The sequence below is a fragment of the Brenneria tiliae genome (genome assembly GCF_023347575.1).
Classification (GTDB): Bacteria; Pseudomonadota; Gammaproteobacteria; order Enterobacterales; family Enterobacteriaceae; genus Brenneria; species Brenneria corticis.
Window position 1 is genome coordinate 56,145 of sequence record NZ_JAKPCB010000103.1, and the last position, 113,486, is coordinate 169,630.

The 113,486-nt window shown below is 53.7% G+C and carries 112 protein-coding genes and 4 pseudogenes (2 of these 116 cut by a window edge); 67 read left to right on the top strand and 49 right to left on the bottom strand.

What is annotated here, in order from left to right:
* The 10 genes from flgC to flgL form a co-directional block, all read left to right on the top strand.
* A protein-coding gene (gene flgC, locus MFP24_RS21080) for a flagellar basal body rod protein FlgC (protein ID WP_208230588.1) crosses the window boundary here: on the top strand, nucleotides 1-280 show its 3' portion. Its footprint begins 125 nt before the window's first position; only the last 280 of its 405 coding nucleotides appear in the window; its start codon lies beyond the left edge, outside the window; the stop codon is at nucleotides 278-280.
* A 13-nt stretch (nucleotides 281-293) separates the two neighbouring features.
* On the top strand, nucleotides 294-965 hold the full coding sequence (gene flgD / locus MFP24_RS21085; RefSeq protein WP_249232676.1) for a flagellar hook assembly protein FlgD: 672 nt from the start codon (nucleotides 294-296) through the stop codon (nucleotides 963-965).
* A gap of 60 nt (nucleotides 966-1,025) precedes the next feature.
* Entirely contained in the window at nucleotides 1,026-2,222 is a 1,197-nt protein-coding gene (gene flgE, locus MFP24_RS21090; RefSeq protein WP_249232675.1) for a flagellar hook protein FlgE, read from the top strand.
* Nucleotides 2,223-2,240: 18 nt separating this feature from the next.
* Entirely contained in the window at nucleotides 2,241-2,996 is a 756-nt protein-coding gene (locus MFP24_RS21095; protein WP_249232674.1) for a flagellar basal body rod protein FlgF, read from the top strand.
* A 19-nt stretch (nucleotides 2,997-3,015) separates the two neighbouring features.
* Entirely contained in the window at nucleotides 3,016-3,798 is a 783-nt protein-coding gene (gene flgG / locus MFP24_RS21100) for a flagellar basal-body rod protein FlgG (RefSeq protein ID WP_249232673.1), read from the top strand.
* 119 nt (nucleotides 3,799-3,917) lie between these two features.
* On the top strand, nucleotides 3,918-4,574 hold the full coding sequence (locus tag MFP24_RS21105; RefSeq protein WP_249232907.1) for a flagellar basal body L-ring protein FlgH: 657 nt from the start codon (nucleotides 3,918-3,920) through the stop codon (nucleotides 4,572-4,574).
* A 10-nt stretch (nucleotides 4,575-4,584) separates the two neighbouring features.
* On the top strand, nucleotides 4,585-5,694 hold the full coding sequence (locus MFP24_RS21110; protein WP_249232672.1) for a flagellar basal body P-ring protein FlgI: 1,110 nt from the start codon (nucleotides 4,585-4,587) through the stop codon (nucleotides 5,692-5,694).
* On the top strand, nucleotides 5,694-6,665 hold the full coding sequence (gene flgJ / locus MFP24_RS21115; protein WP_249232671.1) for a flagellar assembly peptidoglycan hydrolase FlgJ: 972 nt from the start codon (nucleotides 5,694-5,696) through the stop codon (nucleotides 6,663-6,665). The genes MFP24_RS21110 and flgJ overlap by 1 nt, the downstream gene beginning before the upstream one ends.
* A 146-nt stretch (nucleotides 6,666-6,811) precedes the next feature.
* Nucleotides 6,812-8,434: a flagellar hook-associated protein FlgK gene (flgK, locus tag MFP24_RS21120; protein ID WP_249232670.1), complete on the top strand. Its 1,623-nt coding sequence runs from the start codon at nucleotides 6,812-6,814 to the stop codon at nucleotides 8,432-8,434.
* 50 nt (nucleotides 8,435-8,484) lie between these two features.
* A complete protein-coding gene (flgL, locus tag MFP24_RS21125) occupies nucleotides 8,485-9,414 on the top strand; it encodes a flagellar hook-associated protein FlgL (protein ID WP_249232669.1) in 930 nt (309 codons plus the stop codon).
* Between the two features lie 143 nt (nucleotides 9,415-9,557).
* Here flgL and fliR read toward each other — a convergent pair whose 3' ends face one another.
* From fliR to fliF, 13 genes are all read right to left on the bottom strand, one after another.
* Nucleotides 9,558-10,343, bottom strand: coding sequence for a flagellar biosynthetic protein FliR (gene fliR / locus MFP24_RS21130; RefSeq protein WP_249232668.1), 786 nt, complete (start codon nucleotides 10,341-10,343; stop codon nucleotides 9,558-9,560).
* 2 nt (nucleotides 10,344-10,345) lie between these two features.
* Complete coding sequence (fliQ, locus tag MFP24_RS21135; protein WP_239783632.1) at nucleotides 10,346-10,615, bottom strand: flagellar biosynthesis protein FliQ; 270 nt, start codon at nucleotides 10,613-10,615, stop codon at nucleotides 10,346-10,348.
* A 61-nt stretch (nucleotides 10,616-10,676) separates the two neighbouring features.
* Nucleotides 10,677-11,441 carry a flagellar type III secretion system pore protein FliP gene (gene fliP / locus MFP24_RS21140; protein WP_249232667.1) on the bottom strand — a complete coding sequence of 255 codons (765 nt, stop codon included), beginning with the start codon at nucleotides 11,439-11,441 and terminating at the stop codon, nucleotides 10,677-10,679.
* Entirely contained in the window at nucleotides 11,438-11,854 is a 417-nt protein-coding gene (gene fliO / locus MFP24_RS21145) for a flagellar biosynthetic protein FliO (protein ID WP_249232666.1), read from the bottom strand. Before fliO ends, fliP begins: the two co-directional genes overlap by 4 nt.
* On the bottom strand, nucleotides 11,854-12,267 hold the full coding sequence (gene fliN / locus MFP24_RS21150) for a flagellar motor switch protein FliN (protein WP_249232665.1): 414 nt from the start codon (nucleotides 12,265-12,267) through the stop codon (nucleotides 11,854-11,856). The genes fliO and fliN overlap by 1 nt, the downstream gene beginning before the upstream one ends.
* Nucleotides 12,260-13,267 carry a flagellar motor switch protein FliM gene (gene fliM, locus MFP24_RS21155; protein WP_249232664.1) on the bottom strand — a complete coding sequence of 336 codons (1,008 nt, stop codon included), beginning with the start codon at nucleotides 13,265-13,267 and terminating at the stop codon, nucleotides 12,260-12,262. Before fliM ends, fliN begins: the two co-directional genes overlap by 8 nt.
* Before the next feature lie 6 nt (nucleotides 13,268-13,273).
* Nucleotides 13,274-13,753, bottom strand: coding sequence for a flagellar basal body-associated protein FliL (gene fliL / locus MFP24_RS21160; RefSeq protein WP_249232663.1), 480 nt, complete (start codon nucleotides 13,751-13,753; stop codon nucleotides 13,274-13,276).
* A 154-nt stretch (nucleotides 13,754-13,907) separates the two neighbouring features.
* The gene (locus MFP24_RS21165; protein WP_249232662.1) at nucleotides 13,908-15,317 is read right to left on the bottom strand and encodes a flagellar hook-length control protein FliK; all 1,410 of its coding nucleotides are present in this window, start codon (nucleotides 15,315-15,317) and stop codon (nucleotides 13,908-13,910) included.
* The gene (gene fliJ, locus MFP24_RS21170) at nucleotides 15,314-15,757 is read right to left on the bottom strand and encodes a flagellar export protein FliJ (protein WP_249232661.1); all 444 of its coding nucleotides are present in this window, start codon (nucleotides 15,755-15,757) and stop codon (nucleotides 15,314-15,316) included. The genes MFP24_RS21165 and fliJ overlap by 4 nt, the downstream gene beginning before the upstream one ends.
* Before the next feature lie 57 nt (nucleotides 15,758-15,814).
* Nucleotides 15,815-17,191, bottom strand: a complete 1,377-nt coding sequence (gene fliI, locus MFP24_RS21175) for a flagellar protein export ATPase FliI (protein WP_249232906.1) — start codon at nucleotides 17,189-17,191, stop codon at nucleotides 15,815-15,817.
* Entirely contained in the window at nucleotides 17,191-17,898 is a 708-nt protein-coding gene (fliH, locus tag MFP24_RS21180) for a flagellar assembly protein FliH (RefSeq protein ID WP_249232660.1), read from the bottom strand. Before fliH ends, fliI begins: the two co-directional genes overlap by 1 nt.
* On the bottom strand, nucleotides 17,891-18,883 hold the full coding sequence (gene fliG / locus MFP24_RS21185; RefSeq protein ID WP_249232659.1) for a flagellar motor switch protein FliG: 993 nt from the start codon (nucleotides 18,881-18,883) through the stop codon (nucleotides 17,891-17,893). The genes fliH and fliG overlap by 8 nt, the downstream gene beginning before the upstream one ends.
* Entirely contained in the window at nucleotides 18,880-20,583 is a 1,704-nt protein-coding gene (gene fliF, locus MFP24_RS21190; protein ID WP_249232658.1) for a flagellar basal-body MS-ring/collar protein FliF, read from the bottom strand. The genes fliG and fliF overlap by 4 nt, the downstream gene beginning before the upstream one ends.
* A gap of 245 nt (nucleotides 20,584-20,828) precedes the next feature.
* On the opposite strand from fliF, the gene fliE reads away from it, so the two are divergent.
* Together fliE and MFP24_RS21200 are read left to right on the top strand one after the other, a co-directional pair.
* A complete protein-coding gene (gene fliE, locus MFP24_RS21195; protein ID WP_249232657.1) occupies nucleotides 20,829-21,146 on the top strand; it encodes a flagellar hook-basal body complex protein FliE in 318 nt (105 codons plus the stop codon).
* A gap of 31 nt (nucleotides 21,147-21,177) precedes the next feature.
* Entirely contained in the window at nucleotides 21,178-21,450 is a 273-nt protein-coding gene (locus MFP24_RS21200) for a DUF333 domain-containing protein (protein WP_249232656.1), read from the top strand.
* Nucleotides 21,451-21,500: 50 nt separating this feature from the next.
* Here the strand turns inward: MFP24_RS21200 and fliT are convergent, their stop codons facing one another.
* From fliT to fliD, 3 genes are all read right to left on the bottom strand, one after another.
* Nucleotides 21,501-21,878 (bottom strand): flagellar protein FliT, encoded by a 378-nt coding sequence (gene fliT, locus MFP24_RS21205; RefSeq protein WP_249232655.1) that lies wholly within the window; start codon nucleotides 21,876-21,878, stop codon nucleotides 21,501-21,503.
* 128 nt (nucleotides 21,879-22,006) lie between these two features.
* The gene (gene fliS, locus MFP24_RS21210) at nucleotides 22,007-22,420 is read right to left on the bottom strand and encodes a flagellar export chaperone FliS (RefSeq protein ID WP_249232654.1); all 414 of its coding nucleotides are present in this window, start codon (nucleotides 22,418-22,420) and stop codon (nucleotides 22,007-22,009) included.
* 2 nt (nucleotides 22,421-22,422) lie between these two features.
* Nucleotides 22,423-23,820, bottom strand: coding sequence for a flagellar filament capping protein FliD (gene fliD / locus MFP24_RS21215; RefSeq protein WP_249232653.1), 1,398 nt, complete (start codon nucleotides 23,818-23,820; stop codon nucleotides 22,423-22,425).
* A gap of 322 nt (nucleotides 23,821-24,142) precedes the next feature.
* On the opposite strand from fliD, the gene MFP24_RS21220 reads away from it, so the two are divergent.
* From MFP24_RS21220 to MFP24_RS24295, 9 genes and pseudogenes are all read left to right on the top strand, one after another.
* Nucleotides 24,143-24,973: a flagellin N-terminal helical domain-containing protein gene (locus tag MFP24_RS21220; RefSeq protein ID WP_249232652.1), complete on the top strand. Its 831-nt coding sequence runs from the start codon at nucleotides 24,143-24,145 to the stop codon at nucleotides 24,971-24,973.
* Between the two features lie 158 nt (nucleotides 24,974-25,131).
* Nucleotides 25,132-28,863, top strand: a complete 3,732-nt coding sequence (locus MFP24_RS21225) for a glycosyltransferase (RefSeq protein ID WP_249232651.1) — start codon at nucleotides 25,132-25,134, stop codon at nucleotides 28,861-28,863.
* Between the two features lie 835 nt (nucleotides 28,864-29,698).
* Complete coding sequence (locus tag MFP24_RS21230) at nucleotides 29,699-29,947, top strand: AbrB/MazE/SpoVT family DNA-binding domain-containing protein (RefSeq protein ID WP_249232650.1); 249 nt, start codon at nucleotides 29,699-29,701, stop codon at nucleotides 29,945-29,947.
* Complete coding sequence (locus MFP24_RS21235) at nucleotides 29,947-30,291, top strand: type II toxin-antitoxin system PemK/MazF family toxin (protein ID WP_249232649.1); 345 nt, start codon at nucleotides 29,947-29,949, stop codon at nucleotides 30,289-30,291. Before MFP24_RS21230 ends, MFP24_RS21235 begins: the two co-directional genes overlap by 1 nt.
* A gap of 113 nt (nucleotides 30,292-30,404) precedes the next feature.
* Nucleotides 30,405-30,683: pseudogene (locus MFP24_RS21240) on the top strand (Rpn family recombination-promoting nuclease/putative transposase); the annotation flags it as partial.
* 127 nt (nucleotides 30,684-30,810) lie between these two features.
* Nucleotides 30,811-31,371, top strand: coding sequence for a hypothetical protein (locus tag MFP24_RS21245; RefSeq protein ID WP_249232648.1), 561 nt, complete (start codon nucleotides 30,811-30,813; stop codon nucleotides 31,369-31,371).
* 66 nt (nucleotides 31,372-31,437) lie between these two features.
* Complete coding sequence (locus tag MFP24_RS21250; RefSeq protein WP_249232647.1) at nucleotides 31,438-31,683, top strand: hypothetical protein; 246 nt, start codon at nucleotides 31,438-31,440, stop codon at nucleotides 31,681-31,683.
* 483 nt (nucleotides 31,684-32,166) lie between these two features.
* The gene (locus tag MFP24_RS21255) at nucleotides 32,167-32,409 is read left to right on the top strand and encodes a type II toxin-antitoxin system CcdA family antitoxin (RefSeq protein ID WP_249232646.1); all 243 of its coding nucleotides are present in this window, start codon (nucleotides 32,167-32,169) and stop codon (nucleotides 32,407-32,409) included.
* Nucleotides 32,409-32,675 (top strand): annotated as a pseudogene (locus MFP24_RS24295) (CcdB family protein); the annotation flags it as partial. The gene MFP24_RS21255 and the pseudogene MFP24_RS24295, both read left to right, overlap by 1 nt.
* Nucleotides 32,676-32,715: 40 nt before the next feature.
* On the opposite strand, the gene MFP24_RS21260 reads toward MFP24_RS24295, so the two are convergent.
* A protein-coding gene (locus MFP24_RS21260; RefSeq protein WP_249232645.1) for an IS3 family transposase occupies nucleotides 32,716-33,878 on the bottom strand; the annotation gives its coding sequence in 2 pieces (ribosomal slippage) (nucleotides 32,716-33,620 and nucleotides 33,620-33,878; 1,164 coding nt in all).
* A 164-nt stretch (nucleotides 33,879-34,042) separates the two neighbouring features.
* Between MFP24_RS21260 and MFP24_RS21265 the strand changes: the two are divergent.
* The 5 genes and pseudogenes from MFP24_RS21265 to phoH all read left to right on the top strand — a co-directional run.
* Nucleotides 34,043-34,132, top strand: a pseudogene (locus MFP24_RS21265) (Rpn family recombination-promoting nuclease/putative transposase); the annotation flags it as partial.
* A 307-nt stretch (nucleotides 34,133-34,439) separates the two neighbouring features.
* Complete coding sequence (locus tag MFP24_RS21270; RefSeq protein ID WP_249232643.1) at nucleotides 34,440-34,727, top strand: hypothetical protein; 288 nt, start codon at nucleotides 34,440-34,442, stop codon at nucleotides 34,725-34,727.
* A gap of 492 nt (nucleotides 34,728-35,219) precedes the next feature.
* The gene (locus MFP24_RS21275) at nucleotides 35,220-35,942 is read left to right on the top strand and encodes an RNA polymerase sigma factor FliA (RefSeq protein WP_009113307.1); all 723 of its coding nucleotides are present in this window, start codon (nucleotides 35,220-35,222) and stop codon (nucleotides 35,940-35,942) included.
* A gap of 49 nt (nucleotides 35,943-35,991) precedes the next feature.
* Nucleotides 35,992-36,501 carry a flagella biosynthesis regulatory protein FliZ gene (gene fliZ / locus MFP24_RS21280; protein WP_249232642.1) on the top strand — a complete coding sequence of 170 codons (510 nt, stop codon included), beginning with the start codon at nucleotides 35,992-35,994 and terminating at the stop codon, nucleotides 36,499-36,501.
* 534 nt (nucleotides 36,502-37,035) lie between these two features.
* On the top strand, nucleotides 37,036-37,824 hold the full coding sequence (gene phoH / locus MFP24_RS21285; RefSeq protein WP_249232641.1) for a phosphate starvation-inducible protein PhoH: 789 nt from the start codon (nucleotides 37,036-37,038) through the stop codon (nucleotides 37,822-37,824).
* 112 nt (nucleotides 37,825-37,936) lie between these two features.
* Here phoH and rplY read toward each other — a convergent pair whose 3' ends face one another.
* From rplY to MFP24_RS21300, 3 genes are all read right to left on the bottom strand, one after another.
* On the bottom strand, nucleotides 37,937-38,221 hold the full coding sequence (gene rplY / locus MFP24_RS21290; protein WP_249232640.1) for a 50S ribosomal protein L25: 285 nt from the start codon (nucleotides 38,219-38,221) through the stop codon (nucleotides 37,937-37,939).
* A 136-nt stretch (nucleotides 38,222-38,357) separates the two neighbouring features.
* Nucleotides 38,358-40,118, bottom strand: coding sequence for a DNA repair helicase RadD (gene radD / locus MFP24_RS21295; protein ID WP_249232639.1), 1,761 nt, complete (start codon nucleotides 40,116-40,118; stop codon nucleotides 38,358-38,360).
* 3 nt (nucleotides 40,119-40,121) lie between these two features.
* Entirely contained in the window at nucleotides 40,122-40,361 is a 240-nt protein-coding gene (locus MFP24_RS21300) for a YecH family metal-binding protein (RefSeq protein ID WP_249232638.1), read from the bottom strand.
* 251 nt (nucleotides 40,362-40,612) lie between these two features.
* On the opposite strand from MFP24_RS21300, the gene rsuA reads away from it, so the two are divergent.
* Both rsuA and MFP24_RS21310 read left to right on the top strand, forming a co-directional pair.
* Nucleotides 40,613-41,308 (top strand): 16S rRNA pseudouridine(516) synthase RsuA, encoded by a 696-nt coding sequence (rsuA, locus tag MFP24_RS21305; RefSeq protein WP_249232637.1) that lies wholly within the window; start codon nucleotides 40,613-40,615, stop codon nucleotides 41,306-41,308.
* A 452-nt stretch (nucleotides 41,309-41,760) separates the two neighbouring features.
* A complete protein-coding gene (locus MFP24_RS21310) occupies nucleotides 41,761-42,105 on the top strand; it encodes a YejG family protein (RefSeq protein WP_249232636.1) in 345 nt (114 codons plus the stop codon).
* A gap of 76 nt (nucleotides 42,106-42,181) precedes the next feature.
* Here MFP24_RS21310 and yejF read toward each other — a convergent pair whose 3' ends face one another.
* From yejF to yeiP, 8 genes are all read right to left on the bottom strand, one after another.
* Nucleotides 42,182-43,774 (bottom strand): microcin C ABC transporter ATP-binding protein YejF, encoded by a 1,593-nt coding sequence (gene yejF, locus MFP24_RS21315; protein WP_249232635.1) that lies wholly within the window; start codon nucleotides 43,772-43,774, stop codon nucleotides 42,182-42,184.
* Nucleotide 43,775: 1 nt separating this feature from the next.
* A complete protein-coding gene (locus MFP24_RS21320) occupies nucleotides 43,776-44,801 on the bottom strand; it encodes an ABC transporter permease (protein WP_249232634.1) in 1,026 nt (341 codons plus the stop codon).
* On the bottom strand, nucleotides 44,798-45,895 hold the full coding sequence (locus MFP24_RS21325) for a microcin C ABC transporter permease YejB (RefSeq protein ID WP_249232633.1): 1,098 nt from the start codon (nucleotides 45,893-45,895) through the stop codon (nucleotides 44,798-44,800). The genes MFP24_RS21320 and MFP24_RS21325 overlap by 4 nt, the downstream gene beginning before the upstream one ends.
* 11 nt (nucleotides 45,896-45,906) lie before the next feature.
* Complete coding sequence (locus MFP24_RS21330) at nucleotides 45,907-47,715, bottom strand: extracellular solute-binding protein (protein ID WP_249232632.1); 1,809 nt, start codon at nucleotides 47,713-47,715, stop codon at nucleotides 45,907-45,909.
* Between the two features lie 485 nt (nucleotides 47,716-48,200).
* Nucleotides 48,201-48,785: a bifunctional murein DD-endopeptidase/murein LD-carboxypeptidase gene (gene mepS, locus MFP24_RS21335; RefSeq protein ID WP_249232631.1), complete on the bottom strand. Its 585-nt coding sequence runs from the start codon at nucleotides 48,783-48,785 to the stop codon at nucleotides 48,201-48,203.
* 297 nt (nucleotides 48,786-49,082) lie between these two features.
* On the bottom strand, nucleotides 49,083-49,775 hold the full coding sequence (locus MFP24_RS21340; RefSeq protein WP_249232630.1) for a phosphatase PAP2 family protein: 693 nt from the start codon (nucleotides 49,773-49,775) through the stop codon (nucleotides 49,083-49,085).
* Nucleotides 49,776-49,816: 41 nt separating this feature from the next.
* Nucleotides 49,817-50,803: a CobW family GTP-binding protein gene (locus MFP24_RS21345; RefSeq protein ID WP_249232629.1), complete on the bottom strand. Its 987-nt coding sequence runs from the start codon at nucleotides 50,801-50,803 to the stop codon at nucleotides 49,817-49,819.
* A gap of 78 nt (nucleotides 50,804-50,881) precedes the next feature.
* Complete coding sequence (gene yeiP, locus MFP24_RS21350; RefSeq protein ID WP_249232628.1) at nucleotides 50,882-51,454, bottom strand: elongation factor P-like protein YeiP; 573 nt, start codon at nucleotides 51,452-51,454, stop codon at nucleotides 50,882-50,884.
* 206 nt (nucleotides 51,455-51,660) lie between these two features.
* Between yeiP and MFP24_RS21355 the strand changes: the two genes are divergently transcribed.
* A complete protein-coding gene (locus tag MFP24_RS21355) occupies nucleotides 51,661-51,939 on the top strand; it encodes a YkgJ family cysteine cluster protein (RefSeq protein ID WP_249232627.1) in 279 nt (92 codons plus the stop codon).
* Here the strand turns inward: MFP24_RS21355 and MFP24_RS21360 are convergent.
* On the bottom strand, nucleotides 51,926-53,107 hold the full coding sequence (locus MFP24_RS21360) for a sugar efflux transporter (protein WP_249232626.1): 1,182 nt from the start codon (nucleotides 53,105-53,107) through the stop codon (nucleotides 51,926-51,928). The genes MFP24_RS21355 and MFP24_RS21360 overlap by 14 nt on opposite strands.
* A gap of 339 nt (nucleotides 53,108-53,446) precedes the next feature.
* On the opposite strand from MFP24_RS21360, the gene fruB reads away from it, so the two are divergent.
* Genes fruB through fruA form a run of 3 tightly spaced genes read left to right on the top strand, consistent with a single transcriptional unit; the run spans nucleotide 53,447 to nucleotide 57,217 of the window.
* Nucleotides 53,447-54,580, top strand: a complete 1,134-nt coding sequence (gene fruB, locus MFP24_RS21365; RefSeq protein WP_249232625.1) for a fused PTS fructose transporter subunit IIA/HPr protein — start codon at nucleotides 53,447-53,449, stop codon at nucleotides 54,578-54,580.
* Nucleotides 54,577-55,515: a 1-phosphofructokinase gene (fruK, locus tag MFP24_RS21370; RefSeq protein WP_009113287.1), complete on the top strand. Its 939-nt coding sequence runs from the start codon at nucleotides 54,577-54,579 to the stop codon at nucleotides 55,513-55,515. The genes fruB and fruK overlap by 4 nt, the downstream gene beginning before the upstream one ends.
* Nucleotides 55,516-55,531: 16 nt before the next feature.
* Nucleotides 55,532-57,217, top strand: a complete 1,686-nt coding sequence (fruA, locus tag MFP24_RS21375; RefSeq protein ID WP_249232905.1) for a PTS fructose transporter subunit IIBC — start codon at nucleotides 55,532-55,534, stop codon at nucleotides 57,215-57,217.
* Nucleotides 57,218-57,289: 72 nt separating this feature from the next.
* Here fruA and nfo read toward each other — a convergent pair whose 3' ends face one another.
* Nucleotides 57,290-58,141, bottom strand: a complete 852-nt coding sequence (nfo, locus tag MFP24_RS21380; RefSeq protein WP_249232624.1) for a deoxyribonuclease IV — start codon at nucleotides 58,139-58,141, stop codon at nucleotides 57,290-57,292.
* Nucleotides 58,142-58,483: 342 nt separating this feature from the next.
* Here nfo and MFP24_RS21385 point away from each other — a divergent pair, with 342 nt between their 5' ends.
* From MFP24_RS21385 to MFP24_RS21410, 6 genes are all read left to right on the top strand, one after another.
* On the top strand, nucleotides 58,484-58,705 hold the full coding sequence (locus tag MFP24_RS21385; protein WP_009114091.1) for a type II toxin-antitoxin system Phd/YefM family antitoxin: 222 nt from the start codon (nucleotides 58,484-58,486) through the stop codon (nucleotides 58,703-58,705).
* A complete protein-coding gene (locus MFP24_RS21390; RefSeq protein ID WP_249232623.1) occupies nucleotides 58,702-59,094 on the top strand; it encodes a type II toxin-antitoxin system death-on-curing family toxin in 393 nt (130 codons plus the stop codon). The genes MFP24_RS21385 and MFP24_RS21390 overlap by 4 nt, the downstream gene beginning before the upstream one ends.
* Nucleotides 59,095-59,422: 328 nt before the next feature.
* Nucleotides 59,423-60,175: a sugar phosphate isomerase/epimerase family protein gene (locus MFP24_RS21395; RefSeq protein WP_249232622.1), complete on the top strand. Its 753-nt coding sequence runs from the start codon at nucleotides 59,423-59,425 to the stop codon at nucleotides 60,173-60,175.
* Between the two features lie 5 nt (nucleotides 60,176-60,180).
* Nucleotides 60,181-61,173, top strand: coding sequence for a sugar kinase (locus MFP24_RS21400; protein WP_249232621.1), 993 nt, complete (start codon nucleotides 60,181-60,183; stop codon nucleotides 61,171-61,173).
* Nucleotides 61,174-61,203: 30 nt separating this feature from the next.
* On the top strand, nucleotides 61,204-62,481 hold the full coding sequence (locus MFP24_RS21405) for an MFS transporter (protein WP_249232620.1): 1,278 nt from the start codon (nucleotides 61,204-61,206) through the stop codon (nucleotides 62,479-62,481).
* 12 nt (nucleotides 62,482-62,493) lie between these two features.
* Nucleotides 62,494-63,474, top strand: coding sequence for an NAD(P)-dependent oxidoreductase (locus MFP24_RS21410; protein ID WP_249232619.1), 981 nt, complete (start codon nucleotides 62,494-62,496; stop codon nucleotides 63,472-63,474).
* 85 nt (nucleotides 63,475-63,559) lie between these two features.
* Here the strand turns inward: MFP24_RS21410 and MFP24_RS21415 are convergent, their stop codons facing one another.
* Nucleotides 63,560-64,591: a LacI family DNA-binding transcriptional regulator gene (locus MFP24_RS21415; protein ID WP_249232618.1), complete on the bottom strand. Its 1,032-nt coding sequence runs from the start codon at nucleotides 64,589-64,591 to the stop codon at nucleotides 63,560-63,562.
* Nucleotides 64,592-64,830: 239 nt separating this feature from the next.
* Between MFP24_RS21415 and yieE the strand changes: the two genes are divergently transcribed.
* From yieE to MFP24_RS21435, 4 genes are all read left to right on the top strand, one after another.
* The gene (yieE, locus tag MFP24_RS21420) at nucleotides 64,831-65,703 is read left to right on the top strand and encodes a DNA-binding transcriptional regulator YeiE (RefSeq protein ID WP_249232617.1); all 873 of its coding nucleotides are present in this window, start codon (nucleotides 64,831-64,833) and stop codon (nucleotides 65,701-65,703) included.
* A 136-nt stretch (nucleotides 65,704-65,839) separates the two neighbouring features.
* Nucleotides 65,840-67,312 (top strand): amino acid permease, encoded by a 1,473-nt coding sequence (locus MFP24_RS21425; RefSeq protein ID WP_249232616.1) that lies wholly within the window; start codon nucleotides 65,840-65,842, stop codon nucleotides 67,310-67,312.
* Between the two features lie 405 nt (nucleotides 67,313-67,717).
* Nucleotides 67,718-69,823 carry a TonB-dependent receptor gene (locus MFP24_RS21430; RefSeq protein WP_249232615.1) on the top strand — a complete coding sequence of 702 codons (2,106 nt, stop codon included), beginning with the start codon at nucleotides 67,718-67,720 and terminating at the stop codon, nucleotides 69,821-69,823.
* Nucleotides 69,824-70,224: 401 nt separating this feature from the next.
* The gene (locus MFP24_RS21435) at nucleotides 70,225-71,187 is read left to right on the top strand and encodes a 2-hydroxyacid dehydrogenase (protein WP_263458565.1); all 963 of its coding nucleotides are present in this window, start codon (nucleotides 70,225-70,227) and stop codon (nucleotides 71,185-71,187) included.
* Nucleotides 71,188-71,545: 358 nt separating this feature from the next.
* On the opposite strand, the gene MFP24_RS21440 is transcribed toward MFP24_RS21435, so the two are convergent.
* Both MFP24_RS21440 and MFP24_RS21445 read right to left on the bottom strand, forming a co-directional pair.
* Entirely contained in the window at nucleotides 71,546-72,466 is a 921-nt protein-coding gene (locus MFP24_RS21440) for an ABC transporter permease (RefSeq protein ID WP_249232904.1), read from the bottom strand.
* Between the two features lie 71 nt (nucleotides 72,467-72,537).
* Nucleotides 72,538-74,049 carry a sugar ABC transporter ATP-binding protein gene (locus MFP24_RS21445; RefSeq protein ID WP_249232903.1) on the bottom strand — a complete coding sequence of 504 codons (1,512 nt, stop codon included), beginning with the start codon at nucleotides 74,047-74,049 and terminating at the stop codon, nucleotides 72,538-72,540.
* Nucleotides 74,050-74,276: 227 nt separating this feature from the next.
* Here MFP24_RS21445 and MFP24_RS21450 point away from each other — a divergent pair, with 227 nt between their 5' ends.
* The gene (locus tag MFP24_RS21450; RefSeq protein ID WP_249232613.1) at nucleotides 74,277-75,365 is read left to right on the top strand and encodes an oxidoreductase; all 1,089 of its coding nucleotides are present in this window, start codon (nucleotides 74,277-74,279) and stop codon (nucleotides 75,363-75,365) included.
* 50 nt (nucleotides 75,366-75,415) lie between these two features.
* Here the strand turns inward: MFP24_RS21450 and MFP24_RS21455 are convergent, their stop codons facing one another.
* From MFP24_RS21455 to MFP24_RS21465, 3 genes are all read right to left on the bottom strand, one after another.
* Entirely contained in the window at nucleotides 75,416-75,628 is a 213-nt protein-coding gene (locus MFP24_RS21455; protein WP_318011365.1) for a KTSC domain-containing protein, read from the bottom strand.
* Nucleotides 75,629-75,873: 245 nt separating this feature from the next.
* Nucleotides 75,874-76,719 (bottom strand): S-formylglutathione hydrolase, encoded by an 846-nt coding sequence (fghA, locus tag MFP24_RS21460; protein ID WP_283164134.1) that lies wholly within the window; start codon nucleotides 76,717-76,719, stop codon nucleotides 75,874-75,876.
* A 28-nt stretch (nucleotides 76,720-76,747) separates the two neighbouring features.
* Nucleotides 76,748-77,869, bottom strand: a complete 1,122-nt coding sequence (locus MFP24_RS21465) for an S-(hydroxymethyl)glutathione dehydrogenase/class III alcohol dehydrogenase (protein WP_249232611.1) — start codon at nucleotides 77,867-77,869, stop codon at nucleotides 76,748-76,750.
* An 812-nt stretch (nucleotides 77,870-78,681) separates the two neighbouring features.
* Between MFP24_RS21465 and MFP24_RS21470 the strand changes: the two genes are divergently transcribed.
* The 3 genes from MFP24_RS21470 (at nucleotide 78,682) to yeiB (ending at nucleotide 82,571) form a co-directional block, all read left to right on the top strand.
* The gene (locus tag MFP24_RS21470) at nucleotides 78,682-80,361 is read left to right on the top strand and encodes a methyl-accepting chemotaxis protein (protein WP_318011354.1); all 1,680 of its coding nucleotides are present in this window, start codon (nucleotides 78,682-78,684) and stop codon (nucleotides 80,359-80,361) included.
* A gap of 265 nt (nucleotides 80,362-80,626) precedes the next feature.
* Nucleotides 80,627-81,289 (top strand): GTP cyclohydrolase I FolE, encoded by a 663-nt coding sequence (folE, locus tag MFP24_RS21475; protein ID WP_249232610.1) that lies wholly within the window; start codon nucleotides 80,627-80,629, stop codon nucleotides 81,287-81,289.
* Between the two features lie 121 nt (nucleotides 81,290-81,410).
* Entirely contained in the window at nucleotides 81,411-82,571 is a 1,161-nt protein-coding gene (yeiB, locus tag MFP24_RS21480; RefSeq protein ID WP_249232609.1) for a DUF418 domain-containing protein YeiB, read from the top strand.
* Nucleotides 82,572-82,590: 19 nt separating this feature from the next.
* On the opposite strand, the gene sanA is transcribed toward yeiB, so the two are convergent.
* Both sanA and rimO read right to left on the bottom strand, forming a co-directional pair.
* Nucleotides 82,591-83,304 (bottom strand): outer membrane permeability protein SanA, encoded by a 714-nt coding sequence (gene sanA / locus MFP24_RS21485; RefSeq protein ID WP_249232608.1) that lies wholly within the window; start codon nucleotides 83,302-83,304, stop codon nucleotides 82,591-82,593.
* A 361-nt stretch (nucleotides 83,305-83,665) separates the two neighbouring features.
* Entirely contained in the window at nucleotides 83,666-84,979 is a 1,314-nt protein-coding gene (rimO, locus tag MFP24_RS21490) for a 30S ribosomal protein S12 methylthiotransferase RimO (protein WP_249232607.1), read from the bottom strand.
* Nucleotides 84,980-85,124: 145 nt separating this feature from the next.
* On the opposite strand from rimO, the gene MFP24_RS21495 reads away from it, so the two are divergent.
* Nucleotides 85,125-85,508: a hypothetical protein gene (locus tag MFP24_RS21495; protein WP_249232606.1), complete on the top strand. Its 384-nt coding sequence runs from the start codon at nucleotides 85,125-85,127 to the stop codon at nucleotides 85,506-85,508.
* Entirely contained in the window at nucleotides 85,490-86,158 is a 669-nt protein-coding gene (locus MFP24_RS21500; RefSeq protein ID WP_249232605.1) for an ATPase, read from the top strand. The genes MFP24_RS21495 and MFP24_RS21500 overlap by 19 nt, the downstream gene beginning before the upstream one ends.
* 652 nt (nucleotides 86,159-86,810) lie before the next feature.
* On the opposite strand, the gene MFP24_RS21505 is transcribed toward MFP24_RS21500, so the two are convergent.
* On the bottom strand, nucleotides 86,811-87,161 hold the full coding sequence (locus tag MFP24_RS21505; RefSeq protein WP_369075415.1) for a DUF4225 domain-containing protein: 351 nt from the start codon (nucleotides 87,159-87,161) through the stop codon (nucleotides 86,811-86,813).
* The gene (locus MFP24_RS21510; RefSeq protein WP_249246724.1) at nucleotides 87,142-87,576 is read right to left on the bottom strand and encodes a DUF4225 domain-containing protein; all 435 of its coding nucleotides are present in this window, start codon (nucleotides 87,574-87,576) and stop codon (nucleotides 87,142-87,144) included. The genes MFP24_RS21505 and MFP24_RS21510 overlap by 20 nt, the downstream gene beginning before the upstream one ends.
* Nucleotides 87,577-87,753: 177 nt before the next feature.
* Here MFP24_RS21510 and MFP24_RS21515 point away from each other — a divergent pair, with 177 nt between their 5' ends.
* Nucleotides 87,754-88,902 (top strand): PQQ-dependent sugar dehydrogenase, encoded by a 1,149-nt coding sequence (locus tag MFP24_RS21515; protein ID WP_249232604.1) that lies wholly within the window; start codon nucleotides 87,754-87,756, stop codon nucleotides 88,900-88,902.
* 43 nt (nucleotides 88,903-88,945) lie between these two features.
* Here MFP24_RS21515 and MFP24_RS21520 read toward each other — a convergent pair whose 3' ends face one another.
* Nucleotides 88,946-89,563 carry a glutathione S-transferase family protein gene (locus MFP24_RS21520; RefSeq protein WP_249232603.1) on the bottom strand — a complete coding sequence of 206 codons (618 nt, stop codon included), beginning with the start codon at nucleotides 89,561-89,563 and terminating at the stop codon, nucleotides 88,946-88,948.
* A 164-nt stretch (nucleotides 89,564-89,727) separates the two neighbouring features.
* Here MFP24_RS21520 and MFP24_RS21525 point away from each other — a divergent pair, with 164 nt between their 5' ends.
* From MFP24_RS21525 to MFP24_RS21540, 4 genes are all read left to right on the top strand, one after another.
* Nucleotides 89,728-90,573 (top strand): MetQ/NlpA family ABC transporter substrate-binding protein, encoded by an 846-nt coding sequence (locus MFP24_RS21525; protein ID WP_249232602.1) that lies wholly within the window; start codon nucleotides 89,728-89,730, stop codon nucleotides 90,571-90,573.
* 101 nt (nucleotides 90,574-90,674) lie between these two features.
* A complete protein-coding gene (locus MFP24_RS21530; RefSeq protein ID WP_249232601.1) occupies nucleotides 90,675-91,691 on the top strand; it encodes a methionine ABC transporter ATP-binding protein in 1,017 nt (338 codons plus the stop codon).
* Nucleotides 91,684-92,343, top strand: a complete 660-nt coding sequence (locus MFP24_RS21535) for a methionine ABC transporter permease (protein ID WP_249232600.1) — start codon at nucleotides 91,684-91,686, stop codon at nucleotides 92,341-92,343. The genes MFP24_RS21530 and MFP24_RS21535 overlap by 8 nt, the downstream gene beginning before the upstream one ends.
* A 278-nt stretch (nucleotides 92,344-92,621) precedes the next feature.
* Nucleotides 92,622-93,827 (top strand): serine hydrolase, encoded by a 1,206-nt coding sequence (locus MFP24_RS21540; protein ID WP_249232599.1) that lies wholly within the window; start codon nucleotides 92,622-92,624, stop codon nucleotides 93,825-93,827.
* Here the strand turns inward: MFP24_RS21540 and deoR are convergent.
* The gene (gene deoR, locus MFP24_RS21545; protein ID WP_249232598.1) at nucleotides 93,816-94,595 is read right to left on the bottom strand and encodes a DNA-binding transcriptional repressor DeoR; all 780 of its coding nucleotides are present in this window, start codon (nucleotides 94,593-94,595) and stop codon (nucleotides 93,816-93,818) included. The genes MFP24_RS21540 and deoR overlap by 12 nt on opposite strands.
* Before the next feature lie 39 nt (nucleotides 94,596-94,634).
* Nucleotides 94,635-95,315, bottom strand: a complete 681-nt coding sequence (gene deoC / locus MFP24_RS21550) for a deoxyribose-phosphate aldolase (protein ID WP_249232597.1) — start codon at nucleotides 95,313-95,315, stop codon at nucleotides 94,635-94,637.
* A gap of 198 nt (nucleotides 95,316-95,513) precedes the next feature.
* Here deoC and rbsK point away from each other — a divergent pair, with 198 nt between their 5' ends.
* From rbsK to MFP24_RS21565, 3 genes are read left to right on the top strand one after another with little or no spacing between them, the layout of a single operon-like run.
* Complete coding sequence (rbsK, locus tag MFP24_RS21555) at nucleotides 95,514-96,443, top strand: ribokinase (protein WP_249232596.1); 930 nt, start codon at nucleotides 95,514-95,516, stop codon at nucleotides 96,441-96,443.
* A gap of 13 nt (nucleotides 96,444-96,456) precedes the next feature.
* Nucleotides 96,457-97,791: an L-fucose:H+ symporter permease gene (gene fucP / locus MFP24_RS21560; RefSeq protein ID WP_249232595.1), complete on the top strand. Its 1,335-nt coding sequence runs from the start codon at nucleotides 96,457-96,459 to the stop codon at nucleotides 97,789-97,791.
* A gap of 15 nt (nucleotides 97,792-97,806) precedes the next feature.
* The gene (locus MFP24_RS21565) at nucleotides 97,807-98,820 is read left to right on the top strand and encodes an aldose 1-epimerase family protein (protein WP_249232594.1); all 1,014 of its coding nucleotides are present in this window, start codon (nucleotides 97,807-97,809) and stop codon (nucleotides 98,818-98,820) included.
* A 158-nt stretch (nucleotides 98,821-98,978) separates the two neighbouring features.
* Here the strand turns inward: MFP24_RS21565 and MFP24_RS21570 are convergent, their stop codons facing one another.
* The gene (locus MFP24_RS21570) at nucleotides 98,979-100,667 is read right to left on the bottom strand and encodes an aspartate:alanine antiporter (protein WP_249232593.1); all 1,689 of its coding nucleotides are present in this window, start codon (nucleotides 100,665-100,667) and stop codon (nucleotides 98,979-98,981) included.
* A 325-nt stretch (nucleotides 100,668-100,992) separates the two neighbouring features.
* Between MFP24_RS21570 and MFP24_RS21575 the strand changes: the two genes are divergently transcribed.
* Nucleotides 100,993-101,355: an inner membrane protein YbjM gene (locus MFP24_RS21575; protein WP_249232592.1), complete on the top strand. Its 363-nt coding sequence runs from the start codon at nucleotides 100,993-100,995 to the stop codon at nucleotides 101,353-101,355.
* Between the two features lie 71 nt (nucleotides 101,356-101,426).
* Here the strand turns inward: MFP24_RS21575 and MFP24_RS21580 are convergent, their stop codons facing one another.
* Complete coding sequence (locus MFP24_RS21580) at nucleotides 101,427-101,693, bottom strand: GrxA family glutaredoxin (protein WP_249232591.1); 267 nt, start codon at nucleotides 101,691-101,693, stop codon at nucleotides 101,427-101,429.
* A 322-nt stretch (nucleotides 101,694-102,015) separates the two neighbouring features.
* Between MFP24_RS21580 and nfsA the strand changes: the two genes are divergently transcribed.
* From nfsA to MFP24_RS24420, 3 genes and pseudogenes are all read left to right on the top strand, one after another.
* Entirely contained in the window at nucleotides 102,016-102,735 is a 720-nt protein-coding gene (nfsA, locus tag MFP24_RS21585) for an oxygen-insensitive NADPH nitroreductase (RefSeq protein WP_249232590.1), read from the top strand.
* 7 nt (nucleotides 102,736-102,742) lie between these two features.
* A complete protein-coding gene (gene rimK / locus MFP24_RS21590; RefSeq protein WP_249232589.1) occupies nucleotides 102,743-103,639 on the top strand; it encodes a 30S ribosomal protein S6--L-glutamate ligase in 897 nt (298 codons plus the stop codon).
* 26 nt (nucleotides 103,640-103,665) lie between these two features.
* Nucleotides 103,666-103,797 (top strand): annotated as a pseudogene (locus tag MFP24_RS24420) (Bcr/CflA family drug resistance efflux transporter); the annotation flags it as partial.
* 30 nt (nucleotides 103,798-103,827) lie between these two features.
* Here MFP24_RS24420 and MFP24_RS21595 read toward each other — a convergent pair.
* Nucleotides 103,828-104,784: a bifunctional helix-turn-helix transcriptional regulator/GNAT family N-acetyltransferase gene (locus tag MFP24_RS21595; RefSeq protein ID WP_249232588.1), complete on the bottom strand. Its 957-nt coding sequence runs from the start codon at nucleotides 104,782-104,784 to the stop codon at nucleotides 103,828-103,830.
* Nucleotides 104,785-105,032: 248 nt separating this feature from the next.
* Here MFP24_RS21595 and MFP24_RS21600 point away from each other — a divergent pair, with 248 nt between their 5' ends.
* The 7 genes from MFP24_RS21600 (at nucleotide 105,033) to rlmC (ending at nucleotide 111,954) form a co-directional block, all read left to right on the top strand.
* A complete protein-coding gene (locus tag MFP24_RS21600; RefSeq protein WP_249232900.1) occupies nucleotides 105,033-105,512 on the top strand; it encodes a type III secretion system chaperone family protein in 480 nt (159 codons plus the stop codon).
* Between the two features lie 382 nt (nucleotides 105,513-105,894).
* A complete protein-coding gene (potF, locus tag MFP24_RS21605) occupies nucleotides 105,895-107,004 on the top strand; it encodes a spermidine/putrescine ABC transporter substrate-binding protein PotF (RefSeq protein WP_249232587.1) in 1,110 nt (369 codons plus the stop codon).
* A 154-nt stretch (nucleotides 107,005-107,158) separates the two neighbouring features.
* Entirely contained in the window at nucleotides 107,159-108,292 is a 1,134-nt protein-coding gene (gene potG / locus MFP24_RS21610) for a putrescine ABC transporter ATP-binding subunit PotG (RefSeq protein WP_249232586.1), read from the top strand.
* Between the two features lie 14 nt (nucleotides 108,293-108,306).
* Entirely contained in the window at nucleotides 108,307-109,272 is a 966-nt protein-coding gene (gene potH / locus MFP24_RS21615) for a putrescine ABC transporter permease PotH (protein ID WP_249232585.1), read from the top strand.
* Nucleotides 109,269-110,114 carry a putrescine ABC transporter permease PotI gene (gene potI, locus MFP24_RS21620; protein WP_249232584.1) on the top strand — a complete coding sequence of 282 codons (846 nt, stop codon included), beginning with the start codon at nucleotides 109,269-109,271 and terminating at the stop codon, nucleotides 110,112-110,114. The genes potH and potI overlap by 4 nt, the downstream gene beginning before the upstream one ends.
* A gap of 94 nt (nucleotides 110,115-110,208) precedes the next feature.
* A complete protein-coding gene (locus MFP24_RS21625) occupies nucleotides 110,209-110,718 on the top strand; it encodes a YbjO family protein (RefSeq protein ID WP_249232583.1) in 510 nt (169 codons plus the stop codon).
* 96 nt (nucleotides 110,719-110,814) lie between these two features.
* On the top strand, nucleotides 110,815-111,954 hold the full coding sequence (gene rlmC, locus MFP24_RS21630) for a 23S rRNA (uracil(747)-C(5))-methyltransferase RlmC (protein WP_249232582.1): 1,140 nt from the start codon (nucleotides 110,815-110,817) through the stop codon (nucleotides 111,952-111,954).
* Between the two features lie 62 nt (nucleotides 111,955-112,016).
* Here rlmC and MFP24_RS21635 read toward each other — a convergent pair whose 3' ends face one another.
* The 3 genes in view from MFP24_RS21635 to artQ are tightly spaced (at most 43 nt apart) and all read right to left on the bottom strand, a layout consistent with a single transcriptional unit that may run on beyond the window.
* Nucleotides 112,017-112,748 (bottom strand): arginine ABC transporter substrate-binding protein, encoded by a 732-nt coding sequence (locus MFP24_RS21635; protein WP_249232581.1) that lies wholly within the window; start codon nucleotides 112,746-112,748, stop codon nucleotides 112,017-112,019.
* A 43-nt stretch (nucleotides 112,749-112,791) separates the two neighbouring features.
* The gene (gene artM / locus MFP24_RS21640) at nucleotides 112,792-113,460 is read right to left on the bottom strand and encodes an arginine ABC transporter permease ArtM (RefSeq protein WP_249232580.1); all 669 of its coding nucleotides are present in this window, start codon (nucleotides 113,458-113,460) and stop codon (nucleotides 112,792-112,794) included.
* On the bottom strand, nucleotides 113,460-113,486 hold the 3' end of the coding sequence (artQ, locus tag MFP24_RS21645) for an arginine ABC transporter permease ArtQ (protein WP_249232579.1). 690 nt of this gene lie beyond the right edge of the window; 27 of the gene's 717 nt are visible here — the last part of the coding sequence; its start codon lies off the right edge, out of view; its stop codon occupies nucleotides 113,460-113,462. The genes artM and artQ overlap by 1 nt, the downstream gene beginning before the upstream one ends.

Genomic DNA, 113,486 nt, shown 5'->3' on the forward strand with positions numbered 1-113,486 from the left:
CCGCGCCAAACAGGTTGTCTTCAAGGTTGCCGCCCCGTCAGGTCAGGAAGTCGGAGGGGTACAGGTGGACAGCGTCATAGAAGATACCTCCCCGGATAAGCTGGTTTACCAGCCGGGAAATCCGCTGGCGGACGAGCGCGGTTACGTTCGTATGCCCAATGTCGATGTCACGGCCGAGATGGTGAATTCCATTGCTGCATCCCGCAGCTATCAGGCTAATGTCGAAGTGCTCAATACCACCAAGACCCTGATGCAAAAGACATTAACCTTAGGACAATAACAGGAGCACGTTTATGTCAATCTCCGTTTCGCTTACCGAATCGACAAATAGCAGTACCGCCACTACAAGCAGCACCAGTTCATCGGACAGCAGTAGCGGGTTGTACGATCAGTTCCTGACGCTATTGGTGGCCCAGTTGCAGAATCAGGATCCAACGGATCCGATGGATAACTCCGAAATGGTCAGCCAGTTGGCGCAAATCAGTACGCTTTCCGGTATCGAAGAACTGAATACCACCCTTGCCTCTATCAGCACGCAGTTGGATACCAGCACAGCGTTGCAGGCCGCCTCGCTGGTGGGCAGGGGGGTGCTGATCGACGGGGACAGCATAGTGGTTGGTGAAGATGGCTCCAGCACGGCTTTCGGCATCGAACTTGAAGATGACGCCAGTAACGTAACGGTGACTATCTCTGATTCCAGCGGCAATACAGTTCGTACGGTGGAATTAGGTTCGCAAAGCGCCGGCGTTCTGGCCTATACCTGGGATGGCACCAATGATAGTGGAGAAACCGTGGATGCGGGAACTTACACTTTCTCGGTCTCGGCCACCTCGTCCGCGGGCAGCAGCGTGACGGCAACGGAGTTGAGTTATGCGCAGGTATATGGCGTCAGTACGGATGATTCCACTCTCAATCTTGGCCTGGCGGGAACCGCCACGCTGGACGATGTGAAGCTGATTATCTAACCTCCTTTCGTTAGAACAGCACATATCGATAGAAGAAAAATTTTAATCAAGGGGAACCAAATGGGTTTTTCACAAGCAATCAGTGGATTAAGCGCGGCTTCCAACAATCTGGACGTTATCGGCAACAATATCGCCAACTCTGAAACGACGGGGTTTAAAGCAGCGACGGTGACGTTTGCCGATGTGTACGCCGCCTCCGCTGTTGGTCTCGGGGTAACGGTTGCCGCTGTGACGCAGGATTTCTCCGACGGTACGGTAACAAGTACCAACGTGGGCACGGATGTGGCCATCTCCGGCAATGGTTTCTTCCGCCTGATGGATAGCAGCGGCAACGTCTACTATACCCGGGACGGCGCGTTTACCACGGACTCTTCGGGCAATCTGATTCATACCGCCAGCGGCTACTACCTGACCGGTTATTCCGCCACAGACGGCACTGTCAACGTCGGCGCGGAACCCATCAACCTGAGTATCGATACCAGCGGCATGGCGGCTACGGCCACCACCAGCGCCACCATCGTGGCGAACCTGAATTCCAGTGCGGATGCCATCACTGCGACTTTCGATGCTTCCGACTCCAGCACTTATAGCTATACCGACACCGTGACTACCTACGATAGCCTGGGGAATACCCACAATATCGCCTTCTATTACGTTAAGAGTGATAGTAATACCTGGGATGTCTATGCGGTCGACACCAGCGTGGACAATGCCGATGTCCAGTCTCTGGGAACGCTGACCTTTACCTCAAGCGGTACGCTGGAAAGCTCTACCGTAGGCTCTGTGGCATTGACGTCTCTGAACGGATCTGAAGCAACGAGTTTCAGCGTTTCCTATACCGGCACCACCCAGCAAAACAGTGACAGTACGGTGAGCAGTAAGACGCAGGATGGTTACTCCGTAGGCACATTGAACTCTTATACCATCAACGATGACGGCACCATCACCGGCACCTATTCCAACGGTAAAACCCAGACCCTGGGGCAGATTGTGTTGGCCAGTTTTGCCAATACTTCCGGCCTGTCGTCGGAAGGAACCAACTTATGGTCGGCAACCGCCGCCGCCGGGCAGGAAATACTGGGTATCGCTGGCAGCGGAACTTTCGGCGCTCTGACCAGCGGCGCATTGGAAAGCTCTAACGTCGATCTCAGCGCGGAATTGGTAAACCTGATCGTCGCGCAGCGCAACTACCAGTCCAACGCCCAAACCATCAAGGCACAGGATGCGATCCTGAACACGTTGGTTAACCTGCGTTAATTGAACTAAAGAGGCCATATGGATCACGCGATATATACGGCAATGGGCGCCGCCAGCCAGACGCTGGAGCTACAGGCGATTACCGCCAATAATCTGGCCAATTCATCCACGCCGGGGTTTCGTGCTCAGATCGCCGCGATGAGAGCCGTACCCGTTGAAGGTCTCTCGCTGCCAACCCGCACCCTGGTGGTGGCTTCCACCCCCGGAGCGGATACCACACAGGGACCGCTCAACTATACATCGCGTTCACTGGACGTTGCCGTACAGGACCAGGGATGGCTGGCGGTGCAATTGCCGGACGGCGGAGAAGCGTATACCCGCAATGGCGCCATTCAGGTGAATGCCGACGGACAGATGCAGATTCAAGGGTATCCGGTAATAGGGGATGGCGGCCCGCTGGAAGTGCCGATCGACGCCAGTATCAGCATTGCGGCGGATGGCACGGTCTCCTCGCTGGGCAACGGGGATGACCCTAACACCATAGGCGCGGTGGGAAGATTGAAACTGATCAGCGCCACCAACGATCAACTGGTGCGCGGCGAAGACGGATTATTCCATGCGGCGGCAACCGCCGAGCAGCAGGCGGGCGCTGCCTTACCGCAGGACGATACGGTAAAAGTGATGTCCGGCGTGCTGGAGGGAAGTAACGTCAATACGGTGGAAACGCTGGTGGATATGATCAACAACTCCCGGCGTTTCGAAATGCAAATGAAGGTGATCTCGAATGCGGATGACAATGCCGGACGGGCTAATCAACTGTTATCCATTAGCTAATTGGTTTGAGGAATAAAACATGATCCGCTCTCTCTGGATTGCCAAAACCGGGCTTGATGCCCAGCAAACGAACATGGATGTTATTTCTAACAACCTGGCCAACGTCAGCACCAACGGTTTTAAACGTCAGCGCGCCGTATTTGAAGATCTGTTGTATCAAACCTTACGTCAGCCGGGCGCGCAGTCAACGGAGCAGACCACGTTACCATCGGGGCTACAGCTGGGTACCGGGGTGCGCACCGTGGCTACTGAACGGTTACATAGCCAGGGCAGTTTGGAGCAGACTGAAAACAGCAAAGACATTGCGATCAACGGCCAGGGGTTTTTCCAAATCCAGATGACCGACGGTACCACCGCCTATACCCGTGACGGCTCATTCCAGCTCGATTCCAATGGACAGTTGGTCACCTCCAGCGGTTATCCGGTTCAGCCGGCCATCACCATCCCAGACACCGCGCTGACCATGACGGTATCCAGCGACGGGGTGGTTAGCGTCACAACCCAGGGACAAACGGCAACGACGCAGGTCGGGCAACTGACGCTGGCGACTTTCATTAACCCCACCGGATTACAGAGTATGGGCGAAAACCTGTACCAGGAAACAGAAAGTTCCGGCGCACCGACGGAGTCTACGCCGGGTCAGAACGGCGCAGGTACGCTTTATCAGGGCTATGTGGAAACGTCGAACGTAAATGTGGCGGAAGAACTGGTTGATATGATTCAGGTGCAGCGTGCCTATGAAATTAACAGCAAGGCGGTATCGGCATCAGACGCCATGTTGGAACGGTTGTCCCAGCTATAAAGGGCAATCAGGCAATTCAGCCTGATAAATAAATAAAAGGGTGAGGCATGTTGTGTTATCGCGGTCATAACTGCGGCTTTCTGCGTCAGCAGGGGTGGGTAGCATTACTGTTAACGGTTATGGCGTTTATGGTCGGCGGCTGTGCGTATATGCCGCGCACGCCATTAGTTGAGGGAGAAACCAGCGCACATCCCGCTCCGGCATCGCTGGTAGCGACGAATGGTTCATTGTTCCAGTCCGCTCAACTGATGAATTATGGCTATCAGCCGCTGTTTGAGGATAGCCGCCCGCGTAATGTTGGCGATATCCTGACGATTACCCTGCAAGAGGATGTCAGCGCGAGCAAAAGTTCGTCTGCCAATGCCGGCAGAACGAGTTCGGCTTCGTCGGGACTCACCGCTTTACCTACGGCGCTTATGGGGCTGCTGGGGAATGGCAAAGTGGATTTGGAGGCTTCCGGCAGCAATGATTTCGATGGTTCCGGCGGCGCCAGCGCCCAGAATACCTTTGATGGCACGATTACCGTAACGGTTAGAGAAGTCCTGGCTAACGGTAACCTGAAAGTAGTCGGGGAAAAACAGATCGCCATTAATCAGGGCACCGAATACATTCGTTTTTCCGGCGTGGTGAACCCGCGTACGATTACGGGTAGTAATTCCGTGGTTTCAACACAGGTGGCGGATGCCAGAATTGAATATATTGGTAATGGTTATATCAATGAAGCCCAGAATATGGGGTGGCTGCAACGCTTCTTCCTCAATGTTTCGCCATTTTAAGGAGAATAGCATGAGAATCGTCAGCCTGATGGTGATGTTATGTGCCGTATTCCAACTGGCAGTATTCCCCGCATCCGCCGAGCGGCTGCGTGATCTTGTTGATATTCAGGGAGTGCGTGACAATCCGTTGATTGGTTATGGATTAGTCGTCGGGTTGGACGGCACTGGCGATCAGACCACCCAGACCCCGTTCACCACCCAGGGCTTGAACAACATGCTGTCTCAACTGGGGATTACTATTCCCAGCGGCACCAACATGCAGTTGAAAAATGTGGCGGCGGTAATGGTCACCGCCAATTATCCGCCTTTTGCCCGTGCCGGACAGAGGATTGATGTTGTGGTTTCTTCACTGGGATCGGCGAAAAGTCTGCGTGGCGGAACATTGTTAATGACCCCGCTGAAAGGCGTGGATAATCAGGTCTATGCTTTAGCTCAGGGTAACCTGTTGGTTGGCGGCGCTGGCGCGTCGTCCGGTGGCAGCCAGGTTAAAATTAACCAACTGGCGGGCGGCAGGATTAACGGCGGCGGGATAATCGAACGTGAACTTCCTACTACTTTCGGTGAACATAATCGTTTGGTACTGAATCTTAAACAGGAAGATTTCAGCGTCGCCCAGCGTATCAGCGATGCCATTAACCGACAAAATATCGCCGGTGTCGCCCGCGCGCTGGATTCCCGTACGGTTGAAGTTTCTATCCCCGCGAATAATAACCAACAGGTGCGTTTTTTATCCCAGATTCAGGATATCAACGTGGATGTAGGGGAGCTGGATGCCAAAGTTATTATCAATTCCCGCACAGGCTCGGTGGTAATGAACCGCAATGTGATGCTGGACTCCTGTGCGGTGGCCCAGGGAAATCTGTCGGTAGTGGTCGATCAACAGCAGCAGGTCAACCAGCCGGATACGCCGTTTGCCGGAGGGCAGACTGTTGTCACGCAGCAAACCGAGATCTCCGTTCGTCAGTCTGGCGGAGCATTGCAACGCGTTAACTCCAGCGCCAATTTGAACGCGGTGGTCCAGGCGATGAATGCCTTGGGTGCGACGCCGATGGATCTGATGTCGATTCTTCAGTCAATGCACAGCGCCGGCTGTCTTAAAGCTGAAGTTGAGATAATCTGATGAAGAACGTGATTAACGCGACCGAGCAGTCTTCTGCGGTATATGACGTTAACGCGGTGAACAGTCTGCGCCGCCAGGTGAAGCAGAACGATCCGGCGGCGCTGGAAAAGGTGGCCCGCCAGTTTGAGGGACTGTTCGTCAATATGATGCTGAAAAGCATGCGTTCGGCGTTGCCGCAGGACGGCATGTTGAATAACGATCAAACCCGGCTCTTTACCAGCATGTACGACCAGCAGATGGCCCAGGATTTATCGGCTAAAGGACTGGGACTGGCCGAGATGATCATCAAACAATTGGGGCAGCAGCATAACGATATACCCGCTGACAGCGTGGGTAAAGTAGCGATGCCGCTCGATCAGGAACGATTGGCGGTCAGTGAGTTACCTCCCGCGTTGATTGGCGAGTTTTTACGTCGCGAGCAGCAGCGAGATAATGCTGACGCACAGCAGGCGGCGCAACCACTGCGGCAAACGTCATCTCAATTCACCGACAGGCTTTCCATTCCTTCCATGATAGCCAGTTTGCAGAGCGGTATTCCCCATCATTTGATTATGGCGCAGGCGGCGCTGGAATCGGGCTGGGGACGGCGTGAAATTACCACCGTCGATGGAAAGCCCAGCCATAACATTTTTGGCGTGAAAGCCAGTGATAGCTGGACAGGTAAAGTCACGGAAGTGATGACGACGGAATTCGAAAATGGCCGGGCATATAAGACGAAAGAGCTGTTCCGGGTTTACGACTCTTATCTTGATGCGCTGAACGACTATATCTCGTTGCTGACCAAAAACTCGCGCTATAAGCCGGTGCTGGAGGCGAAGAGCGCGGAAGACGCGGCCTATGCGTTGCAACGTGCCGGCTATGCCACCGATCCGAACTATGGCGATAAGCTGGTGCAGATCATCGGCCAGATAAAACAGTCTGCACAACAGGCGGTTAAAGCCTATACCAGCGACCTGAACTCATTATTTTAACAATAGTGCCCCTGCCGTGGACGGTTTTGCAAAATTATTCATCTTGTTTACTCAAGTTTTCCCGCCAACAGACGATAAGAAAGTTAACTGAAATATTTATTCTGGCTGCTTAGTCGGTGTATGAAAAAAGGAAATAAGGAAATGTCATGGCGAGTTCGTTGACCAGTATTGCCTCTTCCGGCCTCAAAGCTGCGCAGATGTTGCTGAATACCACTTCTAACAACATCACCAATGTCTATACCGATGGCTACAGCAGGCAGACTGTGACGTTGTCGTCCACGACAACTTCATCCGGGGTAACGATATCTTCCGTCAATCGAGCATATGAAGAGTTGACGGTGGCCCAGTTGCGCAACGCATCAGCCAGTTATGCCGCAACCAGTTCCTATTATGATCAGATCTCCCAGATCGACAGCCTGTTGTCGAGCGATGACTCCAGCATTGATACTCTGCTGTCTAACTTTTTTTCCAGCCTAAGCTCTCTTAGCGCCAACGCCAGCGATTCTTCCGCTCGTCAGGCGGTGCTTAGTAGTGCGGAATCGCTGGTGACGCAGCTACAAACGATTGATGATTACCTCACGTCGATGGACTCGGCCATCAATCAGCAAATCACTACCTCCATCGATCAGGTTAACAGCTATGCCGAGCAAATCGCTGAATTGAACGAGCAGATTGCCAAACTGGGTAGCGATAGCAGTTCAGCCAATGCCTTGCTGGATCAACGAGACCAGTTGATCAACAAACTGAACGATATAATCGGCGTCACGGTCAGTACTCAGGACGATTCCGTCGTTACCGTCTCTCTCTCCAACGGCATGACATTGGTGCAGGGAAGTACGGCCTATAGCCTGACGACGGTAACTGACAGCACCGACACTTCTCGCCTGACTATCGCCTATGACAATGGATCCGGTAATCTGACGAACATCAACGAGAGCGAGATTAGCGGCGGCAGCATTGCCGGTCTGTTTGCGGTACGTGACGATATTGATAGTACGCGCAATACGCTGGGGCAGATTGCGCTGACGTTGGCCAGCAACCTGAACGAGTTGCAGAGCGAAGGATACGATTTGAGCGGGGATGCCGGCACGGATTTCTTTACTTACGACGATCCGTCCGTGAGCGCTTATACCACCAATAGCGGCAGCGCTTCGCTGACTGCTGCTTATTCTGATACCAGTGCGGTGGCAGCCAGTGACTATACTCTGGCCTATAAGGATGGTAACTGGACGGTGACCAAGGTCTCCGATGGTTCGACGATCGACTACACCACCAGCACCGATGGTGACGGCAACACCGCTCTGACTTTCGATGGCTTGACGGTTACTGTTTCCGGCGCAGCTGATTCCGGCGATTCGTTCACCGTTGAGTCGGTAAGCGGCGTCATCTCCAGCCTGTCCGTGGCGCTAAGCGATGGTTCGCTCATCGCAGCGGCCGGAACCACGGACGGAGATAGCGACAACAGCAATCTGACGAAGATGCAGGCATTGCAGACCTCGGACCTGATCAATGGCACTTATACGTTGACGGAGAGTTATGCGGCCCTGATTGGCAATATCGGGGTAAAAACCAGTTCGGCAGACAGTCTTTCTACTTCCCAATCGACAATCGTGACAACGCTCACGGAGCAGCAGCAGTCGGTGTCCGGGGTCAACCTGGACGAGGAGTATGTCAACCTTACTGCCTATCAGCAGTATTACTCCGCTTGTGCGCAGGTGTTGTCTACCGCCAACAATATCTTCGACTCGCTGTTGTCGGCGATCAACTAAATAAATAGATAATTGGCACAAATTAATGAAACACAGTAAGGATGGTAGTCATGCGTCTTAGCACCAGTGTGATATATCAGCAGCAGCTCAGTTCGATGATGAAACTTAGCTCCGATCTGGCGACTGCCGCGGAACAGACTTCGTCCGGCATTCGGGTGAGCAAGCCTTCCGACGATCCGGTGGCCGCAGCTCAGGCCGTCCTGCTGTCGCAAACGCAAGCTAGCAGCGAGCAGTATTCTACCGCGCGCAGTAACGCGGAAAACAGTCTTGCCGTGGAAGATTCCACGCTGGATGAGGTTGTCAATGTTATCCAGAGCATCCAGACGCTGCTTGTAAAGGCCGGAAATACCACCTATAGCGATGTAGACCGGGAATCGATGGCCACAGAACTACAAACCTACAAGGATCAACTAGTAGCGCTGGGAAACAGTACAGACGGCAGCGGCAACTATATTTTTGGCGGTTATGCGACGGGTAGCGAGCCTTTTAGCGTGGCGGACGATGGCACGGTAACTTACAACGGCAGCAGCAGCGCTATTTCGCTGAGCGTGTCTGGCAGCCTGAATATCACTATTGGCGATACCGGTACCAGCATCTTTGGCGATAACGGCAGTAATATTTTCGATATCATCGACAGCGTGCTGACTTCTCTGGGAACTTCATTGGAAGACGCGGACAGTGGCATGACGCAGGAAGAATATAGTGCGTCAATCAACGCGGCGATCGGTACGATGAGCGAGCAACTGGACGACGTGCTCACCGCTCAGACCGCCCTGGGTGGCAAACTGACCGCCATTGATTCGCTGAACAGTCTTAACTCGACTCTGGATATCGTCTATTCCGGCCGAATGACCGATCTGGTGGAGATCGATTTTGCTGAAGCGACCGCTACCTACAGCATGTTGCAGGTGGCGCTACAGGCTTCCGCTTACGTAACCTCTAGCATGATGTCAATGTCGTTGTTTGAGATGAATAGCTAATTTATGCGATAGCAAAAAATTTAGCGTGCTAAACCGGGCACGTTTTTTAGGTGTATCATTTGATTAATTTAATCATTGATGCACCATTTTTTATGGCTTAATCAATCCCTCTCGATAGCACCGTTTTATTTATCAACTTATTGTTACCGTACAATAAATTCCCTGATAATCATCGCCAACACGTCAAATAACTCACTGAACACGTGCTCTGAAAACGGTGCAAACAGCGGCATCAACAATCCAATGGTTAATATTCCGATGGTGAGAGTGATTGGGAAGCCGACGACAAAGACGGAGAGCTGAGGTGAAATTCGGTTTAAAACACCCAACGATATATTAATAATCAACAGGAACGTGATTAAAGGAAGAGAAAACATCAGTCCGTTAATAAAAACCAAGCCGCCCGTTTGAGCAATGGATAGAAAAATATTGCTATTGATTAAGTCCTGATTGATGGGAATAAGATAAAAGCTGTCGGCCAATAATGAAATAAGCCACAGATGTCCGTCGAACACCAGGAATAGCAGCATAGCGAACACATTGAAAAAACGGGATAATACTGAGGTATTGGCGCCACTCGATGGGTCGAAGAAAGTTGCAAAGGATAATCCCATCTGTAAGCCGATAATTTCACCGGCCAGGCGAAATACGGCAAAAGCCAACTGCATGGTGAAGCCTAGTGAGATGCCAATCAGTACCTGCTTTATTAACAGCCAAACACCGGGGACGGAAAAAATGGGCGTACTTTCGACCGTCAGGTTTGGCGCCACCAGAACGGTACACAGGAAAGCGAGACCGATTTTCACCTTACTGTCGATGCCTTTTTCGCTAAATAGCGGTGCCGTGGCAATCAGCGCCAATAGCCGCACGAAGGGCCAAAAAAATAGCCCTAACCAATAGGTTAAATCGGCGCTGGTGACGTCTATCATTATTATCCAATAATTGTCGGCAGGTTACTGAAAAGCGTGCGCATATAGTCCAATAACAGATTAAGCATCCAGGGACCGGCAATAATGATGGCGGTAAATACGGCCAGAATCTTGGGAATGAACGATAGCGTCATTTCATTGACCTGTGTAGCGGCCTGCAACAGGCTGACGATCAGGCCGGTCAGCAACGCCGCCAGCAACAAAGGGGCGGCAAGGGCAAGGGCGACTTTCATCGCTTCATAACCAAGCGCCATAACCGATTCAGGTGTCATGATAATAATCCCGGTCAGCGTTTCCTGTTTCCTGATTGTAGAAACGGTGATTGTAGAAACTCTAGCTGTAGAAACTCTGCGCCAGAGAACCTATTAATAACTGCCAGCCGTCGACAAGCACAAACAGCATCAGCTTAAAAGGCAACGACACGGTAGCCGGCGGAACCATCATCATACCCAGGGCCATTAAAACGCTGGCTACCACCAGGTCAATAATCAAAAAAGGAATGAAGATGGTGAACCCAATTTGAAAGGCGGTTTTCAGTTCGCTGGTAACAAAAGCCGGTATTAATATCCGCATCGGAACGGACTCTGGTCCTTCCAACGCCGGAATTTCCGCCAGTCGGGTAAACAGCGCCAGATCGGCTTCACGCGTTTGCCGCAACATAAATTCACGCAGGGGTTGAGCGCCGGTTTCAATCGCGGCTTCCATGGTGATCTCGTTTTGACTGAAAGGCAGATAAGCATCCTGATAGATTTTGTTAAGTACTGGAGACATAACAAAAAAGGTCAGAAACAGACTTATGCCCAGAATGATCTGGTTGGGGGGCGCGGTCGCGGTTCCGATAGCGCTGCGTAACAGACTTAACACGATAATAATGCGAGTAAAGCTGGTCATCATCAGTAACACCGCCGGTAGAAATGTCAGCGACGTCATAAAGACCAGCGTTTGTACCGGCAGCGACCAGCTTTGTCCCCCGTTGGGTAATGGTTGACTGATAATACCCGGTAATAGTGCCCATGCTGCTGGAGTCGTCAGGAAAAGCGTACCAATCAGAATCTGGAGGAACAACTTGGGGGATAATCGTTTTACAATAACATTCATGCCGATGTTTCCGGGCGTTTTAATACTTTTGACAGTAACTGACGAAAATCCGCCGCTTTATCTTTATTTGCATTGGTTGACTTATCTATGGGATGGGCGGGCAATGTCAGCAATGGTGAAATGTTCTGTGGCGTGACGCCCAGCACCAGCCAGTTATTGTCGACTTCAACAATGACGACCCGTTCCCGCTGACCGACCTGACAGGTAGAAACCACTTTCAATAAACGATTGTTGTGCGTATGTGTCGTCAGACCTAATTTTCGGATAATCCAGGCAAGCAACGCAATAAGCAGCAGAATGCCAACCAATACGCTGCCGACCTGAGACAGCAGCATCGTATTGGATATCGGCGGCGTTGCGGCGATAGTCGATACGCTCTCAACGGTCGCCGTGGGGATCGTCGTCTGACTCATCAGCGGCTCAGTCGGCGCATACGTTCGGAAGGGGTTATGATATCGGTGATCCGCACACCGTATTTATCCGCGACTACGACAACTTCGCCCTGGGCGATCAGATACCCGTTGATCAGAATATCCAGCGGCTCGCCGGCCAATCCCTCCAGAGGAACCACCGAACCTTGAGAAAGTTGCAGTAGTTCCTTGATAGTCATTTTTGTCCTTCCCAACTCAACGGTCAGTTTTACTGGGATATCCATGATCATATCAATATCCTGCAAAGCATTTGCTCCTTGCTGGGCAGAAAGATTATCAAATACGTTATCGGTGCTGGCTGTGCTTTTTTCCGCAGTCTGTTGCTCATTAAATGCATCAGCCCACAAATCGTCCACGGATCCCTTTTCTTCGGACGGTTTCTTGCTGTCACTCATTGGGCTGTCCCTCATCGTTCAAAGAATTCAAAATAGGATTAATTAAATGTTCAACTTTTAAAGCATATTGCCCGTCGGTTGTACCATACTGGCAGGTCAGGACCGGTACGCCGTCAACATGGGCGATCAACCGCTCTGGCTTGTCGATCGGCAGGATATCGCCAGGTTGTAACTGGAGGAGCTTGGAGATGCGTAAAGGAATATCCACAAAGCTTGCCACCAGCTCCAGTTCTGAATGTTGCACCTGTTTCGCTAATGCTTCTCGCCAGTTTTGATCTTCCTGGCGTGAGTTTTCCAGCGGCGGATTAACCAGGAGTTCGCGCAGCGGCTCAATCATGGCGAAGGGAATACAAATACTGAACTCCCCGGTTAATGAACCGATTTCCACATGAAAAGGCGTAGTCACCACTATATCGTTAGGTGAAGTGGTGATGTTGGTAAATTTTACCTGCATCTCCGAGCGGACATATTCTATATCCAGCTTGTAGATCGCCTGCCAGGCATCGCTATAGGCTTCCAGCGCAAGACGTAGCATGCGCTTAACGATTCTTTGTTCGGTATGGGTAAATTCCCGGCCTTCAACTTTGGTTGGAAACCGTCCATCGCCGCCAAACAGGTTATCGACTGCAATAAAAACCAGGCTGGGTGAAAAGACCAACAGCGCGGTTCCACGCAAGGGTTTCATGTGGATCAGGTTAATGTTTGTCGGTACCGGCAGATTTCGTGCAAATTCGTGATAAGGCAAAATTTTAATGGCGCCTACCGTAATATCAGGGCTACGGCGCAGAAGATTAAACAGCCCCATTCTGAACTGACGGGCAAAGCGCTCGTTAATAATTTCCAGGGCTTGCAAACGTTCACGAACAACACGACGCTGCGTGTTGGGATCATAAGGTTTTACGTCGCCCGCTACGGTGGCTACCGGGGTGTCATCCCCATCGTCGCTGCTGCCATTAAGCAGGGCGTCGATTTCAGCCTGAGAAAGAATACTATCACCCATAAATAATTACCGTAGTATGAACGCTGTGAACAGAACATCATTGATTGTTTGTTCCGCCTGTCCTGAGACTAAAGGGGGAGCAAGTACTTGTTTGATTTCTTCCACCAGTTGCTGTTTCCCTTGTTCTGTACTCAGGGAAGCTGAGTTTTGGCGGGATAATAGCAAAAGCAAACGACTACGCACTTCCGGCAAATAATTACTGAGCTGTTGGTGTGTAGCTTCGTCCGGCAATCTCAGAGTAAAGCCAACGTATAGAACCCGATCCAAATCATTGTCAGGGTTCTGTAAGTTAACGGTAAAAGTGTCAAGCGGCATAAAAACCGGCGCCGGTGGCGGCACAACTTTCAGCGCTTGCGTAGCGTCAGTAGGTGTATACAAAAACCACCATGCAGCGCCTCCCGCAATGGCCGTCAGCAACGTAATAACGATAAGCACGACCGGCCAGATTGAACGCTTTCGTCCCGAGGTGAGAGCTTGTTCAGACATAAGTAAAGATAATTCCTGTTACGTATTTGAAAGATGACATGAAAAAGACATCACCGACCTCATTTAGCCCAAGGTCGATTATCCCGTCTATTTTTTTCATCAATAGGACGAATAGACAAGGAAAATGAGGCTACCTTGGGTATTTATCGGCATCTTAAGCGAAGATATCAACCCCGGTAACGCCAGAAGCCATTTGTTGCAGGGAGGCCGGTACGTTCAGCGGCGTTGCTAATCCCTCCGATGACGTACCGTCAGACTGTTGCACAAAACCTGAATCAGACGTTTGCTGGTCTTGCGCCCAGCTCTGTGATGATTCGCTGCCCACGCTGGCCTGCCCTAAATCAATGCCGCTCTCCGCCAATGACGTACGCAGATGGGGCAGGGCGGCTTCTAAAGCCGCTCTAACCTGGCTGTGCGCGGACACGAAGTGGAGCTGGGCTTCGTTGTCGTTATTCAGCGTCAGGCTAATCTGCAAAGAGCCCAGTTCTTCCGGGTGCAGCCGAAGCCTGGCGTTCTGCTGGCCGTCACGGGCAAACAGGATAATCTGTTGGCCGAGCGTCTGATGCCAGGCTTCACTACCCATTTGCGCGTTCAGCATGGCGGTTGAAGTGGCAACAGTACTGGCTGCCGGAGCTGTTGCCGACAAGATCTGGGAAGGGGGGGGAATCAGCGGCGAAGTGTTACCGGCGGTATTGGCAGAAATCGACTCGCTGCTTCTGGCTGTGGCCGCCGAAAGCGCGGTATTACCAGCAGTGTTGTCGTTAGCGTCAGTAGAGAACCCGGTTTTTTTGCTAATTGCCGTATCGGCGCGATTGAGCTGACTGTTATCAGCGTCAGCGCCGGCCGTGATAAATGGCGTTAACGGCTTATCCGATTCCGTAGTCGTATCCGTTGTTGCAACTTCGCCCGTCAGCGTTAAGGAAACGGCAGCGGACTGTGCCGGCGTCAGCGTATCATTGACGACTGTTGTTGATGCGACAGATGGCGCATTGGTTTTTGTGGTTTGAACCTGGTTCAACATTGACAGCAATGACAGGGTAGCGGCATCCGGCGTATCGCTGGAGAGATCGTTCTCATCCTGATGGCCGGTTGTTTCCTGGGTAGTTGGTAGAAGGGCGCTATCAACGACGGATTCACTTGGTTCGTTCAACGCCAACTGAACATCATCTTCACCGCTAACTTTTTTTCCTTTATCCGACATCGCCATAGATGCATTTTTTAATGCGGAGGGCACGGGAATCAGATCGGCGTCAGCAGAAGCGTTTTCTGTTTCGGCAATGCCGGGTTTGTCGTCGTTATTGACATCATCCTGCCGAGAGGCTGTTTTATCCGCCTGCGGCTCTTTGGAACGTGATTGCGCCGATACGGATTCAGTCGCTTGTTGCTTATTAGCATTAGATGTCGTGCTATTGTCAGCGGACGTTGTCGCCGTGGATGGGCTGGCTTCTCTATGTGCTGATAACATCTGTTCGAAACTGCTGCCGGACTCAGACTGGCGCGTAGACGATAGGTCGGCTGACGCGCTGTTATTGGCAGCAACATTACTGACGCTGGAAAGATTCATGGATGCTTCCTCAGTGAGGCTCGTTGTGCAAATTCGTCCATCAGTTTCTGATCCTGACGGTTGGCGTGTATCAGGGCTTTTTGTGCCGAGCGATCCTGCAAGGTAATAAAAGCATTCAACCTCTGGTACTTGGCCCGCCAGGTCTGGGTTGCCTGCTGTAATTGCTGATTCCAGTGCGCAAGCTGTTTCCGATGCTGCTCTATCGCTTTTTCCAGCGTTAGCATAAATTGTTGATAATTATACCAGTTAGCGGAATTAATACCGCTACTCATGGTGGATTGTAATTGCTGACGGTAATCTGTCTCGTAGTCGAGCAACATCTCCAACTGCTTTTGGACATTCAGATGCGACTGACGAATTTTCCCCAGCAGTACAGCAGCATCATCAGCTTCTTGTTTAGCTAAATCGCGTAATGTATCTAAAGGTGATTGCGTTTTCATCTGACCCCACAGTGAAATATTCAAACTAATCCAATTAATTAACGTCAAAAAAAACCGTCAGCTTATATTGCCGGAAGAAAACAGAGTAAAAAGCTGATTTTGCGCATCTTCGTAGTTGCAACGTTCAAAAATTCCCTGCTTTAAAAACTTTTCCATATTGGGGTAGAGACTAATAGCACGATCAAGTAACGGATCGCTTCCCGCGGCATAAGCGCCCACGCTTATCAGGTCGTGGTTGCGCTGATAGCTGGAAAGCAACTGTTTAAATTGTTGCACTGTGGTGTAGTGCTTTTCATCTACCAGTGAAGTCATTGCCCGACTAATTGAGGCTTCAATATCAATAGCGGGATAGTGACCCGATTCGGCCAGATGCCGCGATAGGACAATATGGCCGTCAAGGATAGCCCGAGCCGCATCGGCGATGGGATCTTGTTGATCGTCCCCTTCCGTCAACACGGTATAGAAAGCGGTAATTGAACCGCCGCCATTAATACCGTTACCGGCCCTTTCCACCAGTGAAGGCAATTTGGCGAAAACGGATGGCGGATAGCCCTTGGTCGCCGGGGGTTCGCCAATCGCCAGCGCGATTTCACGCTGGGCCATTGCGTAGCGCGTGAGTGAATCCATAATCAGCAATACATGATGACCGCGATCGCGAAAGTCTTCGGCAATACGCGTTGCGTAAGCCGCCCCTTGCATACGCAATAAGGGCGATACGTCCGCCGGGGCGGCAATCACCACGGAGCGGGAGCGGCCTTCATCGCCGAGGATGTTTTCAATAAAATCTTTAACTTCCCGGCCGCGTTCTCCAATGAGGCCGACGACGATAACATCCGCTTTGGTATAACGCGCCATCATGCCGAGCAGTACGCTTTTCCCCACCCCGGAGCCTGCGAACAGGCCCATACGCTGTCCACGGCCAACGGTCAGTAACGCATTGATGGCTCGGACGCCGACATCAAGCACGCTGCTTATCGGGGTTCGCTGCAAAGGATTATATGGCGCGGAGGTCAGCGTTGCTCGGTAGCCGGTCTCCGGGGCCGGCAATCCATCAAGCGGTTTGGCTGTACCGTCCAACACCCGGCCCAGCAGTTCCGGCCCTAATGGCAGTTGTTTTCCCTGAGTGCTGCCATCGGCAGACTGACGAGCATACACACGGGCGCCCGGCGTGATCCCTTCCATTTCTTCCAGCGGCATCAGGAACAGCTTTTGCCCATTAAAGCCGACAACCTCGCTTTCCAGTTCTTTAATATCACTGCCGTACTGACGCTCTATCAGGCAGGTCGCGCCCAGCGGAAGATGTAATCCCGTGGCCTCCAGCACCAGACCGGTCGCCCGCACAAGTTTGCCGTAATGCCGGACCGAGGGCGTGGCGGCGATGCGTTTTTCATAGGCATCGATCGTAGACAGCCAGCGGGAGAGTCGGGATGTCATCATAATTCTCCCGGTGCCGCCAGACGGCACAATTCACGCCATCGGGTCGCCAGGCTGGCGTCGAGATCGCCTTCTTCGGCGCTGACTTTGCATCCGCCCGGATGTAGCTGATTGTCAGCCAGCAAACTCCACCCGTGCTTGCTGAGCGTAGCGCCAAGATGCTTTTCCACTTGAGCCAGATCAGAAGAATGCACCCGTAGCTGCGGTTTACCGCTGAACATAGGCTCTTGCTGAATAAATTGTTGAATCTGGCTGAGCAGCGCGGTGCCATCGCAAACCGGCGCCTGGCCAAGAACCTGCTTGGCGGCGGTTAACGCCAGTTGCATCAGACGGGCCGGGACGACCGAGTCCAATGAATCCAGCGTCTGCTGGAATTCAGTCACCATTTGTTGCAATTGGGCCACCATCGGGGATTGTTGTTGCTGTATTTCTTCCAGTCCTTGCTTTCTGCCTTCTTCCAATCCACGTTGATAGCCGGCGTTATAACCTTCCTGCTCGCCATGATTGAACCCGGCTTGTTGCGCTTTTTTTTCAACCCGCTCACGCAATTCGGCCAAATCTTCTTCAGTGAAAGATGGTGTGACGCCGGCGGATGGCGGGGCGTCATCTTTTTTTGCTGATGCAGGATGCGGATGAAACTCCTCGTGCGAGGAAAGATCATCTAACGACCAAGGCTGCCAGTTCATCCCTTTAATTGCATCAGACATAGGCATCCTCTCCGCCGCCAATCACGATTTCCCCGCTGTCTGCCAATCGGCGAACAATAAGCAGGATGGCCTTCTGTTCGCTTTCCACCTGAGACATGCGTACCGGGCCGCGAGTCGTCAAATCATCGCGCAGAATTTCAGCTGCGCGCTGGGACATATTCTTGAGGAATTTCTCGCGCAGCGGCTGTTCGGCGCCTTTCAGTGCAATAAGCAGCGATTCGGATTCCACTTCCTGCAACAGGCGCTGAATACTGCGGTCGTCCACATCCACCAGATTCTCGAACAGGAACATTTCATCAATAATTTTCTGCGCCAGTTCGCCATCGAACTCACGCACGGCATCAATAACGGCTTCTTCCTGCTGGGTTTTCATCAGGTTGATAATCTCGGCCGCAGTTCGGATACCGCCCATCTTGCTGCGTTTGAGATTCTGGCCGTCCAACAAGCCATTCAACACTTCCGTCAGCTCCGCCAGCGCGGCGGGTTGTACCCCGCCGAAGGTGGCGATACGCAGCATGACATCGTTGCGCAGGCGTTCGTCGAATAAGGCCAGAATATCGGCCGCCTGCGCTCGTTTCAGGTGCACCAGGATAGTCGCGATAATTTGTGGATGTTCTTCCTGAATTAAATCAGCAGCGCTCTGCGGTTCCATAAAGTTGAGCGTTTCCATTCCACTGGTGGTTTCGCGGCTTTCCAGAATATCTTCCAGCAGGCTGGAGGCACGCTCTTCGCCCAGCGCCTTGACCAATACGGAACGCAGGTAATCTCCGGCATTAATACCTAGCGCGGCGTACTGTTCGGAATCAACCTCGAACTCTTTTAATACTTCCGTTAGCTGCTGATGCGATATCTGCTTCATGCTGGCCATTGCCGCACTTAAATGCTGTACTTCTCTGGTTGAGAGATGGGTAAACACATCGGCAGCACGATCTTCACCAATGGTCATCAGTAGAATAGCGCTCTTTTCAGTTCCGGTCAGACTCATATTTCACCTCCCATCCACTGACGGATTACCAATGCAACCACACGGGGGTCATTTTCTGCCATGTCACGGATTCTCTGACTCTGGATTTCGGCACTAACTCTCTGTTGAGAACGTTTCTGCTGTTCTTGTTCATCTTTGCTCAATTTCACGATGACATCGGCATCGTTGTTTAGACCCGCCGCCGCTACCGGCGCATTCGCCACGGTTGCCTTGTCTTTATTCAGCAGTGGTTTAAGCAGTTTACGCCACAGGATAAAGGCGACGAGGGCGACAAGCAGCCAGCGTCCCGCATTCATTAAGCTGTCAAAGAAACTTTGCTGCTGCCAGAAGGGAAGCTCGCCGGCGATATTTTCTGTTTGCGTGAATGGCGTATTGGCGATATTCAGCGTATCTCCACGCTCGCTGGAATAACCCATTGCTTCACGAGTCAGCGATTCAATTTGCTTGATTTGCTCGTCAGTCAATGCGACGGGATTACCATCTTCCGACTGACGGTAGTTGACCACCACTGCGACAGAAAGTCGTTGCAGTGAACCGGCACTCTGTTTGGTATGACGAATAGTACGGTCGACTTCATAGTTGATTGTGGAGTCATTACGCGTGCTGGAAGGCGTAGGGGCCGTATTGGTATTGGTGGCGTTGGTATTTTGCGCATTGCCTGCATTGGCGTTGTTTGCATTGGCATTGGCGTTATTGGCCGGTGTCGTTATCGGCGCCGTTGGGGCTGGAGCCGGTTGGTTTGAAAGTGCGCCAGGCACGCCGCCGACCATGCCGTTTCCTCTTTGCTCGCTGTTGCTGCTCTGTTGTGAACGCACTGCTGCCTGATTCGGCGCTTGGTTGGGCTGATATTGCTCGTCGGTCTGTTCCCGGCTGGAAAAATCAAGCTGGGCCGTTACCTGCGCATGGACATTGCCAAGGCCGACCACCGGAGTCAGAATCGCTTCAATACGGCGCTGATAAAGATTTTCAACTTCTGCGGTAAATTTCAGCTGCGCAGTATTCAGATCGCGGCCGCTGCTGTCAGACTGGGTCAGCAGACGCCCGTTTTGGTCGACGATGGTGACATTGTCAGGGGGTAAACCTGATACGCTGCTGGAAACCATATAGACAATGGCGTTGATCTGCCCATCATCCAGCGCTCGGCCTGGTTGCAAATTTAGCGTCACCGACGCGGACGGAGATTTCTGTTCACGAACAAACAATGACGGCTTGGGAATAGCCAGATGAACGCGCGCGTTTACCACCGGTCCCAGCGTTTCTATAGTACGTGACAGTTCGCCCTCCAGCGCTCGCTGGTAGTTGACTTGCTCACTGAATTGACTAATACCGAATTTTTCCTGGTCGAGCAGCTCAAAACCAACTGCTCCGCCTTTAGGCAACCCCTGTTGTGCCAGGCGCAGGCGGGTTTCATGTATCTTATCGACGGGGATCAGCAACGCGCCGCCGTTATCTGCAAAGCGGTAAGGAATATTCATTTGCCCAAGTTGAGCAACAATACTTCCGCCGTCACGATCGTTCAGGTTGCTGTACAGTACCCGGTAATCAGGTGTTTGTGCCCATAAAATCAATGCGGAAACAACGGCAAGAGCTGCAGCTGCAGCAACCAACAATGGAATTTTGGGATTAGCACGCAAAGAGGAAAGCATTGCAGTAAATCCGTTTTTGTTAGCCGCGTTCAAACTGCTTTTCACGGTGCTCATTCGTATTCCCTGCTAGAAATTGACAAATTGATAATGAATGTTGATAACAAAACAAACTCCAAGATGAGCAATGCCCGATACGCATTAACATGGATGTCACCCAAATGGTGGGCTTTACATTATTTCCTCGGGCCGGAAAATTTGATTGCCGAATTAGCCGGGTTTTTCATAGCTATTTAACGGCTTAGAACCTCTTTGATTCTGATATGTTATCCACTGGTAATTTACCTATGCGGAGGTGAGAGATGGCGGTGGAAGGCATTGCTTCAGTGGTGGCGCAATTACAGGCCACGGCGCTTCAGGCCACGGGCAGCGAAGCCAAGGTTCCGGTTGCCGCGGGCGCCGGGTTCGCGGCGGAAATGAAATCGGCGTTGGGCAAGATTAGCGAACAGCAGCAGGCTGCCCGCACCCAGGCGCAGGACTTTGAGCTGGGTAAACCGGGAGTTGCGCTCAATGATGTGATGGTCGATCTGCAAAAGGCCTCGGTTTCAATGCAAATGGGCATTCAGGTGCGTAATAAGCTGGTTACCGCTTATCAGGAAATTATGAGTATGAACGTTTGATGACGGTACCCCTATCTTTGAGAGCTTGACAATGAATACCCTGATAAGAACAGTCATGACCTGCATGTTGACCGCGTTGTTTTCTGTCGCCTGCGCGGCGGCGGACAGCCAGCAGTCGGTCACAAAAACCACTTCGGGCGTACAAAATGTGGCGGCGGCTTGGTGCGAGAAAAAAGGCGGTAAAGTGATAACCATCAAGACAAACGCCAGGTCAGCTACTTCTACGGGCCGCGCGACCAAATGCCTGCTACCCAGCGGCGAGCTTATCGATCAGTGGAAGCTTTATAAGCGCGATAATGAATAAGAAATCCGTCGTATTTTGGCTATAGTTCGCAGGCCATTGATCATGAATGTTTATTCTTCGCTTATTTTTCCCGGCAACATTGATTGCCTGTCGGCGAACTTGTTATAAGCAGAATTAACCGAATGCTGCTGAGTTGAAACACTCATTAGACCTTTTAGATCGCTCATCCTTGCTTGCAATAGTTTTTTTACCTCTTGTTCATTATTCAGGATCCGTTGCAGGCTGATTTTTATTTTTTGCTGTTCATCTGTTGACAATTCGATAGCGCTATTGTCATTCAAATGAGAAAGTTTCTCTACCGTGATGATATAGCGGTGCGAAAAATCGATCAATTTATCCCATTCGGCTTTTTTGGCAAGCAACAAACACTCATTACTTAAGGTAAGTAACTGCTGGTACAGTGATAGTATCGCTTCGCTGGCATTCATCAACGTGATCTCAAAATAAATTTTAGGACAAATAATAACAATTATCCCAATGATACTGTACTCAGACAGTCATAAACTAACACGAAACAGCGTTATTATGGTCAGATAGTCACAAACGGCCTGAATCATTATACAGTCTGGTCAGTATTGGCAGTATCTGGCGATATTTGTTTCCATGAATCGGCAATACCGCGCAATAAGCCAAGAACTTCTTGTATTGCTTGTTCATCGTTATACCGATTCGCATGCAGCAATCTACGTATCATATAGTCATACAATGCGGCCAGATTATCACTTATCTCACCTCCTTTTTCGCGGTCCAGGCTGGCCAATAGTCCATTGCTGATAATATTAACCGCTTTGGTGATTGCTTTTCCTTTAGCGGACGTTTCTTTCTGCTGTATATGTATTCCCGCCCGAACAAGGGAACTGATCGCACCCTCAAAAAGCATGGTAATCAGTTTGTGGGGACTGGCGCTCATTACGCTGCTTTGTAGTCCCACTTGCGCATAGGCCTGCGTTCCATAAATCATCGTTGTCATAATCAGTCACTGCTGCTCAGTTGTTCAAAGACATTGGTCAGATAGGTACTGGTGGAATCCAGTTCGGAAATCAACACGTCCAAAGCGGTGAACTGCGCGGTATAACGCGCCATTATGGCTTCAATGCGCGCTTCAGTCGCTGTTTTTTTGGCTGTAAGTTTCTGCTGGATCTCGGTAATGCCGTCAAGGGCATTATCGATAAGGCCATCATCCGCGGTGTAAGTTTCGATAGTGGATACCATCAGTGTGGCCAGTCCGCTGGTAGAACCATCGCCAACAAAAAACGCCTTAACGTCATCCGCATTTTCACTCAGCGCTGAGCTTAAAGCGCTTGAATCGATAGATATCGTACCATCACTGTTGCTTACGGAGATCCCCAACTGGCTAAGAACCTGATAGGTATTGTTATCCTGCCCCGCGCTGAGCAGAGATTTCAGCTTGTTTTTCACCCCACGCAGAAGCGAATCGCCTATCAGGGCGCCATTATTGGTGCTGCTATCGTCGTCAGTGGCGTACTCTTCGTTATAAGCCGTCAACGTAGTAAAGGTGCTTAACAGGCTGTTATAGGTATCCACCCAGGTTTGAATTGCCGTGGTGAGTTCGTCTGTATTTGCGCTGACGGTAAGTGTTTCCGTTGAGGTGGACACTGCAGTCAGCGTCAGAGTGACTCCTTCGGAGGGCACATCGGTAATGGTATTACTGCTGCGGGTAACGGATATACCGTTTACCGTCAGCTCGGCATCTTGTGCCGCCACCGCTTCGCTCATGGCGCCGGAAGCAGTAGTGCTGTCATAACCGATAATGCTATTCAACGTATCGTCAGTGCTGCTGATGGTCATGGTGGAAGCTTCACCAGTATCGTCAGAGGTGAGCACCAACTGATAGCTGCTGTCGCCGGATTGGATCACGCTGGCGGTAACGCCTGCCCCGGCGCTGTTGATGGCACTGACTAATCCATTAAGGCTGGTTTGATCGGCTGTCAGGCTGATTTCGGTGGTGGTACCGCCCACGCTGATGGTCAGCGTGCTGTCTGAACTGCTGAGTGCGCTGGTTTTATCACTTTGTGTACCGCTGACCAACGACTGGGCTGTGGCCAGTTGGGAGACATTGATACTGTAACTGCCGGTTACCGCATCTGAGGTGGCAGAGGTAGAAAACGCTGTGTTGGTCGTGGTGGCTTTACTGTTGTAAAGCGAGCTGTCTGTCAGCGCGTCTGCTGCAGAGGATAACGTTTCCAGCGCACTGCTTAGCGTATTATAGGCTGTGGTTTTGTTGGTATAAGCCGTTTGTTTATTTTCTATAACGGTTACTTTCTGATCTTCAACAGCCTGCAGTTTTTCGAGGATAGAAGTGAGATCCAATCCAGAGCCGACTCCCAGCGAGGAGGTAACTGATGCCATAATCGATATCCTTTAATTAATCGAGCTTAAAGTGGTGCATTTTCCTGTTATCGGCGTGGTGCGATAAAAGTTTATGGTTTTTTGCCTATACCTGTTTCAATTTGTCATCTGACAGCATACTGACATAAAGGAGATGGTTTCATAAATAATAGAAAGAGAATGTGGGGATGTGGCAGCAGAAAAATTTTTAAAAGAATGGCTAAAGGTTGGATAAGGGGAGCCGATACCTGTCAGTGACGGTGGTTGACACCGTAGGCAATTCGGCCTGAACCTTTAATTTTGAGCATCCGGTTTTCGCTGGGTGGATAAAAGGAACCTACTTATGGCAATTTCAGTATTAACTAATAGTATTTCTCTGACTGCGCAGAACAACCTGAACTCTTCCCAGTCCAAACTGGGTCAGGCTATCGAACGCTTATCTTCCGGTTTGCAAATCAACAGCGCTAAAGATAACGCTGCTGGTCAAGCGATCGCCAACCGTCTGCAATCCAGCATCAACGGTTTGAATCAGGCCGCAACCAATGCCAACGACGGTATCTCCCTGGCGCAGACTGCGGAAGGCGCACTGGATGAAATCAACGATAACTTACAGTCTATCCGTACCTTGGTCGTTCAAGCGGCTAACGGCACCAACTCTACCAGCGATCTGGCTTCTATCCAGGAAGAAATCACCGCTCGTCTGGCTGAAATCGATCGTATTGCTGAGCAGACCTCTTATAACGGCAAAGATCTTCTGAATACCGATAACACGACCATTTCCCTGCAAATTGGTACTGAAGATGGTCAGACCATCAGCTTCACGCTGAACAGTGCTTCTTCTGCAAATCTGGGTTCTGGCGTCGCAACTCTTGATGTTACTACTGCTGACTTCGCCAGTGGTACTACTTTGGCAGAGATTGATGCCGCAATTTCTGAAGTTGACTCCCAGCGTTCCAGCTTAGGTTCTATCCAGAATCGTCTGGAATCCACTATCAACAACCTGACTTCAACTACGACCAATTTGAGTGACGCACAGTCCCGTATTCAGGATGCCGACTATGCGACTGAAGTATCAAATATGAGTAAGGCGCAGATTTTGCAGCAGGCCGGTGCTTCCGTGCTGTCGCAGGCCAATGCCGTACCGCAGATCGCTCTGACGCTGCTGCAAGGTTAATAATCAGTATTTCTCGTTATGAAAATCAGAACCCTGCTCCGGCAGGGTTTATTTATCAGTAAAAAAGTACCGCTTTTATGGGTTAAATGCCAAATTAGAGCAGCTGATCTAGTGCGTCAGAATAATCAGACATTATTACAATGAGTAAGGAACCTGCAATGCCAAGGGTATTAATCAGCACCAATCATCTGGTTTATTTCGGCGGAAGCGAGATCGTTACTCTGGAACTTGTAGAGCAATTTCTAGACTATGGTTGGCAAGTGGATGTTTATACCCACTATTTAGCAGGTGATATTAAAAATGAATTCGCACTATTATTGCAAAATGACCGGTTATTCATTTCTGCTGATTGGGAGGATGAATTTCAGCATGACTATGACCTTCTATGGATACAACATTCGACGTTTAATGCCCCTTTACTGAGAAGGTTAACTACCTCAGCTCTTAAGACAAGAGTGATCTTTAACCATATGTCGTCCTTTGTTGCTCTGGAGATGCCGGTCGACAGCGAAGCGGAGAATCGCCTTGCCGATATCGTTCTTGCTGTATCGCAGGAGTGCAAAACAGTATTATGTAAACAGGGGATTGCGGCAGAAAAAATAACTTTATTTGATAATCCAGCTCCTGACAAATTTAAACGTGAAAAAAATGGCAAAGATATCTCTGGTAATATAAAAAATATACTGATTGTTTCTAATCATCCCCCTGAAGAGTTATTGGTAGCCAGAGAAAAATTTATGCAGTTAGGAATTGGTTGCGCTCTGGTTGGATTGCGAAGTGGGAACTCCGTTCGTATCACACCGGAGCTATTGTCTGACTACGATGTGGTGATCACTATAGGGAAAACTGTGCAGTATTGCTTTTCGACTGGAGTAGTGCCCTACCTTTATGATCATTTTGGTGGTGAGGGTTATCTTAATGCTGAAAACCTTATCGAGGCGGCACACTATAATTTTTCCGGACGTAGCAATAACCGCAAGTTAAGCGCTGAAGATATTGTAGATGAAATTATAGGTGGCTATACGTCGGCTGTCAGTTATATCAGAGAGAACCAACTAATTTTTGAACAACGCTGGAGTCTGAGTCGCCAGTTGCATCAACTATTGACACAATTGCCGGATAAAAGCAGAAAGTTTTTATATATTCCAGAATCGAAAAAATTTATGCAACGCGCCATTGAACAAAAATCGTCCAGGAGTATCCAGGTAGAAAATAAATCCATTCCGCAACTGTTGGATGAGCGGGTACCCAGTACTAGTGAATTGTCGCTGATTCAGGATTATCTGAATCAGAATCGCATAGGTCGTGATATCGCTATTTTTATTCTGGATTTACAAGGTAATGAAGTCAGCGTCCAGCAAACATTGGCCAGTTTATATACGGATCTGAATTATCAACGGGTTCTCTGTCGCTCGATAGTTTTTTCTGTGGCGAAGATGAGAGAGGTTGTGGAGGATAATGTTCAGTTTTATCATATCACCCATGATGACTTTGTTGATGTGTTGAATCAGGTTCTACGCGAATTGCCGTTCGACTGGTTGATGTTGGTTACTGCTGGAGAGCGGTTTACTGTGAGTGGCTTGCTGATGGCCAGCCAGGAACTGTTGGCTGCGGGGGAATGTCATGCTGTTTATAGCGATGAAATCATGCTCGGTGATGATGGTGCTCCAATGCTTTGTTGCCGACCCGATTTTAATCTGGATTATCTGCTTAGCTTGCCATCAGTAATGGATAAACACTGGTTTTTTAACCGTCAGGCTTTGTTGGCGCTAAATGGATTTGATAAAACCTTTGCTGGTGCTCTGGAATTTGAATTGATCGTTCGATTGATTGAACAGTTGGGAGTGGGGGCGATCGGCCACTTGGATGAGTATTTAATTATCTCCCCAGCGCAGAAAGTAAGTACTCAACCGGATGAAGTTCGGGTGCTGGAACGCCATCTACAGCGCCGTGGTTATCCTAATGGAAAAGTTACGACACATTTGCCGGGGCATTATCGCCTGCAATATGGCCATCAGCAACAGCCATTGGTTTCCATTATTATCCCAACCAAAGATCAATTGCCAAGGTTGGTGGCCTGTGTGGCCAGCCTGATGGAAAAGACCAGCTACAAAAACTATGAGCTGCTGCTTGTTGATAACAATAGCGAAACACCTGAAGCGCAGTCTTGGCTTAACAGTGTGGCGCAGGTTGATCCCAAACGTATCAGGGTACTGCGTTATCCTCACCCATTTAACTATTCTGCCATGAATAACCTGGCCGCTAAGGAAGCTCAGGGAGAATATCTACTGTTGCTGAATAACGACACAGCGGTGATTCAGGCTGACTGGTTGGATAATATGCTTAACCATGCCTTGCGACCGGAGGTGGGCATTGTTGGCGCCAAGTTATTTTATCCTGACGGGCGTATTCAACATGGTGGTGTAGTGTTGGGGATGACTGACGTGGCCGACTCCTCGTTTATTGGTATGCCGGGTAACAGTGCTGGCTATATGCAACGCCTGATGGTGGATCAAAACTATAGTGCGGTCACGGCGGCTTGTTTAATGATCCGCAAGTCGGTCTATTTTGAGATGGAAGGGCTGGATGAGCTGGTGCTTAAGGTATTATTTAATGATGTGGATCTGTGTCTTAAAGTACGAAGACGAGGATACCTGATTGTCTGGACTCCTTTTGCGCAATTAATTCATGAGGGGAGCCTCAGCCAAAAAACCGTTGATAAGACAATTTATAAGAAGAAACAACCACTCATTATGAATGAACAGCACCACATGTTCAAACGCTGGTTACCTGAGATAGCCAATGATCCTGCCTATAGCCCTCATCTATCATTATGTAAGCCAGGTTTTTATCCGGATCCACATGGAGCCTTAAGCTGGCGCCCACTCTCCTGGCGGCCACTGCCAGTTGTGATGGCTCATGCGGCTGACTATTGGGGATGTGGTCATTATAGAGTACGGCAGCCCTTGGTCGCGCTGAAAGAGGCTAATTTGATCGACGGTACACTAGCCGACAATTTACTGGCAATACCGCAACTGGCGCGCTATGCGCCAGATGTGATGATTTTTCAGCGCCAGTTACAACCTAGTTTCCATTTATGGGCTGAGCGGTCTAATCAATTGAATCATAGCTTTAAAATTTTTGAATTAGATGATTATTCACCTAATCTGCCTTTAAAAAATATTCATCGCCAGCAAAATGACCAGCCTAAAGACATTATTAAACGATTACGTAAGAGCTTGAGTTTTGTAGATCGTTTTGTAGTATCAACTCAGCCGCTGGCTGAAGCATTTTCTGGTTTGCACCCGGATATTCGAGTGGTGGAAAATAGGCTTCCTGTTCTGTGGTGGAACGATAAGCAGGGATTACGACGGCAGAGTAACAAGCCGCGTGTTGGTTGGGGTGGGGGGCTAAGTCATACTGGTGATCTGGAACTAATTACCGATATCGTGCGCGATCTGGCCGATGAAGTAGAGTGGGTATTCTTCGGCATGTGCCCGGAAAAACTGCGCCCCTATGTGCATGAATTCCATCGCGGCGTAGAAATCGATCTCTATCCGGCCAGGCTGGCGTCGCTGAACCTCGACCTGGCGCTGGCGCCGCTGGAAGATAACCTGTTTAACCGCTGCAAAAGTAATCTGCGCCTGCTGGAATACGGCGCCTGCGGTTTCCCGGTCATCTGTACCGACCTCGACCCGTATCAAGGCGATCTGCCGGTTACGCGGGTACGCAACCGTTATAAAGACTGGATGGACGCGATTCGTATGCATCTGGCCGATCTGGATGCCAGCGCGCAAATGGGGGATGCGTTGCAGACCGCGGTGAAACGCGACTGGATGCTGACAGGCGACAATCTGGCGTTATGGCGTAAGGCGTGGCTACCGGATTGATAGAGTAAATATGGGGGAAACCGATGCTGGGTTTCTCTCCATAAAGGAGATGCTGTGAATGGGGAGATGAAAGAAGGTTTTAAATACACTCGACCATTTGTAACCAATCATTGGGATTCGTATTTTCTTAAATTAATCCTATTGGTGGTAATGATCATGATAGGGTTATTAATTGTTTCTCTATTTTTGCTCTGGTTCGAATGTAGAAGTTTGTTTTTTACCTCTATTCCAGACGTTTTTTTTATCTATTAAGCTTTTTCTTTCTGATATTCGTAAGTTATGGAGTGATGATTGCTTTTTTATTATATGCAATCTTATTTTCTCATCTATAATGATGATGTATTTAATATTAAATGCCAGAGCTCGAGTGGCAAAATATGCAATTTCATTGATAGACGCTGCGCTTGAGATAAAAGAAAAGGGAAAGGATGAGCATGCCTGATGAGTTATATTACCAAGTGTAGAATAATGCGGGAAGGAGTGCTTTACCCGACACTTTCTTGGTGAGGTAACGTACATATGCGGTGATATTTTTTCGGCTGACTTTCCGATTCTTATTTTCCCTCCGGCCATACGTATTTTTATCCGTTATCCTGTAACTCTAACGAAATAGCCTGAACTGGTTGGATGGCTTTCACGATCCGCGATGGTAACGGGCGACCACCACCACAGGGATGCGGCGGCATACGGCCTCACGATGCGATCTTCAAACAATTTCTCAGTGGTATCGATATCACCTGATATTTCCTTATTTACCCCGAGCGTATCTACAATGTTGATACTTATATTGCTTTCTGTATACTCATCGTAGATACTCTATGAAATAGGAGGAAGCATGCGTACTCAGGCCGTATTACAAAAATGGGGAAATAGCATTGCCTTGCGCTTGTCCGGTAATCTCAAAACTATCCCCAATTTTGAGGTCGGCGACACCGTTGACATCGAGATTAGCGAGAAAGGGCTCATTATTCAGAAGGCGATGAAACGTCAGCTCCGCGAGGCGGATTTACTCGCCTGGCTGTCGGCATATAGCGCTCATGCGGATGAATTGGCAGCCCCGTCTGATGGGGAGGTGACCTACTGATGTTTATCCCTAAACGAGGTGATATTTGTTGGCTCGATTTTGAGCCTACAAAAGGGAAAGAAATCGGTAAGTATCGCCCGGCTCTGATTTTATCTCATGAAACATATAACCGGCTGACAGGACTGATAATTTGCTGCCCTGTCAGCACCAGCGTACGTGGTGCCCCCACAGAGGTTCCAGTAACAAATCTCGAACAGCCTTGCGTGGTAGCGACAACCCTGGTGCAGACGCTTGACTGGCGTCAGTGCAAAGCAAAATTAATCACTACGGCTGAGGATGGTCTCTATGATGAGGTGTTATTGCGCCTTATCCCGCTTATTGGCGGAGAACATCTTTTGTCATAACGGTGATTGGTTTATTTTCTGCGAAGCTTCTCCACACTTTTCACCATTGCGCTTCCCTGATATTGCCGATCCGTTATGGTAACGGGCAATCACCATCACAGGGACGCTGCGCCATGCCATCGCACGATGCGATCTTTAAGCAGTTTTTCGGCGATACCGAAATCGCGCGCGATTTCCTTTCTATCCATCTGCCGTCGGAAATCCGGCAACACTGTGATTTCACTACCCTGCAACGAGAGTCCGCTTCGTTTGTGGACGAGGAGCTGCGCTCGCGGGTGTCGGATATGCTTTATTCCTGCTGTACCACGCAGGGGAAAGGTTATATTTATTGCGTTATTGAGCACCAGAGTTCGCCGGAAAGGCTGATGGCGTTTCGGCTGCTGCGCTACACGACTATACAATTTGTTCCCGGTAATCTGTACCGATCTCGACTCGTATCGGGGTCATCTGTCTGTTACACGAGTACGCAACCGCTATAAAGACTGGATAGATGACATCATACTATGGACGGTGGAAGTTGTGCCAAGAATCGATGAACTAGAAGATATTGGAAATCAAGCGATAGAAAGCACTAACCTGTTTTTCCATCGTACCAATAGCCCATTATCAATACATCGTATGACAGAGAGTGATGTGCGGTGGTGTAATTCAAGGTCAATGATGTCTGAAAACCATCTAGCTTGGTTAAGTATTAAAGATGGTTTACATCGAGAAGACAGTTATAGCTTCTGTTTCAAACTCCAGGATGGCGTTGTACCTGACCGACCTGAAGGTGGTTGCGTCTGCTCTTTTAGCATCCACAACGGAATAATGACGGTCGAAATGATACAAAATTTTGACCTGGATGACGGAGCGCTTTCTGGCAGGATGATGGAGTTAAGTCAGATAGCAATACTTTTCTTTATGCTCAAGGCGGAGGGAACCGGTGTTTATATCGAGAATCCAGTGAACGATCAGGTTCGCGATTACTATGTGGATGTCTGCGGATACGATTACGCTAACGATGAAGGAACGCTTTTGTATCGTTCGGTAGAGGACATACTCAACGGGTATCAAGAGTTACAACCGGGGGCTGAGTGATGTTTGATAATGGACACATTTTGAGCGACAATGAAGCCAACGAAGCAATGTGGAGGTGCGTACAACATGGCTACCAAACGTAAAATAACAGCAGCGGTAACTCCTGCAGGCGTTAGTTCCGCCCATTCCGCTGGTCGCCGTCGCGTTCTGTCGCCTTCCGATATAGCTAATAGTAAGCCTGTGAAGATGACCAGCCAGGAACTTCTTGAGGTGTTTGTTGCAGCAGCCCCCGCGCTGGACGGCTTTCCCAAAGCCCCTAAAGGAGAAGCCGCAGGTCGAAAGGTTTCCGTTCCCCCGTCCGAAGCGACATAATTGATTGCTTCTAGGAGAAAAGGCCGCTTAGGTGGCTTTTTTAGTCTGATAGTAATTGCTTTTTCATCAGAATTATTCGACAAATTTCTCAAGTGCTTCTGGCATTGATAATGCGCGCTATGCCGATGGTCGATACGCTACGTAAATCCACTTGGGTGGTTTTCATTTTTAAATCATGAATCATGCTTTCACACAAATGATTGGGTTTGAAGAGAGGCAAAGGGTAAACGGGTGACGAATAATTTTTTGCGTAGCGCCTCCACACTTTTTATCGTACCGCTTCCCTAAGATTGCCGAACTGGTAAGTTGGCGGGGAATCAATCCCCACAGGAGCGCGGTGCCTTGCAATCGAAATCCGTCTGTTGTGTTGGGTATTACCATAACAGAACTAGTCTGTTTGCCTGAGCTTTCATCTGATCCCTTGAAAAGACACATTTGCTGTGTCATAAACGATCGCATTGATGATACGTATCGGGAGTGTGTATGAGTGGTATCAATAGTTCAACGGCTAAAAAGAGAGCAAATGTTACCGTGAATGCAGCGCTTCTGTCTGAAGCTAAAGCCTGTGGGATCAACCTTTCCTCTCTGCTTGAGGAGTCGCTTAAAGAAAGATTGCGTCAGCATCGTCGCCAAAAATTTATTGCTGAAAATAAAGAGGCTTTTGAGTCTCATAATACATTTTTAGCAGCTGCCGGATTATTTTCTGACGGTCACGGAGTGCTTTGATGGCACAGTTTGATGTTTACCGTAATCACGGCAAGGGGAAAGACTTTTACCCTTATTATATTGACATTCAAAACGGTCTTTTCAATGCGTTAACCAGTCGTGTGGTCATCCCCATGACAGATATTAAAAATATATCGCCAATCAGAGGATTACATCCTGTGATTATTCTACAGGGAAAACAGTATGTGATAGTCACTGACCTGATGACCAGTGTAATAGACAAGGATCTCAAACAGACTCCTGTGACCAATGTTGTATCGATTAGGAATGAGATTATGATCTTGCCCAGCAACGGTGGACACTGCCTTAAGCGAGGTTTCTTTCCTCAAATTGCACCGGGCTTAGCCCGCCGTTGGCACTATGCCGTCGGTGCCGATTGTAGTCTATCTCGATATACTCGAATACCGCCGATTTCATTTCCTCCCGTGTGTTGAACCTCTCACCGTGGATTAGCTCCACTTTCAGGCTGTGGAAGAAGCTTTCCGCACAAGCGTTATCGTAGCAACAGCCCTTCGCGCTCATACTGCATATCAGTCCATTGTCTTTGATAACACACTGATAATCATGGGAACAATACTGGCTCCCTCTGTCAGAGTGAACTATCACGCCGCGCGGCATCTTTCGCCGCCACAGCGCCATTTTCAGCGTATTGCACGCCAGCTCCGCCGTCATTCGTTCCGACATCGACCAACCCACCACCCGACGCGAATACAGGTCGATAACCACCGCCAGGTACAGCCAGCCTTCCTCTGTCCACAGGTAGGTGATATCCCCAACGTACTTCTGGTCCGGTCCCGTGGCACTGAAGTCCTGTTGCAACAGGTTCGGCGCCACCGGCAGGTTATGCCGGCTGTTTGTCGTGGCTTTGAACTTGCGCGCCGCTCTGGCCCGTAATCCCTGACGTCGCAGACTGGCCGCCACCGTTTTACGGTTCCAGCCATGGCCGGCTTCACGCAACGCCTGCGTCAGGCGGGGCGCGCCATAGCGCTGTTTGGCCTGTATAAAAGCTTGCGCCACCCGCTCATCACACTGCTGGCGGCGCATCTGCCGCGGCGAGGGGGATTGCCGGCGCTTCAGCCAGGCATACCAGCCGCTACGAGAGACACGCAGTACCCTGGCCAAACTTTTCACTGAGAACGCCGCCTGATGCTGTTGTATAAAACCGTACTTCACTTCAGGCGTTTGGCGAAGTAGGTGGCCGCCTTTTGGAGGATAGCCAACTCCTCATCCCGCTCGGCGAGTTGACGTTTAAGGCGGGCATTTTCCGTAGCCAGTTGCTGCTCACGCTCAGAGGTGGAGCCGTGCTGACGTTGTTTACTGCGCCAGGCGTAGAGTTGAGAGTCGTACAGGCCGAGCTCCCGGGCGGCTTTGGCCACGCCGATGCGATCAGCCAGCACCAGCGCCTGCTGGCGAAACTCCGGGGTATATTGATTACGGGATGTCTTCTTCACAGATTTTGCTTGCGTCATGGTTCACCTTGTTAACGATTTTACTCGCTTAACAGCGTGTCCACCATTCGTGGGTAGGATCAAGTAATTTCTGCGTAGCGCCTCCACACTTTTTATCATACTGCTTCCCTGATTTTGCCGAACCGCTAAGCTGACGGCAACCACCATCACAGGGATGCGGTGCCGTGCAATCGCATGATGCGATCTTTAAACAGTTCCTCAGTAATATCGATATCGCGCAGGATTTTCTTTCTATCCATCAGTCGGAGGAAATTCCGGCGTGAGTTCATTCAACAGATTTTGAGATAACGGGGTATAAATATTAAATTCATGAATAAGTACATAGTATAAATTTCTTGCGGAACACATTTACTCTTAGTTATTCATCTAATTCCATCATCGGTTTGAGAATTTATTTTAGGTAATTTTACGTAAAATGTGATTGCCATCATTATTATTTATGATGAAGAAATGCAAGCTGTAAATATGAATTAAAAGTCTTCAATAAACGAGTTGATAATCTTATTAATTAAGCGTGTAACGAATTATATTTACCGGTTTCTGATATATACCAGGAGAAAAATGATGGGTGTAGCGGCATATCTGGCGGATCTTATGCATGGACGTGTGAGCAGGTCCATAAATGAGTCGAGCCTCGCGCAGATGGAGAGGGAAGAACTAATACAACTGCTAAAAAAATTATTAGAGGAAATAGCTGATGCGAAAGCGAAAGAGCGGGTGCTGGAAATTACGCTTGAACTGTTAAAAATTGGAATGGATGAAAAACAGATTTTGCAGATCACAGAGATTAAACCTAATGAGTTGAAAATGTTAATCTTTTTTGATGAGTTGAGAAAAACACAGGCGTGACATTGTCAGAGGATAAAACTTTTTACCCGTCATACTTCATGTTGCAGATGCGTTGGCTACATTACTCGGTCTCTCCCAGGGGTTCAGCCCGGTGGGGCAGATGCAAGCAGAGTTCAAATCTGGATTTGTCAGTCATCCGAATCATTTATCTGAGTAAGCTGATCGGGATTTAATGAGAGACACCTTGTCTCTCCTCGGAGACCTGCCGCTGGCTGGTCAAATTCTTTTCCAACCCAATTGCCGCGTTACGAGGCATCATAAATGGGCCTTGCCCGTAAAAAGCCAACGCTTTGCGTTGTTCAAAACGACAACGTATTGTCCTGTAACTCGAATTATTTAGCGCCGATCCAGGCAGGGAACCCGCCCGGACACGGCGTGATAGTCGGGCATATTGCAAATAGGGCGCCTTTTCTGGCGCTATTCAAGCGATTGGCTCCCCTACGCAAAAGCATAATAGTGTCGATAACACTATTATCGTAGGTATTTGTCACTGTGAGCGATCTGTATACCGCCGAAGGAACAATGGATAAAAGCGCCCTCTGGAAACGTTATGTTCCCCTGGTGCGTCATGAAGCCTTGCGTCTACAGGTTCGTCTCCCCGCGAGCGTTGAGTTGGATGATTTACTCCAGGCCGGCGGCATCGGCCTGCTTAGCGCGGTTGAGCGTTTCGATTCACTGCAGGGCACCGCATTTACCACTTATGCGGTTCAGCGGATTCGAGGCTCAATGCTGGATGAGTTACGCAGTCGCGACTGGGCTCCACGCAGCGTGCGGCGTAATGCGCGGGAAGTGGCACAAGCAATGCAACGGGCTGAACAGCAGCTGGGTCGTGCGCCAACGGAGCAGGAAGTTGCGCATGCTTTGGATATTACGCTGGAAGATTATCGTCAGATTTTGCTGGATACCAACAATAGCCAGCTTTTTTCTTACGATGAATGGCGTGAAGAGCATGGCGACAGCGCGGAGGCGTTGTTGGAAGGCAACGAGGATGCCAATCCGTTACATCAGCTGATGGAAGGTAATTTACGCCATCGGGTAATGGAGGCGATAGAAAACCTGCCGGAACGCGAAAAGCTGGTGCTAACGCTTTACTATCAGGAAGAGCTGAATTTAAAAGAAATTGGCGCCGTTCTGGAAGTAGGGGAGTCGCGAGTCAGTCAGTTGCATAGCCAGGCGATAAAGCGCCTGCGCGTAAAATTAATGAATGACGTTTAATTTGGCTGCGTAGGAATAGTGTTTTCAGTTATTGTCATGGAATGGATTCATGCCTCAGCCAACCCGGAAGAAACAGCTGCTTAGCCGTTATCTGAAAGATTTCAAACATAAGCAGACCCATTGTTCTCATTGCAATAAAGCACTTGACCGTGTCTCGTTGATGTTTCGTAACCAGCTTATCAATAAAAAAACGATTGGCGATATCGACCGGTTAATCGATGATAAAATATGGTCAAGTCTGCAACAGGAGCTAATTCCCCTCTGTCGGTTCTGTAGTGAAATATTGTGCCATACCTATGCTAACTATTTTAATATTAAGGCATTCACCCAGTACCTGATTAAACAGACGGAAGTCAAGCATAGCACGATGCGTGAATATGCCATTAGGCTGCGTCGATTGGATGAGCAACTGGTGGCTAAGCATTTTCCAAAGGAAAACTTTGCTTCTGGAAACATACAGAAACATATTCACGATTATCTTCCCGATATTGATCATGCTAGCTACCGCAGCGCGCTGCGAAAATACGATCAGTATCTGGACTGGCAGAAATACTACTGATACTGCGCGTAATCCCTTTTTCTCCTGCGCCATGTTGCCAGATCGCCGTATCCTGACTATAGGTAACTATTATGGCAGTGTAAAAAAGCTTGCAAAATAGAGGCAAACTATTGCACTGTCATACTACTGCAATCATTCGGCTCTAATTTTCAGACTGATGGTTAACGGTGGTTCTTAATACGGTCAATCATTATTCAGTGGAATAGTCGTTGTCACAGTGAGGAACGCGAATGGTAATGTCCTGTTGGGGACTAAATAGTCGAAACAGTTACTCAGGTCTGCCGACTCGCCGATGCGAGGGATTTCTCCCCCACCAATTTTCTGCACTGTGTCATTTGTCGTTAACTCCATTTTTTGCCTGTCTGTTTACTCCTCGTCAATTATCCCGTCCGACCGGTTTCCTCTTCTTCCGGGCGCGGGCGTTATTCGTTCTGTTCTCCATCGGCTTAATAAGGAAGCCAAACCTCGCTTGTGAGTGAAACGTCACGCGCTGCCGGGCAGTGCGGTAAGTGAAACAAACTGTAAGGTGCCACTATGGGAAGACAAAAAGCAGTGATCAAAGCACGTCGTGAAGCGAAACGCGTTATTCGGCGCGAGTCGCGTAGTCATCGTCAACGTGAGGAAGAATCGGTCACTTCTCTGGTTCAAATGGGCGGGATTGAATCGATAGGCATGGCGCGCGAGAGTCGCGACGCCTCCGTCATTGAAGCCAGAACCGCCGCCCAGGAGCATTACTTGTCTGCAATAGAGAATAAACAGTTAATCTTTGCCACCGGTGAGGCGGGGTGTGGCAAAACGTTTCTGAGCGCGGCCAAGGCGGCGGAAGCGCTTATTCATAAAGAGGTTGATCGCATTATTGTCACCAGACCGGTGTTACAGGCCGACGAGGATTTGGGCTTTTTGCCCGGAGATATTGCCGAGAAGTTTGCGCCTTATTTCCGTCCGGTTTATGACGTGCTGCTGCGGCGGTTGGGCGCGTCGTTTATGCAGTATTGTTTACGACCGGAAATAGCCAAGGTGGAAATCGCGCCTTTTGCCTATATGCGCGGGCGGACGTTCGAAAACGCGGTGGTTATTCTCGACGAAGCCCAGAACGTGACGATTAACCAAATGAAGATGTTTCTGACGCGTTTGGGGGAAAATGTGACGGTAATCGTCAATGGCGATGTTACGCAGTGTGATTTGCCCGCGGGAGTGAAATCCGGGCTGCGCGATGCGCTGGAGCGTTTTGCCGAGGACGAGATGATTGGCGTGGTCTCTTTCGGCAAGCAGGACTGCGTGCGTTCGGCGCTGTGCCAGCGTACCCTTAACGCCTATGGCTAATGTTGCCAGCGACGGCCCGTAAGGGGGGCGGCCAGGGATGGCACGCCACAAAAAAACGCCGCTTGCGCGGCGTTTTTTCTTCTTCCGGCGTCCCGGACAGACTTCGGCGCGATTAAGCGCGGATAAAGTCGATATGAGTCAGTTTGGGCTTGAACGGGTGACGTTGTACAGCCTGAACCTTGACTTTGGTTTCTTTACCGTCGATAGACAGGATCACCACTTCACCGTAGAAACCGTCTTTCAGTTCCTGGTTTTTAACGCTGTCGTGATCCAGTTCGATAGCAACCGGCGCTTCGGAACCACCATAAACGATGGCCGGGAATTTACCGGCATGACGCAGGCGGCGGCTCGCACCCTTACCCTGATCTTTACGTGCTTCTGCTTTGATAGTAATCATTTTTTACTCTACTTAAGATAAGTAATCCTGCTACAGGCGACCCAGCAGCAAGTTGGGTTGTTCTGCTTTTGCGATACAAAAGCGGGCTGAATTCTAGCGGAATATGGGTCCGCGGGCAAATAAAACCGTGAATAAGCTAGCCGCGCAGCTCGTGTGCCCGCCGGAAACGGCCCTGATAATCGAACATTTTTTCCCGTAGCTGCCAGAATCTCCCCTGACGGCGGGCAACCACAAAGTCGGGGGCGCGCAGTAAATGCCGTTGCGCCAAAACGTCGTCGGCGGTTTGCCAGGCGAAAGGGACGCCCGGCGCCCGCTGATGGACGCGTAAGAAATGTAGCTGGAATACGTGGCGCTGCGCCGGCGTTTGCAGGCGAAAACGCTCGCTCACCTCGGCGCCGTCTTCATCATGGTAGGTGACGTTGAGCCATTCCCCTTTGGCGTCTTTGCCGGGCGTCAGGCTCATGCCGCTACAGCGCAATACCAGCGCGTCTTTCAGCTTCAGCGCCGCTTTCAGCATATCATCGGGATCGACCAGCACGTTTTCACACTGGTGACAGCGGCGGGCCGCAATGTCGTTTTCCGCGCCGCAGTGCGGGCAGGTCTTGAAGCGAAAGCGAAAGTCGCACTGCCGGCGCTGGCCGTCGTCCAGCGTCTCCCAACCCTGGCAGCGGCGGCCGAAATGTTCGATCACGCCGCCGTCCGGGGTGATTTTCCCCCAGAATAAATTGGCGAAACCGCATTGCGGACAGAAAACCTGCACCGGCTGGCTGTCGCGGTGGGGTTTACTGTGTCCGACCTCCGGGGTATGGAGATCGTGCGGGTTTCCGGCGTAATCCAGGATCAGGCACTCGGTTTTGCCGGGAAACAGACGCAAGCCGCGACCGACAATTTGCTGATATAAGCTGACGGATTCCGTCGGGCGTAGTATGGCGATCAGATCGACGTGCGGGGCATCAAAGCCGGTGGTCAGCACGGCGACGTTGACCAGATAGCGCAGCCGCTGCCGTTTAAAGTCGGCGATAAGCGCGTCACGCTCCGCCGGCGGCGTTTCGGCGCTGACCAGCGCGGCCTGGCCCGGCGGCAATAAGCCGTGGATTTCACGGGCATGTTCAACGGTGGCGGCGAAAATCATCACACCCAGGCGCGTCTGCGCATAGTCGACGATCTGGCTGATGATATGCGGGGTGATGCGCTGCTGGCGCTTTAGCTCGTGATTAAGATCGGCTTCGCTGAACAAGCCGTTGCTTCCCGCCGCCAGCCTGCTGAAATCGTATTGCACAATGGGCATATCCAGCCGTTCCGGCGGCACCAGAAAGCCGTGTTTGATCATATAGCGCAGCGGCAGTTCGTAGATGCAATCGCGGAACAGGCTGTGTTCGTCGCCGCGTATCATGCCGTGGTAGTGGTATTGATAAATCCAGCCTTTCCCCAGACGAAAGGGCGTTGCCGTCAGCCCCAGCAGCCGCAGTTGCGGATTGGTTAGTTGCAGATGGCGGATAATCTGCTGATATTGGCTGTCGTCGTCATCGCCGATGCGGTGGCATTCATCAACGATCAGCAACGAAAAGGATTGTTCGAACCGATCCAGGTTGCGCGCCACCGACTGCACGCTGCCGAACACCACTTTCCCCTGGCTTTGCCGTTGCTGTAGTCCGGCGGCGAAAATATCCGCCTCCAGCCCCCAGGCGCAGTATTTGGCATGGTTCTGCGCCACCAGCTCCTTGACGTGCGCCAAAACCAGCACCCGTCCGCGGGCGAGTTTGGCCAGTTCGGCGATAACCAGACTTTTTCCCGCCCCCGTCGGCAGTACGATAACGGCCGGCTGGGTATGATGACGGAAATACTCAAGCGTAGCGGATACCGCCTCACGCTGGTAAGGCCGTAAGGTAATAGGCATGGCCTAGTGCTGGCAGATTTTACTGGCGCTGGTGGTGAAGCCGGCCTCAAGCGGAATAAATTTGCCGCGCTCGGCCAGAAACTGCACCAGCTTTGCCGCGGTCAGATCGGCGGCCGAGCAGGTATGAAAACGGGCGTCGCTCCCGAAACGGTTTTCAATGGCGGCAATCAGCTGTTCAGTGGTAAAAGACTCGCCGGAGGCGATCATCATTTGCAGGACTTCATGGCCGTGAACGGATGACATGGTTTAACCCTCAAGGTAAGTGGTTATCCTTATTATGCCCGTTGATAATGTCCGGTGCGATAGCGCGCGTGAGATATACCACGACGACAAAGGCGGATCGGCGTCGCTGAATTCTAGGACCTCGGCTCAAGCGCCGTTATACTAGAGCATTCCGGCAGCGGAATGCCGTTGCTCTTTTTTCATTATTCATCGGTACGGGCGCCTCTCAGGCGTGTGCTGTGCGATGATTTCACACAGGCAGTTGGTCGTTAATGCGATTGGACAAATTTTTATCCCAGCAGTTGGACATCAGCCGTTCGCTGGTGGCGCGCGAGCTGCGCGCGCAACGGGTCACCGTTGATGGGGAAGTGGTGAAAAGCGGTGCTTTTAAACTGCTGCCCGAGCATCAGGTGGCGTTCGACGGCAATCCGTTGGCGCAGCAGCGCGGACCGCGCTATTTTATGCTGAATAAGCCGCAGGGCTACGTGTGCTCGACGGACGATCCCGATCATCCGACCATTCTTTATTTTATGGATGTCCCCGTCGCGTACAAGCTGCATGCGGCGGGGCGTCTGGATATCGATACCACCGGGCTGGTGCTGCTGACCGACGACGGGCAGTGGTCGCATCGTATCACCTCGCCCCGCCATCACTGCGAGAAGACCTATCTGGTGACGCTGGAGCAGCCACTAAGCGACGATACTTCAGAGCAGTTTGCGGCCGGAGTGCAACTGCACGGCGAGAAGCATGTGACCAAGCCCGCCACGCTGGAAAAGATAACGGATTATCAGGTGCGTCTGACCATCAGCGAAGGGCGTTATCATCAGGTGAAAAGGATGTTTGCCGCGGTGGGGAATCGCGTGGTGCAGTTACACCGCGAACGCATCGGCGATATCATTCTGGACAGCGCGTTGGAACCCGGCGAATACCGGGCGCTGAGCAGCCAGGAGATAGCCGGCATCAGGTAGTTCCTTCCTGCTTTAGCTTCACGCCGCCAGCCCTGGCGCATTCAATTTCCCTGACGGCGGGCGGTGGTCCGCCGTCAGCGGTTTGGTTTTTCTACCGTATTTATTCCCCCGGGCGATCCAATATTTGTCGGGCGCCAGCGCTTTTCTTAGCTGCAAATGTTCTGTATATGTAAAATATATGACTTAAAAGTAAACAATCGGAGCTAAAAAGGTTGAGGTGCTACACAAAAAGAGTTACATATAGCCCGAAAAAGAATGATAATTTGTGATCTCCCTGGCATTAATTAACCTTGCAGTAACCTATACCAACAGCTAGTGATGCTTATTTGTTCTGAGTGCGCGGCTTATTAGATTGGGAAAGCGGTAAAAAAGAGGCGGCGGTCAGGCTGCCATGATAAATATGTTATTGTATTGTAAAATTGCAGTAAAACTTAACCTGAGGAAAAACAGTAGTGGCTAATGTCCAACTTTCGGTAGTGCATCGTTTGCCGCTAAGTTATCGCTGGTTATCGGGTTTTGCCGGTGTAAAAGTCGAACCGATTCCGCTGAGCGGCAGGGAAGAAGACAATAATCTGATTGGTCTCAAGTTATTGAGCCATGACGGCGATGTGGCATGGAAAATCATGCATCAACTGCATCACTCTCTGGAGGAAATACAGGTTGAGTGCGTTGTGCTGGAATGGGAAGGCGAGCCTTGCCTGTTTTTACACCGTAATGATGAAAGCACCGCCATGTGTCGCTTGAAAAATGTCGGCGTGGCGATTGCGGAGCCGGTGTCGGCGCAGTATCCGTTTTGAGAGCGGCAACATCAGTCAGGCTGATCTTGCCGCTCTTTTGACGATTATCGACTTGAAACGGACCGCTGATGGTTGTTTAAGACGACAGTTTCAGCAGCTCCCGCGTATAGTCCTGCGCCGGATGGGCGAATACCTGCCGGCATTCTCCTTGCTCCACCACTTCGCCTTGTTTCAGCACAATCACCTGATGGCACAGCGCCCGCACCACCTGTAGGTCGTGACTGATAAACAGGTATGCCAACCGATGCTTCTGTTGCAGCGATTTCAGCAGCGCCAGAATCTGCGCCTGCACCGTTCTGTCCAGCGATGACGTCGGCTCATCAAGAATAAGCAGTTCCGGTTGCAGAATCAGCGCCCGGGCAATGGCGATACGCTGGCGCTGTCCGCCGGAAAACTCGGCGGGGTAACGGTGGCGCGTGGCCGGATCCAGCCCGACTTCCCGCATGGCTTCAATCACCCGCCGTTCCCGCTGCTCCTCGCTCAGTTTCTGATGTACGGTCAGCCCTTCGGCAATAATCTGCTCGGCGTTCAGCCGCGGGTTCAAGGCGGAGTTGGGATCCTGGAACACCACCTGGATCCGCCGCCGGAAAGGCAGCATCTGCTTGCGGGTCAATCCGTGCAGCGGCTGGTTATCGAACCAGATTTCGCCGCTTGAATTCAGCAGCCGCAGCAGCGCCAGCCCGGTGGTGCTTTTCCCCGAGCCGGATTCGCCCACCAGCCCGATGCCTTCCCCGCGGCGCAGGCTGAAGCTGATATCGTTGACCACCCGTTTTTCATCGACGGTGCGCCGCAGCAGCCCGCGTTTGACGGGGAAAGAAACCCGCAGCTGCTCGACGCGCAGGATGGGATGTGCATCGCCGTCGAGCGGCAAAGGTTCGCCGGCGGGGGCGGCATCCAGCAGTTGGCGGGTATAGGCGTGTTGCGGCGCGCTGAATAAGCCGTCGCAGGTATTGTGTTCCACGCACTGGCCGGACTTCATCACCGCGACATTGTCCGCCAGCCGGCGGACAATATGCAGATTGTGGGTGATAAACAGCAGGCTCATGCCCAGTTCCTGTTTCAACTCGTCCAGCAGCGTCAGTATCTGCGCCTGTACGGTAACGTCCAGCGCCGTGGTGGGCTCATCGGCGATCAGCAGGTCGGGCTGGGTCAGCAGCGCCATCGCAATCATTACGCGCTGGCGCTCGCCGCCGGAAAGCTGATGAGGGAAATCATTCAGCCGGCTCTTCGCCTGCCGGATTCCCACGCGATCCAGACAGGAAAGCGCCTCGCCGCGCGCCGCCTCATTGCGCATGCCCCGATGCAGCGCTAAAACCTCGACGAGCTGTTTTTCGATGCTTTGCAACGGATTGAGCGACACCATCGGCTCCTGAAAGATCATGGCGATACGATCGCCGCGGATGCGGCGCAGCGTTTTCTCATCCGCATGCAGCAGCGACTGACCGGCGAACAGGATATCCCCCTGCTGATAGACGACGGGGGGCGACGGCAACAGGCGCAGGATGGAAAGGGCGGTCACGCTCTTGCCCGAGCCGGACTCGCCGACCAGCGCCAGCGTTTCGCCGGCGTTTACGCTAAGCGAGACCCCATCGACGACGCGCTGTTCGTTCTCTCCGCTGCGAAAGGCGATGCTGAGATCCTTAATCTGTAGTAACGGTGACGTAGACATATCAATGCGCCTTACTGGGGTCGAAGGCGTCGCGCACCGCTTCGCCGATAAAAATAAGTAAAGACAGCACCACGGACAGCACCATAAATACGGTAATGCCCAGCCAGGGCGCCTGCAGGTTGTTTTTCCCCTCCAGCAATAACGTGCCTAACGAGGGCGATCCCATCGGTAAACCAAATCCCAGGAAGTCCAGCGAGGTCAGGGTGGTGATGGATCCGCACAGAATAAACGGCAGGTAGGTCAGGGTGGCGACCATGGCGTTTGGCAGCATGCAGCGGTACATAATCATCCGATCGCTGACGCCCATCGCCTGCGCGGCGCGGATATAGTCAAAATTGCGGGTACGCAGGAACTCGGCCCGCACCACCCCCACCAGACTCATCCAGCCGAATAGCACCGTGATGCCCAGCAGCCACCAGAAATCGGGCTGGATCACGCTGGAGAGCAGAATAATCAGAAACAGGGTCGGCATCCCGGACCAGACTTCAATAAAGCGCTGGCCCCAAAGGTCCAGCCGCCCGCCGTAATACCCCTGCGTGGCGCCGACGGTAATGCCGATCAGGCTGGAAAGTATCGTCAGCGCCAGGCCGAACAGCATTGATATACGGAATCCGTACATGACCTGGGCAACGACGTCTTTCCCCTGGCTGTCGGTTCCCAGCAGGTTTTGCCATGACGGCGGCGAGGGGAAAGAGACGGTGGTCGCGAAGTTTATGCTGTCATAGTTGTAGCGGATAAGCGGCCACAATGCCCAGCCGTGGCTGTCGATGCGCTGGGCGATATAGGGATCGCGAAAATCCGCGCGGGAGTCAAGCTGACCGCCGAAGGTGGTTTCGCTGTAGTTGACGATAAAGGGCGCATAGAGTTTATCGTCGTATTTCACCAGCAGCGGTTTGTCATTGGCGATCAGCTCTGAGAACAGCGTAACCACAAACAGCGCCAGAAAAATCCACAGCGACCAGTAGCCGCGGCGGTTGCTCTTGAAACGCGCCCAGCGCGCCTGATTAATGGGGCTCAATCGGCTCATTGGCGTCCCTCGAAATCAATACGCGGGTCAACCAGCGTATAGGTCAGATCGCTGATGATATTCAGTAACAGACCGATCAGCGTAAAAATATACAGCGTACCGAACATCACCGGGTAATCGCGTTGCAGGGTGGCGTCGTAGCCTAACAGGCCCAGTCCGTTCAATGAGAACATTACTTCGATCAGCAGCGAGCCGGTGAAAAACATGCTGATAAAGGTGGCGGGAAAGCCGGCAATCACCAGCAGCATGGCGTTGCGAAACACGTGACGATAGAGAATGCTTTTTTCATCCAGCCCCTTGGCGCGCGCCGTTACCACATACTGTTTGCGGATTTCATCCATAAAGGAGTTTTTCGTCAGCATGGTCAAGGTGGCGAAACCGCCAATTACCGTAGCCAGCACCGGCAGGGCGATGTGCCACAGATAATCGGTGATTTTTTGGTACCAGGGCAGGGTATCGAAATTGCTGGATACCAGCCCGCGCAGCGGGAACCAGTCCAGATAGCTGCCGCCGGCGAACACCACAATCAGCAAAATGGCGAATAGGAAGGCGGGAATGGCGTAGCCGATAATAATCAGCGTACTGCTCCAGGTATCAAAGGAGGTGCCGTTTTTGACCGCCTTTTTGATCCCCAGCGGAATGGAAACCAGATAGATAATCAGCGTGCTCCACAGCCCCAGCGAGATGGAAACCGGCATACTCTCTTTGATCAGCTGCATCACCGAGGAGCCGCGAAACAGGCTGTCGCCGAAGTCGAAACGCGCATAATCCCACAGCAGTTTGAAATAGCGTTCGTGGATGGGCTTATCAAAACCGTAGCGTTTGGTGATCTCTTCAATCACCTCGGGATCCAGCCCGCGGGCGCCGCGATAGGTGTTCTCGATATTGGGCGCGCCGGCGCTGCCGGAACGGGCCATGCCGGCGTCAAGGCCGCCGCTGGCGGTATAACCGCTGCCGCGTCCCATCTCGATATTGGCAATCGCCTGGTCGACCGGGCCGCCGGGGGCGATTTGCACGATAAAGAAGTTGATGGTGATAATCGCCCATAGCGTCGGGATCACCAGTAAAAGGCGGCGTAACAGGTAAGTTCCCACGTCGTGACTCCTTAACGTCGCTCTGCCGGCAGCGTGGCCGCTTGTTTAACATCGTACCACCAGCCGTCAAAACCTAATGAATAGGCCGGACGCACCGCCGGCATGGCGAACTTGTTCCAGTAGGCAAAGCGGTCATGATTGGAATACCACATGGGGATCATAAACTGATTCCAGGTCAGCACGCGGTCCAGCGCCCGGCCTAACGACAGCAAGGGGCCGGCCTGCCCCTGGTGGGCGACGATTTGCTCAACCAGGGTATCGATCGCCGCATCCTGTACGCCGGAGGTGTTGTAGGTGGAGTCGATGTAGTGCGAATGCCATTCCATCTGTAAATTTGTGTTGGGGTAAATGTAGGCGCTGTACAGCGTGGGTATCATATCGAAATCGCGCTTGCGCAGGCGGCTGTTAAACTGGGCGCTGTCGATATTGCGCACCGTCATGGCGATGCCCAGTTTTTTCAGATTTTGCTGGAAAGGCAGCACATACTGGGAATTTCCCGCGCTCGGCAGCAGCAGTTCAAAGGTAAACGGCTTTCCGGTCTGGCGGTTAACCAAACGCTGATTTTTCAGTTCCCAGCCGGCTTCCTTTAGCAACGCCAACGCCTTGAGCCAGTTTTCCCGGTCGTAGCCGCTGCCGTCGGATGACGGCGGCTGATAGCGCGGCCCGAACACCTCCGGCGGCACTTTATCTTGCAACGGTGTCAGCCAGGCAAGTTCATCTGCGCTCGGCTCATCTTTCGCGGCATAGACGGTATTCTGGAAATAGCTGTCGGCACGCTGGTAAGCATTGTAATACAGCGCCTTGTTCATCCAGTTAAAATCAAACGCCATCGTCAGCGCCTGGCGAACCCGGCGGTCGCTGAAAATCGGGCGCTGGATATTGAACGCCAGCCAGCGCGTGTCCTGTGCGGACTGATTCTCCTGATCCTGCTTGATGATATAGCCCCGGCTGAAGTTACCGCCGTGATACTGCGTCGCCCAGTGTTTTGGCGAACCTTCGATACGCAGATCGAAAGCGCCGGCTTTAAAGGCCTCCAGCGCGACGCTGTCGTCCAGATAATAGTCGTAGCGGATCTTATCGAAGTTGTACTGGCCTTTATTTACCGGCAGGTCAGCTCCCCAGTAATCCTGCACGCGCGAGTAGGTAACATATTGCCCGGTGCGATAGGCGGTAATGCGATAGGGGCCGCTGGCCGGCGGCGGGTAGGGCAGCGGATCGCTCAGCTTATGATTTTTCCAGAACTTTTCCGGCATGATCGGCAGCGAAAGCAGGCTGAACATGCGGTTCTTGTCGGGAACGGGGAAATCAAAGCGCACCGTCAGCGGCGCCACGGCTTTGGCCGTCACGCCCTTAAAGTAGATGCGAAACTGAGGGACGCCCTGCGTCATAAACATATTGTAGGTGAAAGCGACATCGGCCGCGGTAATCGGCGTACCGTCATGAAAGCGCGCGCTGGGGTTGAGGTCGACTTCTATCCAGTGAAAATCAGCGTCATGGCGGGTGGATTGGGCGACTAACGGATAATAGCTGCCGGGCTCATCGTCGGAGGTCACGAACAGGGAGTCGTAGAGCCGCTCGGTGCGGGTCGCCGCCACGCCGCGTAAAGCATAGCGGTTAAAGTTGTCAAAGGTGCCGAGCGTGCTGAGCGTAATACTGCCGCCTTTCGGCGCATCGGGATTGACGTAGTCAAAATGGCGAAAGTCCGCGCCGTATTTAGCTTCCCCCAAAATAGCGAAAGACGTGCTGTGTTCGATCGTTGCGGCATGCAGCCCCAGGGGCAGGGCGCAAAGCAATACGGCGGTAACGACGCGATTCAACATCTTGACGGTAATCTCCTGCGGACCAACAAGGGTTTATCGGATGCCTGCATGCAGGCATGATTTTCTATAGCGGTTTTTGGCGACATAAAGTTGTTGATATAACAGACATTACCTCCCGTAAACCCGGTTTTTCCCTTTTTACCATGAATGGCAGCAATAAACCTACCATAATCACTGCTTTGCAAGTTGCAACCACTGTAAGAAATTGTTTGGGAAATTTTAAGTAAAAAACCAGACTGGTGACAAAGTACAATTTCGTATCGTAATTTCCAAATTCGTCATTCCGCGCACTTTCCCGTCGTCTATGCACACTTTCCCGTCGTCCCTGCGGTAGTAGGCAGGGACCTGCATTTGATGGCGGCTCAGTGTAGGAGATGCCCTATGGGTGAGCCCCAGGGATGGGGCGAATAAAAAAACGCCGCTTATTGCTAAGCGGCGCTTGCTGTCTCGTTTGGCACTTCAGGTACGTCAGGGATAAAAATCGGTTAGCTGTTGGTTCCTTTACTCAGCACGCGCCGGGCTTCCCGGTAACGCTTTTTCCAATAACTGTCATCCAGATTGGAAATCATTACGCCGCTGCTGGTGGAGGCATGAACAAACTGTCCGTTGCCGACATAGATGCCGACGTGGCGACCGGTTGAACCGGCGCGGAACAGCACCAGATCGCCGGGGCGCAGCTTGGCGGGTTGCACCTTCTGACCGATTCCCTGCTGTTCGGAGGTTGAACGCGGTAAGTCCATGCCGAATTGATCGCGGAAAGTACGCTGCACGAATGCGGAACAATCGATGCCGCGTTTGCTGTCGCCGCCTAAACGATAGCGGACGCCTTTCCAACTGGCATATTGGTTAAGCAATTTGGATTTGATATCCACATTACGCACCAATGCTTCAAATTCATCCTGAGAGGCTTGCAGTAAAAGACCGTCTTTATCATTGACTGCATGCATCTCAGTTTGCGCGTTCTGATTGTTGGATACATTGTTACTACTACATGCGGAAAGCGTTATCGCTATCGCAACGGCAGGCAACGCCCGCCAGATATATCTCAGGATCGGTTGAGATGTGACCATTATTGTTATGTTCCCTTGAAGTCCTTAACGATAAATACCGTTATGTAATAAATGCCAAACGAAAACGAGATTCAGACTAAAGCAGAGTTTGCGGTTCACCAAACATCGAACGGTGAAAGTGTGCCTGAATGCACATTATTTCTCCTTCGCCGCTAGCTCATTATGGGGAAAAAAGCAAACTTCATCGAGACTACCGCATCGATAAACGGATTGCGAGCAGTTTTAACTAATTTATTTATAAGATCTAATGATGTAGTCAGCAAAAAAATGTCGATAGCCGGCGACCGCTATGGGTGTTTATTTGCCGGGCAGATAGCGATGCAGCAAATTAATTAATGCATCGCTGGCCGGGGTAAGCAGCCACCAGCTTAATCCGGTCAGTACCACCGATAGCGATCCCACGGCGATATCGCTAAACCAGTGCGCCCCGATCATGATGCGGGGTAAGGAAAAAATAATCACTATCGCCAGGCTTACGGCAAAGGCGGTGCGGGTGAAATAGCGCAGCATAAATGCCGCAAAGACCATCAGCATCATGCCATGATCGCCGGGGAAACTGTCGCTGGAGGCATCTTTCGCCGGGATCGACGTCAGTTCGCCAACGCGGTTGATATTGCTGAAAGAAAGGGTCGGGCTGGCGTGCTGAACCGGCAATAAATGGCCCAGTTGATTAAGGATTAACGCGCTGAGCAACATAACCATGCCGACGATCAGCTGGCGTCGACGCTCCGGCGGCGTCGCCCGCAGATAAAATGACAGATACAGCAGACCCATCGCCAGCAGCGCACAGCCGTCAAACGCCCGGACGTTGGTTATCGCCACCCATTGCAGGAAAATCGGGCTTTCGAGCAATTGTCGGTTGAAGTAGAAGAAAATAGCGCTGTCCACTCTGAACCAAAAGCCGTGGTCGGGCGGCAAATACCAGGACAAAAACAGTCCGATGCCTAACACGTTGAGCAGCAAGATAAAAAAAAGATTACGCCGAGACATACAGGAAACAACCCAGGATCCGCTAGAACTGAATCGCCATTCTACCCGGCGGTAGTTAAACGAGCCTTTAACAGGCCGGCTTGCAGGTTATTCCATTGCGCCGGCGTCTCGTTAATCAGCTCGATGCGGCTATCCACCGGCGCGGCCGGTCTGGTTTCGATATGCAGGTCGTTACCCTGACGATTGACGACCAACGTACCTTCCCGGATACGCATCACCCCTTTCACCCGGCTGACGGGGGAGAGGCGAGCCCAGTCCAGCAGCGCGGCGGTATCAAAGACGGTGTCCGGCGAGAAAATCCAGCCGCAGGCGTGGTAGCCCTGGCCCTGATTCAATGAACGACGCCAGGATTCGCCCCCCGGCAGCCGTAAAGCGGCCAGCCCCGGCGCGGCGCCATGGGAGTGATGGTGCGCGCCGTCGGGCAGCTCACGCAGATTATGGCGCGGCTGCGCCAACAGCTGCCGCTCCACCTCTCCCTGGCTGACCAGCACCACCTGGCGGTTATCGCCATTGCTGTGCTGCCACTGCCCCAGGGCGGAGAGATCCGCATCGAGGTAGGTTTCCTGCTTATTGGCGACGATAATATCGGCCGCCGCCAGCTGATCGCGGAAATTTTCATTCTCGGTATAACGGGGTTGATTCAGTTGGCGGGCATCCAGCAGACATAATGTCGCCTGCAGCGTCAGCCAGGGTCGGTAGCTTTCGCCGGTCAGCAGCGCGAGGATTTGCTTCGGGTGGCCGAGGCCCGTCGGTTCAATCAGCAGACGGTGCGGTTTTTTCTGCTGTAGCAGCATATTCAGGCCGACCTGCATCGGCAGGCCGTTCACGCAGCACATGCAGCCGCCGGGGATCTCTTTCAATACCGCGCCGCTGTCGGCCAGCAAGGCGCCGTCAATCCCGACTTCGCCGAATTCGTTAACCAATACGGCCCAGACTTCATCCTCGGGCTTTTGAGAAAGCAGATGGCGGATGGTCGTGGTTTTCCCGCTGCCGAGAAAGCCGGTAATGACATTCACTTGGGTTAACAAAACGGGCTCCTGAGAAAATAGCGCCGGGGATTGACCCGCCGGCCGGAGGGTTACCCCGGCGGGCGGTGCGACGGCCGCTTATTCAGCGCGACCCATATAGCGGCGTTCTGGAATATGGATACGGATTTTCTCGCCGGCGCTCAGATATTCCGGCACCTGAATCGTCAGGCCGGTGCTCATCGTCGCCGGTTTGTTGCGGGCGCTGGCCGACGCGCCTTTGATGCCGGGCGCGGTGTCGACAATCTCCATATCCACCGTTTGCGGCAGTTCAAGCGCAATGATTTCGCCATCCCAGCTCAGCACCTGAATACCGGGCGTGCCGCCTTCGGGAATAAACAGCAGCTCTTCCTCTATTTGTTCTTTTTTGAAGTGGTAAGGCGTGTAGTCTTCGTCATCCATAAAGATATACTCGTCGCCGTCAATATAGGAGAAGGTGACCGTGCGGCGGGTCAGAGAGATGGTATCCAGAATATCATCGCCTTTAAAACGTTCTTCAACCTTTAATCCGTTGCGCACGTCGGTAAAGCGCATTTTATACAGCGTGCTGGCGCCGCGGGCGCTGGGGCTCTGGATATCGATGTCCTTTACCAGCAGCAACTTGCCGTTATAGTTGACGGCCATACCGCGTTTGATTTCGTTCGCTCTTGCCATACAAATTACCTGTTATAAGGAGTGAGATTTTTGTGGCGACACGTTACCCGCGCCGCAGGATTCAGGCAAGCGGGAATTTACCGCGCGGCATGATTGCCGCGGTTAATCCGCCATCGCGCGCGGGCGATAGGCGTTGGTATTTGCCCGCATGGCTGTTATGGTGACGGACGTCCCCTCATCTATAGCCAGCCCGCCGGAGCCTGCTGATGGACTGTCGCCCCGACTGCGGCGCCTGCTGCATCGCGCCTTCAATATCCAGCCCGCTGCCGGGCATGCCGAACGGCAAGCCGGCCAATACCCGCTGTATTCATCTGGATGCGCATATGCGCTGCGCAATATTCCATTCGCCGCTGCGGCCAGCGGTATGCGCCGGGTTGCAGGCGCGCGCAGACATGTGTTTCAGCCATCGCGACGACGCGCTGATTTATCTGGCGCGGCTGGAAGCGGACACCGCGCCCGATGCCCCGGCTGCTACGCGTCCTTGATGCGCCACATGCAGTAGCCCGCACTGGCGATCATCACCAGCGCGATAAAGAAGACCGCATGATAACTCCATACTTCCGCAACCACGCCCCCCAGAGAGCCGGAAATAATCCAGCCCACCCGGGTGGTATTGGTAAAGAGCGTGGTTGCCGCGCCCGCCTGGCCGGGCATCAGATCCTGGAAGTAGAGCATGCCGATCCCGGCGAGAATGCCGATGAAAATGGCGTTCAGCAGCTGTAAAGCCAGCAGGGCGATCTCGCTGTCGAGCAATAATAGACCCACGTAAAACAGCAGACCGGCGGAGACGGCCAGACGCATCAGCAGGCGTTTGCCAAAACGACTGGCGACGTAACCGGCGATCAGCATGGTCGGGATCTCCAGGCCGGCGGCCGTTCCCATCATAATCCCGGCCAGTTTTTCCGGCAGATTCAGCTCATGCACCAGATAGAGCGGCATATTGATGATGTAGAGACCGTTACAGGTCCACATCAGCGTGCAGGCGGCGAACAGCAGCAGCGTATCCCGGCGGTTGTGACGCGGGGATTCAAGCGTCGCCGCCGTTTTCACCTTCACTTTCGGCATGGACGGAAGAAACAGCCTGACCAGTATGGCGCAGAGCACAAAAACCAGCCCCGCGGTGAGATACATGGTGGTGAAGCCGAAACCCAGCGCCAGGGCAAAGGCGATAGGGGGGCCGACAACCCAGGACAGCGAGATCTGGGCGCGCATCACCGAGCTGAACATGGCGGCCCCGCGGCCGGTGCGGTCGGCGTGTTCCCGCGCCAGCGCGAATAGCTGCGGATTGGCGGTGGAGCCGAAACTGCTGAGCAGCACGCCGACAAACAGCAAAATAAAGTAATTACGGTTCCAGGCGAACAACATGCAGCCCAGGGCGCCTATCAGGCAGCAGAGAAAAATAAGCGTCTTGCGATCGCCCTGCCTGTCTGAGCGCCTTGCCAGCAGTTGGCTGACGACGATGCCGATCACCGCGCTGCCGGTATAGAACATGCCGACCAGAAATGGCCGCACCTGCACTTCGTTGGACAGAAAGAGGCTGAGCGTCGGGAGTTGCAGTGCGCCGGCAATCCCTGTCAGAAAGGCGATGACCAAAAATGCCGACGAAGTCAGATCGGGCTGACGTCGGGGCGTGCTGCTGACGGATATGTGCATATAAAGTGATAACGCTTAAGAAGGAGGTGGAAGAAAAAACCGGACGCGTCATATTACGCCGGTTTATAAAAAAACAGAAAACCTGTTGCATGATTTTTCTTCAGCAAAGGTTCAGCTTGAGGTTTTTTTTATGCTATCGATGGGGTTTATGCCGGCTAAAATGTGCGTGATGTCTAAATTTTGTTACGCCGAATGTGGAGAATACTTGCATAAACATCGCAATGGCAACAGACTCATTGAAACGTTTCAGCGATGTTTTTTGAAACCCTGTCCTTTAACAGACACATTTTTTTCTCATAAAAGCTGAAACGATTCAACTTTCAGCAAGAGAGGAGAGCCATGTTCCAGTTGTCACAGCAAGATATTCATATAGGCGCGGCGGCCGGCAGCAAGCAGGAGGCCATACGGCTTGTTGCTGCAGCGCTGACCGACGCCGGGTGCGTCAGCGCAGGGTATGTCGACGGCATGCTGCAGCGCGAACAACAGACGTCCACTTACCTGGGGAGCGGTATTGCGATCCCCCACGGCACCACCGATACCCGCGATCTGGTGCAGAAAACCGGGGTACAGGTTTTCCAGTTCCCGCAGGGCGTTGCCTGGGGTGAAGACCAGACCGCCTACGTGGTACTGGGCATCGCCGCCAGTTCCGATGAGCATCTGGCGCTGTTGCGTCAGCTTACGCACGTGCTGAGCGACGACCGCGTCGCCGCCCGTCTGGCGGACACCGACTCGGCGGAAGAACTGCGCAGCCTGCTGATGGGCGAGCAGCAACTGGCCGACTTCCGTTTCGATACCTCGCTGATTTCGCTTGATGTGGCCACGGATAATCTGCTGACGCTGCAGGCGCTGAACGCCGGGCGTCTGCAACAGGTCGGCGCGGTGGATGCCGCTTTCGTCAGCAACGTGGTAAGCCATAAACCGCTGAATCTGGGGCAGGGCGTGTGGTTCAGCGACAGCGCCGAGGGCAACCTCAGCAGCGCGGTCGCGGTTGCCCGCCCCGCGGCGCCGTTCAGCGTGGATAACGAATCGGTCGCCCTGCTGGTGACCGTCGCGGCGGCGGATGAACAGGCGCTGGCTCCGATTGATTACCTCACCAATCTGCTGACGGCGCAAAAAGCTGAACGCTTGCTGAAGGCCGACGCGCCTACGCTGTTGGCCCTGCTGACCAGCGATGTGGCGGAAGAAAGCGACGTGCTGACGGCGGAATTCACCGTGCGTAACGAACACGGCTTGCACGCGCGCCCGGGCACCACGCTGGTTAATGTGATTAAACAGTTCGACAGCGAAGTCACCGTCGCCAATCTGGACGGTACCGGCAAAGCGGTAAATGGCCGCAGCCTGATGAAAGTTATCGCTCTGGGGGTGAAGAAAGGCCACAAGCTACGCTTTACCGCCAGCGGCAGCGACGCGGAGCAGGCATTGGCCGCCATTGGCGAAGCCATTAATTCCGGTTTGGGCGAGGGGGCAGCATGAGCAGGCGAGTCGCCACCATTACCCTGAATCCGGCTTATGACCTGGTCGGCTATTGCCCGGAAATCGAGCGGGGCGAAGTGAACCTGGTTCAGACAGCGGGTCTGCATGCCGCCGGCAAAGGCATCAACGTTGCCAAGGTGCTGAAAGATCTCGGGATTGATGTCACGGTGGGTGGGTTCCTGGGGAAAGACAATCAGGACGGTTTTCAGCAGTTGTTCAGCGAGCTGGGCATTGCCAACCGTTTTCAGGTTGTTCCGGGACGTACGCGTATCAATGTCAAACTGACCGAAAAAGACGGAGACGTTACCGATCTTAATTTTTCCGGTTTCGAGGTTACCCCGCAGGACTGGCAGCGCTTTGTCAATGACTCCCTGAGCTGGCTGGGGCAGTTCGATATGGTCGCCGTCAGCGGCAGTCTGCCGGCCGGCGTCGATCCGGACGCCTTTACCGACTGGATGTCCCGGCTACGCAGCCATTGTCCGTGCATTATTTTCGACAGCAGCCGCGAGGCGCTGGTCGCCGGGTTGAAAGCCGCCCCCTGGCTGGTTAAACCCAATCGCCGGGAGCTGGAAATCTGGGCCGGGCGTAAACTGCCTACGCTGGCCGATGTAGTTGATGCTGCGCACGCGCTGCGTGAGCAGGGTATCGCGCATGTGGTGATCTCACTGGGGGCGGAAGGCGCTCTGTGGGTAAATGCATCCGGTGCGTGGTTGGCAAAACCGCCTGCCTGTGACGTGGTAAGTACGGTCGGTGCGGGTGACTCCATGGTTGGAGGACTGATTTATGGCTTATTAATGCGTGAGTCCAGTGAACATACGTTGCGTCTGGCGACAGCGGTTGCTGCGCTGGCGGTCAGCCAAAGCAACGTTGGTATTACCGATCGTCCTCAGTTGGCCGCAATGATGGCGCGTGTCGATCTGAAACCCTTTAACTGACAGCAGGAGACGAATGATGAAAACGCTGCTGATTTTAGATAAATCACTGGGTCTGGCGCGAAGCCATCTGGTGAAGAACCTGCTCGGCGCTGCCGCTGAGAAAGCCGGGCTGACGTTTACCGAACAGGCCGACGAAGCCGAACTGGCGATCGTGCTTGGCGCTTCCGCCGCCGCGGACGCCGCGCTGAACGGTAAACAGGTATTTGTTGGCGATGTGGAACTGGCGGTCAGTCAGCCGGAGGCGTTCCTCAACCAGGCCAAGGCCGATGCCGCGCCCTATCAGGCGCCGGCGTCAGCACCCGTTCAGCCAGGCTCGGCCAAACGCATTGTGGCGGTGACCGCCTGTCCGACAGGGGTGGCGCATACGTTTATGGCCGCCGAGGCCATTGAAACCGAGGCGAAGAAACGCGGCTGGTGGGTTAAGGTTGAAACCCGCGGCTCCGTCGGCGCCGGCAATCCGATTACGCCGGAAGAAGTGGAACAGGCGGACGTGGTGATTGTCGCCGCGGATATCGAAGTCGATCTCAGCAAGTTCGCCGGTAAGAAAATGTACCGTACCTCCACCGGTCTGGCCTTGAAAAAGACCGCTCAGGAGCTGGATAAGGCGCTGGCGGAAGCGACGGTTTATCAGCCGAGCGGGCAGAGCGGCGCCGAGGCGACCGGCCAGGCCAAGAAAGGCGGGGCGGGTCCTTATAGCCATCTGTTGACCGGCGTGTCCTATATGCTGCCGGTGGTGGTGGCCGGCGGCCTGTGTATCGCCTTGTCGTTTGTGTTCGGCATCGAGGCCTTTAAGGAAGAAGGCACCCTGGCCGCGGCGCTGAAAATGGTGGGGGATTCGGCCTTTGCGCTGATTGTTCCCGTGCTGGCGGGTTATATTGCGTTTTCCATCGCCGATCGTCCCGGCCTGGCTCCGGGGTTGGCCGGCGGGGTGCTGGCGGTCGGTATGGGCGCGGGGTTCCTCGGCGGTATTATTGCCGGCTTCCTGGCGGGTTACGTGGCCAGAGCGCTCAGTAATCATATTCACCTGCCGCAGAGTATGTCGGCCCTGAAACCGATTTTGATCATCCCGCTGTTGGCGACGTTGATCATGGGGTTGATCATGGTGTATGCCGTGGGAACGCCGGTCGCCAAGATCCTGACCGGTCTGACCGACTGGCTGCAATCCATGGGCACGGCGAATGCGGTGATCCTCGGCGCCATCCTCGGCGGCATGATGTGTACCGATATGGGCGGCCCGGTGAACAAAGTGGCCTACGTGTTCGGCACCACCTTGCTGAGTAGCCAGATTTATGCGCCGATGGCGGCCGTTATGGCCGGCGGGATGGTGCCGCCGCTGGCGATGGGGCTGGCGACGCTGCTGGCAGGCAAGAAATTCAACGCGACGGAACGTGAGGGGGGCAAGGCGGCGCTGGTTCTGGGGCTGTGCTTTATCTCCGAAGGGGCGATTCCTTACGCCGCCCGCGATCCGATGCGCGTACTGCCGTGCTGTATCCTCGGCGGCGCGCTGACCGGCGCCTTGTCCATGGCGGTCGGCGCCAAGCTGATGGCGCCGCACGGCGGCCTCTTTGTGCTGCTGATCCCTGGCGCCATTGTGCCGGTATTGGGTTATCTGTTCGCCATTATCGCCGGAACCGTGGTTGCGGGCGTGCTGTACGCGTTCCTGAAACGCCCGGATGATCAACTGGTGAAAAAAGCCGCTTAACGGGACGAGTCGCTATACAGGGACGTAGAGAAAAGGAGCCGCTGATTTAACCCAGCGGCTCCTTTTTTCGTTTTAGCAAGATTGCGGATCCTGCGACTTAAGCCAGGCGATTTCCTGCGCCCAGATATCCGGATTAACGGTTTCCAGAATCATCGGGATGTCGTCAAAACGCCGATCCTTCATGATATAGCTGAAGGCGGTTTTACCGATATTTCCTTCCCCCAGGCTGTGGTGACGATCCACCCGGCTGTTGAATTCGCTTTTGGCGTCGTTCAGATGCATACCGCGTAAATAATCAAAACCGACGATGCGCGCGAATTCGGCAAAGGTTCGGTCGCATTCGCTGCTGGTGCGTAAATCATATCCGCCGGCAAAGGCGTGACAGGTATCGATGCACACGCCGACGCGGCTCTTGTCTTCGACGCCGGCGATAATGGCGGCCAGATGTTCAAAGCGAAATCCCAGATTGCTTCCCTGGCCGGCGGTGTTTTCAATCACCGCGGTAACGCCCTCGGTGGCCGCCAGCGCGATATTGATCGACTCGGCGATGCGCGCCAGACAGCGATCTTCATCAATCTGCTTCAGGTGACTGCCGGGATGGAAATTAAGCAGGCTCAGCCCCAGTTGCTGGCAGCGCGCCATCTCGTCGATAAAGGCGGCGCGCGATTTTTCCAGCGCCGCGTCTTCCGGGTGTCCGAGATTAATCAGATAGCTATCGTGCGGCAGAATTTGCGCCGGGGTGTAGCCATAGGTTTCACAGGCGGATTTAAACCGCGCGATCGTCTCCGGGGTCAGCGGAGCCGCCTGCCATTGACGCTGATTTTTGGTAAACAATGCGAAAGCGGTCGCTTCCAGTTCATGGGCTCGTATTACCGCCTGGTCAACGCCGCCGGCGGCGCTGACGTGGGCGCCTACGTATTTCATAATGATTTTCCTCTTGATGACGCAGGCATTATGGCATTGTCAGAGCGGTTAACCAGACGTTAAATAGTGATTTGTTTATTATTCAATTGATATATATGCTTCTTATTTTATTTTGTACTCATAGTTGTACTCACTTTTGCAAAACTGGTGAGCTGTCAGTCTAAGACGTGCTACGAATTGAAATAAAAAGGAAAGTGCAAAAATAAATTCATATTTAATTCGCACCGAACAATGCCTTCACAACGCTGTGAATCTGACGAGCGCATAAAAAATATTACACTCAAAATTGAATGACAAGCAACCAATGTGTACAATATAGATATACATATCAGGAGGCACATCATGCGTACATACACCTCAACTCAGGCACGCGCCAATATCTCAGAAGTACTGGATGTCGCCACCCAAGGTGAACCGGTTGAAATCACCCGCAGAGATGGCAGTTCAGCGGTGGTTATCAGCAAGGCTGAATTCGAGACATATCAGAACGCCAAGCTGGATGCAGAGTTTGATGTGATTATGCAGCGTCATGGGCATACCGTAGAGGCACTGACAAACCGATGATATGGGTCAGCGCACAAGAAGTTATCGCTTTCCATGACCGTATTTTACAACGACTTCCCGGCGTTGCTGGGATACCGGACCCCGGCAGAGCGGAAGCTCTCATCTACCGGGTACAAAACCGCACACACTATGAAGACGTTACAGATGTTTTTGAGTTCGCCGCCACCTACTGGGTTGCTATCGCTCGCGGACACATTTTTAACGATGGTAATAAACGCACTGCGTTTTTTGTTACCATGGTTTTCCTCTACCGCAACGGTATCAGGCTCCCTGATACCGACAATACGTTGGAAAACTTAACGGTAGAGGCAGCGACAGGCGAGAAAACCGTTGACCAGTTAGCACAGCATTTACGGGACTTAGTAGATAATTTTACCCCAAATTGTTGAACACCTTCGTTTATTGTGTACTCAAGCGTGTACTTAACCTAATGATAGATTTACTAAAAATCAATACAATCAACACAAATAAGCCTTAATTCAATATTCAGATTCAACAGCGAGCACCGTCTGGTGATCATCTGATACATCCCGCCAAAGACACATTTTCCCCATGGAATAGTGACGCGCTTCATATTTGTGCATATGCGTCGTGGATTTTTTATTGGGACCGGTCCCATAATCTGTTTAACCAAACGTTATTCGATCGATAAATAGCCTCCCTGAGAAATCCTTATGATGACTATTCGAGATATTTTACTGATTAATAAGGACTATTATGAAAAAAGACATTGTCATCGTCACTTCGGCCTACGGGATTGATAGGGTACGGCTGCTTGGCGGGCAGGCGGCGTTGTTACCCGTTATTCAGGCCGGCGGCGCCGATGGGGTGGAGATCCGCCATGAGCTGCTCTCATCCACCGACCAACTGGAGCATCTGGCGTCGCAGATCGGCGCGCATGGGCTGTTTGCGATCTATTCGGTGCCGCAACCGCTGCTGACGGAAAACGGCCAACCCGATCTGCCGCGTCTCCGCGCGCATCTGAACGATGCGCGGCGCCTGCAGGCCCGGTTATTGAAACTGCCGCTGGGAACCTGGCGCGATGACAGCGACCTGTCGGCAATTCCCGCCGTGCTGCGTGACTTCCCGGTCCGGCTGGTGATTGAAAACGATCAAACGCCGGCGGGCGGGCGCATCGCTTCGCTGGCGGCCTTCTTTGAGCGGGTGGCGGCAGGGAACCTGCCGATCGCCATGACCTTCGACATGGCCAACTGGCACTGGCTGGGTGAGGACGCCCTGACCGCGGCGGCGGCGCTGGCGGGGCATGTGGCCTATGTGCACGTCAAAGCCAGCCGGGCCGATGCCGTGGGCGGGCGGGCCGCGGTCTCTCTGGATAACAGCGACGGCCGCTGGCGCGAGCTGCTGAGCCGCCTGCCGGTCGAGGCGCCGCGCGGCATCGAGTTTCCGCTGGAAGGCGGCGATCTGGCGGAGGCGACCCGCTACTACGTGACTAAATTAAAAGAGGCGTGATGAACATGACGACGACAAACGCGCACGCGGATCTGGACGTTGTAACCTTCGGCGAAGCCATGATGATGTTTGTCGCCACCCAGGCCGGCGAACTGCATCAGGTCGAGCAGTTTATCCGCCGGGCGGCGGGGGCCGAGCTGAACGTCGCCATTGGTCTGGCGCGTCTGGGATTAAAAAGCGGCTGGGTAAGCCGCCTGGGCAATGATTCCTTTGGCCGCTTTATTCTGGCGACGCTGGAAAAAGAGCGGGTGGACTGTCAGAGGGTAACCATCGATGACGCCTACCCGACGGGGTTTCAGCTGAAATCCAGATCCGAAAATGGAACCGATCCCATGGTGGAGTATTTCCGTAAAGGGTCGGCGGCCAGCCGCCTCTCGCCGGCCGACTTCGACGACGCCTATTTCGGCGCCGCGCGCCATCTGCACCTGAGCGGCGTCGCGGCGGCGCTGTCGCCGTCGTCGTATGACTTATCCGCGCACGCCGCCCAGTGGATGCGCTCGCGGGGGAAAACCGTCTCTTTCGATCCCAATCTGCGCCCGGTGCTGTGGCGTTCTCAGCAGGAGATGGTGACGCAGCTCAATAAGCTGGCTTTTGCCGCCGATGTGGTGCTGCCCGGACTGAAAGAGGGGCGGATCCTTACCGGCCTGACCACGCCGCAAGCCATTGCCGATTTTTACCTCAACGGCGGGGTGAAGGCGGTGGTGATTAAAACCGGCGAGGAGGGGGCCTATTACCAGACGGCGGCAGGTGAAAAAGGCGTCGTCCCGGCGCTGCGGGTAAACAACGTGGTGGATACGGTCGGCGCCGGCGACGGGTTTGCCGTAGGGGTGGTCAGCGCGTTACTGGAGGGGATGACGATAAGCCAGGCGGTGGCGCGCGGTAATTTTATCGGCGCCCGCGCCATTCAGGTTATCGGCGACAGCGAAGGTTTGCCGACCCGCGCGGCGTTAAACGCTGAAATGTTCCAGGCCGCGGACGTTGCTCCGGCGTCCGCATAATCATCATCGAGAACGAGAAGAGGAATGCCTATGACCAGCAAGCTCCCGGCGCCGTCCAGATGGTGGCGCATTATGCCGATTATATTTATCACCTACAGCCTGGCCTACCTCGACCGCGCCAACTACAGCTTTGCCGCGGCGGCGGGGATTAATGAAGATCTGGGCATCACCAGGGGAATGTCGTCTCTGCTCGGTGCCCTGTTCTTTCTGGGGTACTTTTTCTTTCAGATCCCCGGGGCGATTTATGCGGAAAAACGCAGCGTCAGAAAGCTGATTTTCTGGTGCGTGCTGCTGTGGGGCGGCTGCGCCACCCTGACCGGCATGGTCAGCAACATCCCGATGCTGATCGTTATCCGCTTTACCCTAGGGGTGGTCGAGGCGGCGGTGATGCCGGCCATGCTGATATATATCAGCAACTGGTTTACCAAAAAAGAGCGTTCACGGGCCAATACCTTTTTGATCCTCGGCAATCCGGTCACGGTGCTGTGGATGTCGGTGGTTTCCGGCTATCTAATCCAGGCGCTGGGCTGGCGTGAAATGTTCATTATCGAAGGGCTGCCCGCCGTGCTCTGGGCGCTGTTCTGGTGGAAAACGGTGCGCGACAAGCCGCAGCAGGTGAACTGGCTGACGCAGCGGGAGAAAGATGACCTGAGCGAGATTCTGGCCGAAGAGCAGAAAAATATTAAGCCGGTGCGTAACTATATGGAGGCGTTCAAGTCGAAAAACGTCGTCCTGCTTTGCGCGCAGTATTTCTGCTGGAGCATCGGCGTGTATGGCTTTGTCCTCTGGCTGCCTTCCATTATTCGCGACGCCTCCGATATGGGAATGGTGGCGACGGGATGGCTGACCTCCGTACCTTATCTGGCCGCCACCATCGCCATGATCCTGGTGTCGTGGATGTCCGATCGGATGCAAAACCGCAAACTGTTCGTATGGCCGATGTTGCTGCTGGGCGCGGTGTGTTTCCTGGGCTCCTTCCTGCTGGGCGCCGATCATTTCTGGCTCTCCTATACCCTGCTGGTTATCGCCGGCGCCTCCATGTACGCCCCTTACGGACCTTTCTTCGCCATCATCCCGGAAATGCTGCCGAGAAACGTGTCGGGCGGCGCGATGGCGCTGATCAACAGCATGGGCGCGCTGGGCTCCTTTATCGGCGCCTGGCTGGTGGGGCATCTGAACGCCGTCACCGGTAATCCGGGCGCTTCTTACATTTTCATGGGCGTCGCGCTGTTCGCCTCGGTGCTGTTGACCATCATCGTCAAACCCAACGCCGACCAAACCGTTCATCCGCAACCCGAAGCGGCTTAAAAGGAAAGTGCTATGAAACCGCATGTCGTACTGTATAAAAACATCCCCGCCGACCAGATGGCGCGTTTGCAAGAGCATTGCAACCTGACCTTTTTTGACGGCGTCACCGCGGACAACCGGGATGATTTCATCCGGGCGTTGGCGCAGGCCGAGGGATTAATCGGCGCCAGCCACCCGATTGCCGCGGCCTATCTGGATCGGGCGCCGCAATTGCGCGCCATCTCCACCATTTCCGTCGGGGTCGATCAGTTCAGCGTGCCGGATCTCACCGAGCGGGGTATTTATTTGATGCACACGCCCGGCGTGCTGACCGAGACCACCGCGGATACCATTTTTCTGCTGGTGCTGAACAGCGCCCGGCGCGCGATTGAAATGGCCGAGCTGGTCAAACAGGGGCGCTGGACCCGCAGTATCGGCGCGGATTGTTACGGCACCGATGTGAACGGCAAGACCATCGGTATTCTGGGCATGGGGCGCATCGGCTATGCCGTGGCCAAACGCGCCCACGACGGGTTCGGCATGTCCGTGCTCTATTACAACGACGTCGCGCATCCGCAGGCGGAACAGACGCTGCACGCCCGCCGCCGCGATCTGGATGAACTGCTGGCGCAGTCCGATTTTGTCTGCGTGGTGCTGCCGTTGCTGCCGGAAACCACCAAATTCATCGGTAAGGAACAGCTGCGCAAGATGAAATCCAGCGCCTTTTTGATCAACGGTTCGCGCGGAAAAATTGTCGATCAGGCGGCGCTGATTGAGGCGCTGCGGCAGGGGGTTATCAGAGGCGCCGGGCTGGATGTGTTCGAACAGGAGCCGCTGCCTGCCGACTCTCCGTTACTGTCGCTGCCGAACGTGGTCGCCTTGCCCCATATCGGTTCCGCGACCCATGAAACGCGCTATGCCATGGTACGCTGCGCCGTAGACAATCTGTTCGCCGCCTTGCAGGGCGACGTCGCGCAAAACTGCGTCAATCCCACCGCCCGCGTTGGCGGATAATCAGTCAGGAGGAGTAAGGGTATGCATCCTGTTATTCGCGGCGTCACCGAGCGGATCCGTCAGCGCAGTGAGCCAACCCGCCTATTTATAGCGAGGTGGAGCCGCGGATAATCAATTCGCCGCTGAACAGATGCTGCGCCGGGGGATATTCGGGATTATCCAGCTTATTCAGCAGGCAGGTTACCGCCTTGCGGCCCATTTCGGCGGTCGGTTGGGAAACCGAGGTAATGCCCTTGCCGGCCAGCGCCGCCCATTCCAGGTTATCAAAGCTCAGAAAGCCGATATCGGTCCCCCAGTGCAGCCCCAGCCGATTCAACGCCTGAGCCACCTGCAGGGTGAGCACGCCGTTCGCGGCAATCACCGCTTTGCGCATGCCGCGGTGGCCGCTACAGAACCCGGCGATCAACCTCTCAATCTCTTCGGGGGCGGGCAGCTGCACCTCATGGCTTTGCGCGCTGATATGGGGATGTTGTTGCAATATCTGATGAAAAGTCTGTAACCTTTCCTGGCGGGTGCTGATATAGCGGGCGGGTTCGCTGAGAAACAGCAGCGCCTCGAATCCCTGGTTAATCAAATGATCGGTAGCGAGTGCGGCGGCTTGAGGATTATCCAGCCCCACCATATCGCAGGGGAAATCGTCGACTTTTCTGTCGATCAGAACAAAGGGCAGCGTGGTGGCCTTCAGCGCCTGGAGAAAGGCATCGTTGATCCCGGCCGAATTGATGATCAGCCCGTCTACCCGGTAACCATTCAGCAGGTTAAGATATTCGCACTCCAGTTCGATGCTGTTGCGGGAATTGCACACCACGGTCATAAAGCCATGCTGGTTGGCTTCCGCCTCGACGCCGCGCAGCACTTCAACGGAGAACGGGTTGCTGATATCGGCGATAATCAGGCCGATTAACCGGGTTCGTCCATGCTTCAGGCTGCGGGCCATCTGATTCGGCCGGTATTCCAGCTCCCGTATGGCATTTTCGATACGCTGGCGGAGATCGTCGGACAGCAGATGAAATTCACCGCCCAGATAGCGCGAGATACTGGTTTTTCCCGCTTTGGCCCGGGCGGCGACATCCCTAATGGTGGCATAAGAACGTTTACGCCTGGTTGGTTCGTTCACTCACTGCTCCTGATCCATAACATCAATGATGTCGGCATCGCGCTATGTTATAGAAAAAACCATCTTGTCTAAAGAATCTATACTGTAATGCAGGTCTTGCGCCCGCCAGGTCGCAACGTAAAAACAGGCTTGCCGATAGCGCCACCTTGGCCGGCGTTCGGACCGTTGATTACGTGAATTCTCCAGAGATATTTATTAATATCTTCTCAAACTATAGATATTTTCGATAAAAGCCGATTATGCATATTACCTTACGCCAGTTAGAAGTTTTTACTGAAGTTCTGAAAAGCGGTTCGACAACTCAGGCTTCGGTGGTGCTCGCGCTTTCCCAGTCCGCCGTCAGCGCCGCGCTGGCCGATCTGGAAGGGCAGTTGGGCGTTCAGTTATTTGACCGCGTCGGTAAACGGCTGGTGGTGAATGAACACGGGCGCCTGCTTTATCCCAAGGCCCTGTCATTACTCGAGCAATCGGTGGAGATTGAACAGCTTTTTCGCCGCGACAACGGCGCGTTGCGCATTTATGCCAGCAGCACCATCGGCAATTACCTGTTACCGGAAATGATTGCCCGCTATCGCCGGGATTTCCCGGATATCCCCCTGGAGCTGCATGTCGGCAACACGCTGGATGTGATTACCGGCGTTTCCGAATTCAGGGTCGATCTCGGGCTGATTGAGGGGCCGTGCCACCATCCCGATCTGGTGACGCAGCCCTGGCTGGAAGATGAGCTGGTGGTATTCTGCGCGCCGACCCATCCTCTCAGCCAACAGGAAATTACGTTAACGTCACTGGCCGATGCGCCGTGGATCCTGCGCGAACGCGGTTCGGGCACGCGGGAAGTGCTGGACCATCTGCTGTTGGCGCGTCTGCCCCATTTTCATCTGGTGATGGAGCTGGGCAATTCCGAGGCTATCAAACACGCGGTGCGTCACGGTATCGGCATTAGCTGCCTGTCACGCCACGTTATTGCCGAACAGCTGGAGATCGGCACGCTGGTGGAACTCTCCGTTCCGTTGCCCAGGATGCTGCGTACGCTGTATCTGGTTCATCATCGCCAGAAACATATTTCAACGGTTTGGCAGCGTTTCCTGAGCTATTGCCGCGCAACGACGTAGCCTTCCCCCTGTACTGTTGCTAATAATCGGGCGCGAGTTATGAACCTCACTTATAACTCGGCGATCCTGACTATTCAGAATAAGGCTATTTGTTACAATCCCGCCTCGATTTTTAGTAAGAGCAGTCAGGATAATAATGGCTCAGCAAAACACGCAACACGACATTCAGGGGCAACCCACACTACGCCGCGAGCTTAAGGCCCGGCATTTGACGATGATCGCCATTGGCGGCTCGATCGGCACCGGGCTTTTCGTCGCTTCCGGCGCCACGGTTTCACAGGCGGGGCCGGGCGGCGCGCTGTTATCCTATGCCCTGATCGGCCTGATGGTTTACTTCCTGATGACCAGTCTGGGAGAGCTGGCGGCGTTTATGCCGACATCCGGCTCATTTTCCACCTATGGCGCCCGCTACGTGGAAGAGGGCTTCGGCTTCGCGCTGGGATGGAATTACTGGTACAACTGGGCCGTTACCATTGCGGTCGATCTGGTCGCCGCCCAGTTGGTGATGGGATATTGGTTTCCTGAGGTGTCCGGCTGGATCTGGAGCGCGCTGTTCCTGGCCCTGATGTTCCTGCTGAATTACATTTCGGTAAAAGGATTCGGCGAAGCGGAATACTGGTTCTCGCTGATTAAGGTGACGACGGTCATTATCTTTATCGCCGTGGGGATTCTGATGATCGCCGGCATTCTGCGCGGCGCGGAAAACGCCGGCTTCCATAACTGGCAGATTGACGATGCGCCTTTTGCCGGGGGGTTCTCCGCCATGATCGGCGTGGCGATGATCGTCGGCTTTTCATTTCAGGGCACGGAGCTTATCGGCATCGCCGCCGGCGAGTCGAAAGATCCGCAAAAAAATATTCCCCGCGCGGTTCGTCAGGTGTTCTGGCGCATCCTGCTGTTCTATATTTTCGCCATCCTGATCATCAGCCTGATCATTCCCTATACCGACCCCAGCCTGCTGCGTAACGATGTGAAAGACATCACCGTCAGCCCGTTTACCCTGGTATTCCAGCATGCGGGGCTGCTGTCGGCGGCGGCGGTGATGAACGCGGTTATCCTGACGGCGGTGCTGTCCGCGGGCAACTCCGGCATGTACGCTTCGACGCGCATGCTGTTTACCCTGGCCTCGGAAGGCAAGGCGCCGCGTATTTTCGCCCGGCTGTCGAAAGGCGGCGTGCCGCGCAATGCGCTGTATGCCACCACGGTGGTGGCGGCGTTGTGTTTCCTGTCGTCGACCTACGGTAACCAGACGGTGTATCTGTGGCTGTTGAACACCTCGGGCATGACCGGGTTTATCGCCTGGCTGGGGATTGCCATCAGTCACTATCGCTTCCGCCGCGGTTACGTGATGCAGGGGCGCGATCTTGACCGTCTTCCGTACCGTTCCGGTTTCTTCCCGCTGGGGCCGATCTTCGCCTTTGTGCTCTGCCTGACTATCACCCTCGGACAAAATTATCAGGCCTTTCTGGAAGATAGGATCGACTGGTACGGCGTAACGGCGACCTATATCGGTATCCCCTTGTTTTTATTGATTTGGTTTGGTTATAAACTTTCCCGCGGTACGCGTTTTATCAAATATCGGGATATGACCTTCCCGGAAAGCAAATAAGCCCTATGCCCGCAGGTGTTGCTCTGAATATCTAACGGGTATGGCGCCGGCTCTTATCGGGTTGTTTCACGCAGGTGAGACAACCTTTTTTTTTATGCTGTTTTATCCTTCCCAATTAATTTTTTCTAATCCGTTTTTTGTGATCTGCCCCCTGCCGTGGTTTAAATCATCGAAGTTGAACAAATTTATTCACTTGTTTTATTGAGCGTTTTTTATGCGCTGAGATAAGTCTTATTAATGATTCTCACTATCTTGTTGTTTTTATTAACATTAAAATAATTAATATTATTTGTGAATGATTTTGTAAATGATATTTATTTCTATTTACAATTTGATTGAAATAATTACACTGGTTCTGACAAAAAAACTCAATGTAGCCTATCCGTTTTTAGAAGGACAAAAAACATGTCAATCAGTATAAGAAAATCAGTGGCACTGGCGCTCGCAGCAAGCGCATCGACATCCGTTATCGGCGCGACGCAGGATGATGTGCTGGTCGTTACGGCTTCCGGCTATGAACAAAAGATCACCGACGCCGCGGCCAGTATTTCGGTGATTAGTCAGGACGATCTGAGTAAACGCAAATACAACGATCTGGCCGAGGCGCTGAGCGACGTGGAAGGCGTTGACGTGCGCAGTACCACCGGGAAAACGGGCGGGCTGGATATCAGTATTCGCGGTATGTCCAGCAGCTATACGCTGATTCTGATTGACGGCATTCGTCAGAACGGCACCTCGGACGTGACGCCGAACGGCTTCGGCGCCATGAATACCAGCTTTATGCCGCCGCTGTCCGCCATTGAACGCATTGAGGTTATACGCGGGCCGATGTCCACCCTGTACGGCTCCGACGCCATGGGCGGGGTGGTGAATATCATTACCAAAAAGGTGGCGGAGGAGTGGTCCGGCAGCGCCACGCTGGAACACGCCTTCCAGGAAGACACTAAATACGGCGATACCTCTAAATTCTCCTTCTACTCCGGCGGCGCGCTGATCGAAGACAAACTGGGGCTGGCGCTGCGCGGCAGCGTTTTCCGCCGCGACGCCTCGAGCGTGGAATCCTCGACCACCGGAACCGAACTTAGCAGGCGCGGGCCGAACCCGGTGAAATCGGATAACTATCTGCTTGGCGGCAAGCTGACCTGGGCGCTGGACGAGAGAAACTCTCTGTGGCTGGATGGCGAAATCGCCAACCAGAAATACGACAACGCGGAAGGTCAACTGGGGACGGTCAGCACTGCCGGCGGTTATGAAGATACGCTGCGCTACCAGCGCCGCAAGGTGACGCTGGGCAGCGACAACCAGCTGGATTTCGGCACCTGGAATTCCAGCCTGTCCTATAACCAGACGGAAAACAAAGGGCGCCTTATCACCACCGCATCGGTTCCGAGCGGCTCAAGCGCCGCCGGTGATAAACGGCTGCTGAAAAATACCAATATTATCCTGGATACCAAGCTGGTGGCGCCGCTGGGCGACAGCCATCTGTTTAGCATCGGCGGCCAGTACTGGAACGCGGTGATGAAGGACGGCATCGTGCTGGCGAACGGCGGGGAGAAATTCGAACAGGACGCCTGGGCGCTGTTTGCCGAGGACGAGTGGCGGCTGCTGGACTCCCTGGCGCTGACCTACGGCGCCCGCTACGAGTATCAGGAAACCTTTGGCGGCCACGTTAGCCCCCGTTCCTATCTGGTATGGAATGCGTCGGACGACTGGACGGTAAAGGGCGGCGTAAGCACCGGCTACAAAACGCCTTCGCTGGCTCAGTTGCATAACGGGGTGAGCGGCGTGACCGGACAGGGAACCATCAACACCATCGGCAACCCCGACCTGGATCCGGAAAAGAGCGTCAATACCGAAGTGGGCGTGTATTACGAGAACTACACCGGATTTGGCGCCAACGTCACCCTGTTCCACAATCGCTATCGCAATAAGATCGCCACTGTGTCGATCGATAGTACCACCAGCACCTATACCAATACCGGTAAGGCGATAACCCAGGGGCTGGAACTGGCGACCACCGTTCCGTTATGGTCGGAGGACTGGAAGCTGAATCTGAACTATACCTTTACCGACAGCGAACAGAAGGACGGCAATAATAAAGGTGCCCGCCTGACCAATACGCCGAAACATATGGCTAACGCCCGGCTGAACTGGAGTGTTAACGACAAGCTTTCCACCTGGCTGAAGGCGGAATACCGTAGCAAGACGGCGCGCTTTACCGAGAATTACGCTAATCTCAGTGCGGCAAACAAAGTGGTTCATGACAATTTAGGCTCTGACTTTAAGTCATTTACCGTGTTCAACCTGGGCGGCTCCTATAAGCTGTCGCAGGATGTCACCGTCAACGGCGCGGTAAACAACCTGCTGGATAAGGACTTCACCAAGACCCATGTCTTTGCGGTAGGAAATAGCACCACAACGGCGGGGGATTACTTCACCTCCTCGCAGAGCACCGCCGGTTCCGTCTTGCCGGGCCGTAACTACTGGGTATCGGTAAATGTAACCTTCTGATAAGCCAGCCGGTGATGTGGGCGCCTAAAGCCCACATCACTTATTCCCGCCGCTTCCCATTCTGAAAGATATCCCCAACGTCGTTATCCTCCTTATTTACGCCGGTTTTTTATAAAAGCGATAATGAATGAAATTCATTATCACTGACGTTGTTAATTTTCTTAATGCTGTCTACGCTGATAGCCACTAATCACGATGTATATAACAACGCAGATGCTAATAAGATTTATCACAAATTAAATTTAGAACTAAATAGTTAGCATGCTATCATTTTGGGAATATAAGTGGAAAAGCGCCGCTGTTATTTCCCCATGGAAATTTGAATGGTTAGTTTTGGCTGTGGATTTTGTTACTATCGCTATTAAACGCTTAACGTATAAATAATAAACAGGACACACGCAATGTTAAAAATTACCTTTTTAGATAAGGGCGCATTGCCTGAAACTATTTTTATGAAAAAAAATAGTTTCAGGCGACCGCAATGCCGCCATGAATGGATCGAATATAGTCATACTCCGCCTGAGCTGGTTATTGCCCGGGCGAAAAACAGCGACATCATTATCACCAGTAAAACGGTATTGACGCGGGAAATCCTGGCGGCATTGCCCAGGGTGAAACTGATAGCGGTAACGGCTACCGGCACCAATAACATTGATACCGTCGCCGCCGCGGAACTGGGCATCAGCGTAAAGAACGTGGCGAATTATTCCACCCAGGCGGTTTCCGAACACGCCATCGCCATGATTTTCGCGCTTAAACATAGTCTGATGGGCTGGTATCGCGATCAGCTTGGCGATCGCTGGGCCAGTCAGCCGCAGTTTTCCTATTTTGACCATCCGGTAAAAGATATCGCCGGTTCAACGCTGGGAATCATTGGCGCCGGGGCCATTGGCCGCGAAGTGGCGCGCCTGGCCACGGCGCTGGGGATGAAAGCCCTATTCGCCGAACGCAGAGGCGTGGCGCAGTGCCGTCCGGGGTATTTACCGTTTGAACAGGTCCTGCAGTCTGCGGATACCCTTTCCCTGCACTGCCCGTTAAGCGATGAAACCCGCGGTCTGATAAATTCACATACGCTGGCATTGTGTAAGCCCACGGTGTCGATTATTAATACCGCCAGAGGGGGGCTGATTGACGAGGCCGCGCTATTGTCCGCTCTGAATCACCGCCGCATCGCCGGCGCGGCATTGGATTGTCTGACCCAGGAGCCGCCGGCAAAAGATAATCCGTTAATGAACGCGGCGAAAATATTGCCTAACCTGCTGATTACGCCTCATATCGGCTGGACTTCCGCTTCGTCTCTACAGGTATTGATGGAAAAAACGGTTGAGAATATTGATGAGTTTGTTCAGCAGAACGGATATTGATATCTGCCGATTAGCGTATAGCCGAGGGAAATATCGTTCGGCTTTTAAGATAGGATTGGTATCGGCCAGGTATCCTGTGGCTGTAATATTGCGTACATAATCCTCTTTTGGCCTTTAATTGGACTGCTACTTATTGGTTTGCGGGATCCAGGTAAAGGATTTTTATTTATATTATTTATGTGACGTTATAAATGATTCCGACTTAAATAAGTGAGTTTACTATTTTTAACGGTCATCCTTTTTCCCGATAAATGTCGCCAGAGCAATTAATCGTCCGATAATCGCGCTGTAATAGCGATACGGGCGGCGGCAGGCTCACTGCCTGAGTTTGACGTCGTCAGGCAGTGAGGGCGGGGGGTTAGCGTTTCTGAATGTAGGTGATGGCCAGCGCCAGCGCCAGCACCAGGCCTTTGATGATATCCATGGCGTAGTACGGCACGGAGAGCATCACCAGCCCGTTTTGCAGTACGCCGAGAATCACCGCGCCGACCAGCGTTCCCAGCGCATTCGGCTTGCCGGAACCCGCCAGCGAGAAACCGATATAGGCGGCGGCGACCGCGTCCATTAAATAGCCTCCGCCGGCGTTGACCTGTGAGGAGCCGATGCGCGAGGCCAGTAAAATTCCCCCCAGCGCCGCCAGCAGCGAAGAGAAGATATACGCCTGAACCCGATAGCGCGCCGTTCTGATGCCCGCCAGCCGCGCCGCTTCCGGGTTGCCGCCAATGGCGTACATGCGGCGGCCGTGTTTGGTCAGCGACAGATAAAGTTGCACCACCAGCGTCACCACCAGCATGATGACGACAATCACCGGAACCTGCCCCAGCGTGGAGAAAAACTCGGGGATAAGGCCTTCGGCTATTTCGCCGCTGGGCAGCACCATATTCTGGGTGATGGAGCCGCCGTAGCTGTAGGTCATCGCCACGCCTTGAATGACAAACAGGCTGGCGAGCGTCGCCAGCATATCGGGGATTTTCAGCACCACGATCAAAAAGGCGTTGAACAGCCCCACCAGCGTACACAGCAGCAGCGTCAGGACGATGGCTCCCGTGGTGCCGAAGCCGTGCCAGACGAACAGCGAAACCACCAGCGCATTGGCAAGCGAAGCCGTCGAGCCGACGGAAAGGTCGAACCCGCCCACGGAGAGGGAAATGGATACGCCGATGGCTATCACCGTAACGATGGCGATGGAGCGCAGGATATTGATGATGTTGTAGGGATCGAGAAAGTTATCCGATGCCAGGCCGAAAAGGGTAATCAGCGCCAGAACGGTGATCAGCATGCCCCACTTGTACAAAAACTCAAACAGGTGGTGGCGAAAGGGGAGAACCCCGTTAGGTGAAAGTTGGTGACTCACGCGGGAGTTCCTCCGGTTGAATACAATAACAATGTTTCTTCATCGATGGCGGAAGCGTCCAGTTCGGCGACGATTCGGCCATCCCACAGTACGCAGATACGGTCGCACAGTCCGACCAGTTCGGAAAATTCGCCCGAGGCGTAGATAATGCCTTTACCCTGCCGGGCAAGGCCGTCAATCAGCGAGAACAGATCCTGTTTCGCTTTGATATCCACCCCTTTGGTGGGTTCATCAAAGATCAGCACCTGCGCCTCGCTGCGCAGCCATTTGCCGATGGCCACTTTTTGTTGATTGCCGCCCGACAGCCGAACCAGCTTTTGCATCGGTCCGGTGGTGCGAATGGTTAACTGCTGAATCACTTTCCTGGCCCAGGCCAGCGCCTGCCGGCGGCTGAATATTCCCCAGCGGGAAAAGCTGTCGCTGGCGCTGACGCTGAGATTCATGGTGACGGACTCATCAAGAAAGATGCCCTCTTTGCGCCGTTCTTCGGGAACCAGCGCAATACCCTGTTCGACAGACTGATGCGGCGAGCGCGGCCGCCAGGGGGCGCCGTTATATTCTCCCTGAGCGACCTGACTGGGCGTGGCGCCGAACAGCGCTTTACACAGCTCGGTTTTGCCCGCGCCCGCCAGCCCGGCGATCCCCAGCACTTCGCCTTTACGCAGCGTCAGCGAGATATCCCGCAGCAGCGTTTCGTCGTGCAGGCCGGCGACCCGCAGCAGCGTATCCGCCGGCGGCGCCGTGCGGCGCGGCGGAAAAATATCATCCAGCCGGTGGCCGAGCATGCGTTCGACGATTTGCTCGCCGCTCAGCCCTTGCATCGCGCCGCTGCTGACGAACTCGCCGTCGCGCAGCACGGTCAGCGTGTCGCAGATTTCACTCAGCTCATGGATGCGGTGAGAAATAAAAACGATGCCGATCCCCTCGGCCTGTAGGCGCCGCACCACCTGAAACAGACGGGCGCTTTCCGCCTGGTCGAGCGGGGCGGTCGGCTCATCCAGAATTAAAAATCGGCATTCATGGGATAAGGCTCTGGCCAGCAGGATCTGCTGTTTTTCCGCCAGCGAGCAGCGGTCCAGGCGCTGGCGGACATCCAGGTGGATGCCGAGCTGGTCGAGCAGGGACTGCGCCTGGCGATAAAGCAGCGGCCAGTTGAGCACATGCCCGAACTGCGCCAGCGTATCCAGCATAATATTTTCCGCCACCGACAGGGTCGGCACCAGCGCCACGTCCACCTCCTGCTGCACCAGATGGATGCCGTAACCTTTGGCGTCGCGCGGAGAATGGATATCAACCCGCGCGCCGTCGATAACAATGTCGCCGCTGTAATGGTCGTAGGCGCCGGAAAGAATCGCCATTAACGTCGATTTTCCCGCGCCGTTCGCCCCGGTCAAGGCATGGATAGACCCGCCCCGCAGAGTGAAATCAACCTGCTTCAGCGCATGAAAGCCGGAAAATGAGATGGAAATATGACGCATTTCCAGTTGGGATGGTTGGGTATTAGACATCATGTTCGGTAACGCTCTTGGCGATAATTCGCATCAGAAACTGGCCTGCAAGGTAACATATAACCGGCAGAATTTAATACAGATTCAGCGTCAGGAGGAGCCTAATCTACGAATGAAAAAGCATAAGTTAAGTAAAAAAATTCTTAAACCGCGGCAGGCAAGTGCCTAAGATGGCGTTATCAGCGATTTGGCGCTTATTACAAATTACACGCAAGGGATATCAGCAGATGAACACAACGGCAATCCGCGTACAGGTCGGTCCGGCCAACTATTTTTCTTTCCCTGGGGCAATCGATAAACTGCGGGAATTCTATCCGCCCGCGGTGCTGAACAACGCGTTATGGATAGCCGGCGAGCGGGCGTTGGCGGCGGCAAGGCCCTATCTTCCCGCTGAATTCGACGCCCCCACGGCCCGGCGCGCGGTGTTCGGCGCCCATTGCAGCGAAGGCGAGGTGGCGAAACTTGTGGCGCGCGCGGGGGCGGACTGTCAGGTGGTGATTGGCATCGGCGGCGGCGCGGTGCTGGATACGGCCAAGGTGGCGGCGCGCCGGCTGGGTGCGCCGCTGGTGGCGATTCCGACCATCGCCGCCACCTGCGCCGCCTGGACGCCGCTTTCCGTATGGTATAACGATGCCGGGCAGGCGCTGCGTTTTGAGATTTTTAGCGACGCCAATCATCTGGTGCTGGTGGAGCCGCGCATTATTTTAGCCGCTCCGGTGGAGTATCTGCTGGCCGGCGTGGGGGATACGCTGGCGAAGTGGTATGAAGCGATGGTGCTTAGCCCGCGGCCTGAAAACTTGCCGTTGACCGTGCGCCTAGGGTTGCAAACCGCGCTGGATATTCGCGACGTACTGCTGCAAAAAAGCGCCGCCGCGCTGCAGGCGGCCGCTGACGGTACGCTGACGCAGGATTTTCTTGACGTGATCGACGCGGTGATCGCCGGCGGCGGAATGGTCGGCGGATTAGGGGAGCGCTACACGCGGGTGGCGGCCGCCCATGCGGTGCACAACGGGCTAACGGTCCTGCCGCAGACGGAGCGGTTCCTGCACGGGACAAAGGTCGCCTACGGCATCCTGGTGCAGAGCGCTCTGCTGGGCGATATCGATACGCTGCGGCAATTAAAGTCCGCCTATAAGGCGCTGGGACTGCCGACATCGCTGGCCGAACTGAGTGTGGATATTAATGACCAGGCGTCCGTGCGGGCGGTGATTGAACGCACCCTGCAGCGGGACGAGTCTATCCACTATTTACCGTTAACGCTGAATGAGTCGGTGCTGCTGGAAGCGTTTAAAACCGTTGAGACGCTGACGGAATAACCGCAGGCGGATGGCAGGCTACGGTGTTAGGCTGCCGATCCGCCCCGTTGTTACTGTAATTTCTCGTAGGGAAACGAGCTTTTGATATAGCGCGAGTAGTAGCGGTGTTTGGCGGTGCTCGACATTAACTCTTCATAAATCATGCGCGCTACGCCGCTATATTGATAGATGCTGCCATTGAGTAATTCGACTTCCAGTACGCTTTTTTCCGCATCGTACCCGATGGCGAACAGCTCTGCTGATGAAACCCGTTTTCTTTGCAAAATCATATACTCCCAACCGAACAACGCTGCGTTTTCGCGCTAAAAAAAGGCTATTTATCAGATAACCGCCGGTCAGAGGAAGATGGCCGTCTCTTATGGTTGTGAAAATAGGCCTATCCTCTATGGCATTTTATCGGCATGCCGGCTAATTCCTTTACCCACCCAGGCGGAAAGCAGCAACCGCTCATCCCCGTTATCCCCGCGGCCGTTGGCGGGGACCTGCGGGGATGACAATGGTGGGGGCATTATTGCTGGTGTAAATACCGGGCGTGGAAGCGCAGATGATCTTCAATAAAGCTGGCGATAAAGAAGTAGCTATGGTCGTAGCCGGACTGGGTGCGCAGCGTGAGCGGCCAGTCGTGCTGGTGGGCTACTTCGGCCAGTTTCGCCGGCTGCAGTTGGTCGGGTAAAAACTGATCGCAATCGCCTTGATCGACGAGTATCGGCAGTTTGTGCCGGCCGTTGGCCAGTAAATGGCAACTGTCGTACTGTAACCACTGGGTTTCGTCGTCGCCCAGATAGGCGCTTAACGCTTTACGCCCCCAGGGCACCTGGCAGGGATTTACGATGGGCGCAAAGGCCGATGCGGACAGATAATGTTGCGGATTGCGCAATGCCAGCATCAGCGCGCCGTGCCCGCCCATCGAATGTCCGCTGATCGACCGGCGGTCGCTAACGTTAAAATGTTGCTGAATCAATGCCGGCAGTTCAACGGCGATGTAGTCATACATCTGATAATGCGCCGCCCAGGGCTGCCGGGTGGCGTTGACGTAAAATCCCGCGCCCTGGCCCAGATCGTATCCGGCGTCATCCGCCACGCCTTCGCCCCGCGGGCTGGTATCCGCCATCACCAGCACCAGCCCAAGCTGTGCGGCGATGCGCTGCGCGCCGGCTTTAATGGTGAAGTTTTCATCGTTACAGGTCAATCCCGATAGCCAGTAAAGCACCGGGGGCGGGGTATCGTCGGACGTCGGCGGCAGATAGATGCTGAACGTCATATTGCAGTTCAGCGTCTCGGACGCATGGCGGTAGCGCTGCTGCCAGCCGCCGAACATACGGTGTTCTTCCAAAAGTTCCAGCGACAGGTTCATCTCTGTGCTGCCTCCCTTATCTATGGCGTTAGCTGAAATGGATGACTGAGCGGATCGATTTGCCTTCATGCATTAAATCAAAGGCGCTGTTGATCTCTTCCAGCCCCATGGTGTGGGTAATAAAATCACTGAGCTGAAACTCGCCATCCATATAGCGCTGCACGATTCCCGGCAGTTGGCTGCGTCCTTTCACGCCGCCGAAAGCGGACCCGCGCCACACGCGGCCGGTCACCAGCTGGAACGGACGGGTGGCGATCTCTTCACCCGCGCCGGCAACGCCGATAATCACCGATTCGCCCCAGCCTTTATGACAACACTCCAGCGCCGAACGCATCACGTTGACGTTACCGATACATTCAAAAGAGAAATCCACGCCGCCGTCGGTCAGTTCGACAATCACTTCCTGAATCGGTTTGTCGTAATCTTTGGGATTGATCAGATCGGTGGCGCCCAGCTTGCGAGCCAGATCGAATTTGCTGGTATTGATATCAATACCGATAATCCGTCCGGCGCCGGCCATCTGCGCGCCGATAATCGCCGACAGCCCAATGCCCCCGAGTCCGAAAATAGCCACGCTGTCGCCTGGTTTCACTTTGGCGGTGTTGATAACGGCGCCCATGCCGGTGGTTACGCCGCAGCCCAGCAGGCAGACTTCTTCCAGCGGCGCCTCCTTGCTGATTTTAGCCAGCGAGATTTCAGGCACCACGGTGAGCTCGGAGAACGTGGAGGTGCCCATATAGTGGAAAATGGGCTGACCGTCTTTGGAAAAGCGGGTGGTGCCGTCGGGCATCAGCCCTTTCCCCTGCGTGGTGCGGATCGCCTGGCACAGGTTGGTTTTTCCTGAGCGACAGAATTTACACTCGCCGCATTCCGGCGTGTAGAGCGGAATAACGTGATCGCCAACGGCCACGCTGGTCACGCCTTCGCCGACGGCTTCCACAATACCGCCGCCTTCATGGCCGAGAATGGCCGGGAAAACGCCCTCGGGATCTTTGCCTGAAAGGGTATAGGCATCGGTATGGCACACGCCGCTGGCGATAATACGCACCAGCACCTCGCCTTTCTGCGGCGGCATCAGATCCACTTCTTCAATGGAAAGCGGTTGGTTTGGCCCCCAGGCGACGGCGGCGCGGGTTTTAATCGTTTGCATGGTGTGGCTCCTGTTGTCGTGTTGCGTAAAAGTTTAATCGTGGTTAATGGTTGATTTTAGCGGAACTTATCGCTGGCGGGGAACTGCGCGATAATGCGTTTTTTCAGGGCCGCCGCATCGGGGCCGAAAACTGTGATGAGACTAACCATAAGTCTCCCTGTTGGCAACGTTCATGTAACAATTAGGGGGAATGCATACCGTCAAACCTGGCGCCAGGCGGATTGCGAGGGGGATAGCGTCGATAGCGGGTTGGTTATATTGGAATACCTGTTGGCAATGCATTAACTGGAATAATTAACCTTAATGATTAATAGCACTCTATTTATTTAATTTTTTTTCTGCGACAGAAACGACAAAATAGAATTAATCACCTTGCTTTAGGTGAGGAACGGTATGTTTTTGGCAATCAATCGCCGAGCGTTAAGCACTAAATAAACTGGCAACAGGTTAGAAGCAGTGAATGATTTGGGCGTTACATAAATATCTAAAACTAACATTTAAAAACTTTCATAAATAATTGTATGCGATTAATAGTAGGAAGCTATCATTGTCTTGGTTTTGATCATTGCTAGTGATCAAAAAAGGTAAACTCCTTATAATTTCTGCCGATAACCTGGAGTAAGGACAGGGATGAATCCTCGTTTCTTGTTAGGAAATATGTCAACTTGTTAACGTTGTGAGTTGTTTGTGTGGTTTGTGGTATGGTCTCACCGTTAGATTATGAATTTTCATTCTAATTTAAATTAACAATGCGTGGGCAAGTTACCAAAAAGCGCAGGTAAAAGTCGTTAAATAATTTATAGGGGTTTTTCGTGAGCTTTTTAAAAAATATCACCATCAGGGCAATGCTTTTAACCATATTGGGAATATTCCTACTCTTATGGGGAGGGGTATCTTTCTATATGTCGTCGTCACTCAGTGAAATGACCAACTTATTAGAATCGGGGGAAGTACAGAAAAAGAATGCCGACACCATCGCCGACGGCAGCGATCAATATTTTCGCGCCGCTATCCGTATAATTCGGGCAATGGATTATAACCAGAGCGGTGAAACCGCCGAGGTGGACAAGCTGCTTGTCTCGGCGGATGAGGCGATAAAAAACACCTCGGCCAAGCTGGCGGAATTTAAAGCCGCCGATCACGGCGATGTTGATAAGGCCATGGTCGAAGAGATGGTGGGAAACTGGACGCGGCTGATTGAGAACGGGCTGCAGCCGTTGTTCGCATCGGTTCGCGACAATCGTCCCGAGGAGTTCCGGCATCTGTTCAGAGACGTTTATCCTAATCTGAGTCTGACTTTCGGCGGCAGCATGGACAAATATCAGGCCAATGCTATCGCCTCCTCCGGCAGCTCGTTTGCCCGCGTGTACGATCTGGTCAGTTGGAACAAACATCTCCTGCTGGTCGCGGCGGTAGTCGGCCTGTTGATTCTGCTATTGACCGATCGCTATCTGGTAAATTATCTGGTCAAGCCGTTGGACATGATTAAAGACCACTTCAGGGTTCTGGCCGATGGTCAGTTAGGGATACATCTTGATGACTTTGGCCGTAACTGCGCCGGCCAGCTGATCCCCTTTTTAAAAGATATGCAACGCAGCCTGATTAACACGGTTTCAACTATTCGTGACAGCGCCTCTTCGATTTATCAGGGAGCGGGCGAAATCAAAAGCGGCAACAACGACCTTTCGTCCCGCACCGAACAGCAGGCCGCGGCGCTGGAGCAAACGGCCGCCAGCATGGAGCAGGTCGGCGCCACGGTGAAGCAAAACGCGGATAACGTTCATCAGGCCAGCAAACTGGCGCAGGATGCCGCCATCGCCGCCAAAAAAGGGGGAGACGTCACCACGGAGGTGGTGGGCACCATGGCCAATATCGCCACCAGCTCGAAAAAGATCGCCGATATTACCAGCGTCATCAACGGCATCGCCTTCCAGACCAATATTCTGGCGCTTAACGCCGCGGTGGAAGCGGCCCGAGCCGGCGAGCAGGGACGTGGTTTTGCGGTAGTGGCGGGGGAAGTGCGTAATCTGGCGCAACGCAGCGCCCAGGCCGCCAAGGAAATCGAAGGGCTGATCGCCGAGTCGGTGGAACGGGTGAACACCGGATCGCATCAGGTCACGCAAACGGGTGAAGCGATGGAGTCCATCATCACCGCCATTACCCGGGTAAACGATCTGATGGGCGAGATTGCCTCGGCCTCCGACGAACAGAGCCGCGGTATCAGCCAGATCGGTCAGGCGGTGACGGAAATGGACGGCGTGACCCAGCAGAACGCCGCATTGGTGCAGGAGTCCGCCGCCGCGGCCGCTTCTCTGGAAGATCAGGCCCGCCAGCTGAATGAAGCGGTATCCGTCTTCCAACTGGCGGCGGATGAAAAACGGCAATCGGCCAGGAATCCGTTATCCGAAAAACCGGCCCCGGTTATCAAGCCCGCTTTGCTGACGGCTAAGGGCGGCAAAAAGAGCGCCAGCGATAACTGGGAAACCTTCTAATAAAAAAGCAACAACACCATTGAGTAGTTGATTAAAGCCACACCAGGGAATTTCACTTACCACAGGCGCTGAGGGGCGTTGCTCCCAGCGCCTGTTTCATTATGCCGTGCGCTTTGCAGGCCGATATCTGCCGATTGATAACCTGAATCTATTTCAATAATCATGACATACAATCACTGGATAATCGCAGCGCTCTCAACTACAGTGGGGGCGGCGTTTTGACTCGACCGACGTCACCATAAGTCACACCTGCAGGAGAATAATAATGTCATCGTTAAGTAAAGAAGCCGTTCTGGTTCATGAGGCGCTGATGGCGCGCGGCCTCGAGACGCCGCGGCGCGGAGAATTGTTGGATCGGGAAACGCGTAAACAGCGCATTGCCGAACATATGACGGAAGTCATGAATCTGTTAAGCCTCGATTTGCAAGATGACAGTCTGGCGGAGACGCCGCACCGTATCGCTAAAATGTATGTCGATGAAATCTTCTCCGGGCTGGATTACGCCAATTTCCCTAAAATCACCATCATTGAGAATAAAATGAAGGTGGATGAAATGGTTACCGTCCGGGACATCACCTTGACCAGCACCTGCGAACATCATTTCGTGACCATTGATGGTAAAGCCACGGTGGCATATATTCCGAAAGACGGTGTGATTGGTTTGTCAAAAATCAATCGTATCGTACAGTTCTTTTCCCAGCGCCCGCAGGTTCAGGAACGTTTGACGCAACAAATCCTGATAGCCTTGCAAACGTTGCTCGGCACCAGCAACGTCGCGGTATGCATCGATGCGGTGCATTATTGCGTTAAAGCGCGCGGCATCCGCGATGCGACCAGCGCGACCACCACCACCTCGCTGGGCGGATTGTTCAAATCCAGCCAGAACACCCGCCAGGAATTCCTGCGCGCGGTACGCCATCACAACTAGCGGCGGCATTTTCTTGCTTCTACGTTGCGCCGCGCAGTGTGCAACGTAGAAATAAAATGCGTATTATTTCACGCCATCTGTTAATACAATCGTTATTCCGATGACCTGATACCTGACGCTTATGCCTGCTCAACCCACACCGTCCTCACGTATTGCCACGCTGGATTTTGCGCGCGGCGTCGCCGTACTCGGTATTCTACTACTTAATATCACCGCCTTCGGCTTACCTAAGGCCGCCTATCTCAATCCTGCCTGGCAGGGTTTGCCGTCGCCGACGGATGCCTGGACCTGGGCGATCATGGATCTCGCCGTACAGGCAAAATTTTTGACGTTATTCTCGCTGCTGTTCGGGGCCGGGCTGCAGCTTTTACTGCCCAGAGGAAAGCGCTGGGTACATGCCCGGCTTTTCTGGCTGATGCTGATTGGGCTGGTGCATGCCATTTTTTTCTGGGACGGCGACATTCTGCTGGATTACGGCCTGATAGGGCTGGTGTGCTACGGCATGATTCGCCACGCCGAGGGCAGCCGGGTTTTATTGCGCACCGGGGCGATAATGTATCTTGTCGGGGTAGGCGTGCTGTTTGTTTTAAGCCGGTTGCTCAGTCCGCTACCGGGACGATACTGGCAGCCGGGCGCCGCCGACATTGCCTATGAGGCCTACTGGAAAACCACTGGCGGGCCGGAGGCATGGGGCAACCGGGTGGATTTGCTTACCGATAGCCTATTATCGCTGGGCGTCCAATACGGCTGGCTGCTGGCCGGCTCCATGCTGCTGGGCGCCGGCCTGATGCGTAGCGGCTGGCTGAAAGGAACGTTCAGCCTGCAGCATTACCGGCGCATTGCTTTCTGGCTGATTCCGTTGGGGTTATTGATCAACGGCAGCGGCGTGGCGACGCAGTGGCTGGTGCAGTGGGAATATCGCTGGAGCGGTCTGTTATTACAGATCCCCCGCGAGTTGAGCGCTATTCTGCAGGCGGTGGGCTATCTCGCGTTGTGTTATGGCTTTTGGCCGACGCTATGCCGCTGGCGTATCACTTACTGGATCGGCGATATCGGCCGTATGGCGCTGACCAATTATTTGCTGCAGACCCTGGTCTGTAGCCTGCTGTTTAACCATTTCGGGCTGTTTATGCGCCTGGATCGCCTGCAGCTGCTGGCCGTGGTGCCCGTAGTCTGGGGCGTGAACCTGCTGTTTTCTCATTACTGGCTGCGTCATTTCCGCCAGGGGCCGCTTGAGTGGCTGTGGCGCCGGCTGACCGCGGCGATTGCCAAAGCGGCATAGCGGCGGGTATCGCTATCGTTTAGCCCCGGCGGGCCGGGTTAAGCGCCTGCTCAGGGGGAACGGCGGGGTAATCCGGCGCATCATCGGGAATTTTATGCTCTGCCGGAATCGAAATCTGCGGTCCGAGGAAACGGGGTTCCCGTTTCACAATGTACAGATCAAACAGCGCGCCCAGCCTGGCGCCGAATTCCCGCAGACGTACGGTCAGCATATTTTTGGGGGAGGGAACCGCATAGCACTGCGCCTGAATGCCGAGGTGCAGGGCGATAAACAGCGCCCGTTCGCAGTGGAAACGCTGGGTAATGATGGTGAAGTCATTGGTATCGAACACCTTCCGCGTTCTGACGACCGAGTCCAGCGTACGAAATCCCGCATAGTCCAGCACGATATCCGTCGGAGGAACGCCGGCCGCTATCAGGTCGCGGCGCATGGTCATCGGCTCGTTGTAACTTTGCAGCGCATTGTCGCCGCTTAGCAGCAGATAACTGATTTTGCCGCTGTTATAGGCATTCAACGCTCCCTGGATGCGGAAAAGATAATACTGATTGATGACCCCGGTGCGGTAATACTTGGCGGTGCCCAATACCACGCCGACCTGTCGCGACGGCAGTGCCTGCAGCTCGTCATAAACAAAAGGCGCGGTTTTCCAACTGATCCAGCGATCGAGAGCAAAAGCGGACAGCAGCAGCACGCCGATAATTATCAACAGGCCGTATATCAGGCGTTTCCACATGCTTATGCCTCTGGTAAGGCGATTGGGAGAGTCATGCCTCAAGGCTACTTTACCTGAAAGTCGGACGCAAGGCGCAGACGTCGCCGGGGCGGTTTATTGACGGTTTTTGCAACGACAGAGCGAAAAACGGACGGGACGGCTAAAAAGCCGCTCAGATTGCTGACAAACCCACTCCGCTATAGCCATCCCCGCGCAGGCGGGGATCTGCTTTCAGCTAGTGCTTGATATCAGGAAGATTCCTGCCTACGCAGGAATGACGGATTTGGATTTGCTATCCCCAATGGCTACTTTGTCAATGGCCTGAGCGGCTTATGGGGAAAAATATAGCTTACGACCCGATATCAGGCATAAAGGCGGATAATCAAATCCGGCTTCCCCACAGGTCGTACTCGTCGGCGTGCTCGATTTTTACCTTCACGATATCGCCCACGCTGACGCCGGTTTCGCCATTCAGATAGACCGCGCCGTCGATTTCCGGGGCGTCGGCCATGCTGCGTCCGATGGCGCCTTCCTCATCGATTTCGTCGATCAGCACCAGCAGTTCGCGACCGATTTTCTCCCGCAGGCGCCGGGCGGAAATGCTCTGCTGAAGCTGCATAAAGCGATGGTAACGATCCTCCTTGACCTCTTCCGGCACCTGATCCGGCAGCTGATTCGCCGCCGCGCCCTCCACCGGGCTGTATTTGAAACAGCCGACGCGATCCAGTTGCGCTTCTTGCAGGAAGTCGAGCAGCATCTGGAACTCAGCTTCGGTTTCGCCGGGAAAGCCGACGATAAAGGTTGAACGCAGCGTCAGGTCGGGGCAAATTTCGCGCCAGCGCTTGATGCGTTCCAGCGTTCTTTCCACCGCGCCGGGGCGCTTCATCAGCTTGAGAATACGCGGGCTGGCGTGTTGCAGCGGAATATCCAGGTACGGCAGAATTTTTCCGGCGGCCATCAGCGGAATCACGTCATCCACGTGCGGATAAGGGTAGACGTAATGCAAACGAACCCACACCCCCAGCGAAGCCAGCTGTTCGCACAGGCTGACCATACTGGTTTTAACCGGTTGGCCGTTCCAGAAACCGGTACGCTGTTTCACGTCGGCTCCGTAGGCGGAGGTGTCCTGCGAGATCACCAGCAGCTCTTTCACCCCCGCATCCGCCAGACGTTTCGCTTCATCCAGCACCGAACCGATAGGGCGGCTGTCCAGATCGCCGCGCATCGACGGAATAATGCAGAAGGTGCAGCGATGGTTACAGCCTTCCGATATTTTCAGGTAGGCGTAATGACGCGGCGTCAGCTTCACTCCCTGCGCCGGAACCAGGCTGGTAAACGGATTGTGTTCGGGTTTCGGCACGTATTGATGTACGTGCGACAATACCTGTTCGTAGCTGTGCGGCCCGGTGATTTCCAGCACCCTGGGATGCACTTCCCGGATTTGATTCTCTTTCGCGCCCAGACAGCCGGTGACGATAACCTTGCCGTTCTCATTCAGCGCTTCGCCGATGGCCTCCAGCGACTCCTGCACGGCGCTGTCGATAAAACCGCAGGTATTGACGATCACCAGTTCGGCATCGTCATAGCGCGGCACCACCTGATAACCTTCAGTACGCAGTTCGGTAAGGATCCTTTCGGAGTCCACCAGATTTTTCGGGCAGCCCAGGGAAACGAAGCCGATACGGGGTTGTTGCATGTTATTTGCTCACAATGTATTCAAAAAGAAAAACTGCCGGATTCTACACCATAGTCGGCGTGTCTTATAGTCGCGACGGTAAAAGTCGGTATGTTAATTATGCTGATATCAAGGCTGTTTGAGATAGACGTATACGCAGCAAGGCATGTTTGAACCGGTGAGTGTTTTTGATATCGCTCTTGGAATGACGCTCGCAGATCGTCACATGATACCCTATGGTTCAGCAACTTTATGGTATACTTTTTCATCGCCGCGTCAGATGGAGATAGTTATGGTACAGCAAATAAAAGTGGTTAGAAAACATCAACGTAAAAGTGCCATTGATGATAACAAGACCTTAATGCAACTGGGCGCAAGGGCTTCACGACAGGCAATAAAAAATGCGTTGAGTTCGGGGGTGTCAATCACCTATATTCAGGACGGGCATATTATCAGGCAGGCTCCTGATGGCACAACCGAGGAAATAAAAAGCACGAAAAGCCAGGAGACGATAAAACTCAAGGAATTACTGTGCCACACCCGCACCTAAGACTGATTGCCGGACCGAATGGTTCGGGAAAGACGACGCTGACGAAAACGCTACGCGAAACCTATTCAGTTCCGCTAGGCCAATATCTTAATCCTGATGATATCGCCAAGCATATTGACTTGCGATCGCTGCTGGGGAGTGTGATAAACCCTGATAAAATATCGGTCGATCATGCCGCTATATTGGCACAAAAAATATCCTTGGGGCTCCGTGATGACTGGAAGCGTGACAAGCTCTCATTTACTTATGAATCGGTCATGAGTCATGAGAGTCACTTGACTTTTGTACGCTCGGCAAAAGAAATTGGCTACAAATCCTATCTTTATTATGTTTGTACCGCAGATCCGGCATTGAATGAAACCCGTATAACACAACGTATCGCAATGGGAGGGCATAGCGTACCTAAAGAGAAAATTCTCAGCCGCTATCAGCGTAGCCTGGAATACCTGTTAGGAATGGTTAGTTTATGCCATCGGGCTTATTTTTTTGATAACTCAACGACCATACTCACCTTTATCGGCGAAGTGACGCCTGACGGCTATCTGGATATTGTCGAAGCCTCGTTTGATAAAGTACAGGCGCGCTGGTTCTATGATTATGTAATCAAGTCATGGGACGTTAATAAAATCAGAACGATCAAACCAAGATAATCTTCTTGTTTTCCGCAATGGTTTATTGATACGGGTTAATTATGCTTCTTTTTGATCTTAACATGGTTTTACCATTCTGGCAGCCCAGGGAAACGAAGCCGATACGGGGTTGTTGCATGTTATTTGCTCACAATGTATTCAAAAAGAAAAACTGCCGGATTCTACACCATAGTCGGCGTGTCTTATAGTCACAGGTTAAAACTCGGCGCACTGATGATGTTGGTATCAAGCCTGCTCATCGCAATATATGAAAAGAAAACCGCCTGTAATGACGGCTTTCGGTGGCGTCTGTGAAGCATGGTTAACCTTTTATTAGCAGTTCATACCCATTTGATATAGTTATTTCTTGGCATGGCAAGGATATTGATTATTGAGAAAAATAAGGCGCCCCATATAACGGAATCATATAGATCCGCGTTGAAATTTATTCTCAGGATATCTTTGACAAAGGATGTTCCATGAAAAAATATACAAAATTGTATGGCGGTTATTACCGGTACGAAAAGTCTAAAGAAAATAAATAGAGACCGTATGCCTTTTCTGTCTATGATTGTTTTAATATAGTAAAGCAATGCGAATATCCCGGTTGATATTGTATAGTATACGAAAACAGGAACCCATGATTTGGTTGTAAATAAGACATCCTGTTCCATTATTTGCCTCCTCCAGTAACTTGATATAGCGAATAGGCTGTTACCGCACTACTTACCGCATCCGTTGAGATAGCTATGGCACTCATTTCCTGCCAGCCAAAAATATAGTCCTGCTTTACCTGTTGAAAAAGTTTCCAGGATTTTTCGCGTGGTAATAAAACTTTCCTGAATGAGCCATAGCCAGTCATGCCTAGGTCGATTGCCCCGTAAACGAGATCGGCCTGATTATTATTAAATCCTAATTTATCCGCAGTGTATCTATATGCATCACGTACAGTGCCGCTGGTTTCCTCTCGCAATACGAGATAATATCCATTTTCATAAGTATTGTTAGCGCCATGTACCATCATAGGTACACCATAACCGGCACAGGCTGCACCTAATGTTCCAGCGCAAAGCCCCACTCCGGCAAAAAACTGTGCTCCACCCACCGCCGACAAAGCCAACCTGTTTTAATATAATTTTTTGTGTCTGCTCTTTTTTCTCTTTCTCTACTAGAATATAGAGCTTTGCGATGTTTGCGGTAAGTTGAAAATCTTGTTCACTCAAGTGATCAATTTCTCTCTGCAATATGTCAATACCTCCACGACGTGATAGGCAATATGTATTAATCTCTCGCTCGACTGCCTGAATGAGTCCTTCTATCTCAAAATAGAAGTCAACAGAACGATTTCGCAAATGCTTTAACGATAAGTTTTGAGTCAAGAACCTTAGCTCTTGAGTTTTTTGGTCAAAATCTGTTTTATCTTTGTTGTGTAAATACATGAGAACGTTCCTGTTCATCCATCAACGCGGCCATCAGTATACATTGAGATATATGTTCATTCTACAATCCCCTACTCATGCCCTTTCTTCAACAAATGTAAACCTGCCGTCGATTTTTTGCACAAATATCCCCCGGCGCCTAAATTTACAGAACTTTTGTTGAACGGAGACAACGCCATGCCTCGTAGCGCCGTGCCTTACCCCTCGCTATCCCTGCCGCCGCTGAGCCGCTGGTTATTTCCGGCGGCGGCGCTGCTGTTTTCCGCCTCCCTGTTTGCCGCGTCGCCCAAGGTGACGGAGTTGCAGGATAAACTCGATCATCCCTGGTCGCTGGCTTTTTTGCCGGATGAACAGGGGATTCTGATTACCGAACGGGCGGGCAATTTACGCCGCTGGCAGGCGGCAGGCGGACTTTCCGAACCTATCGCCGGCGTACCGCAGGTGTATGCCAAGTCGCAGGGCGGGCTGCTGGAAGTGACGCTGTCGCCCGATTTTTCCCAGGACCGACGCATCTACCTGAGTTTTGCCGAAGAGGGCAGCGATGGCAAAGCGGGAACGTCGGTGGGCTACGGCCGTCTGTCGGAGGATTATAAACGGCTGGAGAATTTTACCGTTTTCTTCCGCCAGGAACCCAAGCTGTCCACCGGGAACCATTTTGGCGGCAAACTGGCTTTTGACCGTCAGGGATACCTGTTTATTTCCCTGGGAGAAAATAACCAGCGCCCGACGGCGCAGGATCTGGATAAGCTGCAGGGCAAAATCGTTCGCCTGACCGCCGACGGCAAGGTCCCGGCGGATAATCCGTTGGTCGATCGGCCGAACGCGCGCCCGGAGATTTGGTCGTACGGCCATCGCAATCCGCAGGGGCTGGCGATCAATCCCTGGAGCGGGGCGTTATGGGAAAATGAGCACGGTCCGAAAGGGGGCGATGAAATCAATATTCCCCAGGCCGGTAAAAATTACGGCTGGCCATTGGCGACCCACGGCATTAACTATTCCGGGCTGAAGATCCCCGAATCCCAGGGCGAGCAGGTGCCCGGTATGGAGAACCCGGATTATTACTGGCAGAAATCACCCGGCGTGAGCGGGATGGCGTTCTATGACAGCGACCGTTTCCCGCAGTGGAAAAACTCGCTGTTCATCGGCGCGCTGGCGGAGGAAAACCTGATTCGCTTAACGCTGGAGGGCGACAAGGTGGCGGCGGAAGAGCGCTTATTGGATGACCGGGGCGAACGCATTCGCGAGGTCCGGCAGGGGCCGGACGGCTATATTTATCTGCTGACCGATCATGATAACGGCAAACTGCTGAAGGTGGGGCCGCAATAACGGCCATCGCGCCGGCATATTACGCGACCCCGCGCTACTCAACCTACGTCAACGGCAGCATCACCGTTTGCTGATAGGCCGGACGTTCGGTCAACCGTTGATACCAGCGTTGCAGGTTCGGGCGCGGCTGGCGTTCGATGTCCATAGAAAACCAGGCATAGGCGATGCAGCCCAGCGGGATGTCGCCAATGCCGAATTTATCGCCGGACAGCCACCGTTGCCGCGCCAGCGCCGCGTCGGCGATGCCCAATAAGCGCTCGCATTCCGCCATGCTTTTCTGCACCAGCGCCATATCGCGCTTTTCCGGCGCCACGCGCACCAGGTTGATAAACACGGCGCCAAATGAGACCGCCAGCGTAGTGGTCCAGTCCATCCATTTCTCCGCGCTCGCCCGCGCGCCGGCATCCGCGAGATACAGCGAACCCTGCCCGTATTGCGCCGCCAGATAACGCACGATGGCGTTGGATTCCCACAGCACCAGATCGTCGTCCTGCAAACAGGGGATCAGCCCGTTCGGGTTCAGCGCCAGATAGTCCGCGTCCTGATTGCGGCCAAACTGTCCGCCGGCCGGAATATGTTGATAAGACAGCGCCAATTCCGCCGCGCACCAGCGCACTTTTTTGACGTTGGTTGAATTTTCACGTCCCCAAATTGTCAGCATTCTGGATCTCACTGTGAAAGAAGAAAATTTAGGCCGCCGTGGGGCGGGCGGACCGCCAAGAGAAGGAAAGATGAGAAATAATGATATACCTTTTTAGTCTTTATGATTTAACTTGTCATTCTTAATAATGACAGTCAGTTACATACAGACAGGAAAGCTATTCAATGAAATTTACCCATTCTTTGCGCGCCACGTTATGTATTGCGCTGTTGGCAGCCGGCATTCAACAGGCCAGCGCCGACAGCGATCCGCAAACTATCGTTTTTGGCGTGGCCCCGGGCCCTTATGGCGATATGGTTAATCAGGCGATTAAACCCGAATTGACGAAAAAAGGCTACAAGGTGGTGGTGCGTGAGTTCAGCGATTATGTTCAGCCGAACCTGGCGCTGGCCAACGGCAGCATCGACGCCAACCTGTTCCAGCATACGCTGTATCTGGAAAAGTTCGCCGCCGATAAGAATCTGAAAATCACCAAATTGATCGCCGTGCCAACGGCCAGCATGGGGTTTTACTCCAATAAGATTAAATCGCTGGATGAACTGAAGAAAGGCGATGTCGTCACCTTATCCAACGACGCCACCAATCTGGCGCGCGGCCTGCGTTTTCTGCAATCGCTGGGGTTGATTACCATCAAGCCCGATATTGATGCGACCAAGGCATCGGAAAAAGATATTGTTGAAAATCCGCGCGGGTTGGTATTCAAGCCGCTGGAAGCCGCTCAGCTGCCGCGCACGCTGGATAGCGTGACCGCTTCGCTGGTTAACGGTAATTTCGCCTTTGCCGCGGGACTGAAACTCTCTTCCGCCATCAAACTGGAAACGCTGGATGAAAATCTGAAGAACGTGATTGCGGTACGCACCGCCGATCTGGATAAGCCGTTCGTCAAAGATACCAAGGCTATCGTCGAGTCGCCCGCCTATGCGGCGGTGATTGATCAGCCGGGCTCCATGTTCAGTCAGTTCCAGAAGCCAGAATGGATGCAGGCGACAACGCCGGCGCCAGCACAGTAATTCGCGAGTCGGTACTGGTCAGAGATTAACATGCTGTATTCTTCTGGCCGGTCTATGACCGGCTTTTTTCCTTTTCCGCTTGTGGCAGGAGTTTGCGGATAATGATTCAGTTAGAGGGTGTTAGCGTTGATTTTCCTCAGGGGAAACAGCGAGGAAACCGAGCCGTGGATAATGTGACTTTACATATCCGGCCGGGCGAGGTTTACGGCATTGTCGGAACCAGCGGCGCCGGGAAAAGCACGCTGTTGCGCACCATCAATTTATTACAACGCCCCACGTCCGGGGTTGTCCAGGTGCACGGGGTGAAGGTCAGCGATCTGCAAGGCAAAACGCTGCGTGCGCAGCGGCAGAAAATGGGCATGATCTTCCAGCATTTTAATTTAATGCAAACGCGCACCGTGGCGGAAAACGTCGCCTTTAGCCTCAAGGCGGCGGGAAAATCCAGCGAGGACATTGCTCAGCGGGTGCCGGAGATTCTCAATCTGGTGGGGTTGGGCGATAAGTCCGCGGCTTTTCCTTCCCAGCTCAGCGGCGGACAGAAACAGCGGGTGGGCATCGCCAGGGCGATTGCCAATCATCCTGAAGTGCTGCTGTGCGATGAACCCACCTCGGCGCTTGATTTGGAAACGTCCGCGGCGATTTTGGTATTGCTCAAAGAGATTAATAAAAAGCTGGGTATTACCATCGTCTTGATTTCCCATGAAATGAGCGTGATCAAGTCCATCTGTGACCGGGTCGCGGTGATGACCGGCGGTAAAGTGGTGGAGGAGGGCGACGTATTTGATATTTTCGCCGCGCCGCAGCATCCGTTTACCCGGCAACTGGTGGCTCATACGTTGAATCTTGAGCTTCCTCCCCGCCTGCTGGAGGATTTACAGGGCACGCTGCTGAAAATTCTGTTCGTCGGCGATTCGGCGGAACAGCCGGTGCTATCCGACGTAGCGACCCGCTTTGGCGTTTCCGTCAATATACTGCACGGCAAAATCGAGTATATCGGCAACCGCGCATTGGGAATACTGGTCGCCTTGCTGACGCACCCTTCCGAGGCGGCGAACGTCGCGGAGGCCGTGGAGCATATTCGGGCGAGAACCGCCCAGGTGGAGGTGTTGCATGGCTGATTTATGGATCGATCTGGTCGCGGCATTCGGCGAGACATTCCAGATGGTGGGGATCTCGACGCTGTTCGCCCTTGTCGGCGGCTTGCCTCTGGGTTTTATTATCTATGTCACCGACCGTCACCTGTTCTGGGAGAACCGCGCGGTGTATCTGTTCAGCACGGTGCTGGTCAATATCATCCGCTCCATTCCGTTTGTGATTCTGCTGGTGCTGCTGTTGCCGCTGACGCAGATTCTGTTGGGTAACACCATTGGCCCGGTGGCGGCGTCGGTGCCGATGTCGGTAGCGGCGATCGCTTTCTATGCCCGTCTGGTGGACAGCGCGCTGCGCGACGTGGATCCCGGCATTGTTGAGGCGGGGGAAGCCTTCGGCGCCAGCCCGATGCGCATCATCTGTACCGTATTGCTGCCGGAGGCGAGAGCCGGTTTATTGCGCGGCCTGACCATTACGCTGGTAAGCCTGATCGGCTATTCCGCCATGGCGGGGATTGTCGGCGGCGGCGGCGTGGGCGATCTGGCCATTCGTTTCGGCTATTACCGCTATGAAACCGGCGTGATGATTGTGACGGTTATCGCGCTGGTCATTCTGGTGCAGATTGTGCAAATGCTGGGCGACTGGCTGTCAAGGCAGGCGGATAAGCGCGAACGGCGCTGATCCGCTTTTCCCGCGGCGACAGCGACCGCTTAACGCGCGGCATCCTCAGCGGCGCCGCGCGGCCCCTGCCGCTGCGGCGCAACAAACGCCATGGGCGGTCGTCTGATTTTTTCCCCGCATACCGCCGTTTTTTAGACTTTTTCATTTCTTTGATTATCTTTACAGACTGAACGGTTTCCTTGATGGAAATGAAGCGTTACCTTTGGATGTTGCTAAACTTTTCAAAACATATTGAAAATTAAGTATTTCTAACGACTTATGGATATCGCGGCGATCTCATGAAGAAAACGACTTTCCTTTGCAGGCTAAAATCTTTCACCACGGGAACGGTATTACTAACGGGGCTGATCGCTTCCGCCTCTGCCGAACAGCTTCCCGCGGTTCCTCAAATTGATGCCAAGGCCTTTATTCTGATGGATTATCACAGCGGCAAAGTGCTGGCTGAAGCTAACGCGGATGAACGCCTTGATCCGGCGAGCCTGACGAAAATCATGGCCAGTTACGTTACCGGGCAGGCGATAAAGGCCGGGAAAATTCGCCCCACGGATGAGGTTACCGTGGGGAAGGACGCCTGGGCGACGGGTAATCCGGTGTTGCGCGGTTCATCGCTGATGTTCCTTAAACCAGGCGATCGCATTCCGGTTTCGGAACTGAACAAGGGCATCGTTATTCAATCGGGCAATGACGCCAGCATTGCGCTGGCCGACTACGTTGCCGGCAGTCAGGATGCGTTCGTCAGCCTGATGAACAATTATGTTAAAGCGCTGGGGTTGACCAATACCCATTTTCTCACCGTGCATGGATTGGATGCGCCGGGCCAGTACAGCACCGCGCGCGATATGGCGCTGCTGGGGCAGGCGTTGATTCGCGACGTGCCGGATGAATATGCGCTGCATAAAGAAAAAGAGTTTACCTTTAATAATATCCGTCAGCCCAACCGTAATCGCCTGCTGTGGAGCAGCAATCTGAACGTGGACGGGATTAAAACCGGTCATACCAGCGGCGCCGGGCATAACCTGGTGGCGTCGGCCACCGAAGGGAATATGCGCCTGATCTCGGTGGTGCTGGGGGCGCCGACGGATGCGACGCGCTTCCGCGAAAGTGAAAAACTGCTGACCTGGGGATTCCGCTTCTTTGAAACGGTCACGCCGGTCAAGGCGGGGGCGCCGTTTACCTCGCAGCGGGTGTGGTTCGGCACCCAGAAAGAGGCCCGGCTCGGCGTGGCGCAAGATACCGCGCTGACCATCCCCAAAGGGCAGATGAAAAATCTCAAGGCCAGCTTTACGCTGCTTCAGCCGCAGCTGTCCGCGCCGTTGGCGAAAAATCAGGTGGTGGGCACCATCGATTTTCAGCTGGAGGGTAAAAGCATCGGGCAGCGACAGCTGGTGGCGCTGGACGATATCCCCCAGGCCGGGATTTTCAGCCGCTTATGGGATGCGGTGCTGATAAAACTTCAGCAGTGGTTTGGCGGCTTATTCGGTTAACGGTTGACTTAGCAACACAATGCCGTTGCTGTTGCAGTAGCGGATATAGTCGGCGGTCGGCTCACGGTTGGTTATCAGGGTATCGAACAGGGTAAGCGGGCCGATGCGCGCCGGTTTGATCTGGCCGAATTTGCTATCGTCGCTAACCAGAATGGCCCGTTGCGACATGGCCAGCGCCCGGTGTTTCATACTCAATTCGGCAAAGTTGAAGCAGGTGGCGCCGGCGTCAAGGTCGATGCCCGCCGCGGAAATAAACGCCTTGTTCGGGCAGATATTATCCAGCTCGTTGCACTGGCCGAGGGGGGTGAAAATGGCGTTGTCCGGGTGAAATTGCCCGCCGCACAGAATCACTTTGCAGGCGGCTTTTTCCTGTAATGCCAGAAAGGTGTTCAGCGAATAGCAAATAGCGGTAAAAGGCAGTTCGTCCGCTATGGCTTCAATGATAAAGGGCGTGGTGGTGCCGCAATCGAAAAAAACCGTGTCGTTCGCCTCAATCAACCGGGCGGCGACTTCTCCCGCCGCCTGCTTTTCCGCCACGTGCTTGCTCTGCTGGTCGGATACGAAGTAATTGGTGACATTGCCGCTTTTCAAATCACTGACCACATAGCCGCCAAGCAACACCACCGCCGCCGGTTCGGCGCTCAGATCGCGGCGAACGGTCATCTCGGAAACGCCCAAGAGCCGGGCGGCGTCTTTAAGATGAAGTTTGTCCGCTTTTTTCAAAGCCTGAGCAAGTCTGTTAATCCGTTCTTCGCGCCGCGTTTCCATATGATTCCCTGTGATGCGCCCGTTGGCACGGGCGAGCGTTTAGTAGCTTCCTGCCGCGACCGACTCGCCGGAAACGATAGCCACCCCGGAGCTGGTGCCGATGCGGGTCGCCCCCGCCCGGATCATGATTTCCGCCGTTTGCCGATCGCGTACCGCGCCGGAGGCTTTCACGCCCATCTCCGGGCCGACCGTTTTGCGCATCAGTTTCACCTGTTCTTCGCGGGCGCCGCCGGTGCTGAATCCGGTGGATGTCTTCACGAAAGCCACATTCAGCTCACGGCATATTTCACAAATCAGCACGATTTGTTCATCGTCAAGCAGGCAGGTTTCCAATATTACCTTCAACGGTATGGCGGCGCAAACCTCGCGCACGGCCTGAATATCGGCTTTAACGGCGCTGATATTGCCGCTTTTCAGCCAGCCGACGTTAATCACCATATCGATTTCCCGGGCGCCGGCGTCAATGGCGGCCCGGGCTTCAAAGACCTTGGACGACGTCAGACCCGCTCCCAACGGGAAACCAATCACCGAACACACCTGGACGGAAGAGCCCTGCAACTCTCTGGCGGCCAGCGGGACGTAGCCTGAGTTAACGCAAACCGCGTAGAAGCGATGCGCTTTCGCCTCGTCGCACAGCCTGATGATCTGTTGTTCGGTGGCGTCGGCGGCCAGCAGGGTATGGTCGATATAGCGTGCGTAATCGCGGTTTTCAGTGGTCATGTCTGACTCCTTTGACTGTTCAATAAAATACATTGTTATAATTATAACATTTGCCGGCCGTTATCAATCTTAATTGTTTCTATCCACTCAAAAAACACCCTTTTACCTGCGATCAATGTCACATTAATAACAAAATCGAATTGTTATTGTCATAACGCTAACATTTAATAGGCAAGAAAATACCAGGGGAAAAACGTTATGGATATTGCCGTCATTGGTTCAAATATGGTGGATCTCATCACCTACATTAACGACATGCCTAAAACAGGCGAAACGCTGGAAGCCCCCGATTTCGAGATCGGCTGCGGCGGCAAGGGGGCTAATCAGGCGGTTGCCGCCGCCAAGCTGGGGGCGTCGGTGATGATGGTCAGCCGGGTCGGGGACGATCTCTTCGCCGACAACACGGTAAAAAACCTGCGGCATTTCGGGGTGGAAACCCGCTATGTCACGGCGGTGAGCGGGACATCAAGCGGCGTGGCGCCGATCTTTGTCGATAAGTCGTCGCACAACCGGATTTTGATTATCAAGGGCGCGAACGCGCATCTCTCCGCCCGGGATATCGATGCGGCCGCGCAATCGCTTATGCGCTGTAAATTGATCATTCTCCAATTGGAGATCCCGCTGGAAAGCGTTTATTACGCCATCGATTTTGCCCGTCGGCACCAGATTCCGGTCATTCTCAATCCGGCTCCGGCCTCCCGCGAGCTGGATATCGGCTATGCCTGCCAGTGCGATTTCTTTATGCCGAACGAAACCGAACTGGAGATCCTGACCGGCATGCCGGTCGATAGCGAAGAGAACATTTTGCGGGCAGGGCGTTCACTGCTGGCCAAGGGGCTGAAGAACCTGATTATCACCATGGGGCATCGCGGTTCGGTGTGGATGGCGGGCGAGCAGGTGCGCCACGTCAAGCCGGTCAGCGTTCATGCCATTGATACCAGCGGCGCCGGCGATGCTTTTATCGGCTGCTTTGCGCACTACTGGGTAAAAGATGGGGATATAGAACAGGCGATGAAGTACGCCTCCGCGTTTGCCGCCTACAGCGTTACCGGGAAAGGCACCCAGCGTGCTTATCCGGACGCGGCGCAATTCCAGGATTTTCTTGCCAGTCATGCTCTCGCCAACTAACCGGGGAAAAATTATGCGCCAGGACATTATCCAAATGCCAGATGGCTATCTGAACAAGACGCCGCTGTTTCAGTTTATTTTGCTGTCGTGCCTGTTCCCGCTATGGGGCTGCGCCGCCAGTCTGAACGATATTTTGATTACGCAGTTTAAAAGCGTGTTTGAACTGAGCGATTTCGCCAGCGCGCTGGTGCAAAGCGCCTTTTACGGCGGTTATTTTCTGATTGCCATCCCGGCGTCGGTGGTGATCCGCAACAGCAGCTACAAAATCGCCATCTTGATTGGCCTGACGCTGTATATCGTCGGGTGCAGCCTGTTTTATCCGGCGTCGCATATGGCGACCTATACCATGTTCCTGGCGGCTATTTTCGCCATCGCCATCGGCCTGAGTTTTCTGGAAACGGCGGCAAATACCTACAGCTCGATGATCGGCCATCGTGATTATGCCACGCTGCGTCTGAACGTCAGCCAGACCTTTTATCCGGTCGGCGCGTTAATGGGCATCGTGCTGGGTAAATATCTGGTGTTCCAGGAGGGCGACAGTCTGGAAAGCCAGATGGCGGCCATGACGCCGGATCAGATCCATGCGTTCCGCCTGCAAATGTTGGAGCACACGCTGGAGCCTTATAAGTATCTGATTTTCGTGTTGCTGGTGGTGTTGTTCCTGTTCCTGCTGACCCGCTATCCCACCTGCAAAGCGCAGGCCGACGGACAGAGTAAGCAGTCATTGCCGTCGCTGGGGGAGACCCTGCGTTATCTGGCGGGCAATAGCCACTTCAAACGCGGCATCGTGGCGCAGTTCCTGTATGTCGGCATGCAGGTCGCGGTGTGGTCATTTACCATTCGCCTGGCGTTGACCCTGGGCGCCGCTAATGAACGCGACGCATCCAACTTTATGATTTATAGCTTTATCTGCTTCTTTATCGGTAAGTTTGTGGCGAATTTCCTGATGACGCGCTTCAGCGCAGAAAAAGTGCTGATTGTTTACTCGGTGCTGGGCGTGGCCACGCTGGCCTATGTGGTTATGGTGCCGAGCTTTACCGCCGTCTATGCCGCGGTATTCGTCAGCGTGCTGTTCGGGCCGTGCTGGGCGACGATTTATGCCGGCACGCTGGATACCGTGGACAAGAAATACACCGAGGTGGCGGGCGCCATCATTGTGATGTCCATCGTCGGCGCCGCCGTGGTCCCGGCGATACAGGGCTATGTGTCCGATCACCTTGGCTCGATGCAGAAAGCGTTCGGCGTATCCCTGCTGTGCTTCGCCTATGTCGGTTTCTACTTCTGGGGCGAAATGCGCAACAAACAGCGTCTTGCCGCCGGTCGGACTATTGCCAAACATCAGGCTTGAATAGAGGAGGAGACGATGAGTACAACCATTCATTTATCACCCGCGATGTTTACCGAACGGTCCCGGACGCTGTTGGAAAATGCGGATTTCTCCGCGACCACCTTTCGCTATGACTCAGGGATTGCGGCGATAAAGCTACAGAATACGCGCGGGTACGTTGTGGTGCTGCCTTTCTATGGCCAGATGATTTGGGACGCCGAGTTTGACGGTCACCGGCTGACGATGAGCAATCCGTTTACGGAACCCAAGCCGGGCAGCAGCATTATCGATACCTACGGCTGTTTTGCCTTTCATTCCGGCTTGCTGAGCAATGGCTGTCCGGCCGACGACGACCGGCATCCACTGCATGGGGAAATGGCCTGCGCGCCAATGGATAGCGCCCGCCTGGTCGTAGGCGGCGATACGCTGATGCTGACCGGCGACTGTGAATACGTGAAAGGGTTCGGCCATCATTACCGGGCGGAACCGGCGGTAACCCTGAGCGCCGGCAGCGCGCTGCTGGGCATCGATATGGCGGTAACCAACCTGGCCAGCGTGCCGATGCCGTTGCAGTATATGTGCCATATGAATTATGCCTACGTGGCCGGGGCGACGTTCAGCCAGACCATCCCCGATCGCGCTTTTGCCCTGCGCCGCTCCATTCCGGGCCACGTACACCCGACGCCGCAATGGCTGGAGTATACGGAAAAGCTGGCGCAGGCGCCCGAGCGTTTCGCGGCGCTGGATGAACCGGCGTTTTACGATCCGGAAATTGTCTTTTTTGCCGACAACCTGTCGCAGTACGCGCAGCAGGTGGAGTTCAGTATGCATGCGCCGCAGGGACATCGCTTTGTCACCCGTTTTTGCACTGCGCAGCTGAATTACGCGACGCGCTGGATCCTGCACAACGGCGATCAGAAAGTGGCGGCCTTTGTTCTGCCGGCAACCTGCCGACCCGAAGGACAGAATGCCGCTCGTCGCGCGGGATCTTTGATTGAATTGAACGCCGGAGAAACCCGGCGTTTTCATGTGGAAACGGGCGTAGCCTGAAAAAGAAAAGGCCCATCAATCTTGAACCTTAATGGCGGGAAAGATGGGCTCCTCAATATGGGGATATCAAAGAAAAGCAGTGGCACTGATTCAGACTTCACCGATTAGAAAAAGTTCTGTCCTGTGTAGGAAATATTCACTGTTTTTTGCATTTTTTATCAACCGGGTAATTCAGGCCAGATAATAACAATCAGCGACCCCGCCAGGGTCAGCAAAACGTTGGCGATGGCGTAGGTTCCCGCATACCCCAGCGCCGGAATATTACTGCGCGCGGTATCGCTGATAATCTCCATGGCGGGGGCGCAGGTTCGAGCGCCCATCATGGCGCCGAACAGCAGCGCGCGGTTCATGCGCAGCACGTAGGCGCCGAACAGAAAACAGATAACCACCGGCACCAGGCTGACGATTAATCCCGATATCAGCATCTGTACGCCTATCTCGCCAAAACTGCGGCCGATGCCGCTGCCGGCGCTTAGCCCGACGCCGGCCATAAACACCATCAGGCCGAACTCTTTCACCATATTCAGCGCGCCTTGCGGTATATAGCCGAAAGTCGGGTGGTTGGCGCGCAGAAAACCCAGCATGATGCCGGCAAACAGCAGACCGGCGGCATTGCCTACGCCGAAGGTGAAATTACTGAACTGGAAGGTGATCAGACCGACCATAATGCCGATGATAAAGAAAGCGCAGAAGGCCAGCAGGTCGGTCACCTGGCTGTGGATGGAAATAAACCCGATTCGGTCGGCGATGCTTTTTACCCGCCGGGCATCGCCGCTCACCTGCAATACGTCGCCTTTATTCAGCACCACGCCGTCATCAATCGGCATCTCGATCTGGCTGCGAATGATGCGGTTAAGAAAACAGCCGTGGTCGGTCAGTTTTAACTGGCTGAGGCGTTTACCGACCGCATTGTGGTTTTTCACCACAATCTCTTCGGTGACGATGCGCATATCCAGCAGGTCGCGATCGAAAACTTCCTTGCCGTCGCGAAAGTTGGGGTTGAGGCGGGCGTGGGCGTCAGGGTAGCCGACCAGGGAAATCTCATCGCCGATTTGCAGCACGGCGTCGCCATCGGGATTGGCCAGAATGCCGTTGCGGCGGATGCGCTCGATATAGCAGCCCGTCTGGCGGTAAATGCCCAGTTCGCGCAGATTCTTGCCGTCGGCCCAGGCGACCAGTTCCGGCCCGACGCGGTAGGCGCGGATAACCGGCAGATAGACCTTTCGCTGGCTGTCGGTATCCAGCCCGCGCTCACGGGCGATTTGCTGGGCGCTGGTCGGTAAGTCCTGATGCTGTAATTTGGGCAGATAGCGGGCGCCGAAAATCAGGCTGACCAAACCAACCAGATAAGTGAGCGCATAGCCCAGGCTGAGGTTGTCCTGTTCGATGCCGAGCCGTGGACCGATGCTGGACAGGTTGCGTAAGGTATCGCCGGCGCCCACCAGCACGGGCGTCGAGGTCATGGAGCCGGCGAGCATGCCGGCGGTCAGCCCGATGCCCCAGCCGAAGAGCTTCCCTAATCCCAACGCCAGAAGCAGCGCGCTGCCGACCATCACCAGCGCCAGCATTAAATAATTTTTGCCGTCGCGGAAAAAAATGGAAAAGAAATTAGGCCCGGCTTCGACGCCGACACAGAAAATAAATAGCATAAAGCCCAGGCTGAGCGCTTCGGTATTAATCGAAAAGTGTTGCTGTCCGAGTAATAAGGATACAACTAAAACACCAATAGAATTACCGAGTTGTACCGGCCCCAGACGTAATTTTCCCAGACAGAGCCCTAAGGATAGAACCACGAATAACAGCAGAATGTAATTCCCGTTTAACAAATCAGCGACGTTTATATTCATGGGATGTAACTTGTTGTTTACCAGTAAGTTCTTGATATAAATAGCTATAAAGACTAGATTTAGCCATTAAGCACGAAGATTCCAATGACATCACAAATAGCCGTCAGCTGAAAGGAATCAGTCCCGCACAGTATAAATTATTCGGTGCCGATTGTTCAGTGTAATTATTGTGTCGTGGTTATTTTCGATTTAGCGGTCGTACAACCAATAACAGGTGGTGGTACCTCACTTTGTGTCATATCGGGGATATTTAGCTACGCATATTTGCCGTGTCGATCAAGGACTCGGGAACGTATGGCGTGGGAGACATATAGAGAGGAGGCGTATGGCAAGCGATAAAGGTTGGGTTGGCGCGACCTGCTGTTTTTTATTGTTTACCGTGGTGTTTTTAAGCCAGAAAATGAATGTGTCCGACGCTGACGGGCTGCACGGCGACCCCGGGATGCTGCTTTTTTTATTGCCCGGCGTGGTCGCCAGTTTCCTGTCCGCGCGCGGGCGGCTGCTTTACCCGCTGATCGGTTCATTGCTGGCAATGCCGGTGTGCCTGCTGGTGCTGCACTTTTGGCGAACCTCGCATCACTCTTTCTGGCAGGAGTTGGCCTATATGCTGAGCGCCGTTTTCTGGAGCGTGCTGGGGGCCTTGGGTTTTATCTTTCTGCATGCTGTCTACCGGCGATACTTTCGCTGAGCGGCGGTTTCCCATATGAATAACGATAAAAAAAGACGCAGGATGCGCCTTTTTCTTATACGTTGCATCCGTTATGACTGGAACAAGCTCAGGTGTTGTTTGGCGTAAGCTTCAAAGTCGGTGCAGCCGCCGATATGCTTTTCATCCAGGAAAATCTGCGGCACCGTTTCGACGGGTTTCCCTACCGTTTTGGATAAATCTTCTTTGGTGATGCCCTCGGCCCGGATATCCACATAGCGGAATGTGAAGTCATCGCGCTGTTGCGCCAGTTTTTCCGCCAATGCTTGGGCGCGCACGCAGTAAGGGCAGCCGGGACGCCCGAAAATAACAGCCAACATGTAAGCTCCTTGGTAAAATTGGGAAAAGGGTATTTTTCTAAACGCGGGCATGATGCCTGAAGTTGTATGCGGTTACTATGCTCGCATTACCCCATGAAAAAAAGCAGTAAATGCCTGTTACAACGATTCGCCGCACCTATGGTACGGCGGCCGGATGCAAAGGGGCATTGGTCTGACGGGGCGGCTGGCATATAATCATCCGCCGTGCGATGCGGATGACTCCATGCCGATAGCGTCCGCCCGGAGCCCGTCTGCGCGCGGGAGGGGGGTAGCATGATAACGGTCATTTATCGCTATTTTTTCTATACCTGAGGGATACCGCGTGACGCCCACCATTGATTTACTACGACGCCATCGTTCTATCCGCGCGTTTACGGCACAGCCGGTGACGGATGAACAGCGCGGCGCGATTATCGCCGCCGCGCAGAGCGCCTCCAGCTCCAGTTTCCTGCAGTGCAGCTCCATTATCCGCATTACCGACCCGGCGATGCGACAGACGCTGGCGCATTACAGCGGCGACCAGATGTATGTCGCCCAGGCTGCCGAATTCTGGGTTTTCTGCGCCGATTTTCAGCGTCACCTGCAAATATTCCCGCAGGCTGAAACCGGTCTGGCGGAGCAGTTGCTGATAGGCTGCGTTGATACGGCGCTTATGGCGCAAAATGCGCTGGTCGCCGCGGAATCATTAGGGCTGGGCGGCGTGTATATCGGCGGGATCCGCAATAAAATCGCCGATGTCACCGCCTTATTGAAACTGCCGCGCCAGGTATTGCCGCTTTTCGGGCTGTGTCTGGGATACCCGGACGCCGATCCGCTGCCAAAACCCCGCCTGCCGCCCGAAATGCTGCTTCACGAGAATACCTATCAGCCGCTCGATGGCGATAAACTGGCGCAATACGATCGGCAACTGGCGGAGTATTATCTGCAACGCACCGGCCGTCGCCGCGATGGCTGGAGCGAGCATGTGGCGCGCACGCTGAAAAAGGAGCTGCGTCCGTTTATACTGGATTACTTACATCAGCAAGGATGGGCGCTGCGTTAGGACATTTATGAAGATAGCGATTCTATCTCGCGACGGTTCGTTATATTCCTGCCGGCGTCTGCGTGAAGCCGCGCAGCAGCGCAGGCATCAGATTGATATTATCGATCCCCTGTCCTGTTACATGAATATCAATTCGGCGGCGCCATCGGTGCATTACCGCGGCCGCCGGCTGGTAAAATATGACGCGGTCATACCGCGTATCGGCGCGCTTATCACCTTTTACGGCACGGCGGTGCTGCGCCAGTTTGAAATGCTGGGCGGTTTTGCGCTGAACAACGCGCTGGCGGTTATCCGCGCCCGCGACAAGCTGCATTCGCTGCAGTTATTGGCCAGCGCGGGAATCGATTTGCCGGTGACCGGGTTTGCCCACTCCCCCGATGATACCGGCGACCTGATCGAAATGGTCGGCGGCGCGCCGCTGGTGGTCAAGCTGGTGGAAGGGACGCAGGGGATCGGCGTGGTGCTGGCTGAAACCCGGCAGGCGGCCGAAAGCGTTATCGATGCCTTTCGGGGGCTGAACGCCCATATCCTGGTGCAGGAGTACGTCCGGGAAGCGCAGGGCAGGGATATTCGCTGTCTGGTTATCGGCGACCGGGTTGTGGCGGCCATCGAGCGACAGGCTAAACCGGGCGAGTTCCGTTCCAATCTGCATCGCGGCGGTTCGGCGAGCAGGGTGCAGATTACCGCCCGCGAACGGGCCGTTGCGCTTAAAGCGGCCAAAACGCTGGGGCTGAACGTGGCCGGGGTGGATATTCTGCGCGCCGCGCGCGGCCCTCTGGTGATGGAAGTGAACGCCTCGCCGGGGCTGGAAGGTATCGAAACCGCCACCGGGGTGGATATCGCCGGTATGATAATAGAATTTATCGAGCAGCACGTTCGGGCGTTATCGGTGCATAAAAGTTAGTTTTCCGCATAGCGGCCGTTACTTGCGCATTTATTACCGCTTCACCCGTTGTCTACATCACCTGTTTTGGCGTGGATCCGCAGCGTTACGGCTGGTTGTTTGCCGCGAATATTGTCGGGCTGATGAGTAGGCACGCTGTGGATCATCGCGTTGTTTACCCTGACCGCGCGGGGTTCTGCGCCGGCAGATTAACGGCTGCCGGCAGAGTTTCGGGTGAATTGTTGTTCCGTCATTGTCATTCCCCACTGATCACCCTGCCATTCTTTGAACAGTTCGAAGCCAAAGGATTCATAAAGACGCCGTGCAGCATTCAGACCACTAAAGGTCCAGAGCTGAACGGCATCGAACCCGCGCTTATCACAAAACGCCATTGCTTCACTGAGCAGTTTCCTGCCCATTCCGGTTCCACGGCAACTGTCATCTAGAATGAACCAGCGCAAATGCCCTTCGTTATTCCCGAGATCCTGACCATCTATGGCGACGGAACCGACAATTTTGCCGTTGTTTACCGCCAGCCAGATCTGATTACAGGGTTCATGCAAACGTCCGGCGAATTCAGCCACCCCACAAGCCACCTTACCTTCGAAGAAATGCCCGAAATTGTAATTTTTCGCATAATACGTTCCGTGCATTTCAGCAATTTTGCCAATCATGCCGGGCAGATACCCGGTGACAATGTCGATCGTTTTTTGCGGCGTGGTATTCTCCAGATTATGGCAGCGCTCGAGCGCGCGGGCATATGCCGTAAGCCCGTGCGCGACAGTCTGTTGCTGCTCGTCGTCCAGATTCTCCAGCGCTTTTATCACCCGCATAGCGCCGTAGTCATTTATCCGGCTGACGGTCTGAACGCCCTTTTCGGTCAGTTTCAACTGCTTAACTCGGGCATCATTGCCGGACTGCACTTCCAGCAATTCTCCCTCCGCCAGCAACCTGGAAAGCATCCGGCTGACGCTGGATTTTTCCAGCCCTAGGCACCGCACCAGCTGTGCGGCGGTCATCGCACTCTGATTTTCAATTTCCAGCAGGCTGTGTACGGCAGAAGGCGAATAGTCCGTGGCGGCCAGCGTGGCGTTCATAAAGCCAAGTTCACGCACCATAAGGCGTGAAGCGGAACGGATTTCTTCAATTAATGAGCGGTTCGGCATGAGTAATCTTTGGCAGGAAATTGATAGTTGTATAATACAACCATTATTCTGTTTCTGCTGTCAACACGCCGATAACTATTCCAGCTGACAACCCGGCATTGGCTGAGGCTGAACAAAGCCGGCGGGCGGCTACGGCCAGCCATAACATAAAATGCACAATCGGTCGTTTGTGATTTATCATGGTATCGGAACGCAATATTCCGTAAGCTATGGGCCATTTTTAACAACAGTCTGTATGAGGCAAAATGATGGATTCACTCATCGTCCCGGATTTGACTATGCTACGGCGGTGGCTGGATCAATTAAACATCGTGTTTTTTGAATGCGACTCCTGTCAGGCGCTGCATTTACCCCATATGCAGAATTTTGACGGCGTATTTGATGCGAAAGTCGATCTGGTGGACAACGTGGTGCTGTTCTCCGCGCTGGCGGAGGTGAAGCCCAGCGCGCTGATCCCGCTGGTCGGCGACCTGAGCCAGATCAACGCCAGCTCCCTGACGGTAAAAGCCTTTATTGACGTGCAGGATGATAATCTGCCGAAGCTGATTGTTTGCCAGTCGTTCAGCGTGGCGGCGGGGATGACGCTGGAACAGTTCAGGCATTTTATGCAGCAGTCCGAAGAGCAAATTTCGATGGTGATTTTAGAGGCCGGGGCCAATAATCTGCTGTTTATCGGTGATGAAGAAGATACCTCTGCTGGCAAGGTAACCACATCGTTTCTTCATTAATGCTATTGCTGCCAACGGCAGCAATCAGTTTCTCTTATTTACGGTTAACCGCCGTTTATTCTGCATTTATGGCTTTATTGCCGGATATTCATCGATATTTATCGCCAAATGGCCGGACGACATAAATAAAATTTGCATAAATAATCGATAAAAACCATTTTTTAGCTTCGGCTATGGTATGACTGATGCAGTGCGGTTATGCTTAATTCCTGTAACGGTCACCCGCCGAAGTCGTATTTATTTCGATGTCTACTATGCTGAATCCAGTGCATAGCCATTCATTGATTTTTATCGCGGCCACGCTGGCGCAGGACGAGTTTTGTATCTGAGCGGATACAAGTTTACCCCCATAAATTACCCCCTGGCATGGAGGAAGGAACGGATGTTCACCCAACGTAAAAAATTGTTATCGGGTGTTGTTGCCGGCTTGCTGATGGCCGCGTCCGTCACCGCATCTGCGGAACAGAAAACGCTGCATGTTTACAACTGGTCTGACTATATCGCGCCGGATACGCTGCAAAATTTCCAGCGGGAAACGGGCACCAAAGTGGTTTATGACGTGTTTGACTCCAACGAAGTATTGGAAGGCAAACTGATGGCCGGCAGCACCGGGTTTGATTTGGTGGTGCCCTCGGCCAGTTTTCTCGAGCGCCAGCTTGCCGCGGGGGTATTCCAGCCATTGGATAAAAGCAGGCTGCCGAATTATAAAAATCTCGATCCCGAGCTGTTGAAACTGATTGCCCAGCACGATCCGGACAACAAATATGCGCTGCCCTATTTATGGGCGACCACCGGGATCGGCTACAACGTCGATAAAGTCAAAGCCGCGCTGGGCGCGGACGCGCCGCTGGACAGCTGGGATCTGGTGCTGAAGCCGGAAAATCTGGAAAAACTGAAAAGCTGCGGCGTCTCTTTCCTGGATGCGCCCGAGGAGATTTTCGCCACCGTGCTGAACTATCAGGGCAAAGACGCCAACAGCAGCCAGGCGGCCGACTACACCGGGTCGGCGACGGAGCTGTTGTTAAAACTGCGTCCCAGCATTCGCTATTTCCATTCATCCCAATATATCAACGACCTGGCCAACGGCGACATTTGCGTAGCCATCGGTTGGGCCGGCGATGTGATGCAGGCCGCCAACCGCGCCAAAGAAGCGAAAAACGGCGTCAACGTTCATTACAGCATCCCGAAAGAGGGGGCGCTGGCTTTCTTTGACGTATTCGCCGTGCCGGCCGACGCCAAAAATCTTGACGCCGCCTATGAGTTTTTGAACTACCTGCTGAAGCCGGACGTTATCGCCAATGTCAGCAACCATGTGTATTATGCCAGCGCCAATAAAGAAGCGGTGCCGTTGGTCAACGAAGAAATTCGTAACGATCCCGGCATCTATCCGCCCGCGGACGTACGCGCCAAACTGTTTACGCTAAAGGTGCAATCGCCACAGATTGACCGTACCCGTACTCGTGCTTGGACCAAGGTAAAAAGCGGTAAGTAAAGGTTTTTTATCCTGATGTTACGGTAACAGACAGGCGGTTGAACCGCCTGTCTGTTCTATATATATGCGTCACCGACTCGCTCTGCGTCAAAGCCATATGCTGGCCTGACGCCGGGCGGTGACCTGTTCTGCTTTTGCCGGAGAGCAATGCGAAGTGAATGAAGCCATTCCCCGTCCCCAGCCCAAGCCTCAAAAAGCGGTAACGCCGTTGCTGGAAGTGCGTAACCTGACCAAATCATTCGATGGGCAGGCCGCCGTCGATGATGTCAGCCTGACCATTTACAAAGGCGAGATATTCGCCCTGCTGGGCGCGTCCGGCTGCGGCAAGTCCACGCTGCTGCGCATGCTGGCGGGTTTCGAACACCCCACTCAGGGGCAGATAGTCCTGGACGGGCAGGATCTTTCGCTGGTTCCGCCCTACCAGCGCCCAATCAACATGATGTTTCAGTCGTATGCGCTGTTTCCGCATATGACGGTGGAAAAGAATATTGCTTTTGGTCTGAAGCAGGACCGCCTGTCCCGTTCCGAGATCAAGAATCGCGTGGAGGAAATGCTGGCGCTGGTGCATATGCAAGAGTTCGCCAACCGCAAACCGCATCAGCTTTCCGGCGGCCAGAGGCAGCGCGTGGCGCTGGCCCGCAGCCTGGCGAAGCGCCCCAAGCTGCTATTGCTGGATGAGCCGATGGGGGCGCTGGATAAAAAACTGCGCGACCGTATGCAGCTTGAGGTGGTCGATATTCTGGAGCGCGTCGGCGTGACCTGCGTCATGGTGACGCACGATCAGGAAGAAGCCATGACGATGGCGGGCCGCATCGCCATTATGAACCGCGGCAAATTCGTGCAGATCGGCGAACCGGAAGAGATATACGAACACCCCAACACCCGCTTCAGCGCCGAATTTATCGGCTCCGTCAATATGTTCGAAGGAGTGCTGACCGAGCGGCGGGATGACGCCCTGATTATACGCAGTCCGGGGCTGGTGCATCCGCTGAAGGTGGATTCGGACGCCTCGGTGGTGGACGGCGTGCCGGTCTATATCGCCCTGCGGCCGGAAAAGATCGTACTCTGTGAGGAGGTGCCGGCCGACGGCTGCAATTTTGCCGTCGGGGAAGTGGTGCACATCGCCTATCTGGGTGATTTATCGATTTACCACGTCCGATTGAACAGCGGACAGATTATCAGCGCGCAGTTGCAGAACGCCTATCGCTACCGCAAGGGCGCGCCCACCTGGGGCGACGAAGTGCGGCTGAGCTGGGACGCCGACAGCTGCGTCGTGTTGACGGTGTAGCGAGGAAAACCCCAATGACAATGTTTCCCGAACGCCGCACCGCGGCGCCGCCGCGGCAGGAAAGGGGGCGCCTGGCCATGCTGATGGCGCGCTGGCGCCAGGATCACGGACGTAAGCTGGTTATCGCGCTGCCTTATTGTTGGCTGCTGCTGCTGTTTATGCTGCCGTTCCTGATCGTCTTCAAGATCAGCCTGGCGGAAATGGCGCGCGCCGTGCCCCCCTACACCGATCTGGTGAGCTGGGTGGATGACAGGCTGGATATTTCGTTGAATCTGGCGAACTATCTGCAGCTGCTGGGCGACCCGCTGTACGTCGAGGCCTATCTGCAATCCTTGCGGGTGGCGTCGGTGTCGACCCTGTTCTGCCTGCTGATCGGCTATCCGCTGGCCTGGGCCGTGGCGCACAGCCGGCCTTCCACCCGTAATATCCTGCTGTTGCTGGTGATCCTGCCCTCCTGGACATCGTTTCTTATCCGCGTCTATGCCTGGATGGGGATCCTGAAAAACAACGGTATTCTGAACAACTTCCTGCTGTGGCTGGGGGTTATCGATCAGCCGCTGGTGATCCTGCATACCAATCTGGCGGTATATATCGGCGTGGTGTACTCCTATCTGCCCTTTATGGTGCTGCCGATCTATACCGCGCTTACCCGGCTGGACTACTCGCTGGTGGAAGCCTCCCTTGATTTGGGGGCGCGGCCGCTGAAAACCTTTTTCAGCGTTATCGTGCCGCTGACCAAGGGCGGGGTGATCGCCGGTTCGATGCTGGTGTTTATCCCCACGGTGGGCGAGTATGTTATCCCTGAACTGCTGGGCGGCCCGGACAGCATTATGATCGGCCGTATCCTGTGGCAGGAATTCTTTAACAATCGTGACTGGCCGGTGGCTTCGGCCGTGGCGATTATCATGCTGCTGTTGTTGATTATGCCGATTATCTGGTTCCACAAACATCAGAGCAAAGCGGCGGAGGGGGAAGCATGAACAATCTGCCGGTGGTTCGCTCGCCGTGGCGCATCGTGATTCTGGTGCTGTGCTTTACGTTTCTGTACGCGCCGATGCTGATGCTGGTGATCTACTCCTTCAACAGTTCCAAACTGGTAACGGTATGGGCGGGGTGGTCGACGCGCTGGTATGTCGAGCTATTTCATAATTCCGCCATGATTAGCGCCGTGGCCCTCAGTCTGACGATCGCCGCGGCTTCCGCCACCATGGCCGTGGTGCTGGGTACGCTGGCGGCGCTGGTGATGGTGCGCTTTGGCAGCTTTCGCGGTTCAAACGGCTTTGCGTTTATGCTGACCGCGCCGTTGGTGATGCCGGACGTGATCACCGGGCTTTCCCTGCTGCTGCTGTTTGTGGCGCTGGGGCACGCCATCGGCTGGCCCACGGAGCGCGGAATGCTTACCATCTGGCTGGCGCATGTGACATTTTGCACCGCTTACGTCACGGTAGTGATCAGCGCGCGCCTGCGGGAGCTGGACCGCTCCATCGAAGAGGCGGCCATGGATCTGGGCGCCACGCCGTTAAAAGTCTTCTTTATCATTACGGTGCCGATGATTGCCCCGGCGCTGATCTCCGGCTGGCTGCTGGCGTTTACCCTGTCGCTTGACGATCTGGTTATCGCCAGCTTCGTCGCCGGGCCGGGGTCCACCACGCTGCCGATGCTGGTCTTTTCCAGCGTAAGGATGGGGGTTAATCCGCAGATTAACGCGCTGGCTTCTTTGATACTCTTGGTGGTAGGGATTATTGGCTTTGTCGCCTGGTGGTTTATGGCCAGGGCCGAGAAACAACGCCAGCGCGATATGCAAAAAGCGCGGCGAGCTTGATTCGTCGCCGGTCGTGCTTTATGCGCCTTGAGTGAACGACAACGCCGCCATCGTCTGGTGGCGTTGTCGTTCCGTATAAAGGACGAGAGGGTAAATGCGGTACAGGAAAAAGGATATCGCCCAGCGAAAGGCCTATGCGCCGGTCCCGGTTATGGTGGCGGGCATCGCTATTATCGCCACCCGTTTGCTGGGCGTGTTGCTGTTGGCCTGGGAACTGGGTCTGAGCGAACTGGGTGGATGGATAGGCAGCAGCGCTCAGTCATGGGACGCTACGCTGGTTTTGCTGTTGTCTCTGGTGATCGTTTGCGCCGAGGTGCGCTGCGGATTCGCGGTGCTGGCGGGGGCCAACTGGGGGCGCTGGGGATACGTTATCTGCCAGTGCCTGGTGGTGTTGTATATGCTGCTGGCGTCGGTGAGCGAGTATTTCCCGGCGATATTTCATATCTCCGGCGATAGCCATACGGCGGTGCTGCATCAGCTGCTATTACAGAAAATACCGGATTTGCTGGTGATCTTCCTGCTGTTTTTTCCGCGCCGCAGCCGGCGGTTTTTTACTCGTCTCATCCCTGAGACTCGCCCTGCGGGCCGCCGCAAGCGGCGTTGAAAAATGCTCCCGGCATTTTTTTACCGCGGCGGAAATAACGGCGCGGCGGTGGTACAATCCGCGCCATTCTGTCTTCACTCTTAATAGTTAGATTTTATGCATTGTGCGCAGTACAGCGCGGGAACCTGCCGTTCCTGCCAGTGGCTGGAAAAAGCCTACCCACAGCAGCTGGCCGACAAACAGCAACACCTTGCCGATTTGCTCCGCTCACGCGCGGTTCAGCAATGGCTGCCGGTTTGCCCTTCGGCGCAGTCCGCGTTTCGCAACAAGGCGAAAATGGTGGTCAGCGGCAGCGTTGAGCGGCCGCTGCTCGGGATGCTGCATCGCGACGGGACGGCGGTCGATCTGTGTGACTGCCCGCTCTATCCGGATAGCTTCGCGCCGGTGTTTGCGGCGCTGAAAATATTTATCGCCAGGGCAGGGCTGACCCCCTATAACGTCGCCCGCCGGCGCGGAGAGCTAAAGTACCTGCTGCTGACGGAAAGCGTTTCGCGCGGCGCCTTTATGCTGCGCTTTGTGCTGCGTTCGGAAACCAAGCTCGCCCAGCTGCGCGCGGCGTTACCCTGGCTGCAACGGCAGTTGCCCCAGCTTGAGGTGATTTCCGTCAATATTCAGCCGGTGCATCAGGCGATTATGGAAGGGGAAACGGAAATCATCCTCAGCGACGCCGCGTCGCTGGCGGAACGGTTCAATCAGGTGCCGCTGTATATCCGTCCGCAAAGTTTTTTCCAGACCAACCCGCAGGTGGCCGGCGCGCTCTATGCCACGGCCCGCGCCTGGGTGGCGGAGCTGAATATCCGTAGCATGTGGGATCTGTTCTGCGGCGTGGGGGGCTTTGGCCTGCACTGCGCCACGCCGCAGATGCGGCTGACCGGCATCGAGATCAGCGCCGAAGCCATCGCCTGCGCGCGTCAGTCCGCCGCACAGCTGGGATTGACGCAGGTGGAGTTTCAGGCGCTGGATTCGACGCGCTTCGCCACCACCCGGGAGCAGATCCCGGATCTGGTGCTGGTGAATCCGCCGCGCCGCGGGATAGGCGCGGAGCTGTGCGCCTACCTGAGCCGTATGGCGCCGCACTATATTCTTTACTCCAGCTGTAACGCCGCCAGCATGGCGCAGGATCTGGATAAGTTGAAAAACTATTGCGTGGCGCGCGTGCAGCTATTCGATATGTTTCCGCATACCGCGCATTACGAAGTGCTGACGCTATTGCAAAGAGAAGACGCGGCCGCTTAGCGCGACGTTTAAGGCACCGCGCGGCGCAGTTAAGCGCCGCGCGGGTAAAGCGGGGAGCGGTTTTACTGCGGGAACCACTTATCGTTGATGGCCTGATAGGTGCCGTCCGCTTTAATGGCGTCCAGCGCCTTATTCAGTTTTTCCAGCAGGGCCCGGTCGTTGGGACGAACGGCGATGCCCAGCCCCGTACCGAAGTATTCGGGATCGGTAACGTGCTCGCCGACCGTTGCCAGATCCGGGTTGGTTTTAATCCACTCATTCACCACGGCGGTATCGCCGAACACGCCGTCAATACGGCCGTTTTTCAGATCCAGCACCGCATTCTGATAGCTGTCGTAAGAGACGGTCTGCACTTCCGGGTGCTTGTCGTGCATATATTTTTGATGCGTGGTGCCGTTCTCCATCCCGATGCGTTTGCCCTGCAACGCGGCGAAATCGCTGAATTTCCCTTTTTGGGCGATCACCACGGCCGAGTTGGCATAGTAGGGCTGGGTAAACGCCACCTGCTTGCTGCGCTCGGGGGTAATGTCCATCCCTGAAATCACCGCGTCATAGCGGCGGAATTTCAGCGCCGGGATCAGGCTGTCGAAGGCCTGATTGGTGAAGGTGCAGGTGGTCTGCATCTGCTTGCACAGCGCTTTCGCCAGATCCATATCGAAACCGACGATATCGTTATTGGCGTCCAGCGATTCAAACGGCGGATAGGTCGCGGACGACGCGAAACGGATGGTATCCGCGGCCATGGCGCCGCATGTCATTCCGCCCAGTAAGGCGGCGAGCAATAATTTTTTCATCTACATACTCCAGTCCGTGCGGATGTTATTGGGATATTCAAGGCTAGTTGCGTCGTTCAAACGCCAGCGCGCGCCGTTCGAACAGACGCATCAGCAGGGTGAGCAATCCGTTGACGCAGAGATAGATAATCCCCGCCGCGCCGAAAACCATCACGTCGTAGGTGCGGCCGTACATCAACTGGCTGTACCCCATAACCTCCATCAGGGTAATGGTGTAAGCCAGAGAGGTGCTTTTAAACACCAGCACCACTTCATTCGAATAGGATGAAAGCGCGCGTTTAAAGGCGAAGGGCAACAGGATGCGCAGCGTCTGTTTCCGCGACATGCCGAGCGCCGCGCAGGACTGCCACTGGCCGGCGGGAATGGCTTTTACCGCGCCATAAAACAGCTGGGTGGTATAGGCGGCGCTGTTGAGCGCCAGGGCGATCATGGCGCACAGCCACGGCTGCGACAGCAGGTGCCATAGCCAGGGAATTTGCTGAATGGCGCTGAACTGGCCGGGACCGTAGTAGATCAGAAAGATCTGCACCAGCAGCGGGGTGCCCGTAAACAGGGTGATATACCCTTTCGCCAGCGTCGCTATCACCGGCGTTTTCAACGTCAGCACCACCGTCAGCAGCAGCGACAGCGCCAGGGCGACGATAAGCGCCGCCACGGTGAGCGTCAGGCTGGTGTGCAGTCCCTTAAGCAGCTCGGGCAGGTAAGCGAGCATCAGGAAGGCCTCCGTTCAAAACGCGT

Excerpts from the sequence above, each read along its gene's own strand:
- fliT (WP_249232655.1), bottom strand. The coding sequence starts at position 21,878 with ATGAATGCCAGCGAAGCGATACTATCACTGTACCAGCAGTTACTTACC.
- MFP24_RS21580 (WP_249232591.1), bottom strand. The coding sequence starts at position 101,693 with ATGTTGGCTGTTATTTTCGGGCGTCCCGGCTGCCCTTACTGCGTGCGC.
- MFP24_RS21515 (WP_249232604.1), top strand. The coding sequence starts at position 87,754 with ATGCCTCGTAGCGCCGTGCCTTACCCCTCGCTATCCCTGCCGCCGCTG.
- MFP24_RS21095 (WP_249232674.1), top strand. The coding sequence starts at position 2,241 with ATGGATCACGCGATATATACGGCAATGGGCGCCGCCAGCCAGACGCTG.
- fliD (WP_249232653.1), bottom strand. The coding sequence starts at position 23,820 with ATGGCATCAGTTACCTCCTCGCTGGGAGTCGGCTCTGGATTGGATCTC.
- fliM (WP_249232664.1), bottom strand. The coding sequence starts at position 13,267 with ATGGGTGATAGTATTCTTTCTCAGGCTGAAATCGACGCCCTGCTTAAT.
- MFP24_RS21625 (WP_249232583.1), top strand. The coding sequence starts at position 110,209 with ATGCGGTACAGGAAAAAGGATATCGCCCAGCGAAAGGCCTATGCGCCG.
- phoH (WP_249232641.1), top strand. The coding sequence starts at position 37,036 with ATGGGAAGACAAAAAGCAGTGATCAAAGCACGTCGTGAAGCGAAACGC.
- fliF (WP_249232658.1), bottom strand. The coding sequence starts at position 20,583 with ATGAGCACCGTGAAAAGCAGTTTGAACGCGGCTAACAAAAACGGATTT.
- MFP24_RS21270 (WP_249232643.1), top strand. The coding sequence starts at position 34,440 with ATGATGGGTGTAGCGGCATATCTGGCGGATCTTATGCATGGACGTGTG.
- MFP24_RS21390 (WP_249232623.1), top strand. The coding sequence starts at position 58,702 with ATGATATGGGTCAGCGCACAAGAAGTTATCGCTTTCCATGACCGTATT.
- fruA (WP_249232905.1), top strand. The coding sequence starts at position 55,532 with ATGAAAACGCTGCTGATTTTAGATAAATCACTGGGTCTGGCGCGAAGC.
- fliG (WP_249232659.1), bottom strand. The coding sequence starts at position 18,883 with ATGAGTCTGACCGGAACTGAAAAGAGCGCTATTCTACTGATGACCATT.
- rimK (WP_249232589.1), top strand. The coding sequence starts at position 102,743 with ATGAAGATAGCGATTCTATCTCGCGACGGTTCGTTATATTCCTGCCGG.
- MFP24_RS21330 (WP_249232632.1), bottom strand. The coding sequence starts at position 47,715 with ATGTTGAATCGCGTCGTTACCGCCGTATTGCTTTGCGCCCTGCCCCTG.
- radD (WP_249232639.1), bottom strand. The coding sequence starts at position 40,118 with ATGCCTATTACCTTACGGCCTTACCAGCGTGAGGCGGTATCCGCTACG.
- MFP24_RS21635 (WP_249232581.1), bottom strand. The coding sequence starts at position 112,748 with ATGAAAAAATTATTGCTCGCCGCCTTACTGGGCGGAATGACATGCGGC.
- MFP24_RS21425 (WP_249232616.1), top strand. The coding sequence starts at position 65,840 with ATGGCTCAGCAAAACACGCAACACGACATTCAGGGGCAACCCACACTA.
- MFP24_RS21450 (WP_249232613.1), top strand. The coding sequence starts at position 74,277 with ATGAACACAACGGCAATCCGCGTACAGGTCGGTCCGGCCAACTATTTT.
- MFP24_RS21530 (WP_249232601.1), top strand. The coding sequence starts at position 90,675 with ATGATTCAGTTAGAGGGTGTTAGCGTTGATTTTCCTCAGGGGAAACAG.
- fruK (WP_009113287.1), top strand. The coding sequence starts at position 54,577 with ATGAGCAGGCGAGTCGCCACCATTACCCTGAATCCGGCTTATGACCTG.
- potF (WP_249232587.1), top strand. The coding sequence starts at position 105,895 with ATGTTCACCCAACGTAAAAAATTGTTATCGGGTGTTGTTGCCGGCTTG.
- fliL (WP_249232663.1), bottom strand. The coding sequence starts at position 13,753 with ATGTCTGAACAAGCTCTCACCTCGGGACGAAAGCGTTCAATCTGGCCG.
- MFP24_RS21200 (WP_249232656.1), top strand. The coding sequence starts at position 21,178 with ATGAATACCCTGATAAGAACAGTCATGACCTGCATGTTGACCGCGTTG.
- artM (WP_249232580.1), bottom strand. The coding sequence starts at position 113,460 with ATGCTCGCTTACCTGCCCGAGCTGCTTAAGGGACTGCACACCAGCCTG.
- MFP24_RS21435 (WP_263458565.1), top strand. The coding sequence starts at position 70,225 with ATGTTAAAAATTACCTTTTTAGATAAGGGCGCATTGCCTGAAACTATT.
- MFP24_RS21395 (WP_249232622.1), top strand. The coding sequence starts at position 59,423 with ATGAAAAAAGACATTGTCATCGTCACTTCGGCCTACGGGATTGATAGG.
- MFP24_RS21230 (WP_249232650.1), top strand. The coding sequence starts at position 29,699 with ATGCGTACTCAGGCCGTATTACAAAAATGGGGAAATAGCATTGCCTTG.
- nfo (WP_249232624.1), bottom strand. The coding sequence starts at position 58,141 with ATGAAATACGTAGGCGCCCACGTCAGCGCCGCCGGCGGCGTTGACCAG.
- rlmC (WP_249232582.1), top strand. The coding sequence starts at position 110,815 with ATGCATTGTGCGCAGTACAGCGCGGGAACCTGCCGTTCCTGCCAGTGG.
- MFP24_RS21565 (WP_249232594.1), top strand. The coding sequence starts at position 97,807 with ATGAGTACAACCATTCATTTATCACCCGCGATGTTTACCGAACGGTCC.
- deoR (WP_249232598.1), bottom strand. The coding sequence starts at position 94,595 with ATGGAAACGCGGCGCGAAGAACGGATTAACAGACTTGCTCAGGCTTTG.
- yejF (WP_249232635.1), bottom strand. The coding sequence starts at position 43,774 with ATGTCTACGTCACCGTTACTACAGATTAAGGATCTCAGCATCGCCTTT.
- flgJ (WP_249232671.1), top strand. The coding sequence starts at position 5,694 with ATGAAGAACGTGATTAACGCGACCGAGCAGTCTTCTGCGGTATATGAC.
- MFP24_RS21410 (WP_249232619.1), top strand. The coding sequence starts at position 62,494 with ATGAAACCGCATGTCGTACTGTATAAAAACATCCCCGCCGACCAGATG.
- MFP24_RS21575 (WP_249232592.1), top strand. The coding sequence starts at position 100,993 with ATGGCAAGCGATAAAGGTTGGGTTGGCGCGACCTGCTGTTTTTTATTG.
- MFP24_RS21600 (WP_249232900.1), top strand. The coding sequence starts at position 105,033 with ATGGATTCACTCATCGTCCCGGATTTGACTATGCTACGGCGGTGGCTG.
- MFP24_RS21105 (WP_249232907.1), top strand. The coding sequence starts at position 3,918 with ATGGCGTTTATGGTCGGCGGCTGTGCGTATATGCCGCGCACGCCATTA.
- MFP24_RS21525 (WP_249232602.1), top strand. The coding sequence starts at position 89,728 with ATGAAATTTACCCATTCTTTGCGCGCCACGTTATGTATTGCGCTGTTG.
- MFP24_RS21235 (WP_249232649.1), top strand. The coding sequence starts at position 29,947 with ATGTTTATCCCTAAACGAGGTGATATTTGTTGGCTCGATTTTGAGCCT.
- MFP24_RS21165 (WP_249232662.1), bottom strand. The coding sequence starts at position 15,317 with ATGAATCTTTCCAGCGTCAGTAATGTTGCTGCCAATAACAGCGCGTCA.
- MFP24_RS21300 (WP_249232638.1), bottom strand. The coding sequence starts at position 40,361 with ATGTCATCCGTTCACGGCCATGAAGTCCTGCAAATGATGATCGCCTCC.
- fliI (WP_249232906.1), bottom strand. The coding sequence starts at position 17,191 with ATGACATCCCGACTCTCCCGCTGGCTGTCTACGATCGATGCCTATGAA.
- yieE (WP_249232617.1), top strand. The coding sequence starts at position 64,831 with ATGCATATTACCTTACGCCAGTTAGAAGTTTTTACTGAAGTTCTGAAA.
- MFP24_RS21540 (WP_249232599.1), top strand. The coding sequence starts at position 92,622 with ATGAAGAAAACGACTTTCCTTTGCAGGCTAAAATCTTTCACCACGGGA.
- potI (WP_249232584.1), top strand. The coding sequence starts at position 109,269 with ATGAACAATCTGCCGGTGGTTCGCTCGCCGTGGCGCATCGTGATTCTG.
- deoC (WP_249232597.1), bottom strand. The coding sequence starts at position 95,315 with ATGACCACTGAAAACCGCGATTACGCACGCTATATCGACCATACCCTG.
- MFP24_RS21570 (WP_249232593.1), bottom strand. The coding sequence starts at position 100,667 with ATGAATATAAACGTCGCTGATTTGTTAAACGGGAATTACATTCTGCTG.
- fliZ (WP_249232642.1), top strand. The coding sequence starts at position 35,992 with ATGCCTCAGCCAACCCGGAAGAAACAGCTGCTTAGCCGTTATCTGAAA.
- MFP24_RS21535 (WP_249232600.1), top strand. The coding sequence starts at position 91,684 with ATGGCTGATTTATGGATCGATCTGGTCGCGGCATTCGGCGAGACATTC.
- fliO (WP_249232666.1), bottom strand. The coding sequence starts at position 11,854 with ATGAGTCAGACGACGATCCCCACGGCGACCGTTGAGAGCGTATCGACT.
- MFP24_RS21430 (WP_249232615.1), top strand. The coding sequence starts at position 67,718 with ATGTCAATCAGTATAAGAAAATCAGTGGCACTGGCGCTCGCAGCAAGC.
- flgD (WP_249232676.1), top strand. The coding sequence starts at position 294 with ATGTCAATCTCCGTTTCGCTTACCGAATCGACAAATAGCAGTACCGCC.
- yeiB (WP_249232609.1), top strand. The coding sequence starts at position 81,411 with ATGCCTGCTCAACCCACACCGTCCTCACGTATTGCCACGCTGGATTTT.
- rimO (WP_249232607.1), bottom strand. The coding sequence starts at position 84,979 with ATGCAACAACCCCGTATCGGCTTCGTTTCCCTGGGCTGCCCGAAAAAT.
- MFP24_RS21355 (WP_249232627.1), top strand. The coding sequence starts at position 51,661 with ATGGACTGTCGCCCCGACTGCGGCGCCTGCTGCATCGCGCCTTCAATA.
- MFP24_RS21520 (WP_249232603.1), bottom strand. The coding sequence starts at position 89,563 with ATGCTGACAATTTGGGGACGTGAAAATTCAACCAACGTCAAAAAAGTG.
- yeiP (WP_249232628.1), bottom strand. The coding sequence starts at position 51,454 with ATGGCAAGAGCGAACGAAATCAAACGCGGTATGGCCGTCAACTATAAC.
- MFP24_RS21505 (WP_369075415.1), bottom strand. The coding sequence starts at position 87,161 with ATGATGGTACATGGCGCTAACAATACTTATGAAAATGGATATTATCTC.
- MFP24_RS21405 (WP_249232620.1), top strand. The coding sequence starts at position 61,204 with ATGACCAGCAAGCTCCCGGCGCCGTCCAGATGGTGGCGCATTATGCCG.
- fruB (WP_249232625.1), top strand. The coding sequence starts at position 53,447 with ATGTTCCAGTTGTCACAGCAAGATATTCATATAGGCGCGGCGGCCGGC.
- flgE (WP_249232675.1), top strand. The coding sequence starts at position 1,026 with ATGGGTTTTTCACAAGCAATCAGTGGATTAAGCGCGGCTTCCAACAAT.
- MFP24_RS21360 (WP_249232626.1), bottom strand. The coding sequence starts at position 53,107 with ATGCACATATCCGTCAGCAGCACGCCCCGACGTCAGCCCGATCTGACT.
- MFP24_RS21320 (WP_249232634.1), bottom strand. The coding sequence starts at position 44,801 with ATGAGCCGATTGAGCCCCATTAATCAGGCGCGCTGGGCGCGTTTCAAG.
- fliR (WP_249232668.1), bottom strand. The coding sequence starts at position 10,343 with ATGATAGACGTCACCAGCGCCGATTTAACCTATTGGTTAGGGCTATTT.
- flgK (WP_249232670.1), top strand. The coding sequence starts at position 6,812 with ATGGCGAGTTCGTTGACCAGTATTGCCTCTTCCGGCCTCAAAGCTGCG.
- fliP (WP_249232667.1), bottom strand. The coding sequence starts at position 11,441 with ATGAATGTTATTGTAAAACGATTATCCCCCAAGTTGTTCCTCCAGATT.
- fliH (WP_249232660.1), bottom strand. The coding sequence starts at position 17,898 with ATGTCTGATGCAATTAAAGGGATGAACTGGCAGCCTTGGTCGTTAGAT.
- rsuA (WP_249232637.1), top strand. The coding sequence starts at position 40,613 with ATGCGATTGGACAAATTTTTATCCCAGCAGTTGGACATCAGCCGTTCG.
- flgG (WP_249232673.1), top strand. The coding sequence starts at position 3,016 with ATGATCCGCTCTCTCTGGATTGCCAAAACCGGGCTTGATGCCCAGCAA.
- MFP24_RS21510 (WP_249246724.1), bottom strand. The coding sequence starts at position 87,576 with ATGTATTTACACAACAAAGATAAAACAGATTTTGACCAAAAAACTCAA.
- fliJ (WP_249232661.1), bottom strand. The coding sequence starts at position 15,757 with ATGAAAACGCAATCACCTTTAGATACATTACGCGATTTAGCTAAACAA.
- fucP (WP_249232595.1), top strand. The coding sequence starts at position 96,457 with ATGCGCCAGGACATTATCCAAATGCCAGATGGCTATCTGAACAAGACG.
- folE (WP_249232610.1), top strand. The coding sequence starts at position 80,627 with ATGTCATCGTTAAGTAAAGAAGCCGTTCTGGTTCATGAGGCGCTGATG.
- MFP24_RS21440 (WP_249232904.1), bottom strand. The coding sequence starts at position 72,466 with ATGCTGATCACCGTTCTGGCGCTGATTACCCTTTTCGGCCTGGCATCG.
- fliS (WP_249232654.1), bottom strand. The coding sequence starts at position 22,420 with ATGACAACGATGATTTATGGAACGCAGGCCTATGCGCAAGTGGGACTA.
- MFP24_RS21495 (WP_249232606.1), top strand. The coding sequence starts at position 85,125 with ATGTTTGAACCGGTGAGTGTTTTTGATATCGCTCTTGGAATGACGCTC.
- rbsK (WP_249232596.1), top strand. The coding sequence starts at position 95,514 with ATGGATATTGCCGTCATTGGTTCAAATATGGTGGATCTCATCACCTAC.
- fliQ (WP_239783632.1), bottom strand. The coding sequence starts at position 10,615 with ATGACACCTGAATCGGTTATGGCGCTTGGTTATGAAGCGATGAAAGTC.
- MFP24_RS21250 (WP_249232647.1), top strand. The coding sequence starts at position 31,438 with ATGGCTACCAAACGTAAAATAACAGCAGCGGTAACTCCTGCAGGCGTT.
- sanA (WP_249232608.1), bottom strand. The coding sequence starts at position 83,304 with ATGTGGAAACGCCTGATATACGGCCTGTTGATAATTATCGGCGTGCTG.
- fliN (WP_249232665.1), bottom strand. The coding sequence starts at position 12,267 with ATGAGTGACAGCAAGAAACCGTCCGAAGAAAAGGGATCCGTGGACGAT.
- rplY (WP_249232640.1), bottom strand. The coding sequence starts at position 38,221 with ATGATTACTATCAAAGCAGAAGCACGTAAAGATCAGGGTAAGGGTGCG.
- MFP24_RS21225 (WP_249232651.1), top strand. The coding sequence starts at position 25,132 with ATGCCAAGGGTATTAATCAGCACCAATCATCTGGTTTATTTCGGCGGA.
- MFP24_RS21385 (WP_009114091.1), top strand. The coding sequence starts at position 58,484 with ATGCGTACATACACCTCAACTCAGGCACGCGCCAATATCTCAGAAGTA.
- fghA (WP_283164134.1), bottom strand. The coding sequence starts at position 76,719 with ATGAACCTGTCGCTGGAACTTTTGGAAGAACACCGTATGTTCGGCGGC.
- potH (WP_249232585.1), top strand. The coding sequence starts at position 108,307 with ATGACAATGTTTCCCGAACGCCGCACCGCGGCGCCGCCGCGGCAGGAA.
- MFP24_RS21110 (WP_249232672.1), top strand. The coding sequence starts at position 4,585 with ATGAGAATCGTCAGCCTGATGGTGATGTTATGTGCCGTATTCCAACTG.
- mepS (WP_249232631.1), bottom strand. The coding sequence starts at position 48,785 with ATGGTCACATCTCAACCGATCCTGAGATATATCTGGCGGGCGTTGCCT.
- MFP24_RS21340 (WP_249232630.1), bottom strand. The coding sequence starts at position 49,775 with ATGTCTCGGCGTAATCTTTTTTTTATCTTGCTGCTCAACGTGTTAGGC.
- MFP24_RS21595 (WP_249232588.1), bottom strand. The coding sequence starts at position 104,784 with ATGCCGAACCGCTCATTAATTGAAGAAATCCGTTCCGCTTCACGCCTT.
- MFP24_RS21400 (WP_249232621.1), top strand. The coding sequence starts at position 60,181 with ATGACGACGACAAACGCGCACGCGGATCTGGACGTTGTAACCTTCGGC.
- MFP24_RS21220 (WP_249232652.1), top strand. The coding sequence starts at position 24,143 with ATGGCAATTTCAGTATTAACTAATAGTATTTCTCTGACTGCGCAGAAC.
- fliE (WP_249232657.1), top strand. The coding sequence starts at position 20,829 with ATGGCGGTGGAAGGCATTGCTTCAGTGGTGGCGCAATTACAGGCCACG.
- flgL (WP_249232669.1), top strand. The coding sequence starts at position 8,485 with ATGCGTCTTAGCACCAGTGTGATATATCAGCAGCAGCTCAGTTCGATG.
- MFP24_RS21465 (WP_249232611.1), bottom strand. The coding sequence starts at position 77,869 with ATGCAAACGATTAAAACCCGCGCCGCCGTCGCCTGGGGGCCAAACCAA.
- MFP24_RS21255 (WP_249232646.1), top strand. The coding sequence starts at position 32,167 with ATGAGTGGTATCAATAGTTCAACGGCTAAAAAGAGAGCAAATGTTACC.
- MFP24_RS21445 (WP_249232903.1), bottom strand. The coding sequence starts at position 74,049 with ATGTCTAATACCCAACCATCCCAACTGGAAATGCGTCATATTTCCATC.